Raw genomic sequence first — 83,329 nt, 5'->3', positions numbered from 1 at the left:
ACTAATCGTTTGTAGTGCTTGATAATCCGCTCAGCGTCGGTTGAGCGGATCCTGAAATGTCCCGGGGAGCGAACACATGAAAGCGGAAATCACCGGCCGACGCCGTCGGCCCAACGGGACATCAGCCGTATCCCGCCGTCGGTTACACCGAGCGGCACGAAGCGGTCTCCTCAGGTGGCGGCGTGCGCTGACCGCACTGCCGGCCAAGGTCCACACCGTGCACCGCGACGGCTGCGTCTCGCACCGACGCACACCGTTCGCCGACCTGCGACACGATGCGGGCTGGACCGATCGGCCTCGGGCTCGTCGAACGGCTGATCCGGGCGCGCCTGATCGTGACGCGCGCCTACCGCGCTGACCTGGTTCACGACATCCTGCTGCGGCGGAAGGTATCCAGCCCAAGTATCCGACATATTGGACATCGCATCGGCGAGAGCCGCCTGGTTCTTGGTCACGGTGTCCGAACCGGACAGCAAATTCACGCCGATGCCCGCCGAAACACCTTATTGACATAGATCTTAACGTTTGCGGGTTTGTGGGTGTGCCGGTGTTCGAGTAAATCCGTTGTGTGGGTGATGATCTCAGGATGGGCATGCGCAGACTCTCTCCTGGTCAGCAGGAGGCGTTGCGGATGCGGGTGGTCGGGGCGTTGCGGGATGGGAAGGGATGGGATGGGATGACCGCCGCGGAGGCGGTGCGGGCGTTCGGGGTGTCGGAGAACTCGATCCGGAATTGGAAGGCCCGCTACGCCTTTGGTGGTGTGGAGGGTTTGGAGTCGCGGCGACCGGGACGCAAGGTCGGTGAGCAGCGCAAACTTTCGCCGGATGAGGAGCAGGCGTTGATCGAGGCGATCATCGCCCACGAGCCTGATCAGCTGGATCTGGATGGGAAGTTGTGGACCTGCCGCAAGGTCGCCGAACTCACGCGGCGGCATTTCGGGGTGTCGTTCACCGAGCGGGGGATGGCAAAACTGTTGCGGCGCAGGGGATTGTCGTTCCAGCGTCCCGATCGAAGGGCGATCGAGGCGAACCCTGAGGCGATGGCCGAATGGGTGCAGACCACATATCCGGCGCTGGCGAAACGGGCGAAGAACGAGGGTGCGGTGATCCTGTTCGCCGATCAGGTCGGGGTGCGACCCGATCATCTCTCAGGTGCGACCTGGGGTCGTGTAGGCCAGACACCAACGGTGGCGCGGACGGGAAAACGGTTCTCACTCAACGCGATGTCGGCGATCTCCCCGCGTGGGGAGATGCGGTTCACGGTGTTCGCCGGCGGGTTCGACACCACCGAGTTCCTCACCTTCTGCAAGCGCCTCATCACCGGGTACGACACCAAAATCCATCTGGTCGTCGACGGGCATCCTGCCCACCGCTCGAAGGCGACCAAGAAATGGATGACCGACCACGCCGACGAGATCGAGTTGCACTACCTACCCGCTTACGCTCCGCATCTGAACCCGGACGAACTGGTCAACGCCGACCTCAAACGCACCCTCGCCGACAAGACCCTCGTCAACCGCGACCAGATGGACCTGGCGGTGCGGTCGTTCTTCCGGCGCGTCCAGAAGCTGCCCCAGCGCATCCGCGCGTACTTTCAAGCCCCGCATACAATTTACGCTTCAACCGTTTAGTTCGAGGTCAATAATTCTCGACTTCACTGCTGAAGAAAGCGATGCGCGACGCTGGAGCGAAATCCGCATTGCCCTCGATAGTAGACCCCACCCAGGCTATCTCTTGACCGTCGCCGATAGAAAACCTCAACAACCTGCCGCGGTCAAGCTCGATGAACCCGCTCGGCACATTCTGGTATCGCCTGCGACGGGGTCAGCAGAGCCGAGAATTTCGTGGGTACTGTTTCCGGGCTCGGTAGTCGAAACTCGAACCGAGTGTGCAGTTGGTGCGTGGCGGCCAGTATTGCGCTGGTTCCCAGATTGGACCCGGGGCAGACACGGGTACCGGATCCGAACGGCAGGTAGGCGTGACGACTGTGCGGTACCGCACCGGACAACCACCGATCCGGCGCGAAGATCTCGGGATCGTCCCACAACCGAGGATCGCGATGGAGCAGGTAGGGGCAGAGGATGACCTCGCATCCGCGTGGGAGCCGATGGCCACCGAGTTCGATGCTGTGCGTCGTTGTCCGGGACAGAATCCACTGCGGCGGATGCAGTCGCAGCGTTTCACGCACCACGGCCATCGTGTAGGTGAGTCGGTTGGAATCGACCGTGCCGAACAGCGATTCACTCAGCTCGTCGACTACCCGTTCCCGCATTTCGGTGCAGTCGGCCATGCGGAGCAGTAGCCAGGACAGCGCCACTCCTGGAACACCCGGTGAGGCGAACAGTGCCATGCGGAGGGCGGGGACTATCCGGTCCTGCGGTGGGGCGCCGAGTTCGGCCGAGGTCAGTAGTGCGTCGAGCAGGTCGCGCGGAGCCGGAGGGCGTGGTTGGTCCAGGCGCCGCGCGACACACTCGGTAAGCAGTTGCACCAACCGCTGGTTGGCCGAACTCGCAGCGCCCGCAAAGGGTCTGGGCCACCAGCGAACCCGGGACTCGGAGAGATCGACAGCACGCAATGAGTTACTGAACAGGCCCTCCGCCGCATCCCGGATCGCCTCGACGATCTCTTGCGAACTGTCGTCGCCGCCCAGGCAGAGATCGGCGATACAGCGTCCGGTGATCGTCCGGCAGATATCCACGAGTTCGGTTCGCGTAGGTCCGAGTTCGACCGGCATCCATCGTGAACTCCGCTGCACGTGGGCGGCAACGAGGTCCTGACTGAACGCGCGCTGCAAATCGCGCCGGGTCCGCATCAAGAACGGTAGAGCGGCCATCTGCCGACGCCGAGTCCGGAGCCCGGCCAGACTTGCCGAATCGATGGAGTAATGCTCGTTGGTCTCGACCATTACGCGGTGCACCAGATCCGGTTCGAACACTGCGACGACACCGCGGGCGAGCCAGGCCATATCGGCGTGCTCGTTTCGCGCCGACCGAGCCAGGCGATCGGATTACGTCGATAGGCGACCAGATCGCCGACGATACCGTGCACAGTGATCCCTCGAACGGGTGACGTGTATGCCTATTTCACGATCGGCGGATACTGCACACAGTCGTTGTACAGGTAGGCCCGGCCGACTCGCGCGCGGCGTACACGAGACATGAGAACGGATATGTAGTCGATCATTGTTGAAACCTCCGTTATGAATTCCAGTGGACACCGGGATTCTTCTGAAGAAACGGATTCGCAGCAAGGAGAAACAGCTTTTCGCAGACTGCCGGGCAGGTTGTCGCGCATAAAAGTCCGTCCGATCCGGACAGCGGCCGGACCTACGTGTAAGCGTGCGCTGACAAAGATTACGCGCGTCTATGCAACCACGCTTTCGAGCCGCAAATTAGGTCTCGCGGTTCTGGCCGTGAGCGACACCGCAGACAGCGGCTGGTGGCCGCGCAACGGATCTTCGCGATTGCTGCGCCTGCGTGGGAATTTCACTGGTGGCGGTGTCGGGCGGAATTCACGTGGTCGACGGCGGGCGTTCTTCGCACGGCAGGGCGAGGCTGTCACCGGTGAGCAGCGTGCATCATCACGGCCTCGTCGGCCACCGACACGACCGAAGCACCGGGTCGAGGACGATCAGCTGGGCGGCAATCCTTCCGCGAACAGTAGCCGCCGGTCGAGAGCTTGTTCCCGAATTTGCAGGGCCACAGCGTATTCGGGTGAGGTATACCACTCACGCAGCTGTTCGGAGGTGGGGAACTCGACGATGACGAGGCGTCGCTGATCGTCCCAGGCGCCCTCGGGAACTCCCGGTATGGTTCCGCGAACCAGATAGCGGCCGCCGTATCGGGCGATCGATGTGGCTGCCAGGTCTCGATAGCGTTGTGCGAGTGTCTCGTCGGGGACTCGAACCTCGGAGATCACGTAGGCCGTCATGGCTTCATTATGCAAACGATCCGACGTGCTGCGATCTGCACGGCCAGCGGGGCTCAGCGCCATTTACCCGATTCGCCCACTGTTGTCCGGCGGCGCGCTTATTCTCGAACTATCTCGGCCGAACGCTCGAAAACCATCCGATTTCGAACGAGGAGGCACATGTGATTCCCCTCGTACCGTGGAGGCCTGATCATTGAGGAAAGGCCTGATGGCGGAGAAGAGACGTAAGTTCGATCGGGACTTCCGTGAGGGAGCGGTCCGGATCGTGCATGAGACCGGGCGTCCGATCGCGCAGGTGGCCCGGGAGTTGGGCATTCACGAGGGCACTCTTGCCAACTGGGTGGCCCGCGACTGGCAGCGCCACGCGGGCGCGGATGGTGGCCGGCTGAACGAGTCCGAACGTGAGGAGCTGCTGCGGTTGCGGCGCGAGAACGCCGAGATCGCGATGGAGCGCGACGTGCTCAAGCGATCAGTGGTCCTGTGGGTGAAGGAGGCGGAGCGCCGTGATGCGCTGTTCTACCGAGTGGAGGTGAAAGACCTGCACCGCCTGGTCGTCGCAGCGGCTGGGTGAAGCTGGGGGCAGCCGGATCCGGGAGACGCCGGGGAAGGCGGCAAGCAGCCCCGACAACGACGGGACGGTCCGGCACTGCCAGACGGATCGGGCCCGGCAAGCAAGACGGGAAGGTGTACGCGAGGAACCAGCGGCTGGACGCCCCTCAAGTCAACCCACCAGCTCCAATCTGGCGGATATGGGCTGGGCAGCGACGCGCACCCGCCGATTTCGGCGGGGAACTCCTGGGCCGGATCGCTTCTCCGGTCGGGAGGCCGTGGTGAAGGCCTGCGGCGTAACCATCGGCGATGTCGCAGGGGCATAGCTGGACACCTCACCTGTCGATCGGTGAACAGTGAACACGGGAACCACCCCGTTGATCCCTCCTCGACCCGGAATCCGTTCGGGCGGAAGGGAAAGCGCGTCGTCGGCTGATGTCGGCGGGGTGGGGCGGAGGAGTCGTAGTAGTCCGAGGCCGGGAGAGCCGGTCACATGGCGAAGGACTCCAGCGGGTTCGCGGCAAGTAGAGCAGACTGTGGAGGTCACTTGTGAATTCGAGTGCGCTGTGGCCCGATCCGGAAACGGCGGAGCTGCGGGTACGCAGGATGCAGCGCAAGCTGCACCATTGGGCGGTCGATGATTCCGGCCGTCGGTTCGATGATGTGTTCAACCTCGTCTACGATCCCGCGTTTCTCACTGTGGCGTGGGAGCGGGTCCGGACGAACAAGGGTGCCCGCTCGGCCGGTGCGGATGGGATCGCCCCGCGATCCCTCGACCCGGAGGATGCGGCCGGTATGCTTCGAGAACTCCGCACGGCGATCAAGGAGCGCCGGTTCCGGCCGGATCCGGTGCGGGAGGTGATGATCCCGAAGGCCAATGGCAAGCTGCGCCGGCTGGGTATCGCCACCGTAGCCGATCGGGTGGTGCAGGCGTCGCTGAAGTTGGTGCTGGAACCGATTTTCGAGGCGGACTTCCGTCCGTGCAGTTACGGTTTCCGGCCACGCAGGCGCGCTCAGGACGCGATCGCCGAGATCCACTACCTCGCCAGCGGCTCACGGGCCTATCACTGGGTGTTCGAGGCAGATATCACGGCATGCTTCGACGAAATTTCGCATCCGGCACTCGTGGATCGGATGCGCGGCAGAGTCGGAGACAAAGGCGTACTATCCCTGGTGAGATCGTTCCTGAAAGCGGGAATCCTTTCCAAGGATCTCACTTTCCGGAGCAATTTCACCGGTGCCCCGCAGGGCGGAATCCTATCGCCGCTGCTCAGCAATATCGCCTTGGCCGTTCTCGATGAGCATTTCGCTGCGAAATGGGAAGCGCTCGGTTCGAGACATATGCGCACACGGTATCGCTCGGCCGGTGGTCCCACAATGAAAATTATCCGTTACGCGGATGATTTCGTCGTGATGGTCCATGGCAGCCGGGCCGATGCCGAGGCGCTGTGGGACGAGGTCGCAGCGGTCCTCGCGCCGATGGGCCTGCGCCTGTCGGTCGAGAAGAGCAGGGTCTGCCATATCGATGACGGGCTGAATTTCCTGGGCTTCCGGATCCAGCGGAAGGTCAAACCGGGAACGTCGAAGAAATATGTCTACACCTGGCCGTCGAAGAAGGCGCTCGCGTCGATCGTCGGCAAGGTCAGAATGTTGACGCGTCGTCGCAGACATCGAACACTCGCCGATTTGTTGCACCATCTCAACCCTGTACTTCGGGGATGGTGTGACTATTTCCGGCACGGGGTGTCCAAACGCACCTTCAGCTACCTCGGCTACTACACGTGGTGGAAAGTGGTGACATGGATGCGTAAACGGCACCACGGGCTGGGCTGGGGTGTATTCCGCCGCCGATTCCTGCCTGACTGGCAGATCAACGACGGCACAGCGACGCTGTTCCGGCCGGACACGGTGGAAGTCACGCGTTACCGCTACCGGGGCGCGAAGATCGATACCCCTTGGGCGTGGCGGAAACCGGAATCAGTAACTGCGGCAATGGCATAACCCGTGGAGAGCCCGTTGCGTCGTAAGGCGCACGGCGGGTTCGGAAGGCGGATCGGGGAGACGGGCCAGCGGAAATGCTGGCACCGCGCCCCGGTCCGACCCCTACACCAAGTGAGCGTGGCCCGGTTCATCGCCTCCCAGAGGAGCGAACACGGTGTCCCGCATGCCGTTTGCTGCCGCGCCCTGAGTGTGAGCGAGTCGTGGTTCTACAAGTGGCACGACCGGGCGCCCACGCCCCGGCGCCAGCGCCGTGAGGAGCTGACCGAGGCGATCCGGGTGGTGTTCGAAGCCTCCGGTGCCACCTATGGCAGTCCCCGTATCGGTGATGAGCTGCGCGAGCAGGGCTGGCAGGTGTCCGACAACACCATCGCCGCGATCATGGCCGAAAACGGCTGGGCCGCACGGAAAGTCAAACACAGACGCGGCTGCACCAAGCCCGGGAAACGCCCCGTGGCCCCGGATCTGGTGCGCCGCCAGTTCACCGCGGTGGCCCCGGACGTGTTGTGGTGCGGAGATGTGACCGAAATACCGGCGGAGGAGGGAAAACTGTATCTGGCGACCGTGGAGGAACGGTTCTCCGGCCGACTGCTCGGCTACGCCACCAGCGCCCATCACGACGCCGAATTGACCTGTGCCACCCTGAGAATGGCAGTCGCCACTCGTGGTGGCGACGTCGACGGGGTGATCTTCCATTCCGACAGGGGTAGCGAATACACCGCCGCGGCGTTCAACCAGCTCTGCAGGGCTGCGGGCGTGATGCAGTCCATGGGCCGGGTCGGATCGGCCCTGGATAACAGCCCCGCCGAGGCATTCAACTCCACCCTGAAAGTCGAGTTCGTGCACCGGCAACGGTTCCGCACCCGCGCTGAGGCCCGGTTGAAGATCGTCACCTGGATCACCGGGTTCTACAACCCGGCCCGGCGGCACTCGCTCTGCGGCGGGATGTCACCGGTCGACTACGAAACCCACATGGCCGCCGTCCGCGCGGAGGCCGCCGCGACCTGGTCACGAGACAAGGCCGCATAAACGAACCCTCCACACTTCGAGGGGATTGACAGGGACCGAACCATCCCGATCCGAACACACCGCACGCGACCGGAGACAGCAAAGCCAACCATGCGGCTACGTCTGATGGACACCTGCCCTCGGCGCATACCCGCGACATGCTGCACCCTTCATAGCTGGTAATCGGCTTCAATCACCAACTGCCCCACCGAAAATCGCAGGTCAGACCCGTTCCCATGTTCACAGTGCCCCGCCGGGGGCACCAACCTGCGACACCGATTTCGCAGGTCAGGGCGATTTGCCACGAAACCGGGATGACCTGGACCTAGAAAATCCCAGGTCAGCTGCGGTCCCCCAAGTGCGTCATGGGGCACACTGAACATGGGAACGGGAACGAACTGCGGTTCGTAACTCTCCGGGGAGTTCGTACCGGTATGCGAGTCAGCCTCGGAAGGTGCAGACGTCGACAGCATGCCGTCGCGGTGTAGATAGAACTCCGTCGGCACTGCCCGGCTCAGCGGCCACTCCCCTTCGTGACGCCACTGGTTGATACCCATGACGAAGATGTCCACGCCCGACGTCGGCTGCGTCGCAGTCGCCGATTGGCCGAGAACCTCATCGAACCAGTCGAGTTGCACGCCGACCATGGTTCCGTCAGAACCCGGGGCCAGCCAACCGAGGCCGTAGTTGACGTCTCCGACATGACCTGGTGTCGTGGTGTTGGCGCTCTGGTGTTCCCAGGGGCCGACGATCAGCCGGCTCGGTAGGCCCTCGTTCCTGACGCCGACGTAGTTGTCGAGCGATCCCTGCAAGAACACGTCGAACCAGCCTGCGACGTTGAGCGACGGAACCGTCACCTCGCCGTACCGGCCGGCCACCCGCGCCGCATCCACGCTTTCTGGGGTCGCGAAGACCACGTTCGGTGCCGATGTCCGGCTGTCCGGTGCGCGCAATGGCCGGCGCAGCGCCCGAGGGCAGCTCCCAGTACGTCCGCTCTACAGCGTGGTCGAGGTCGTCGACTGTCGCCGCGAGCTTTGCATAGAGTTCGTCTGGCTAGGGCGGTGAATGTCGACGTCGTTTGTCGGTGAATTCTGATGTCGGTGGGCGGCTTCGGGTTCGTGGTCTATCGGTGGAAAGTGACGTCGTGTGTCCGGGGTGTCGTGGCGTGTCGTCGGCGCGCGGCATTCTGACGACCGCGAGCTTGTTCGACCCTATGGAAAGTTCGCTTGACACCCAACTGGATTGTAAAGCACGCTTTCCATGTGAGGAACAGGGTCAGGGAACTGCGGTCGGCTGGGGGACTCTCCCAGGAGCGGCTCGGTGCGGCGGTCGGCGTCTCGCGGCAGACGATCAATGCTATTGAGGCCGAACGGTATACGCCGTCCCTGCCGCTGGCCTTGGCCCTGGCCAGATTCTTCGAGACCAGCGTGGAGGAGATGTTCGATGTCGATGAGAGCTCAGCACACGAATAGAAGACCGGTCAGGTGGTCCATACCAGCGCTCTTCCTTGGCGTTGGTGGCATCTGCCTTGCTGCCGCAGCTGCCGGCGGCCGGGTCGGGGTCGGGCTCGTGGTGTTCGGCGTGCTGGCGGTATGCAGTCTCGCGCTGCTGGTGCTCGCATACCGCAGCACGACCTACCGCGACCTCACCGAGGAACCCGACGAGCGCTCTGCCTCGATCAGCATGCGCGCCTGGGCCGTGGTCGGCGTGATGCTGACCCTGGGCAATGTGGGTGCGTTCATCGGTGACCTCGCCTCCGGACGCAGCGGTGATCCCTACTGCTGGTTGGTGATAACCGCCGGAATCCTCTATGTCGCCTTCGTCGCTGTCGGGCACCGACACAGCTGACGGCCGAATCACCGTCGAGCGCTCGGTGCAAGGCTGGTCAGGGCGGGCATATCGGTGAATCGTGACGTCGCTGGGTGCCCGATGATCACGGTTTTATCGGTGAATTCCGGTGTCGTTCAAGGTTGCAGGTGGTGTTCGCCGTCGTCTCCGCCGAGCAGGAAGATGAACCGGCCGAAGTCGGCGCAGAGGTCGTCGGCGCTGGAGCCGGGTTCGGTGAATCCGTCAGTTGCAGCGATCGGGTCGTGGCCGGGCCAGTCACGCGGGGTATTCCGGGAGCTCGGAGAGTTCGACCGCGTCATCGACGCTGATCCTTGTGTAGGGCAATGGTGTTCAGCTCTTGTTGCCTCTGGCGCGGGCGAGCCGGTAGGAGTCGGAGCCGGTTTCGATGATGTGCCCGCCAAAGGTCAGTCGATCGACTATCGCCGCGCAGAGCCGCGGGTCGGTGAAGGTTTTCGTCCAGCCGGAGAAAGACTCGTTGGACGCGATCGCCACACTGTTCTTCTCCTCGCGCTCGGTCAATACCTGGAACAACAGCTCCGCGCCGCGGCGGTCGAGTTCCATATATCCGAGTTCATCGATGCAGAGCAGGTCGACGCGACCGTAGCGGGCGATGGTCTTGGTGAGGACCTTGTCGTCGGCGGCCTCGACCAGCTCGTTGACCAGTTTCGCGGCGAGGGTGTATTTCACCCGGAACCCGGCCATCGCGGCCTCGGTGCCCAGGGCGATCAGCAGATGGGACTTGCCGGTGCCGGAGTCACCGATCAGACACAGCGGCAGGCCGGTGCGGATCCGGCGCTCGCTGCGTCTGCGGGCGCGGTCGTCACACTCGGCCAGCAGCAGCTCGGCCAGAAACGCCCGGTAGGTCATCTGCTCTTTGGTCGCGGCGTCGGCGATGTCGCCGAACTGGGCGCGGATGGTGGGCAGTCGCAGCATGCGGCAGGCTTGGTCGACCGAGGCGTCGGCGGCCTGCTCGGTCATGCCGTGCCGGCGCGGTGTGCTGGTCGTGGTGGTCATGGGCTGGTGGTTCCTTCCGTGGCGGACGTGCGGCGAAGAAGCTGGTCGTAGACGGCCACCGACGGTGGCGGGCGGCGGTCCGGCGGCAACTGGGCCAGGCGACGTTGTGTCAGCGACGGCACCGGGTCCGGGATGTCCAGCTCCACCACCGGTGTCGTCGGGGTGAGGTCGGCGATCTTGCGGGCCTCCAACGCGACCGCGTCCGCGGTAAGTGCGCCGGCTCGCAGGGCAGCGGCCAGCCCTGCGACAACGTGGTCGTGTGTCAGATGCCGGTGCAGCAGAAGCACTTCGATCAACGCGCCCGGGTGCCGTCGCGGTCGCCGTGGGTGGCGCGGGCCGCGGCCCACCACGCGTCGTGGACGGGGGTGAACTTGCCCGCCGCACGGGCTTGCTCGAGCGCGGTAGCACCCGGTAGTGCGCCGGGTTTGCGCAGCAGCCCTTCCAGGTAGTGATCCAGTTCCAGGCGGGACTGGCCGCGGCCCAGCAGCCGTTCGTGGCGGGCGATCTCGGTGCGGCCGTCGTAAACGCCAACTCGTTGGCGTGCAACAGCACTCGCACTTGACGGCCGATGAGCCGGCTCGGGACCGAGTAGCGATTGGTGCGCACGGTGATCTGGGCGTAACGGTCGACCCGCGGGGTGAACCAGCGGCCGGTCTCGAGCTCCTCGAACGGCAGCGGTTTGAGCAACGGCTTCTCCACCGCGAAGTGCTCACCGATCGACCGCGGGCGAGCGCCGATGCGGCGGGCATCATCGCCGCTGTCCCAGGCATCGATCAGAGCATTGAGTTCCTGGATCGAAGCGATCTCCGGCACGGGGACAAGATGATTACGCCGGAACCACCCGATCTGCCCCTCGACGCCGCCCTTCTCGTGCGCGCCGTCGATGCCGGGCTGGCAGTAGAACGGTTCGAGGTTGTAGTGCGACCGGAACGCCGTCCAACGGTCGGTCTCCTCGCGCAGCCGGGCGAAACCGATCACCCGTGCCACGGCCGCACGCAGGTTGTCGTAGCGGACCTTGCCGAACGGCACCCCACCCAGCACCGCGAACGCGTGGGCGTGGCCCTCGAAGAACGCTTCCTGCCCGCCGGACAGGAGGCAGCGGTGAACAGCCTTGCCCGAGAACGACATCCGGAATGCGAACAGATACACCTGCACCAACTCGCCGCGCAGCCGCACCGTCACGTCACCGAAATCGACCTCGGCTTCCTCACCCGGGCGATGCGACTGCGTGATGAACACCTGCGCCGGGCCGCGACCGGCCTCGATCCGGATCTGCGGTTTGCGAACCGCGACACAGTCCCGCAGCGTCTGATACCCCACATCGGTCAGGCCGCACTCGTCGATCAACCGCTCATAGATCCGCTTGATCGTGTGCCGCTGCTTGCGCGGAGCATCCAGATCCGCCCGCAGGACCTCATCAACGAACGGTTTGAACGGATCCAGCTTCGAGGCCCGCCGCGGATACGGCTTACGTTCGGCCGGCCACACCCCATCGACCGCTGCCCGCACCGTCCGCCATCCCACCCCGTACTTGGTTTCGAGCTGACGACCCGACATCCCCGCGCGGGAGTCCCGCCGGATAGCGGCATACAACTCGACCTTCGACATCCGAGACAACGACGACTCTCCTGGCGCGGACCTGCGAAACACGAGAAGCCTTCCACCGCAAGCAAGATCACGCCGTCAGAATTCACCGATACGAACATCCGCCCAGCACAGGCGACGTCAAGAACCACCGACAAACGACGTCACAGAACACCGATCTAGCCAGTTCGTCCATGCTCGCGGCTGTCTTGGGGAACTGGCCCAGCGCTTGGGCCAAAGCCCACCAGACACTCAGCCCGAACTCGAGCGCGCCGCCCCGGTAGAAGATCCCGTCAGCGGGCTCGCTCCAGGTCGTCTGAGGGGCGATGGCGACGAGCTGCCGCGGGCGCGTAGCCGCCGCGGCCCACTGGGTGTTGCCCAGATAGCTTCCGCCGAAAATCCCGACGCGACCGTTGCTGCCGGGGATCGACGCCGCCCACTCGACGGTGTCGTATCCATCCGTTGGCTCATGAGCCCATGGCAGCCATTCGCCGTCGGACTCGAACCTGCCCCGGACGTCCTGGAGAACGACGATGTACCCACGTTGAACTGCCCTCATCACGTCGATGAGGGCACCGGCGATGGCGGGCGTCCGCTTGTTGTAGGGGCTGCGAGTGAGCACCACGGGCCACGGCCCCTCCCACGCCGGCCGGAACACATCTGCGCGCAGGATCACTCCATCTCGCATTGTCACCGGTACATCGAATTCCATTGTTCCGCTGCTCATGTCAACCTCGTATGGAGAGTGAAGGGACGAGGTGAGGACGCACATTCGCGTGGCTCACGATGCAGACGGCACCAGTTCGGGTACTAACGATAGTAAAAACGTACCCAGTTGTGCTTGCCCCCGTCAGAGGTTGATGGCGCGTGAGGCGGTCAGACCCCCGGTAGCGGGCCTGGCGGCGGTTGGCGCAACAGCCCGTTGAGTAGAAGCTGCGCCAGCTCGGCGAAGGCGTCAGCAGCCGACAAACCGGTTTTATCGAGGAGGGCACCCGACTGGACGGCGTCGATAGCCAAAGCGACCAGCTGCGCGGCGAAGGCGCCGTCACGCGCTCCGAAGACCCCGGATTCGATGCCGTCGTCGATCAACTCGCGTACCCGCCGCGCTGCGCGATCGGTGTTGCGGCGATAGATCTCAGCAGTGGGCTCAAACGCCATCATGTCGGCGTAGAAGGCGCGTGAATTGCGCCGCATCGCCTTCGCGACACCGCCGAGGTAGGTGGTGATCCTGTCGCGCGGGTCATCGACCGCCGAAACGTCCTGCTCGATCGAGGCAGCCGACGAGCCAAAAAAGTTCTTGGTCGCCAGAACCACGATCTGCTCTTTTGTCGAAGCGACGCTGTAGAGCGTGGCCTTGGAACAATGCAGGCGTTCGGTGAGCTCCGCCATCGTCACCGACATGAACCCCTCGACGAGGAAAATGTCCTCGATTCGGGCGAGGAGGTTATCGCGACGTGCACTATCGACTTTGCGTCGGCGTGGCGTGGCGACCGATGCGGCACGGCGTGGTGTCGGCGTGGCAGGCATGTCCTGCAGTTTCCCACACATCGTTTCCCCCGACCGGTCAGTGACCGGCTTCGCAAGTGCACCTCCATAGGGTACCTTTATGGGTACTATTGTAGTGCATGACGTACCCGAGGAGGGTCCAATGACACCCGATGTCAACTCGCGTGCTCTCGCTATCCTGGAGACGTTCGCGGCCAGCGACGCCGATATCGCCTCGTTGCTGTGCGACCAGCACCCCGCCGAACGTCTCGCATTGACTGTGGTGGCTCCCGACCGTTCGCGGCGCACCTACACATATGCAGACCTTGCCAGGTCGTCAGCACAGCTCGCTGGATACCTACGCGAGCGCGGGGTTAAACGCGGTGATCGGGTAGCCACAGTCATGGGTAAGAGCGCTGACCTCGTCAGCGTCATACTCGGAATCTGGCGGGTCGGCGCCGTCTATGTGCCCCTGTTCACCGCGACGTCGTGGTGGCCACCGACACCGCACTGATCGGCGACGGACACATCCGCAACAACCTGATGCCGGCCGGCGGCGCCAGTGTTCGCCTCACACGCAAGGTAGGTGAGTCCATGGCGCGGTGGCTCGCACTCTCCGGCTCTTTGCTCACCCCGCGGGAACTCGCCGCTACAGGCTGGATCCACGCCGTGGTGCCCGACGAGCACCTGGCCGACACCGCGATGCAGGTCGCTACCACGCTCGCGGCCCACCACGGGCCGGCGCAATCGCGGTACAAGAAGCTACTCAACGACACATCGTCGATGACCATCCCCGATGGTCTGCAGGCCGAACTCGACGAGTTCGAGAACCACTGGCAAACAAGCGATGTCCCCTCCGCGCTCAAACTTTTCCTCGAACGCAGCACCTCCACCCACCAATCTTCATCGTCGAACTGAGGATCACATGAACCGCGCTGCACGCGGTAGGCAACGGTGTTGCGGGCGACATGCAGCAACGCCGCCGCCTCGACCAGGCTGCGTCCCACATCGAGATAACATTTGAGCGTGGCCCGCACCGCCGCGACCTGCTCCCCGGGATCGGCGAGACCACCGAGTTCGCGGCGCACGAACTCACGCGCCCGCTCCATGTCACTGCTCAGCATCGCCACCACGTCGAGGTCCTGATAATCGAACACCCCCCGCGCGACCACTGAGATCGTGGCCACGCGCTCGGCCTGGAGAGCCTGCCGGTGACTGGAGACGAACCCGGCCACCCCGAACCGGGCAGCCCCATCGCGACGCGGACCCCGGCCGGTGGGCGCGGCCACGACGCCTCCGGCCGCGGCGGCACTGCGCTGACCTGCGCCCCGTGCCCACACCCGGCGGCCACCGACCGGCACGATCAACGTCCTCGTGCACGCGCACGCCGCCAGCACCGCCGCCGCGACCTCTTCCAGCCGGTGCGCCCCGATCCTCGTGTAGTCATCGGTCCACACCACCAGCGCCAGATGACGCCGTACCAGGTCATAGCCCAGGCTGCGCGCGGCCCGATCCAGCGGAACGTGCCCACCGCGCAAGATCTCTCGCAACACCTCCCGGCGCAGCGCCGCCGAACTGGCCAGCCACGCATCATGGGCGCGCCCGTACTCGCGGGCCATCGCCTCGCTGAGCCGTTCGGTGATATCGAACAACACCGCGTTGACCCGCCGCATCTGCGCGAACCGCTCACTCGCCGGAACCAGCTGTTCAGCCGCGTCGAGAACCCGCTGCACCGCCAGCGCGTGAGCCACCCGGATGCTGCGCAGCATATGCTCCACCCCCACACCGCAGCTGACCACCTCCGCGGGCCCCAGCAGCACCTCCGGTACGGCAGCCACACGGAAATCCTTCTCATCCGCCAATGCCGCAGTAGCGTGCAACGCCACAGCTTCCCCACCCACCCGCACCATATCCACGATGCCGTGCACACCCAGCTCAGGCACCTCGGCCACGATCCGGTCGGCGATCGCGCCCCCAGCTCCACCGCCCACCCCGCCGGACCCGCGCCGAGCCGCACCGTCAACTCCTCTACCGTCGCCGCGGGCAGCACCGAATCCGCCAGCCCACCCTCCTCATGCGGTCGGAGCAGCCGGATCCAACCACCCACCCCAGCAGAACTCATCGCCACCACACCCCGGACACCAGGCCAGGACAGCGCCGGCCTGCCCGACGTCGGACACCGACGATCGACGTGACGCCGCGAGGCCGCATCAGCCAGCCGGTGTGCTCCCAGCGACCGGATCCCCGGCGTGAGAGAGAGCGCCGGTGTCTTCCTTGTCCCACCGCCCCGGTTTGGACTCGGGTCCAAGCAATGGGTACGGGTTTGTATCGGAGGCCAAGCCCGTGGGCGGGGTCCGGCGCTTCGATAGAGGTGTTCGTTATCCGTGTCACCGGTGCTGTTGTGGCGACGTCGCCGGGCGTTGATATTTCGGGGGTTCCCGTTGACTGCGCTGGTGTCCGCTGCGCCCGTCGAGGTGCTCGAGCGCATCGAGCGGCGTGTGTTGTGGCTCTCGGTAGCGATGATCAACCACGCCAACCGGTACGAGAGAACCCGTCGGGGCTCAAGGTCGGCGGGCATCAGGCGTCGATGGTGTCGATCATGACCGCGTTCTGGTTCGAGCTGCTCACTGCCGCGGATCAGGTGTCGGTGAAGCCGCACGCCTCGCCGGTGCTTCATGCGATCAACTATCTGCTCGGCCAGCTCGACGAGTCGACACTGACGACGTTGCGGGCTTTCGGCGGATTGCAGAGCTATCCAAGCCGCAGCAAGGATCATGATCCGTTGGATTATTCGACCGGTTCGGTCGGGCTGGGGGCGACGGCGCCGGTGTGGGGTGCGCTGGCACGCCGCTACGTCGAGCATCATTTCGGTGCGGGCGGGACCGGCCGCCAGTATGCGCTGATCGGCGACGCCGAACTCGACGCGGCTGGACGCGATGAGCAATCCGGAGTATCAGCGGCTGCTGCGGTTGCCCGCAGCCGGGCTGCGCAAGCGGCTGCCCGGCTCCGGTGCGGGTGCCGACGCGATCGGCGCACTGCTCGACGGAGTCCGCACAGGCTCGCGTTCCTGGCCCCCGTGCACGGGGTGCCGGCGTCACCGAGTTCGGCCAATCCGGTGATCTGGCCGCGGTGTATCGCCACCACGGCATCGACACCGACGCGATCGTGCGCGCCGCCCTCGATCTGGTGCCCGCGCCGTGAACACTCTCTTGTCCCCCAACGCCTGTGAGGAGTCCATCATGATCACGCATCTGATCCGCTATCGCGTCGGCGACGCCGTGGAGTGGGGAGTGATCACCGACGCGAAGATCACCCCGCTGCAGGGCAGCTATCCCAGCACCGCCGCACTCGTCACGACCGGCGAGCAGGATTGGCGCGCGGCTCGGGACCGGGCACCGGTCCACCGGCTCGACGCGGTCACGGTGCTCTCGCCGATCACGACACCGTGCCGGGTGATCTGCCAGGGCGCCAACTACCGTCAGCACGCGATCGAGTCGGGCATGGATCCCGACGCCCGCGCGTTCAACCTGTTCTTCGACAAGACCGACGCCGCGGTCACCGGCGCGCACGACCCGGTCACCCGGCCGGCGCATGTGCGGCTGCTGGATTTCGAGATCGAACTCGCCCTGGTCATCGGACGCCGGATCGATGCACCGGTCACGATCACCGACGCGGACCTGCCCGACTACGTGTTCGCGGTCACCATCGCCAATGATCTGTCGGCCCGCGATGTCCAGTTGCCGCAGGGACAGTTCCTCAAAGGCAAAAGCTACCGCGGGTTCTGTCCGCTGGGCCCGTACCTGGCCGTCCTGGAGCCAGTGGATGTCCTGCTGCTGGACAACCTGGAGCTGCGGCTCGAGGTCAACGGCGGGCTCCGTCAGCACGACACCACCGCCCACATGCTCTACCGGCCCGCGGAAACCCTGACCGAGTTGAGCCAGTTCTGCAATCTGAGCCCCGGCGACGTCGTGCTCACCGGCACACCGCATGGTTGCACCGCCACCACACCGCCCGCGCTGATCCGACGCCTGGCGACCGCGCTGCTGCCCGAGGACCGGCTGTGGTCGCTGTTCATCCGCCAGAACCTCCGCAAACCCTATCTCGCGCCCGGCGACCTGATCACCGCGTCGATCCGCCACGAAGGCGGATTGCTGGATCTGGGCACCCAGCGCACCCCGATCACCGCCCCGTGACCCGCTGGAAGGCTTCCCATGACACCTGTTTCCGACCCCGCCGCCCGCGGCAGCGATCCCGTCGCGGTCCCCGACCTGCTGGCGCATTGGGTGGTGAAAACCGCGCGCGCACCGCAGATGATTGCCTGGTACCGCACCGTGTTCGGTGCCCGGGTGGTGCACGAGGACCACCGGATCGCGTTTTTGACCTGGGATGACGAGAGTCACCGGCTGGCGCTTGTCAAAGTACCGACGCTACTGCGGTATCTGCTGCCGCTGGCCAGGTTCCGCCGCAAATTCTACGGCGTGGACCACCTCGCGTTCACCTTCTCGTCGGTGGACCGGCTGCTGAGCACCTACGAGCGGCTCGCCCTCCACGGCATCACCCCCGTGTGGTCGATCAATCACGGCCCGACGACCTCGCTGTATTACGAGGACCCCGACGGGATCCGCCTCGAATTCCAGGTCGAGAACTTCGAGACCGCGACCGCGACCGCCGACTACTTCGCCAGTTCCGCGTTCGCCGCCAACCCGATCGGTGTCGAGGTCGACCCGGACTACCTGCTGCAGCGGCTGCGCCGCGGCGAGCCGGAGGCGTCACTGCTGGCACCGGGGGCGGGAACCCGCCCGGGAACGACACCGCGCGCGAACACCCGCGCCATCACCTGGAGGACGCTGTAGCCGATGATCACCCGCCCTGTCGTCATCATCGGAGCCGGCGCCACCGGATCGACACTGGCGTTGCTGCTGGCCCGCTACGGGGTGCCCAGCACCGTGCTCGAACGCCGCAGCGACCCGCTGCTGCATCCGGCCGCGCACGTGATCAACGCCCGCTCGCTCGAGATCTGGCAGCATACCGACCCGCGCCTGGCCGCCCGCATCGCCGCCCTGGCACCCCCCATCGAACAGGTCAACATCATCCGCTGGTGCGGCGACCCGGCCGGGCCCCCACTCGGGCAGATCGACCTGCTGTCGCGACCGGACTGGACCGCGCAGGTGCGCAGCCACAGCCCGTTCCTGCTGTCCCACATCGGCCAGCACCAGCTGATGCCCGTGCTGTGGGACGCCCTGGACCGCGAACCACTCGTCGACTTCCGCCGCGCCACCGTCGCCGAGCAGGTCGACCCGACCCAGAGCCGCGCCGTGGTCACAGCCCGCCCGGCCGGACCGGCGAATTCGACCGAGACGATGTATGCCCGCTTCGCCGTCGCCGCCGACGGCGCCAACAGCAGCGTGCGCGAGCAGGCGGGCATCGGCATGGACGGCCCGGTGCTGGCCAACATGGGCAGCGTGTTCTTCCACGCCCCCGGCCTGTTTCCGACAGGAACCGAGCGGCCACTGCTGAGCTGGATCTACCGGCCCGGATTCTGCGGGGTGATGATCGCCCACGCCGACGACGACTACATCCTGATGACCGTCTACCTGCACCCCGCCCAGCAGGTCGCGCGCGAGCCCCGCGCCTACTGGGAGCGCATGCTGCCCGCTGTACTCGGAACCGGCGTACCGGTCCGAATCCGCTCCACCGGCACCTGGACGATGACCTCGCAGATGGCGTCGCGGTTCCGCGGCGGCGCGCTGCTGTTGGCCGGCGACGCCGCGCACCGGTTCCCCCACACCGGCGGCTTCGGGCTCAACAGCGGCGTCCAGGACGCCCACAACCTGGCCTGGAAACTCGCCGCGATCTTCCACGACGGCGCCCACGAGGACCTGCTGGACACCTACGACACCGAACGGCGGCCCGTGGTCGCCCGCTTCGCCGAGCAGAGCGTGAGCAATCACTTTCTGCTCGACAAGGTCACCCGCCCCCTCGGCGTCACCAACCGGGCTGTGCAGCAGGCCACCGCCGCTCTGGCCCGCCCGCCGCTGGCATGGCTGCCGGACCGGCTGCTGGCACCGCTCTGCGACCGGCTCACCGACATACAGACCGCCCGCACCGCCGTCGCGGCACCCGGTCATCGCCGCGCCGGGCGCGTCCGGGCCCAGATCGCAGCCCAGATCCCCGGCCAGCTCGAGCATTTCATCGCCACCGGCCTGGAATTCGGCTACCTCTACTGCAGCCCGCTGATCTGCTCCGAACCCGGCACCGTACCCGTCGACGGGGACGGTGTGCTCACCTACCGGCCCACCACCTGGCCCGGCGCCCGCCTGCCCCACGCGATGATCGAAATCGAGAACGAGCCGGTGCCGATCCACGACCTGCTCGGTCCCGGCCGCCTCACCGTGTTCACCGCCGACCCCCACGCGTGGATCACCGCGCTCACCACAGACCCGCAGCCACCGCTACCGATACAGGTGATCGCCCTGCGCGCACCCGCCCCGCACGACCGCGACGCCCTGATCGCACTATACGAAATCGGCGAACACGGCGTGGTGGCAGTGCGGCCCGACGGACACGTCCTGTGGCGCAGCCGCGACCAGGCCACGATCGCGGCCCCGCAGCTGCTCGACTGGCTGCGCACCCAGTGGGGCCCGTACTGGCCCGCCAGGCACAACCACCCGCACGGCCGCGACCATCACCACCCCATGCAGACAGGCGACCAGCACGCCGCCCGCACCGTGGCGATCACCGCCGATCCCGCCCACCCGGCCACCGACACCGCACCATGACCCGCACCGCGCCAGCGATTTCCGCCACTGGCGTTTGTGACCAGCGCCCGCCACTGATCGCGGGCCGGGCCCGTCATGACGTCTGGCCGCGAGTGCGGATTCCGCAAGCAACTCGACGCGTCCCTCGCCAAGCTCGCAGTGCTGGTCAGCTGACCCGCACAGACCACAGCATGTCGACGACGCAGCGAATCCGGAGGAAATGCGGGCCTCGGCCGAAGAACGGCGGCCGTACACAAGACGCGGGAAATCGTTCCGCCCCATCGTCCATGCAGCCTCGATCGACCAAGGACAGATATGCCCACCACACGCATCGCCGTCGTCACCGGCGCCTCATCGGGGATAGGCCGGGCCACTGCCGCGGCCCTGGCCGACCACGGCTTCCGGGTGATCGGGACCAGCCGCTCCCCGGACACGATCCCAGCCACCGATCAACTGCCGGGCATCGACTACCGCCCCCTGGACCTGACCGACGACGACTCCGTCCAGCGATTCGTCTCGACGCTGGACACCGTCGATGTTCTGATCAACAACGCCGGCGAGAGCCAAGCCGGACCGCTGGCCGAACTGCCCGGTAACGCCGTGACCCGGCTGTTCCAGCTCAACGTGCTGGGCCCGATCGCACTCACTCGAGCGGTGCTGCCCGGCATGCGTGAACGCGGCACCGGGCGGGTGGTGATGGTCGGCTCTATGCTGGCCAGCTTCCCACTGCCCTACCGCTCCTCCTACGTCGCCACCAAAGCCGCACTACGCGGATTTGCCACCGCGGCACGGTTCGAGGAATCGCCCTACGGCGTCTGGCTCACCACAGTCGAACCAGGACAGGTCGATTCCGGGCTCCGCGAACGACGCACGAAATACCTCACCGACGGCTCGCCACACACCGCGGAATTCGAACGCTTCATGACAGCACTCGACCGCAAACAAGCCGCGGGCGTCGCACCGGACCGGGTCGCACGCACGATCCTCACCGCAGTCTCGGCGCCACGCCCCCGCCCGCTGTATGCCGTCGGCAGCAACGCCCCCGCCGCCTTCGCACTCCATCGCATACTCCCCCGCTACCTAATGGAACGCGTCACCGCCCGCTCCTACGGACTACACCGCTGACACACCCGGCCACCACTCACCGCACATGAGAATTCGAGACGTGCGCCCGTCGCGGCCTACGCCGTGAGGAAGGCGACCCACAGCGATGCGGTGATCATCAGCGGGGCTGTCGCCATCACTCGCAAGACCTGCGACCGATGACGTGCGGGACACATGAAGGAAACGGTCACCAGCGCGGCGGGCACCGACAGTACGGCCCCCTCTGCAGATCGTGGAGGCACCCGAGAAAATGCCAGGCCCCGGTCAGTTGTCGATCACGGTGTCGCACTGCGCAGTCGGCTTGGTCGACGTCTACCTGCGACGGGGACAGTTAAAGGAGCAACGGGCCTCCCCCAGCCGCCGTTCGTACCGGGCCTGGAGGTCGCGGGCACGGGGCGGGCTCTCGGGGAGGGCGTAGAGGGCCTCCGCATCGGTGAACCGGTGGTGACGTCGACCGCCAGCGTGACGGGGGCAACGCCGAGGTCGTGGTGGCCGACGCCGAACTGACTGCGTCTCTGGACGGTTCGCCGATCGACCTCGCGCTGGCCATGTCCGCGCTGCCCAACGCCGTCACCACGCATCTGGCGCCGACCCGTGTGGCCGCACCTCGCCAAGGGCGAATCGGTGCTGTCCACAGCGCACTGGGCAGGCTGGCGTCGGTCTTCCCGGGCATCGCCCGCGAGCTGGGTGCCTCGCACATCGTCGTACCGCCCGGACCGCCGCGTTGCCGGCGGCCGCAGCCAGTGCGCTGCCCTACGACGAGGTGGTGTCCTCCGATGACTTCCCCGACTCGTTACGTGGTGAACGTTTCGACGTCGTCATCTATGCCGTCGCGACGTCGCCGCTCACCGCGACCCCAGCGCGGCGTCGCCGAGCGCGTCGAGGCGGGCTCGGTGACGCCGGCAGCCGCGCGCCGGTGTCAGCCGATGGAGTAGCTGACTCCGGTCAGCTCCTCTGAGACCTGCCACAGGCGGCGCGCGAGTTCGGGGTCGCGGGACTGTTTGCTGGACGAGGCCAGCTTGGGGTATCCGCGTACTTCCCCGATGCCGTCCGGGCCGTAGTACTGTCCTCCCTCGACGCCCGGGTCGGTGGCAGCGCGCAGGGTCGGCAGGGCTCCCATTTCCGGGGGTTGGGTGGCGAGTCGCATCACCGCGAACTCGAGCACTTTGGGAAGGTGCCTGCCGAGCTCGGTGCTCGAGCCGCCCGGGTGGGCAGCGACGGAGATCGTCGCGGCCTGCGCGGCGGTGAGACGGCGTTGCAGTTCGTATGTGAACAGCAGGTTGGCGAGCTTCGACTGGCCATACGCCTTGACCCGGCCGTACCCCTGGTCGAGGTTGAGGTCGTCGAAGTGGATGGCGGCGCGGTTGCGGTGTCCCAGGCTACTGACCGTCACGACGCGCGATCCGGGCACGGGTAGCAACGTGTCGAGAAGCAATCCGGTCAGTGCGAAGTGGCCCAAGTGATTGGTGCCGAAGTGCAGCTCGAAGCCGTCGGAGGTGCTGCCTTTCGGCGTGTACATCACTCCTGCGTTGTTGATGAGCAGGTCGATCTGCGGGTGCGCGGCCTTGATGTCGCTGGCCGCGGTGCGCACAGACTGTAGTGATCCGAGGTCGAGTGGCTGCACTTCCACGCTGGCGCCGGGCGCTGCAGCCAGGATTCGTTCGGCTGCCTCGTTGCCCTTGACGGCGTTGCGCACCGCCATCACGACATGTGCGCCCGCGGCGGCCACTGCGGACGCGGTTTCGAAGCCCAGGCCGGCATTCGCGCCGGTGACAACGGCTGTCCTGCCGGACTGGTCGGGGATGTTCTGGGCGGTCCATTTCGGCATGGAGTTCTCCTGGATGTGGTGCGTGAACGGGCCTGGTTTCTGGCGCCGTGATCTGAGGCGGTGCGGCCGCTCGAGTACTTGCGATCTGGCCGAAGTTTCATTGCCGTGTCAGATGAGGAAGCCTCCGTCGACGGCGAGGTGGGCGCCAGTGATGTAGGCCGCGTCGTCGGAGAGCAGGAACGCGATTGCTCCCGCGATCTCCTCACCGGTGCCCATGCGGCCCATGGGGATTCCGCGGTCGACGACCTCCTGGGTTGCCTCCAGGTTGGCCTCGGTGAGTTCGGTGAGTATCACGCCGGGCTGCAGTTCGTTGATCCGGATGCCCTGCCTGCCGTATTCCGCGGCAGCCGAGCGGGTGATGCCGCGAACACCGTGCTTGGAGCCGACGTAGTCCCGCGAGAGGCCGCCGCGGTCGGCGAACACGCTGGAGACGTTGACGATCGCGCCTCCGCCGGCGGCCAGTATCGCGGGGATCTCGAACTACAGGCTGTAGAAGATGCTGGAGAAGTTGACCTCGGTGACCCGCCGCCAGTCGTCGATGGTCTGCTCGTGCAGGCTCGTCGGCATCTCACGTGAGCCTCCGGCGTTGTTGACTGCGAGGTGCAGGCCGCCGAATTCGTCGACGGTGCGTGACACCGCCTGCTCAAGGTCTTCTGGTTTCGTGACGTCTCCGGCGACGGCCAATGCGCGACCGCCCTTGGCGGAGATCTCGGCCACCACCTCGTCGAGCTTCTTTACCCTACGTCCGATCACAGTGACCGCTGCGCCCTCGCTGGCCAGGCGCAGGGCGGTGGCACGGCCTATTCCTGACCCTGCACCGGTGACCAAGGCGGTCTTTCCGTCGAATCTGTTCATGCTCATGGTTGCTCTCTTTGTCGTTCGAATCGTTGTGTGTGGTGGCGGTTGTCAGGCGTTCTCTCCGGGGAGTCGCACCGGATAGGGCTGACCGAAGTCCAGAGAGGCGCTGGCCACCTTCCAGCGGGATGCCTCGGCGATCTGGCTCAGCGAATAGTCGATCGCGTACTGAGCGGCATCGGCACCGAGCACGAAGTGCGACGGGATCTCCGCCAACTTCGCGACCCGCACGAGAGTTTCGCCGGCGCGCTGCGGGTCTCCGGCCTGGGTGATCGGGCTGCCCATGATCCCCGCGACCGCGCCGACGGTGGCCTGGTACTCCTCTGGGATCGCCTGGATGTCCATCGAGGACCCGGCCCAGTCGGTGGCGAACCCGCCGGGCTCGACGACCAGGTACTTCAGCCCCAATGGTGCTGTTTCTGCGGCCAGTACCCGCGTGAGACCGTCGACCGCGAACTTGGCTGCCTGGTACGCGCCGAGGCCCGGCGTGCTGCCCACTCGACCGCCGAGGGAAGAGAACTGGATGATCAGCCCCGCACCTTGTTTCTTCAGCACCGGCAGCGCCGCCTTCGAGACGTGGTAGACGCCCCAGAAGTTTGTGTCGAACTGCTGACGGAAGTCGTCCTCCGGCGCGGTCTCGACCGGGGCGATGTTTGCGTATCCGGCGTTGTTGACGACCACGTCAACGCGTCCGAACTTCTCGACCGCCGCATCGATCGCGGCGACGGCCTGCGCACTGTCGGTCACATCGAGCGCCACCGGGAGCACGTTGTCGCCGAACTGTTCCACGAGGTCGGACAACTGCTCGGGCCTGCGCGCCGTGGCGACGACCCGATCTCCGGCCTCGAGCGCGGCGAGGGTGAGGGCGCGACCGAAGCCGCGTGAGGAACCTGTGATGAACCATGTCTGCTGTGTCATGGCAATAGCAAAACACAGTTGCGGTAGTTACGCAACCATGTTGCGTTAAATTGAAGGCTCGACCGCTTTCGCGTTTGTGTCAGCACGCTGCATATCAAGCGCATGGAAGGATGCTCGGCGCCATGCCTTGTCGCGACAGGCGGCCACTCGGCCGAGTAGATCGCGGCAGTCACCGCCGCTTATACAACATCGTTGTGTCATACTGAGCCGATGAGCACCACGCAATTTCACCGCGCGCGCAGTCCTGAGGCGAAGAGGGAACGAGAGATCGCGATCATCGACGCTGCGCGCCGGCTGGCCACAGAACGCGGTGTCCGGGCTGTCACGTTGACCGACATCGCGGGCGAGGTGGGCATGCACAAGTCGGCGATGCTGCGCTATTTCGAGACGCGGGAGCAGATCTTCCTGCAGCTCAACGTGGAGGCTCTGCGTGAGTGGTCGGCGGCGATGCGCTCCCAGCTCGAGGTTCTGCCGGCGTGGCGGGAGTCCGATCCGGATGTGAACGGCCGGTGTGAAGCCATTGCCGCAATCATCGCGGCGAGTCTGGTCAGTCGGCCTCTGTTGTGCGATCTGACGGCCCACACACCGCTCAATCTGGAGCGGAACGTCTCACTCGAATCGGTGAGATCGTTCAAACTGGTTGCGTTGGAGGAGCTGTCGTCCATCTCGGATGCCGTGCGCGAGCTGTTGCCGTTGGATCCGACCCAGGTGGCGAACGTTCTCACCACGGCGACCAGCATGGCCGGCGCCTTGTGGCAGATGGCCGCTCTCGGCACGGAGCTGCGCAGACTCTACGAGTCCGACCCGGCGTTGAGTCACGCCGTCGTCGACGCGGGACCGCAACTGAGTCACATCCTCGCCGGCCTACTGAGGGGGTATGCCCTCGCTCGCTGAGCCGAGCGAGGGCCCCGCTACCGACCACATCAGCCGCCAAGGGCGGCCTAATTCTGCTCAGCCGGGGATGACGGGCAGGGTGATGCGGGATGGATGGTCGGCGTCGTGGACGATTCGCTGGCGGGCGACGCGCAGTGTCGTTGCCACGGTGGGGTCTTCGCCGGTGTTGAGGTTGCGGTCCCACCGCGGGAAGTTGCTCGAGGTGATCTGCACTCGCAGGCGGTGGCCGGTGCGGATGACGATACTCGTCGACCACAGATCGATCTCGTACTCGTCGACCTGGCCGGGTGTGGTCGCGACCCGGGTGATCCCGTCGACGACGTTGACCGAGCGGCCGTTCGCATCGACCTCACACAGCCGCGCCACCCAGTCGGTCGAGGGCCCGTCGGTCGCGGCGAAGATCGTCGCAGTGACCCGACCGGTGATCTCGAGATCCGCGGTGAGCGGCTCGGAAGTGAACACGAGCACGTCGTCGCGGCTCTCGACGTCACGTTGATCGAGTTGTCCCGGGGGGAACGAGGCCGACATGATCAGCGAGCCTCCGGTGGTGAGGACCGGGTCGGCGGGGTCGTAGGTGTACTCGCTGGCGGCGTCGGTTGCCTCGGGCGCGGTGGTCGACAGGCCACCACCGTCATGGAGGTAGAACTCGGTGGGCACCGCGCGGCTCAACGGCCATTCGTCCTCATGGCGCCACTGGTTGATGCCCATGACGAACAGGTCCACACCCGAGGTCGGTGGCAGGTCTGTCGATCGACCGAGAACCTCGTCGTACCAGTCGAGTTGAACTCCGACCATGGTGCCGTCGGATCCCGGTGCCAGCGAGGCGAGGCCGTAGTTCACGGTGCCGACGTGACCGGGGGTGGTGGTGTTGGCGCTCTGGTGTTCCCACGGGCCGATGATGAGTCGGCTCGGCAGACCCTCTCGGACGGCGCCGACATAATTGTCCAGCGAGCCCTGCAGGAACACGTCGAACCAGCCTGCGACGTTGAGCGAGGGAACCCCCACCTCGCCGTACCGCCCAGCCACCCGCGCCTCGTCGATGCTGTCCGGGTCGCGCAGCCCCCGTTCGGTCCCGATGTCGGGTTGGCCGGTACGCGCGATCGCCGGCATGGCACCCGAAGGCAGCTCCCACAGGGTGCGCTCGACAGCATGATCGAGATCGTCGATGGTCGCCGTCAGTTTCGCGTAGAGCTCCTCCATGCTGGTAGCCGACTTCGGGAACTGGCCCAGGGCCTGAGCCAGCGCCCACCACACACTGAGCCCGAACTCCAGCGCTCCGCCACGGTAGAAGATGCCGTCGGTGGGTTCGCTCCACGTGGTCTGCGGGACAATGGCTGCCAGGTGAGGTGGTCGCGTCACCGCAGCCGCCCACTGGGTGTGTCCCAGGTAGCTCCCCCCGAACATCACGACCTGCCCGTTGCTGCCGGGGATCGATGCCGCCCATTCGACGGTGTCGTAGCCGTCTGTTCGCTCATGCGCCCACGGCAACCACTCACCGTCGGATTCGAACCTGCCGCGCACGTCCTGCAGGACGACGATGTATCCGCGCTGAACAGCCCGCATCACATCGATCAGCGCTCCCGCGATCGACGGGGTCCGCTTGTTGTACGGACTGCGCGTAAGAGCCACCGGCCACGGCCCCTCCCCCGCCGGCCGGAACACGTCTGCGCGCAGGACCACCCCGTCGCGCATAGTCACCGGTACATCGAATTCCATTGTGCCGCTGCTCATGTCAACCTCATTAAAAGAGTGTGGATTGCGTGCGAGGGCTCGTTCTCCACTCGCAAACGCGAAGGTACCAGTGCGGGTACTGTCGCGCTGCAAAACGTACCCAATTGACCGCAAGCCACCCGCGACGACCACCCGCACGGGGTCAGCTCACGGCCGAGGCCGCCGCGTTGCCGGTGCGCCGAGCAGCCCGTTGAGCATCAGCTGACCCAGCTCAGCAAAGGCGTCACCCGCCGACAGCCCGGTCCTGTCCAGCAACACCCCAGACTGGACGGCCTCGATGGCCAGTGCGACCACCTGCGCGGCAAACGCGCCGTCCCGGGCTCCGAAAACCCCGGACTCGATGCCCTCTTCAATCAATTCGTGAACCCGACGCGCGGCTCGGTCGGTGTTACGGCGATAGATCTCCGCTGTCGGCTCGAACGCCATCATGTCCGCGTAAAAAGCACGAGAGTTCCGGCGCATCGCCTTGGCGACGCCACCGAGGTAGGTCGTGATGCGATCTCGCGGATCCTCCACCGTTGCGACGTCGTGTTCGATCGTTGCCGCCGACGACCCGAAGAAGTTCTTGGTCGCCAGAACCACGATCTGCTCTTTGGTCGAGGCAACGCTGTAGAGCGTGGCCTTCGAGCAGTGCAACCGCTCGGTGAGTTCGTCCATCGTCACCGACATGAATCCCTCGGCGAGAAAGATGTCCTCGATTCGAGCCAGGAGGACTTCACGACGCGCGGTGTCGACCTTGCGCCGGCGCGGTGTACGGACCGGCACATCACGGCGAGAACTCGGCGCAGCAGGCATGTCCGGAATTTTCCTACAGCTGCGGCTGCACCGATCGCGGGTGATCGGGCTTCACAGGGCCCAACTCGTAGGGTACGTTCATGGGTACCAACGTAGCGTTTTCGGTACCCAGGAGGTTTGATGTCCCTCGATGTCAGTGCTCGCGTTCAGGCGATTCTGAACCCGTTCGCACCCGACGACGCCGACGTCACATGGTTGCTATGTGACCGTCACCCCGCCGAGCGCACGGCGTTGACCATCGTGTCCGCCGACCTGTCCAGGCGCAGCTACAGCTATGCTGAACTGTCCTCCTCATCGGCGCAGGTGGCGGGGTACCTGCGCGATCGTGGGGTCACCCGAGGAGATCGGGTGGCCACGGTGATGGGAAAGAGCAGCGACCTCGTCAGCGTCATCCTCGGTATCTGGCGGGTCGGCGCGGTGTATGTCCCGCTGTTCACCGCATTCGCCGAGAAGGCCATCGAGGCGCGACTCACCGAGTCGCGCACTGTGCTCGTCCTCGTCGATCGCGATCAACGCCACAAGGTTCCCAACGGCTGGGAGGTGGGCGTTCTCGACGACCAACCAGACGGGATCACCCGAGCGATCACCGCGGCGGAAGCATTCGAGGGTTCGACCCCGGTCGGCGCCAACGCGCCGCTGGTCCACATGTTCACCTCGGGAACAACCGGCACGCCCAAAGGCGTGGTTCACCCGGTTCGATACCTCGCCGGATGGATCGGGTACCTGGAGTTCGGCCTCGGGGTCAATCCCGCCGCAACCTTCTGGTGCGGTGCCGATCCCGGCTGGGCGTATGGCCTGTACACAGCGATCGCTGCTCCGCTCGCCGCCGGGATCCCCACCGTGTTGCTCGAGGGCGGATTCACCCCCGCAACGACCTGGGCGGTCCTCGACCAATTGCGGGTCACCGACTTCACCGCAGCTCCCACCGTCTACCGCGGACTGCTCGCGGCCGCGGAGACACCGCCGACAGGACTGGCGCTGCAACGGTTGTCCAGCGCAGGTGAGCCCCTCACACCAGAGGTCAACGACTGGGCCGACACAACTCTGGGGCTGCGCGTCCATGACCATTTCGGGCAGACCGAGCTAGGCATGCCGATCGGCTTCGCCCACCACCCGGCCTTGGCCCGCGACGTCGTCGCCGGGGCAATGGGGTCTGCGCTGCCAGGCTGGGAGGTCACCATCCTGCACCTCGACTCCGAGGACATCGCCGAACCCGGAACCACAGGAAGGCTCGCCGTCGTCGTCCCCGACAGTCCGTTCATGACCTTCACCGGATACGCCGAATCCGCTGACGCGCAATCACGCTTCTGCGGAGATGGGCGGTTCTTCACCACCGGAGACTCCGCCTCCATCGATGCCGAGGGCCTCATCCGGTTCTCCGCACGCGACGACGACGTCATCATCATGGCCGGGTACCGCATCGGTCCCTTCGACGTCGAATCGGCGTTGCTGCGCCACCCGGAGGTGGTCGAGTGCGCGGTCGTCGCCGAACCCGACACCGTTCGCGGAGAGGTCGTCGTGGCCCACGTAGTGCTCTCCGCCGACACGACCGCCACCGATGCACTCGCCACCGAGCTGCAGAACTGGGTCAAGACGAACTACGCCGCGCACGCCTACCCCCGGCGCATCCACTTTGTGGAATCCCTACCCAAGACACCCAGCGGGAAGGTCCAGCGCGCGGAACTGCGCCGCCGCGCGGCCGAGGCACGCGCGTGAGCGCCCACCCGCTCGAGGTCGAACAGCGCGGACCAGTCCGAATCCTCACTCTCAACCGCCCCGAACGACGAAACGCCCTCGACGACAATCTTGTCGCCGCCATCGACACCGCGCTGACACACGCAGAGGAAGACCCCGACACCCGCAGCCTGCTCATCACCGGCAACGGTCCGAGCTTCTGCGCCGGAGCCGACCTGAGCCATCTGCTGGCACTACACGAGCGGACAGGCAGCCCGACCGACTTCCTTCGCACCGTCTCCGACCTCGTCGCGCGTCTGGAGACAAGCTCCCTGCCTGTCGTGGCCGCAGTACACGGGCACGCTGTCGCCGGCGGCCTGGAAATCCTCCTGGGGTGCGACGTCGTGGTTGCCGCAGACACCGCACTCATCGGCGACGGCCACATAGTGAACAACTTGATGCCCGCCGGCGGCGCCGGTGTCCGGCTCACCCGCCGGCTCGGCGAATCGACAGCACGATGGCTCGCTCTCACCGGCGATCTGCTCAGCGCTCGCGAACTCGAGTCAATCGGTTGGATTCATCGGATCGTATGCGAACACGAGCTTTTCGACGCTGCGATGCGCGCCGCGACAACCCTCGCCGACCGTCACGGCCCCGCCCAGGCGAGATACAAGCAGCTGCTGCATGACACGGCGTCGATGCCCATTCAGCACGGTCTGAGGCGCGAACTGGACATGTTCGAACGGCACTGGCAATCCAGCGACGTCGCCGCAGCGCTTCGAGCGTTCACCGATCGACGAAGCGCGCGGCGAACCACCGACAACGACGAATGAGGAACTCATGAACCGATTCACCGACCAGGTCGTCCTCGTCACCGGAGGCGCCCAAGGCCTCGGCACCGCGATGGCCACCCGCTTCGCATCCGAAGGCGCCAAGGTCGCCATCGCCGATGTGAACGTCGTCGCCGCCGAGGAGGTCGCCGATCGGCTACGTCGCGATTTCGACCGCGTGTGCAGCGCCCACCACGTCGACGTCACGGACTCGGCCAGCGTGACCGCGTGGATCGATCGCGTAGGAGACGAGCACGGCCGCATCGACGTGCTGGTCAACAACGCCGGGATCATCCGCGACAACAAGATCGAGAACATCGACGACAACGACTGGCGATCGGTCGTCGACACATCGCTCACCGGCGCCTTCTACTGCACACGCGCAGCACTTCCCCACATGCGCTCCCGGCGCTACGGCCGCATCGTGTCCTTCTCGTCCATGAGTTGGCGCGGCAACTACGGCCAAGCGAACTACGTCGCCGCCAAAGCCGGCATCGTCGGCCTCACCCGCACCATCGCGCTCGAGACCGCCCGCGACGGAATCACCGCCAACGCCATCGCACCCGGCCTCATCGAAACCCCCATGCTCGCATCGATGAACGACGCCGCCCGCGACAAGCTCATCTCGAAAGTCCCCCAACGCGCCACCGGATCCCCCGACGACATCGCCGAAGCCGCCGCCTACCTCGCCTCACCCGGCGCTCGGTACGTCAGCGGCATCGTCCTCGACGTCGACGGCGGCCTCGGCATCGGATCGTCCATCCGCTGAGTGCGCGAGCCCGCACACGACACCACCTGCCGTACACCCCACACGAGAGGCACCCGTGAGCAGCGCAGTACCCGAAGCACCCATCCCCAGCGCACCGAACAGTCGCCGATACGAAGGACAAGTCGTCGCGATCACCGGCGCCGCACGCGGACAAGGACGTTCCGAGGCGATCCGCTTCGCCGCAGAGGGCGCCGACATCATCGCGATGGACATCTGCGCAGACCTGCCCACGACGCGCTACCCCGGCGCGTCCGTTCGCGACCTCGAAGCCACCGCCCATGCCGTCGAAGAACTGGGGCGGCGGATCATCACCAGCGTCACCGACGTGAAGGACTTCGAGGCCCTCAACGCGGACCTGATTGCCGGCGTCATGGAACTGGGTCGACTCGACGTGGTGGTTGCCAACGCCGGGATGACAACCGCCGCCCGAGCCTGGGAGATCAGCTCCGAACAGTGGCGAGAAACCATCTCCAACAACCTCGACGGGGCGTTCCACACCGCCAAAGCGGCGGTGCCGATCATGATCCAACAGGGCACCGGCGGAGCCATCGTCTTCACCAGCTCCGTTGCCGGCCTGACCGGCCTCCCCCTCCTGGCCGACTACGTGGCCGCAAAACACGGGGTGACCGGTCTCGCGAAAACACTGGCCAACGAACTCGCCCCGCACCGCATCCGGGTCAACTCAGTGCACCCGTTCGGCGTGAAGACAGACCTCATCGTTCATGAGCTCTTCGAGCTACTCGATGAGCAACCAGAGCTGGGCGCTCTCTACGTCGGAGCACTCCCCGACGAAGCCAGCCACGCCGACGACATCGCAGCGGCCGTGGCATGGATTGCCTCGAACGAAGCGCGCCACGTCACCGGAGTACAACTCCCCATCGACCTCGGTCGCACAAACCGCTGATCGGCCCCGTCGAACTGCCATGCGCCCTGAGGGAGGCGGTAGCCCGACTCGCCCCTCTGCTCGGCGTGTGCCAGAGCCACCCAGAAGGATCCGATCAGCTCTAGACCGAACCCGCCGCACCGGGAGCGGCCGCGATCGGCGACGTGGTGACCAGTACCCAGCTCGAGTACTCCTGCACCTCCGCAGGCTCGCCCTCGACTAACGCCGCCACAATCGTCTGACCTGCACAAATCTACTCATCTCAACATGACGCGTCTCAGTACTAGTATTACAAGGCCGCGCAAATGCTGTTCTTTTGATCCACACTCGTCGGCGTATTAGCTCGGAGCCAGGGACTGTACAAACAACGGTGTAACTCCGAATCAAGGAGTGGCACTTGATATCTGATACGACAATGGTCGATGTGGCCGATACTGCTGCGGTGGGCAAGCGCAAGCAGGCGAAGACGGACTTGAACACCGAATTGGTGGGCGAGCTGGTCGCCCAGGCCCGCGCCAGCGGGCTGCAGCTGACCGGCGAAGATGGGCTGCTGGCGCAGCTGACGAAGCTGGTGGTCGAATCCGCCCTCGACGGCGAGATCACCGACCACCTCGGTTACGAGCACGGCGACCCGGCTGGGCGTGGAACACCCGACTCCCGCAACGGTACCCGAGCCAAGACGGTAGTGACCGATGTCGGTCCGGTCGAGATCGACGTCCCGCGTGACCGGGAGGGGAGTTTCGAGCCGCAGATCGTTCGCAAGCGCCAGCGCCGGTTGAACGGGGTACCAGCGGGCTCCGGATCATCAGCAAGGCCCCCGGCGCAGTGGGCGCAGGCGAACCTCGTCCGCCGAGCCGAATACCCGCTCACCCAGTCTCTTTGAGCGCTCAAGCCGACTGGTCTCGCGCGCCTCGAAACTGGGAACTGTTCCTCCTGCATTGCGCGAAGCGCGCATTCGGCACCGCCAAATGGTGCGAAGCAGATACCGGGTGCTGGTCAGGCGCGTGCCGTGAGTGACGTGCCCCGACAGATCGGTCACCACCCGGGCAGTGTGTGTGACACGCCAGTCATAGTGGAATGAAGTAACAACTGCAGAGCCGACTAGCAGCAGCGCATCCATGAAGGCGCTCCTGCCACTGCCCACAGCCGACCACATATGGCCGTCGGCGCTCCGACAAAGAGCAAGCTCATCGCGCTGGCGAGGTAGGCTACTCCCGGCGTCATGCCAGAACGTCGCGACGGCGTCACCCACACGTACGAACGCCGATGGGTGGTCGCCGTTTACCTGCCAGACTTCGGTTCCGACCGATCCATCGCAAGCAGAGAAGACCTTCTGCTCGATATCGACCATTCCCAGCTTGAGCTCACCAGCAGGGAACGAACCGGGCCCGGCCCATTGACGGGGAGCTGAGCATCCGACCTGCTGCTGATACCGCTTCTCCTCAAGCAGGTGCACGATCGCGTGGGAGATGCTGGCCATGCGCCGGCGTATCTCGACGTCACCCTGCAGAACGTTTGCGATATACGAAGCCGCACCAGAGAGGGATGCGCCGGTATCGATCGAGTTCAGGGTCCCGACCGCGCGATCGGACACTCCCTCTCGGAGCCCGTGCACACACACGATATCCAGATGACCTGTTGTCGGCGCGGACGCTGTCGGACTCACACGAGCAGCGTAACCAGGAGCGCGAAGTGTTCCGGAAATTCGCGAAGCACGAACAGACGATTCGCCCTATTCTCCGAACCCGACGTCTCCTCGGCGGAGAGCTTCAGCCGCGTGGGCGGCCCGTAACCGTTCCATGACTACACTTTCGACAGCGAAGACGGCGCCGCTCAGGCCTTGTCGCAGTCGACAGCACCACAACACTGCTGTCTCCGGGCTTGATGGCCCACCGTCATAGCTGCGAACGAACACCACGGGGGCACAATGGGCCGCCGAGCATTCGAAACGGCCCGGCACGCAGGCGCTCAACTAGATCTCGACGCCACGATCGACTACGTCTTGGAAAGCCAACCCCGGCCCGCGCCGCGCGGGGCCCGGGCGCTTCGGCACGCTCACCGCCCGGGAGCGGGAGAGTCGACCTCGTCGCCCAAGGGCTGACCAACCACAAGGTCGATTGGGGCGCAGAGCATTCCGCGTTGCAGGTTGCTTTCGCGCCTAGTGCGCCGGTCGGGTGAGTCCGAGCGAGTGTTGCGAGACCCATTTATCGAGCGGGCCGTCCGTGGTGTCCAATGAGAGTGAGCCCGAAGGCAAGCTCGCACCAGCTACCGGGTTCGCCCGGGAGCGCCCCGCCGATCGCTCAGCTCGATCCAATGACGGTACCCAATTCCACAAGCAGCAGCATCCAGGGCGCCGCATGGCCCGATCACGTAGTCGGGCTGGAGTACTAGGTAGCCCGCGAGGTCCGGGATGTAACACGACACCGCTCGGGGCGATTGTGCCTGGTAGTCCCCGGGCCGCTCGGCCGCAGCGGGGCACACAGCGGCGGGAGGACGACGTGAGAAAAAGTAAGTTTGCCGGTCGACTGCTGTCGAAATCTACAGATGGCGTCGTCGACAGCGCACCCAGGGCAGATGACTTCTGTGCGATTGCTCATCGCACCAGCGAATTAGGGTGCGCTGACGACCTGCGGTCAAACTCGCCTCTCGAGATATGGCGATCCGAGATGGGCGCGCCGGATTTGCCGCTTTTAGAATCCGTCATCTTATCAACCAGTTCCTACGTTCACGGGTTGCAGCATCGCCTGACAGTACCGGCAGAAGCCCGAAATGTCTTTATGAGTCCGCAACACGCGCCGCGAATTTCGACCATCAAATAAATAGATATTTTTCCGCTTAGCTCGGGATACTATTGGTAACGCCCATCGGAGAGTGATGAATAGTCGAAACAGTCGAACTGGACGCAATGCGGTTGAAAGTCGAAAGCCAGCGAAGTCGGCGAAACCTACAAGGCGAGAAGCAGCATCTCCTGCAAAAACCACGGAGTCTACGCCTCGGCAGACTCGAATGCTGGACAGAGCGCTACTCACGGCACTGATTCTCCTGGTCCCCGCAGTCGGGGCGCTATGGGTAATGATCTTGGGTCACGGTCAAGTCGCGCTATACATCGCAGCGGTGGGCCTGATCCTATCCGCGATAAATATATGCCTCGGCCTGCCATTCATGAAGGATCATGTCGCAGCCATTTCACTGAATCGAAGCACGCGAATACTTGTGGTTTTGGCTATGATCATCGCGATTGGCGTAGGAATTCTGGGCGGCTACCGAGCGCTCACAAGGAAGGTGGGGGCCGCTCCGACCCCACACCTGTACGTGGACGGACTGCCTTTCTATGGGAAATCTCTCCAAATACACGCGCCGAACTCGTCGTCGACCAATTATACAAACGAAGTATTCAGCGGAGTAATTCACAACGAGACAGGCGCGCGCATTGACCTCGTCGAATTCAAGATGCAAGCTGGTAGTCTGTCTTACAAACTGGAGCATTACCAGAGTGCGGTATGTGCAGGCCGTCCTGTTGACATAGAAAATGCAGGAAATCAAAACGTAGTCTTTGTACTGAGTGTGTCGAACGAAACAGCAACGCAGCTCGATAATACTCACGCGCTGACAACGATTATAGCGGTCGACTCAACAGGTCACGAGTGGCCTCTCGTGTCACGTCTAGTTACATGGCCGGAATTCAATAGTCTTCACGGATACGTAGATCGGGTGACGGTAGAATGCCTTCTACTCAGACACGAAAACTGATTCTGATTGTCGTTGTCCTGCTGGTATCGAGTTTCTCCGCCGCGTGCGGCGGAGAAACTCGGCAGGCCGGATCATACGGTACGACGACGTGCGTAAATTCAACAGGGGTCAACTCTGAGCCGAACCAGATATATGTCGCCCACACACAAACTTACCTCCACGACTCCTTCACTGGTGAGTATATCAAGGGAAGCGCTATAGCCCGAGGCTGGTGGAAGCAATTCATCGAGGCTCTCTCCACACCCGAGGAGACGCGACCTGAGCTGATCGAAGCATTTGTCGGGTCTGATCTCCCAGAAGGTGGGGACGCGCGATTTACTGCAACCGTGTGCCCGTTGCTGGCAAGAACGTGGTTCGATCTCGCGATAGCCCCGGAGGACATACCCACATACCGAAACACACCCGGTCTGATTCGCGGTATCGGCAGAAGGATATGCAATCAGGCCGCTCTAGATCAAACGGGCGGCGCGGACCGCGTACTTGCCAACGCCGAGACGTGGCTGCACACGACAATTCAAAATCCAGCAGCAGGTCGAAACGAACGTTCGGAAAGTATTGGTCGGCGAATAGACTCTCTCGAAAAAGAATCCAAATCAGCCAATGCCGCAAAGATACAATATGCTCTACACCAAGCCAGCTTGGTGGACCACCTAAGCGACCAGGACATCGTTGCAATGACCACGGCGATGGTCGATATCACTAGCTCGGCGCTACATAATCAGTGCCCCAACCTAAGTATCGTCGGATTCGGACCTGACTGCGGCAATGTTACGTACCCGAACAGCGGAATCATCGGGATCATTAAGGTCAATGGATTGAACCTCAGCTGCGAAGACGCGCAGGAGCTGATCGAGGCTCATATATCCGAAGGGCTTCAAGCGTCTATGGCTGCAGTCCCAATAAGCTCGCCGACATCGGGATTCTACTGCCGTACCGAAAACCTGACATTCGCGGGATACGTACCTTACTACACCTCTTGCTTTCCCCTTCACCAGGATGGGCATGTTTACGTTATACCGACAGATCACCCGTAGCTCCTTGCTTGCGCACAAGCCTGGCGGAAACAGCGTCGAATAGGCGCAGCCTTGATGATGGGGCGATCTGACACAGTCGTCAGGTCGAGCCGCCGCCCGATCAACAGGGCAATGCCCGAGGAAAACCGGCGGCCAGCGCACACTTACGGGCGGGTTCATGGACTGCCTCACGGCCAGGAAGGACAGGTCAAGTTGCCACCTCACCATCTAGCAGCCCGCCTTTCGAAGATAACGTTTACTGGAATCTCGTGAGTCTTGTCCACCGTGGAGCGAGGAGCGCGGCGCGGCGAAATCCGGGATACGGTGACGAATCCCACTGGAACAGATCCGCCAACTTACGCGTTTCGAGGGTCGAAAACCGGTGCCAGTGATGTCCTGATGCCCGCACGGAGGTATGCGATGAGAGCGTCGGCCAGGGCCACGGCGGCGTCGTGGTGTTGGTAACGAGGGTCCAAGAGATATTCCACGGTGCCGTCAACACGGAGCCTGACGAGAGCTGAGAACCAGGCAACATCGTCGAGGCGCGCATCATCGCTCGGATGTGCGAGAGGATTTCGGATATGACGTATGTTGGGCAGCACTGCGTCGAAAGAGGCCAACGCATCTTTGACCTGCTGGGGATTGCCGAAGGCTTTGAGCATCTCACGGGCCGCATCTTGAAGACGGACGAGTTCGAACGCGTAGTAGTCGAGGTCGTTATCCAGCGTTCCAGTCAGGTCGACGACCTCGGAGGGCGTGCCCTCTAGAAGGCGGGTGCGGTCGCAGCCCGGTCTAATATGCGTGACCGCTGGACTTCGAGCCCTTGTCTAATTCGCGTGATTGCAGTCAGGAAGCGAGATCGTGCGCGATCAACGTCCTGGGTCAGCATGCGCTTGCCTCCAACTGTCGTTTGTGACTGATCGAGTTCCGGGCCAGAGGATATTACGGTGCGGAGGAAGCTACCGCATCTGATTTCCACACGGATGGAATGCCGAAGCTGCGGGACGCCGCTACGGTGTCGGGGTGAGTGAGGTTGCGGCAGTGGCACATTGACAGGGCGGTAGCGCGGGTTCGATTGAGCAACTGGTGTGCCACCCGGCTAACGCTGGTCGCCGGAATCGACTCCCGGCAGCGGGCGGTTCATGTCTGGGTTTTTCGGGCCAGTGGCATGGGCAACCCACCGCTCCTGCTCCTCGGTCGCGATTCGGTGCACGCCCCGGTCCGCTGCCCAACGATCAGGCGCGCACCCTTGCCCCGAACCCGCGCAGACGGACGGATTGCAAAGGGCCCTGCCCCGCTCTGCGATCAGCCACGACAGCAGATAGGCCCTCAGGCCCACCTCGCTTGGACCGATCGCCTCGGAAATACATTCCGCGCAGTATCTATCCCGACTATGTGGCTCATCAGCGGCAGTGGACAGCACGACGGGCACTACCCGGCGGCATTCCGCAATCGGGAACCAACGCCCCGACAACTACGAGCGCGTCACGGGCATTCTCCACGTTGTAGAAGTTAATCCACTTGTCGACCGAGACAACGAGTTCGGTCTTGGGGGCGTCGGGTATGCCGGTAGGTCCTGCCGAACCCGCGCATCATCAAACGCCAGAGATCATCGGTCAGCGTGGTAGACATGAAAGACGCTCGGCTACAACCTATTACGGCAGAAACACGCCGCCGACAGCGTTGAACGACCACGGCAATTATCTATATTAGATGTCGTCGAACACATGGTTCAGGCAAATCTGCCGCACTGAGGGATTCGAGTCCCCTCTCGCGCACAGATTCCCGGCAGATCTGCCGGGTTTGCGGGCCGTGTGTTCCAACTCACCCAGATCTGCCATATCGCCGCACGACCTCGACACCAACCCAATGCCTGACCAACGGCAAACCCATCACCAGACGGCGTTACGACCGCCGCCGGCACCGCATCGGCCAGGAGCTCGTCCGGCGAAGGCATCTCCACCGTTATCCGGTACCGGCACGCCGCCGGTGAGCGATCCTGATCCTGGCTGTCACGTCCGCTGTTCACCGCTCCGGTATCGGCGTGCAGTGCTGCGGGTGCACCGCGTTGAGAGGAGGTTCGGCCGGAATACGGCAGATCTCTCTAGGCTCCTGGCATGAGCACGGCCCAAACGGAGAAAAGCCGACCGGGGAACCGACGATACCGATCACTGCTTCGCAGGCATCTTCTGCTCGTCTGCACCGTCGTGGCCTGCCTTGGGATACTCGTCTCGGCGAGCGAGCCGGCCAGCGTCGAGCTGATGTCGTTGTCGCCGTTGTTGATCCTCGGCGGGACATTCGTGGTGGTTGTGGTGTGGTGCGTGGTCATCGTCTACCCGATCCTGGCAGTTCGATCCCGGCGGCTCCGGGTAGATCTCGGACCCTTGGCTGGTCCCGCACTGATAATCGCGCTCACGGCCATTTCATGGAGCGCAGACCTGCCGATGGCTGTGCGCTGGCATCTCTCGGCGCACGCCTTCGACGATGCGGCACAGCAGGTGAGTGCCGGGGTCGACCCACGGACGTTCGAAGGTGACCGCCTCGGCCTTTATCGCATTCGCGGTGTGCAACGCCTCGACGACGGCATCTACTTCAGGACTGGCCCTATGGCGGCCCATTGCTCGATGGGAAGTGGCTTTGCCGATCGTTCCGGCCAGCGGCCCGCGACAGGCGCATCCCATCACCTCAGCGGCGACTGGTTTTGGTTCTGTTTCAACAGTTCGGGGTTACAGTGCCCGATTACCCCATCGGAGAACTGCACTAGCCGGTGACGAAACCGCTGGCCGGAAGTGACGAAGGCCAACGGGCCTGAGAGGGTCGGCAGTTGCGCACGAAGGTGATTCGATGCGCTACCATCCCATCCGGCTTCTTCCAGCGATACGTTGAGCTGCGGCGCGAAGGGAATCGAGTAGGACATCTGCGAGGTCGAGCGCGGCTGCCCATACGTCAATTGTCAGGTTCCCCCTTGACGCGAATCCAGATAAACAGGGGGCGCATCAGACGTAGATGGCCTCGCGCTACTGCGAGACATCCCGCGCAGCAACGAGTTTCCGAGCCCGTGCAGCTATCTGAGGATGATCGTGAGTCCGATGGCGGCGGCGGCAACGGCGGCGAGGATGAGGATTGCCGCGACGACCCGCGATGTCATGGGCAGTGCTGCCTGCAGGTGGGCGAGCATGCGGTGTCCGGCCGTGGTGGGGCAGAGCAAGAGCGCGATCGTGAGCGCGGTGACGGGCGCAACCGCGATCACGACGAAGACCGTGGACAGTCCCAGGCGCGAGGTGATGGTCTCGTTGGCCATGACGGCGATGGCCCCGTAGAACGGTGCCGAGGTCAGCGACTGGGCCGTCCAGGTGATCAGACCGAGCGCGCCGGCCGCGACCGGGTGCAGATCGTGATGCACCGGCAGCGACATCGGTGGGCGGAGGAATCCGTGCACCGCCATACCGATGACCAGTAGCGCGATTACCACCACGATCACGGCAACAGCCGTCGGAGACAGAGAGTGGAGGGCCCGGTGCACAAGCTGCAGGATCACGGTGAACGAGAACACCAGGGTCAGCACCAGCCCGCCGATCCCACCAACCATGAACGACACGGCTGTCCTCGCATACGCCCACCGCGATGCGCTCGATATCCACACAAAGGAGACCGCAAGCAACGCCAGGACATTCGCGGAGTCCACCACCGCCAGCGGAACGATCGAGAACAACGAATTCATAGCCCCGTGATTGTGCAGCAGCACGCTCACAACCGGCTGGACGACCCTGGTGCAATGTTCGGGCCCGGCCCGCGACCCGCCGCCGCCCCGCGTGCGGTCTTCCCCCGTTGTCATCCCGAACCCACCCTTCCCGCGGTCGTGCTGCTGTCGATGTCGATGATGCGCCATGGTCGCACCGATGAAGAACGGGCCGAACCCGCTGTACCCCAAGACATCCCGCAACTGTGCCGCAGCCCAGGCGGCACAAGGAACCCGGGTTTATCCGGTGGCCTCGTTGTCGATCAGCCAGTGGACCACGTCGCGGATGGCGTGTTGGGCCCGGTCGCCGCCGCGGTTCGTGACCACGGCGAGGATGAGGTTCTCGGCCGGTGCCAGCCAGGTTTCGGCAGTCCAGAGGGTGTTGCTGCCAGTGTGGGTCAGCACCGGTCCGTTCGCCCATGCCTGCGTGGTGACGATCCACCCAGCCGCGTAGTCGCCGCCGGGTGGCGGCCGGTGCAGCCGGGCCATGGTGGCCGCGGTCAGTAGCGAGGGTTCGCCGCGGGCGCCCGCGAGGTGCTGCTCGAGGAACCGGCCCCAGTCACCGAGGGTGCAGTGCACCGTTCCCGCGGGTCCGAGTGCGGGTGGGTTGTCCGCGCGGGGGTCGCCCGGCGACAGGGGTTGCAGCGTGCTGGTATGTCCCCATGGCTGGTCGACCCGCGCAGGGGTGCCGGGCGGGCCGAAGGCGGCCGAATCCATCCGCAGCGGCGCGAACAGTTCTGCGCGCATGAGGTTTTCCCACGAGGTCATCGCGCGTTGCTCGAGGATCGCGCCGACGATCAAGTACCCGATATTGGAGTAGGCGAATTGTCCCGGCGGCTGCGCGGGCGGCTGCGACAGCACACCACGTGCCACGGCCGCACGGATCACGGCGGGATCGCCACCGAAGTGCATCAACTTTTGCAGCGCGCCGGGCGGGTTCGCGGGCGCGCCGCCGCGATGCCACAGCAGTTGCTCGATCGTCACCCCCGCGTAAGCGGGGTGCAGCGGTCCACCCAGCACATCGGCGAGGCGGTCCTCGAAACACAGACGGCCACGATCGACGGAAATCCCGACCAGGGTGGCGGTCATCGCCTTGGTGTCCGACCCCAGATGCCAGCAATCTCCGACCGTCACCGGGGCAGGGTCACCGGACTTGCGCACCCCGGCCGCCGCGGACACGACCGTGTTCGACCCCCGCCACATCTGCGCAGCCAGCCCGGGTAACTGCTGCTGCTCGACGAAACGCCGCAGGACCCTGGCCAGATTCGCATCCGGGCCTGCGCCGACCGAGGCCGGGACGGCTCCCGCACGCACCACAGGCAACAGGGCCAACGCCAGGCCGGACCCGATCACCGCGCGCCGCCCGAACCGCATACCCCCGCCTCGCTTCCGATGACCGACTTCCACACCAGCATCCGCACGATAGCGAGAAATTGCAAGGGGCAGAATACCTTTCACAATTTCACCGGAACGGATCGCGGGCCGTCACGGGGACACGAAAGCGGCGCCGACTCCGCATGGTGAAGCGGATAACCGCTCTCGGAATCGCAACGAGCCAAAGCGATTTCCGCCGCGAGCGGCCCGAACAGATTCCGTGGCCGCGGCAACGGACTGGGTCTCGATGGCTGCGTTGATGGAGAAAATCCACGTCCACATTCCCGATGGCGACACGGACAAATTCGGTGCCGCATCCAAAGCATGGAGTGACTTCATCGGCACCGAGGCGGTCGTACACACCGCCTATTGAGATCAGCGGGGTCAACAACACCCTCGGCCAAATCGAGTCCCCGGAAATCGGGGACCTACGCCTGGGTTACCGACGACCGACCAGACGAGCTGCCGCCACTCTCCCAACTCAACCTGGTCGTGTCGAGACTGTCACGACAGTCCCGCCCGATGACCGACGGTCGGTGGACTTCTCCGATCGACCTCGCGCACAACCTTTTCGGGATTCACATCAATGATCGGTACCGCCACCCTACCGGTCAGGGTCGCGCACGCGGGTACGCGCGAGGTGCGCGATCGGTGGCCGCGTTTCCGTTCGCGCAGGTTCGTCAAGAGCTGGGCGCTCTTGCCGATCCACACCTGCACCGTGATCGTCGCGTCGCGCATGTCGGTGACCGCGTGCTGGTCGAGGTGCACGGGCTCCCTGCCCTCCACCAACGGCCCTTGCGAAGGCATCAACACGAAAACGAAATTCCTGAAACGGCAAATGTACGACCGAGCCGGGTTCCAGCTTCTTCGACACCGAATTCTGCTGGGATAGAACAGAATCCATCACCACCGAAAGTGCACCAGAGCCGCTACCCCGACACTCCAGACGCCGCGCAGAGGCGAAAGTTGCCGGGCTCTGCCGAACCGGCAGGCGATTCGATGTTGTCCTGCGGCACAACGTCATCGAATACCTGGATGACCATCGGACGGTCCCTCGGGACAGTCCTGTGCGACACTGACGCTGTGCAGCCCAAGCGTAGGATTCACTTTGTGGGCAGCTTGCCCGCACAGTTGGACAGTCCAGAGAAGGCAATGGCGTTCGCCGTCGACACAGCCGGTGAATTCCTGGATGGCGTGGTTCCGGGCGGTGAAGCGGATCCATATCGCGCCCAGTGGTACATCAGACACATCATCGACCGGCTCGACAGCATCCCGGCGCTGGAGCCCGTGCGCCGCGGTGATTGGTCGACGCTACGTTCCCGCAACACCTTTCGGCTTCAGGCAGGCCGATCGCTGGCCGAAGCCGATATCGACGCCGCGCTCGGCTACGCGGCGGAGACCGAGCGTGCCATCGAGGCGTTGGTCGGCATGCGCCGAACCGATCCCGGACTTCGCTTGCAGGTAGGCATACCGACGCCATTTGTCATCGGTTTCATCGCTTTCGAGGCACGGATGCTCAGGTGGCGCCGAGGTTCGGCCCGCCGTGGTGACCGAGGCTTCCCCTATTACCGCCCGATTCTCGACGCCACTGTCAGGGAGATCGTCCGAATCCATGAGACGTTGAGGGACAACGTCGTATTCCAGCTCGAACTGGCCGCGGAGACGCTCCTCTGCGCGCGGACACCCGCGGCCCTGCGGCAGGGTCCGGCCACGGCGGCAGGCCGAGCGATCGCACGCCTCGTCGCACGGGCGCCCCATGATTCCCGTTTCGGAGTGCACCTGTGCTTCGGAAGCCTCGACGACAAGCCGGCCGTGGTGCCGGGTTCGACGGCTCCGGTCGTCGCGCTGGCCAACGCGATAGCGCGATACTGGCCCGCGGGAAGACATCTCGATTTCGTCCACCTGCCCATCGGCGACGGCAGACAGGCGCCGGTTCAACCGCGGTACTACGCGCCCCTGGCACGCCTCGAATTGCCTGCCACTACGCGTGTTATCGCCGGGCTTGCGCATCCAGAGCAGCCGCTCGCGCAAGCACGACAGGGGCTCGCGGCGGCGGAGTCGGCCTACGGCGGCCTGTTGGACGTCGCGGCCCCATGTGGTCTGGGCCGCTATACCACCGTCGACCGGGCGCGGTCCGCGGTAGCACACGCAGTCGCCTTGGCCGAAACCGACGGCAGTCGGGAGTAGGTGCTCGCAGACCTGTCGTCGAGTGCTGGATCGTGTTGCGTCGGAGCATGGTTCGTCGATGGCTCGGATCAACAGATCTCTGCAGGGGTACACCCTCGAGGTGACGATCGGTTACGGTTACACCCGTGGTCGAAAGAATCGAGGGGCCTACGCTGGAGAACGACCGAACACCGGACCCGTTCGACGGTCAGCTCAGCTCCGCCCGGGTGTACGACTACCTGCTGGGCGGAAAGGACAATCTCGAGATCGACCGGGGCATAGCCCATCAAATGCTTTCTCGCACACCCGACCTCAAGACCTTGGTCTGGTTCACCCGGGGTTTCATGCGCAAGGCGGTCGAGATGGCCGCCGATGCCGGTATCCGTCAGTTCATCGATCTCGGCTCGGGTATCCCGAACTCGCCCAACGTGCATGAGGTGGCTCGGGAGATCGAGCCGGCGGCGCGGGTGGTGTATGTCGACTACAACCCTGTCGTAGTCGCGCATTGCGACGCGCTGCTGGCCAAATCACCCGGTATCGCGGCATTGCTGGGAGACATTCGTCGTCCCCACGACATCCTCGATGAGCTGACCGACCGTGCCCTGATCGACCTCGACGAGCCGGTAGCTATCACGCTCGTCGGCGTGCTGCATTACGTGATGGACGACGAACACCCCGCCGAGATCATCGCCGCGTTCCGCGATCGGCTGGCACCGGGCAGTTACGTCGCGATCGCTCATGGCTCCAGTGATACCGCCCCAGAGGTACTCCAGACGCTCACCGGCACCAACGGTACTTCAGCCCAAGTCGCCTTTCGGTCCACAGCGCAGACGGAGGCATTCCTCGCCGGCCTCGAATTGCTCGAACCCGGTGTGGTGCCGGTACAGAAGTGGTTGCGCCCCGGCTTGCCGGACACCCGAATGGTCATGCTCGGTGCCATCGGCCGCAAACCTGAGTATCCGACATGAACAGGAGTAGTCTCGAACCCGCCAATCTGTCGGTCGCCTGCACATTCGAGCGTGAATCAGGTGCTGTCCCAGTCGATCAGAGAATGAAGAAATGAAGACCCTCAAAATTATCGCTGGTGTCATGTCGACCATCGCAACCGTCGCCATGGTCACGACCGGCGCCTCGGTTGTCGATGCCCCTGTCGCCTCCGCCGCTCCCGGCAACTTCCTCATCACCCGAGAAGTCCCCACCCTGGACGATCTCAACGCCCAGGTCGTGTTCCTGATCGAAACACCCGCCTCCGACGAAGCCAAGGCCGCCAACATGGAAGGCGGCATGAGGGCGGTCGTGGTCGCGCGCACCCTCTACAACCTCGGCCTGTTCCGACCTCCGCTCGGGTCGAACGAGGTCACCGGTCCCGAAACCCAGAACGGCAACGTGCACACCGCTATGCTGCGCAGCAAGACAGCGGGACGACCGGATCTGGTTGCGCGGGTGGTGTGGAAGCGTATCGATGGTGTCTGGAAGCTGTCCAACAGCTCCGTGTGCGAGGGCGTCAAAGCCGTGGGGCTGGCGATGGCCTGCGACTTCTGAACGGCTCCGAGCGTCGTGATCGACATCCGTGACCTCATCCTGAGCTACTCGGGCATGACCGTCCTCGAAGTCCCCGAACTGACCGTGGCCGACGGTGCGCTCACCTACCTGATCGGCCTGAACGGCACCGGCAAAACCACTCTGCTGCGGTGTATCTGCGGCGTCATCGCGCCTGCCACCGGCACCGTCCGGGTCGACGACACCCTCATCCGGGCCCAGCACACCACACCGGCAACTCTCGGAATGCACCTCAACTACCGAGCTTTCGACCCACGCCATACCGCACATCGGCACCTACGCTGGATCGCGCGCGCTCGTGGACTACCCACCGGCCGGGTCGGCGACGTCCTCGAGATGGTCGACCTCGTCCGGGTCGCCGATCGCCGGCTGGCGCACTATTCGCTCGGGATGCTCCAACGTGTCGGCATCGCCGCCGCATTGCTCTCCGAGCCTCGAACCCTGCTGCTCGACGAACCTCTCAACGGCCTCGACATCGCGGGCATCCGCTGGATACGCGAACTGCTGCGCCGCCTCGCCGATGCGGGGACCTGTGTTCTGGTGTCCACGCACCTGCTCGACGAGGTCGAACGCAACGCCGACCACATCGTCATCCTCGGAAACCGGCGCATTCTGACCGACCAGCCGTTCGCCGACCTCATGAACACCCTGGGGCCCGGCGAGACCAGCCTCGAAGACGCCTACTTGCGAATCGCCGGCCCACCAACCCATCTCACGTCCGGCGTGGCCTCATGAACAGCCCCGGCCCTGCCACCCTCATCCGCCGCGGCGTCGCCGCCGAATGGACCCGCACCACCGGGCGCAGCTTCCTGTGGACCGTCGCGGTCCCCCTCACCTTCGTGCTGCCGCTGGTCATCACGTTCGGAATCGCCGCCGTCGCAGAACGACTCGCCACCCTCCCCGGACAGAGTTACGTATCCACGGTCTCCACCACCAACTCCGTGTACTGGGTTATCACCTTCTCCGTGTCGATCATGATGGTCACCGCCGCCTATGCCCACGCCACCCAATGGCACGGTCAGACAAGTGATCTCAATGCCTTCCTGTTTCCCCGGTCATGGACGGTCGCGTTGGCCCGGTGGGTCTACTACGGCGCCATCACAGCGATATCGACAACTGTTCTACTCGTCGTCGTCATGGTCACGCTGCCACACCAGTTCCCCCACATCTATGGAGCTGTGAACATCACCGACTCCGCCGGTATCCGGTTCCTCTGGACCGTCCCGACCTACGCGTTCGCCGCATGCGGAGTGGGTGTCGCGGTCGGGTCACTGATTCGCACTCCGTCCGCCGCCGTCGCCGTCCTCCTGTTCTGGGTCTATGTCGCCGAGAACGCGATCAATCTGCTACCCCATGGGTACACCCTGCAGGCCTACGCCCCGTTCCTCAACGCCGTCGCCGCAACCGGCCAGGAAGTCGCCTTCGTGCCTCGATTCGGCCGCACCGGATCTCTGCTCTACTTCATCCTCGTCGCCGCCACCCTCTTCATCATCACAGCCGTCCTACCGATCCCCGTTCGCCGGATGTCCAGGCATCGCAGAACGACGCTCGCCAAATCAGGCACAACCTGAGTCGAGCACCACGAGCCCGATGGCTACGGCGCCGATTGTCCGACCGCTGCCGGTCGAACAATCGGCCTCGGCCGCACGATTACTCGGAGACTGGGAGAACCTCGAGCGGAAGTCTTCCCATCACAGGGATCGGCCCGAGGGCTCGCGGCAACTTCTTGGTTGTGACCGGCCGGAACTCCCACTTCGACAGCAGACCGTAGAGAGTCGTTTGCAGTTCTACCCAGGCGAAATTGTTACCGATACACATCTGATTGCCCATGCTGAACGGAACGAAGCTCTTGCATTTCGACCCAGGGCTCGAGGTCGACCACCGATCAGGGTCGAAAACGTTCGGCTCGGCGAAAATGTGCGGATTGCGGTGGATGGCTGCGATACTGTAGCCGATATTGGTCCCAGCCGGAAATGTGAAACCGTCGAGTTCGACCGTGGTGACGCTACGTCTCGTCTGCAGCAGTGCCGAATGGGTTCGCATGACCTCATTCAGGAACCGGTTCAGATAGTCGAGTTGGTCGAGGCTTCGGGGGCTGAGATCTCCCGCGGCGGAGATCTCTTTCTGCAGTTTCGAAGCCACCTCCGGATGCTGTGACAACTCGTACAGAGCCCAGGTCAGTGTGGCGGTCGAGGCGTCGATCCCGCCGAAGAGAACGGTCATGGCCTGCTCTACCAGGAACTCGTCACCACGGTGTTCATCTTCTGACGAATCCAGCAGGAGGTCGATCAGGTCGTTCCGGCGGTCACCGCTGGCCCGGCGCGCGACGAGCAGCTCCCGGCAGTAGTCCCGCAGTTGCTTTCCAGCCGACAGGAATTTTCGGTTCACCGGCAATGGCAGGCTCGCCAGCTTCTTCGGCAGCACACTGCCCACTACGGCGCCCCCGCCTATGTCCGTGATCAGACCCGAGATGAGTCGTATCTCCTCGGTATCGGGTTCGTGCGAGAACATGGTCCCCAGCAGGTTGGCGATCACCACTTCCAACATTGCGGACCGGACCTCGACGGTCTGGCCTGGCCGCCACGAACTCGCCAACACATCCGCGTTACGTTTCATGATGTGCGCGTAGCTTTCCAACTGCGTTCGATGGAACGCTGGTTGAAGCAGACGACGAATATCGTTGTGTTGCCGACCATCCGCGACGATCAGCGATTCCCCGAATACGAGACGGATGCGTTCGAAGAGGAGCCCTCGCTCGTAGGCGTCGGAGTTCTCCACCAACACCCTGTGGAGTAGTTCGAAATCGGTAATGACATAGACAACGAGGTTTCCGATGTCGACACGCGCTATTTTCCCGGCGCTGGCCAGATCCACCATGAACTGGACTGGGTCACGCCACATTCTCCAACCGTGCCCGACAACAGGCAAACGTCCGGGCCCGCACGGGACGTCACGGAGGTCCACTGTATCTTGCCCCTCTTTCGGCAGGTCCAAGGCCAACGACTTCGGAGGATCCGATCAGGATCGCTGAGCCCCCTTGTAGATCCACACCTTACCTTAGCCCGGCTTTTGCGCGACGGTGGGATGACAAGCGAAAATGCCTGTCCCGCACGGCATCATGACGCTTGCTGACGATTCTTCGTGGTCCCGAAACCGGCCTCGTCCAGCCGGAAGGCGCCCGCAGCCGGGAGCGCGACCGAAGTTTGTCGACAGGCCAGGGCGGTGTTGCCGCTGCGCGCTGCCGAGGCGGTCGGGTGTGACCGGGAGGTCGTCGGAGGCCATGGCGCCGTGGCGAATTCGCCGCTCGAGCAGTAGAACTGGGTGTGGCGGGAGTATCAGCGCTGGATTCGGTTGTGTCCGTTGGTTACCCAACGACAGGCGTTCGTCGAGCGGGAGGTTCGATCGGATGGATCCAGTCACAGCAGCCGTTGTTGCGGCGATCTCCACTGGTGCGTTGGCAGGAGCGAAAGACTCGGCGTCTCAGCCGATGAAGGACGCGTACGGCGGGCTGAAGAGCCTGATCTCTCGCAAGTACCGCGGCGTGGATGTATCCGGTGTGGAGCGGCGGCCGAATTCCAAGGCCAAGCAGGAGTCGCTGGCCGAGGATCTCGAAGACGCTGGGGCGTGCGGTGATTCGGAATTGGCAGAGGCTGCGAAGGCTGTGTTGGCCGGCCACCGAGTTCTCGACCGCCAATCGGCTCGATGAGCTTCATGCTGGTGACCGCGCTGTGCGTGCGGCGTTCACGCTGTCCTATCAGGATTCGAGTCCTGGCCACCGGCAGTTGTTCCATCGACTCGGGTTGCATCCCGGAACAGAGATCGACGCCGACTCGTGTCTGGGCCGGACGTCGACTTTGTGCCGGCGAGCTGGGGCATTGCAGAGACCGGTGACAACTGCATCGCTACGGACATTGCCCTGACATAGCCTGGGAAAGGCCTGAAGCGGCGCGGATTGTGAAGAAAGAGGGGGATGATGCTGGACGACTCGCAGGTGGGTCCGGACGATTGCGGAATACGTTATGCGGCCGGAGTCCTCAGCAATTCGGTCGACAGGCTGATTTCCCATGCGAATGACGACAGGTGCGTATCTCTCGGTCGGGCCAGGTCGGCCGTTCGGCTGCTCGGTCATATGGTGGGACGATCGGTGGACAACGGCGACGTGAATCGGTCGGACTTCGCGCCGACCGACGAGCTTGTTCGATATGTCGGTCGTGTCACGTCTCTGGCGGACATTTACGGTAGTTGCCAGCCTTTTCGGCTGTTCGACCGGCTGAGATATCGCAACGATTCGATCGGCTCTCCTGCCGAAAATAATGCAGGGACTAGTCCGGTACGAGACCGCCGATGGCCCGGTTGCGGCGCCGGCATCTCTGGGCGGGGTTTCGAAAGGATTGGACTGGGCGCCCAAGTCAGGTGCCGGCAAGGCAGCATTCGACCGTGTGCTCGAGCAGTCTTCCTGCGTCTTCGCAGTTCGTTCGAATATTTGGGTTGCGCCGTCGCCGACCACCGAAATGCTGCGGAGTTCCTTCGACGAGTGGTGGATTCCGAATTTTCGGGGATTCATCGCCGCGAGTAAGCGGGAAAGAATCGACGGATTTCTCCTCTGCCTGCCGGCGCGGTATGGGTCCACCTTGCCGAATCTGGCCGCGACCACCCGCGATCTGGTCGCAGCGATCGGTCGTCACGACTCGCGGGGAAGTCGCCGAAACAGACCGGAGACGCCGGGATGGAAGTTGACTTTCGAAGGCCGGCGGCTGTTCGTCATCACTTTTGCCCCATGCTATCCGGAGAGCAATTCGCGCAGCTGTTTCGGCGAGAACCACACGTTCATCTTGATCCAGCCCGATGAGGCGTTCGAACGTGCCGTCACACCCGGCGACGGCGGTCTGATCTCGATGAGGGTCAGGCACAGAATACGAGACCGATATGCATCACGAGGCCAAGGGTACGATCACAGTATTTCCGAATCGCCGGTGGAAGCATTCAAATTCGTGAAGCCTATCGCCGCCGGGGATCCACTGGTCCGCTGGTGGGACCCGGAGCTGTATTCAGGAACGGGTCGCGTGTAGTGATTTCGTTACCGGAGAAGTACAAACTGCTGCGTAATGCAGGCTACTCGCGATTCCTTGCAGCTCGCGGACTTTCGCAATTCGGAACGGAACTGTCGCTCGTTTCCGTGGCATTTGCCGTGCTCGATGTCGCGCATACGCCCGGAGCGCTCGGTTCCGTACTTGCGGCGCGGACGATCCCTAATATCGTATTCCTGATCGTCGGCGGTGTAGTCGCCGATCGCTACCCCCGGGGCCGGATACTCGTAGGCAGTGATATCGCCGCTTTCCTGGTCCAGTCGACGCTGGCATGGTGGATTCTGTGTCACGGTGGGCATCTTCTCGTGACCGGCGCCCTGCAGTTGCTACTCGGAACCACGACTGCCGCGTTCCGGCCCGCCGCCGCTGGATTCACCAAATCCGTTGTACCCGAACAAGATTTGCAGAGAGCGAATGCCCTGATCGGATCGGTCGAGAATTTCTCGTGTCTGGCCGGGCCGGCCATCGCGGGCGGCATCGTGCTCGCGCTCGGCCCCGGATGGGCGGTGGCGATGGACGCGGCGACCTATCTCGCATCGGCGCTCCTTCTGATGCCGCTGTGGCGCAACGTCGAGCGGCCACAGCCGACGGCAGCCGGCGATCGGCCCGGGCTGCGCACCGAACTGATGCAAGGCTGGCACGCCCTACGAAGCCGGCGGTGGATCGGAGCCTATGTGCTGGAGGGCCTCTGCTTTCAGGCGGGTTTCGCCGTGTTCTTCACCTTGGGACCGCTGTTGCTCGCTCACTCCGGGACCGGAGCCGGCGGATGGGGGGTGCTGGTCACCGCATTCGGTGCGGGCTCGCTTGCCGGAAGCATCTTCTCGCTGCATGTTCAGCCGGCCCGGCCGCTGTCGACGGGGCAGTTCGGGTTCGCCGTCACTATTCCGGCGATGGTGCTGCTGGGGATCACCGACTCGCTTTTCGTGCTGGTGCCGCTGACATTCTTGGCGGCGGCGGGTTTTGCCACGACCGATACCTTCTTCGGAACCACGTTGCAGCGAAAGGTGCCCGACAGTGAACTCGGTCGGGTCTCGGCTTTCGCCATGATCGGTTCCTCCGCATTGCGTCCTTTCGGATATCTGATTGCGGGTGGTGCGGCAGCCGCTTTGGGCACCTCCGTGACCTTGTTCTCCGTGGCGGCGGTCTTGTTTTTCGCCATACTGTCGGCAACTCTCGCGGTACCCGAGTTGGGTGCTGTTGAACAGTTCGAGCCAGGGCAGGATAATGACTCGTCCGCAGAAATGGCGAAGGGAGCCGAGGGTGCGTCGTGACGAGTCGGCCGGAATCGATCCGGTGCGCAGAATTATCCTGTTGGGCGGCGGCTTCTCCACCGATCCCGATTCACTGCTCGACGAGTACGTTTTGTCGGCGAGTGCCGTGGACAAGCCGCGGGTATGTTTCATTCCGACCGCCAGCGGAGATTCCAGAGGTTATACGGATAGATTCTATTCGGCGTTCACACGGATGAACTGCACGCCCAGTCACCTGTGGCTCTTTCATGACCGGTCGGCGGATATGGCTTCGCTGGTCGCGAACCAGGATATCCTTTACGTGGGCGGCGGCAGCACTGCAAATCTATTGGCCCTGTGGCGTCTGCACGGACTGGACAGGCTTATTCGTGACGCTTATCGGCGGGGCGTGCTGCTGTGCGGCATCAGCGCCGGTGCCGCCTGCTGGTTCGACGCGTGCCTGACCGACTCATTCGGCGATCTGCGGCCTTTGAAGGACGGACTTGGCCTGCTCGAGGGCAGTTTCTGCCCGCATTTCGACGCCGAGCCCGAACGTGATCAGCTGTACGGCCAGGCCGTCAGTGACGGTTCATTGCCCGGAGGATGGGCCCTCCAGGACGGCGCGGCCGCATTGTTTCGTAACGAAGAATTGCGTGACATCGTCACCCGGAATGGAACGTCCACCATTATTGGAATGCGGCGTGAAAACGGGTACACTCAAATATCGAGGAAGTTTTCGAAGGCTCAGATTCTGACCGAGCCGGGCGGGGAGTCATGAACGAATACTTGCAACTGAAGCCGTATCTGGACGTGCGAAATCACGGCAGCATTCTCCGGGTCGGCAACACGCCTTCGATCGGTGTCGAAATCGAAGACGCTCCAGATCTCGTGATCGAGTTGCTGGATAAACTGTCCGATCCGACCTCGGTGGCCCAGGCGGTTGATTTCATCAAGAGCCGCGGCGCATTGTCCGACGGCGGCGCAGAGGATCTTCTGGGGCAACTGGAAGGGTCCGGCGTAATCGGTGAGCCTATTCCGTCGGACGGCCGCTACGCGCGGCATCTGCTCTATTTCGACATGATCGGTGTCGATTGCGTGTCGGCGCAGGAGCGACTGCGCAACGCGACCATCGGCGTAGTCGGTACCGGTGGAATCGGTACGAACGTCGCGATGGTGCTGGCGGCCGCCGGTGTCGGCCGGCTGGTCATCACCGACGGCGATACCATCGAGCTGAGCAACCTGACCCGCCAGTTCCTGTACACCGAGTCGGATATCGGTATTCGTAAAGTCGAAGTTGCGGAGCGGCGCCTGCGGGCGCTGAATTCGGAGGTCTCGATCACGGCGATACCGGCTGCGGCGAGTCCCGAGCTGTTGAAGGAGGGGCTGACCGAATGCGATTTCGTGGTCCTTTCCGCGGACAGCCCGGATGAATTGCGAGAATGGATCGACGACGCGGCGCGGGAGTCCGGTTTCGGATACCTGGTGGCCGGCTACGTCGAGACGGTCGGGTCGGTGGGGCCGATGGTGCTGCCCGGCCTCACTGGATGTTACGGCTGCATGCTTCGCTCGATGGCCGACGATATCGGGGTTCGGCCGGACGAAATGGTGCCGCCCAACCTCAATCGTTCGAAGCAGGCGGGCAGCTTCGGCCCACTCAATTCGATCGTCGCCGCGATGGCCGCGAACGAGGTCGTTCGGTTCCTCGTCGGGGCGCCGTGCTCGACGGCGGGCGTACGCCTGCAGCTCGACTCACAGAACTATCGTTTGTACCGCAACGTGTTCGGGCGCCGGGATGACTGCGCGGCATGCGGCGGGGTACGGCCGAAGGCCGGGTGGGAGAGCGCCGTCGAACAGCCGGCGCTGGAGGACGTCTACGAAGAGAGCCGCACATCCGAGTCGATCAATTCCGTTGTGCTCGACGAGTTTCTCGCAGGTCTGACCGCGCAGCTCATCTCCGATCGGAAGAAGTCCGCATCCTCGATGCGCGCGCTCGACTTCGGCTGCGGAAGCGGTGAGAACCTGGCGATGCTGGCGGCAAGCTTCGGTGAAGTCGTCGGAGTCGACAAATCGACCCGCATGCTCGAGCTGTGCCGGCGCAGAGTTCCGTTGGACGGAGGAGCTACCGTCACGCTGGCGCATGTCGACGACGAGTCCGAATGGAAATCACGGTTCGACCTGATTCTGTGCACCAATGTGCTCGATCACATCCGTGATCTGGACGCTGTCCTGCATTTGCTGAGCAGCTCGCTGACCGAGGAAGGCACCTTGGTGGCGACGATCCCCCATCCCATCAAGGATGGTGGCGTCTGGCATCGCGGACAACGCGGAGGGCTGCCGGACTACACCGATTTCCGGATCGAGGATTATTTCACCGAGGGGACCGTCACCAAATCGCGGGAAAGTTCGAGCGGCGATATCGTCATCGACGCCATCGCGACATATCATCGGACCATCGAGTCCTATGTCCAGAGCTTCCTGAGGGCTGGGTTTTCCATCCAGAACGTATTTGAGCCTCGTCCGGACACGTCGGCCGCGGCGGAACATCCCGTCATCTGGTCCAAGACGTCGAGAGTTCCGTACTTCCTTACGTTCGTGCTCGGCCGCTGAGTTGTCGATCGCGGCTGGAACGCTGTTTCAGCCGTAATCGTCTGTTCTGATTTCAGAGAAATGGAAAGGGGGTGATTACTGTGAAGATCGTTCTGAAGCTGAAGCGCATCGTTCGGGGCGCTGGTCCGATTATCGTCTCCAACTGATGAATAAACGGGGTGCCGGGGCCCTTGGCCCCGGCACCCCATTCGAGAAACTTGGGATTGCACGTGTTGCTACCTGCACGGTCCGCGCAGCGAACCGACGAGCTGAATGAGATAAAAAGCCAGAATTACCCGGACTTCGTTGCGTTCATAGGTCAGGAAAACATGCCACCGGGTGGTCGGAGGACAGTCGATGAGTGGGTTTCCGCCACTAACCCCGACCGGGCGTCCAGTGTGCTGGACCTGGCCTGTACGACCGGCTACTCGGGGCGCGTCGTACATTCCCGCGTCGGCGCTCGAATTGCCGGGATCGATATTTCCGATTCCGCGATCGCGCGCGCACGTGAACTGGCGCCGGACGCGGATAATTTCGACTACCGAGTGGCCGACGCCGCAGCGCTTCCTTTTGCCGCAGACTCGTTCTCGCATGTACTCGGAGGGTCGAATTTCGGCTTCATCGATCGCCGGGATGTCGCCCTCGACGAGGTGCACCGGGTTCTCGTTCCCGGTGGCGCATTGTGCATCTCGGCTTACTACTACCGCGAACGACCACCGGAAGAGCTGCTGGATCGCGTAGCGGACGCCATCGGCTATCGCCCCGACCCCGACAGAACCCACGAATACTGGAAGGAGTTCTTCGGCCGGCGTTTCGATTTGTCCGATGAAACATTGTATGACCTGCCGGTTGATTCGCCACGAATGGTGCGGCAATCGGTCCGTCACTTCATCTATCTGGACAGCGAACCGCTCGCCCGGGCGTCCTGGCGTGTCCGCAATGCCTGCTACCGCCGGTTGCGCAATACACGGCTGGTGCTCAATCAACACCGGCGCTATCAACGCCTTGCGGTGAGTTGCTGGCTGGCACGAAAATGATCACCGATCGCCACCGGGAACTGTATGAACTCACCGCGGAGTTCCGTACCCCCTTCTACGTCTTCGATCTCGATGGGATTCGTTCGGCCACTCTCGGCATGATGTCGGCGTGGCGACGCAATTTTCCCCATTTCACTTTGGCCTACTCGTTCAAGACGAACTGCCTTCCCGCGATCACGACCCTGATGCGGACGATCGGTGCCGCTGCGGAGGTCGTTTCGGGCCCAGAATTGGAGATCGCCCTCGAAGAGGGTTTCGAGCCTGATCGAATCTATTTCGACGGTCCGGTCAAGAGCCGTGCCGAGCTGGAACTGGCGCTCCGGCACCGCGTGCGTATCCAGATCGACAGCCTCGATGAAGTCGCCACACTCACGGACCTGGCCCCGCGGTGCGGCGTCGGGCCGGTGAGCGTGCGGTTGGCGGTCCCGCGTGGGCGGCGACGCCGATCCCGCTTCGGACTGCTGCCGGAGGAGTTTCCGGTTGCCCGAAAGCTGCTGACGGAATCCGGTTTCCAGGTTTCCGGCGTGCATTTCAACACAGGAGTGCATCCGATGGACGCCAAACCGTATCGATCGGTTCTGCGTGCTTGGCGAAGTGAGATCGAGAGCCTGTTCGCCACCGGATCGCCGGTCCCTGTCGTCATCGATATAGGCGGTGGATTCCCAGCGCAGAGCTGTACCGCCGGCGAGCCGGTGCCGGCCTGGAATGTCTTCGCCGACGGAGTACTGGACGAATGCCGTGCTCTGGGTTGGCCGGTGGATGGTCTGCACCTCGTGATCGAGCCCGGCCGGAGTCTCGTGGAGGACCATGCCCTGCTGGTGTCGTCGGTGGTCGTGCGCAAAAGTCGAAACCGTCGCGAACTGCTTGTGCTCGACTGCGGAACCAACGCGGTGCGGTCCATTTCTTCGTGGTTTCACCCGGTGGAGATCATGCGCCCGGGTAGTGCGACGTACGACATCTACGGATCCATGTGTTACGAGTCCGATCTCTTTGCCCGCGGGGTACGCGGGCCGAGCGACATTCTCATCGGCGACCGCGTCGTCGTGGGAGCCGCGGGTGGGTATGACATTCCCAGTGCGAATGTGTGGCTGCGACCGAGCCCGCCTGTATACGGAATCTCGGAAGGCGAACCGGTATACCTGCGAGACGAAGGCGTCGCAATCAGATAATTTTCGGATTTTGAATACAACTGACAAAGGGGAACGGTGATGAGTGGATCACCAGAGCTTGTGGATCGCGTCGTTCCGGGTGAGCGGTGGGTTTTCGACGATCAGGTGACCAAGGTTTTCGGCAATATGCTCAGCCGCAGCATCCCGGAGTACGACGTCATGCGCCAGACCGTCCTGTCCTGCGGGCTCGAGTTCGTTGCGCCGAACTCGGCTATCGTGGACTGCGGAGCCTCCGACGGCGGTGCTATCGCTCCGTTCGTCGACAGATTTGCGGACGAATGCCGTTATCTGTGCATCGAGTCGTCCGAACCGATGGCGAATGCGCTACGTCATCGCTTTTCGAAACATTCCAGTGTCGAGATCTACCGCAAGGATCTGCGTTGTTTCTATCCAGAAGTCGCGGCTGATCTGACACTTTCCGTGCTGACGCTTCAGTTCATTCCCATCGAGCATCGGCAGCGTGTTGTACGAAATATATTCGAACACACTCGGCCGGGTGGCGCACTGGTGCTGGTCGAAAAGGTGCTCGGCGCCGATGCGGAGATCGATGAAATGATGGTGCGGCTGTATCATCGACACAAGTACGAGAACGGCTACAGTCGCGAGCAGATCGACCGGAAGGCGCTCTCCCTGGAAGGTGTACTGGTTCCGGTGACGGCGGATTGGAATATCGAACTGCTTCGTCAGGCGGGTTTCGATCGCATCGACTGCTTCTGGCGGTGGATGAATTTCGCCGGTTGGATTGCCATTCGCTCCCGGTAGCCGAACGGTCGGTCCCGGGAGTTCGACCTGGTGCGGTCCTGGTCGCCGTGGAGTCCGGCCCAGCTGGGTTGGCGCAGTGTGGTGGTGAATACTGGAGGAGGGTGATATTCAGAACGTGCGCTATTCCTTCACGCCGGAAAGGAACGACGTCACAATGGCCGATACCGACAAGATCAAGCTCACAATTCTGCCCACCGGGACCATGCACGGCGACCTCAGCTGGCTGTTGATCGACCCCGGGCGCATGGCCAGCAGTGCCGACAAGCACAAGGCCCGCGACTGGGTCGAAGTTCCCACGCACGTGGTGTACATCGAACATCCCGGTGGTAAGAAGTTGCTCTGGGACACCGGAGTGCCCCGCGACTGGGAAAAGCGCTGGGGCCCAACCGGCCTGGAGAAGTTCTTCCCGGTGGACTCCGTCACCGAGGACATGTGGCTGGACTCACGCCTGAGGCAACTCGGTCTCGAGCCCGGCGATATCGACTATCTGGTGCTGTCTCACCTGCACGCCGACCACGCCGCCAACGCACAGCTGTGGGCCGGCACCGCCACCACCATCGTCGTCGACGAGGAAGAGAAGAAGGGCGCGTTCAGCTTCGAGGGTTACAGCAAAGGCCCCTATATTCGGTCCGATTACGACGGATTGGAGCTGACCACCATCAACGAGGACACCGAGCTGCTGCCCGGCATCACACTGCTGCGCACTCCGGGCCACACCCGGGGAACCCTGTCGATGCAGGTCGACCTCGCCGACACCGGCACCATGCTGTTCGCCTCGGACTCGCTCTACCGCAGCGAAAGCTACGGGCCGCCCGCCGTGGCCGCGGGAATCGTGTACGACACTGTCGCCTGGTTCAATTCCGTCGAGAAGATCCGCTCCATCGCCGACCGGACCGGCGCCACCGTCGTATTCGGCCACGATCCCGGTCAGCTGTCCGGTCTGAAGACCGGCGTCGGCAACTACTACTCCTAGACTTCAGTCGGACTTCATGGCCGTGATCGTGCCGGCCGATGGGCTGAACGTTGAGCTGATCCGCACGATCATTTCGTGTTTGCCTGGGACGCAACTGGATTGGCGGTGGGCGCGCCCGACGGCGGGTGGAGCCGATCTCATCGCTTGAAAAGCGGAACGTCGTTCCGTACCGTTGAGAACGGAACGTTGTTCCGCTTTGTGGAGCGGAGACCACCCTCGGATCGGATTCCCGGCGGTGACATCGACGACGCGATCGCCCGCAGCGCATTGCTGGACCGCTACTGCACCGAAATCGGCCGCGCCCCGGCCTCCCTCACCCGATCGATGCACCTGCCGGTCTCCGTCGACCACCCTGAGCTCACCCGCGACGCGATCGCCCGCGCCACCGATGCCGGCTTCGGCCACCTCGTCCCCGGACTACCCAAACCCTTCCCGGCCGGCATCGCCCAGTGGGTCGTCGAGGAACTCATCACCACAGCACGATCATGACCTTCCGTGAACGAGCACCAACCTCTGGTTGTCCGGTCTCCGCAGAGCGGGGTTCAGCGGTATCGACCAGCAACGCCGGTCGAGTGATCAGATAGGCAGGATGCACCGGAAGCCGAGGTGGCATGTGGCGGTGTCCTCGGTCTGCCCCTGGCGTGCGGCGGGCCGGTAGCGCAGACAGTAGTTCGGCGCACACAGGTACGAGCCGCCTTTGATCACCCGGCGCGCATATCGCTCACCGGTTGCCGCCGGAGGCGGTGCCGCGGTGTACACGGCGGGACAACACGAGCCCGCAGTGCCTGTCCGGTGTTCGGAATGGAAATAGTCGGTGGTCCATTCCCACACGTTGCCTGCCACGTCGAACAGCCCGTACCCGTTCGGCGGATAGGTGCCGACCTTGGTCGTGCCCGGCCGGGTGGCCTGGCCCTTACCGGGGAGGAACTCCCATGGGAACCGGCCCATCCACGTATTGGCCCGTCGTCGTCCCCGCGGAGCGAACTCGTCCCCCCAGGGGAACCGCGCTCCGGCCAGGCCACCGCGGGCGGCGAACTCCCACTGCGCCTCGCTCGGCAATTCCTTACCGGCCCATGCGGCGTACGCCTCGGCGTCGGCGTAGGCGATGTGGGTGACCGGATGCCGATCGCGCCCAACCAGATTCGTCCCCGGCCCGCCCGGATGACGCCAGCACGCTCCCGGAACGTACGACCACCACTGCCGCCAGTCATCCAGCCGGACCGGCCCGGCCGTCATCTCGAACACGAGCGCACCGGGAACCAGATCGGCCGGGTCGGCGCCGGGAAACTCCGCCGGGTCCAATTCCCGTTCGGCCACGGTCACATATCCGGTGTCCCGCACGAATCGACCGAATGCCGCGGTGGTCACCGGATGAACATCCATCCAGAACGAGTCGACCGCGACCTCACGCACCGGCCGCTCCTCGGGAAAGAATTCCAGCGACCCCATCGCGAACGAGCCCGCCGGAATCCGCGCCATACCTTTACGCACAGTCACTGCCGAGCCGCCGACTTCACCCGAGCCTCCTGGCCGATAGATCAGAAACCCTGCTCATCTCCATTCCGGTGCCGAGCAACCTACCCCATCGCCCGCGATCAGCGGCCATGAAACATCAGCGATGGCCTCGCGCCGACTCCTTCCCCGCATGGCCCGCAACAGCGGGATGACGAAAGGAGCGACAATGGCGGGTAGCTGTCATTATTTCGTCATCCGCCCTGGCAGGACAACCTGATGCGCTACCGAATCGGGACTCGGGCGCTGGTGTCGACCGCGAGAACCGCAGGCTGCGGCATATCTTCGAAGCGTGGTTGTCCAGAAGCACATTCGGTCGTTGCCGCGGCCGCGCTGGCGTAGCCCGCTGCGTGGCCCATGGCTGACCTCGGTGTTCGGTTCTGTTCTGCTGGTCTGTCTGCCGCTCGTGATAGTCACCGGCTTGTTGTCCTACATCGCCTACGGGCCGCGTTTCGGACAGGCGATCCCGGCGCACGTCGGGGGCCTTGCGCTGCCCACCTTCGATTGGCCCACCCGTCCATCGTGGCTGTACCGGCTCACACAGGGCCTGCATGTCGGGTTGGGGCTCGCGCTCGTGCCGGTAGTGGCGGCAAAGCTCTGGTCGGTGATCCCGCGACTGTTCGCCTGGCCTCCGGTGCGGTCGGTCTCGGCGGCGATCGAGCGGGTGTCGTTGGTGATGCTGGTGGGCGGCGTGCTGTTCGAAATGGCCACGGGGATACTCAATATCCAGTACGACTACATCTTCGGATTCTCCTTCTACACCGCGCACTACTTCGGGGCGTGGGTGTTCATCGCCGGATTCGTCGCACACGTAGCCGTCAAACTGCCGCGCATGATCGCCGCACTGCGTTCACGATCACTGCGGGAGGTGTTGCGCACCTCCCGCGCCGATACCGAGCCCGAACCGCCCGATGCCGACGGTTTGGTTGCCACCGACCCAGACGAGCCGACCGTCAGCCGCCGCGGAGCCCTGGCACTGGTGGGCGGCGGCGTGGCGTTCGTCGTCGTCCTCACCGCGGGCCAGACCGTCGGCGGATTCACCCGCCGGGCCGCGCTGCTACTACCCCGCGGACGCGGCGAAGGCCGCAGCGCCAACGACTTTCAGATCAACCGCACAGCCACCGCAGCCGGAATCACCACCGCCGATGTCGGCGATTCCTGGACACTGAGCTTGATCGGCGGGCCCGTTCCGGTACGCCTGGACCGGGCGACATTGCTGGCCATGCCCCAACATGCCGCCCGACTGCCCATCGCCTGTGTCGAAGGATGGTCCACCACACAAACCTGGACCGGGGTGCGACTGTGCGATCTGGCCCGCCATGCCGGTGTCGAGCGGCCCACTTCCGCGGCAGTGACCTCGCTCGAACGGGCCGGGGCGTTCAATCTTGCACTGCTGCAAGCGAATCAGGTACTCGATCCCGACGCATTGCTGGCATTGCGCGTGAACGGCGCGGACCTCTCGCTCGACCACGGCTACCCGGCACGCATAATCGTGCCCGCCATGCCAGGCGTTCACAACACGAAATGGGTCTCCACAATCGAATTCCGGAGGGCATGAAATGGCCGCGGGCAGGCTGATCCACCGATGGAAACGCGCGTACGGAGCACACCCGCTGCACTTACCCCTGCTGCTGGCGGCATTCGCACTCGCCGGCTACAGCCTGTGGGTGCTCGGGTTCGACGCGCTCTGGAACCACCGGGTGTGGTGGCAAGCGATCGCGGTGTGGTTCGCGGCGGCCATCGTCGCCCACGACCTGCTGCTCTTCCCCGCGTACGCCCTCGTCGACCGTGTACTGGGCGCACTGTCCGCCCGGACCCGGCTCCGACTCTCACCGTTGAACTACATCCGAGTACCCCTGCTCGGCATCGGGCTGTCGTTTCTGCTGTTCTTCCCCGGAATCATCCAGCAGGGTGCGGCCACTTACCGCGCTGCCACCGGAGGTACCCAGCAACCATTCCTCCTGCGCTGGCTACTGCTGTCCGCGATCATGCTCGCGGTCAGCGCACTCGCCTATGTGGTCCGGAGCATCAGGTGCTGGTGGTCGATCTCTCGCCGAGAATAGAGCCGTGCCGGGGCGACCGACCATCGCCCGACATTCTCCAAGACCGAGTCCGCTGCCCGCCGCCGGAAACGGATCCAGATGCATATGCACTATAAATACTTGGCAAATGGCGCTGCATCACCGTCGAGACCGACTTGCGCGGGGTCGGTTCCTGCCCAATGCGTGCATCCCGCCGATGCCGCGAACTCGGTGAAAGGTTCTCGGGATGACCATGATCGGGTGGATGCTGCGGGGTCTCGGGGTGGCGGCGGTGCTGCTGGTAACGGTGCTGCTGGTAACAATGACCTCCCTGCCGTCGGCCACGGCGGCGCCGGCGAATCCGGAATTGGGGCACGTGGGGCGCTGGATCACCGACGGCCAGGGCAGGGTGATCACCTTGCACGGTGTGAATCTCGTGTACAAATACCCGCCTTTCTATCCGGCGGCCGGGGGATTCGGTGATCGCGACGCCGCCTTTCTCGCAGCGCGCGGGATCAATGCGGTGCGGCTGGGGTTCGCGTGGAGCGCGGCGGAGCCGCGGCCAGGGGTTTACGACGACCGGTACATCGCGCAGATCGAACAGACCCAGCGGGTATTGGCCCGGCACAACATCTACTCCCTGGTGGATTCGCATCAGGACGCGTTCAACAAGTCGGTCGGCGCGAGCTGGGACGGGTTTCCCGGTTGGGCGACGTTCCCCGACGGACTGCCGCCGGGCCCGGTCCCGGGCCTGTTCGGGGCCTACACGCTGAGCCCGGCCCAGAATCGGGCGTGGGCCAATTTCTGGCGTGATCATCCGGCGCCGGACGGCATCGGGGTGCAGGAACACTATGCGGCCATGTGGTCGCATATCGCGCGACGATTCGCGGGCGAACGCTACGTATTGGGCTACGACCTGATCAACGAGCCGTGGCCCGGCATGACGCACCCGACGTGCCTGCTGGACGGTTGCCCCGAATTCGCGCGAGACGCGCTCGCCGCCCTCCAGGCCAAGGCGATGACGGCCATCCGGCGAGTGGACCCCCGGCATCTGCTGTTCTACGAACCTTTCGTCACCACCGATTTCGGTTCGCCGGTGCGCATGCCGAACCCGACCGGCGATCCCCGCGCCGGAATGAGCTTTCACGATTACTGCCTCGGACCGATCCGGACCTGCCCGCAGAACGGTTTCGACAGCACCCGCGCGGCCGGCACGGCGGGACTGGTGACCGAATTCGGCGCGACGCGGGATGCGGCGATGTTGGCGCGGGTGACCGGCAGCCTGGACGACAACATGGCTTCCTGGATGCTGTGGTCCATCACGCAGAACCAACTGCCGGGCCACAGTCAGCAACCGCCGACCGGCCCGAATCTGATCGCCCCCGCGGAGTCGGTCGTGCGCCCGTATCCCCAGGCGGTCGCGGGCACTCCGCAGGAGTGGCACTACGACCCGGGCACAGGAACATTCGGCTTTCGATATACCACCGCCCGCCCGGATTCGGGCCGTCCGTTCGCCGGAGACCTCCGCACCGAGGTGGTCCTGCCCCGATCGGACTACCCCAACGGCTATCACGTCGACGTGCACGGCGCCGATGTCGTGTCCGCCCCGGGCGCCGAACTGCTGCAATTGCGAGCCATTCCCGGACAGTCCGTCGTCCAGCTGACGGTGACCCGCCGCTGAATTTCCCGGGGCCGCAATTCGTCTCGCGGCCCCGAGCGCGTTCGCATACCGCCGCGGGGCGGCTGAGGCAGCGGTCTATATCGGCAGCAGAGTTCAGGCTTCGATGAAGGCGGCCGGCTCGGCGTGCCCGATCAGTTGCGCGTGGGGTCCTGCGCTGTGTCCGCGAGCGCGCTGGGCAGATCGTCGTAGAGGCCGAACATGCGGTCCAGGCCCGTCACCTCGATCACTCGGCGCGCGGCGGGTGAGACTGTCACGCGAAGCGGGCGCGGCGCGGCCACCTGCGCCGCGAATTGCAGCACACTCAAGCCCGCGGAGCCGAGAAATCCGACTCGCGACAGGTCGATCACCACGGTCATGTCCTGCTCGGCGCGCTCGATGACGGTCCGGAGTTTTTCGACCTGGGTCTGCAACTGCGGTGCGGTCAACGCGTCCACCTCACCCCGTACGGACAGCACCACCGCACCGCCGTGGGTGCCGATTTCGATATGCAGAACATCACGGTCACCGGAATTCGATCGGTCCACAGACATCACGCCCTCACTCTCCATGGCAAATAGACGACACAGCCCCGCCCCGGCGGGCAACACTATCCGAGACATCGAAAGAGCTCATGCAGTCGGCAAGGCATACCGGGCATATCGGGCGCACCCGGCTCACCACCTTCGATAGCCGCTCATCCGGCGTCGGAACGACAGCGACGCTGATCACGTTCGGCCCGGCCGGCACGTCGTGGCTGCTGCGCGGATGCTGCGCCTCCGGCCGGTGAAGCAGGGCTCAGCCGTCGGGATGGGCAGTTTCGCGACGGAATCGGATACGATCGTCGCTGCCTCACGGTCCAGCAACCGGCCGACGGGTATTCGGCGTGCGCATAACGCGCAGGATCCATGAGATCGGAGGCCGTGGTGGCGGTATTCACCGACCACTCGGCGGGAATAGTCGCACGGCTGCAGGACATGGCGATCCTGCTGGTCGAGGACGACCCCGGCGATGCACTGCTGGTGGAGGAACTGGTCGGTGCGGAAGCCAGGCCGCGGATGCACTGGGTGCGGACGCTGACCGAGGCCGACGCCTACCTGACGACACAGACACCCGACTGCGTCCTGCTCGACCTGCATCTCCCCGATGCCCAGGGACTCCAGGCGCTGGCCCGCATCCACCGGCACACCGACGCCGCGGTCGTGGTTATGACCGGACTGGACGAGGAACGCACCGGACTGGCCGCGGTCGCCGCGGGCGCCCAGGATTACCTGGTCAAAGGCCGGGTCGACCAGGAGCTGTTCGACCGCTCGATGCGGTACGCCGTACAGCGCAAGCAGGCCGAGCGCGCGACCGTGGCGCTGCAGGCCAGTCAGATGCGCGCCCGGGAGAACGCCCGCCTGGAACGCGGCCTGCTGCCCACCCCGCTGCTGTCACACGACAGTGCGGTGCAGGTGATCGCGCGCTACCGTCCCGGCCGCGACCATGCCCTGCTGGGCGGGGACTTCTACGACGTCGTCCAGGACTCCGCGGGACTCGTGCACGCGGTCATCGGCGACGTGTCGGGTCACGACCCCGACGCCGCGGCCACCGGTGTGGCGCTGCGATTGGCTTGGCGCACACTGGTTCTCAGCGGCATCGTCGGCGCGCGGCAGTTGCAGCTGCTGGAGGAGGTGCTGCTGGCCGAACGCGTCCAACGGCAGACCTTCGCCACCGCCACGTCGCTGGTCCTCGATCCCGCTTCCCGGACGGTGCGGATCCAGCGCGCCGGACATCCCGGCCTGCTGGTGCATTCGAACGGCGAACTGCGCTGGCTCGAGGTGCCGGGCGGCCCCGCCCTGGGCTTCTTCCCCGAGTGCGCGAAGTGGCCGGTGCACGAGGTGACGATGTCACCGGACACCAGCCTGATGTTGCTGACCGACGGGCTCTTCGAGGGCTGTGTCGACGCGGCCAAGGGCCGGCTGGGCGAGGATGGTCTGCTCGATCTGGCCCGGCAGGTGATCGGCCCGGTGCCCGAGCGTTTCGTCGACGATCTGATCGCGCGGGTCGAGGGCCTGGCCGAACCGGCCGGCGGCTTGGACGACGATCTGGCGATCCTGCATCTGCGATGGCGGAAGGAGGACGCGGACCGATGAGTACCTCACCCGCGCGGCGCGGTTCCACGCTGTTGCGCCGCCTGACCGTGATGAACTGGTTCCAGCTCGTCCTGGCCTGCATGATTCTTCTGGTCATCGCCGGGACACTGGTCGGCGTCCAGGTCATCACCCAGACCAATCAGATCAGCGACCGGCTCCTGGACCGCACCACCCCCGCCATCACCGAGGCGTATCGGCTACAGAACGCGCTGATCAGTCAGGAAACCGGCTTGCGCGGCTACGCGCTCACCGCCGATCCGCAGTTCCTGCAGCCGTACGACACCGGCCGCCGGCAGCAGAACGACTCGGCTGACCGGCTGCGAGAGCTGATCTCCGGGGAGCCGAAATTGTCCGGCGATCTCGAGACCATCGAGCGGATGGCCGATCAGTGGCACAGCGTCTACGCCGAGCCACTGGCCACCGCGAGCACTCCCGACGCCGTGCGCGCCCTGGGCCAGACGAGTGCCGATCATGGCAAGAGCGTGTTCGACCGGCTGCGCACCGCGTTCGGCGCACAGAATCGGTCGCTCGCCGACACCCGGGCGCACGATATCGCCGCGTTGAAGCATGCGCAGACGCTGCGCGACAGCGTGCTGATCGGCATGATCATCGCGTTCATGCTGACCGCGTTCGTGGTGCGGGAGCTGATGCGACGGGGAGTGGCCCGGCCGCTGCAGAATCTGACCAGCGCGTCCAGCCGGGTCGCCGACGGCGATTTCGGTCACGTCATCGATACACACGGACCCGCCGATTTGGCGGCTGTCGCCACAGCGGTGGAGCAGATGCGCCGGCGCATCATCGAGGAACTGAGCGCCTCACGAGAGGCCGGCGTGGTGCTGACGGAGCAGACGGCCTCCCTCGACGCGCAGACCGTGGAGCTGCGGCGATCGAATGCCGAACTCGAGCAGTTCGCCTATGTCGCCTCGCACGACCTGCAGGAGCCGCTGCGCAAGGTCGCCTCGTTCTGTCAGCTGCTGGAAAAGCGCTACGGCGATCAGCTCGACGAGCGCGGCCTGCAATATCTGTATTACGCCGTGGACGGCGCCAAACGGATGCAGTCCCTGATCAACGATCTGCTCACCTTCTCCCGGGTCGGCCGCGTCGGCGGCGACAGCACCCCGGTCGCGCTCGAGCAGCCGCTGGACAAGGCGATCGGGAATCTCTCGGCGCTGATCGAGGAGACCGGCGCCCGCATCGAGCGCCCCGACACCCTCGCCGAAATCACCGGCGAGCCGATTCTGCTCACCATGCTGTGGCAGAACCTGATCGGCAACGCGATCAAGTTCCGCCGACCGGACACCGCGCCGGTGGTCCGGGTGACCTGCGAAGCCGACGAGGATGCCGGCGGCTGGCGCCTGACGGTGTCGGACAACGGAATCGGCATCGCACCGGAATTCTCCGAGAAGGTCTTCGTCATCTTCCAGCGACTGCACGGCCGCGACGAATACAGCGGCACGGGTATCGGCCTGGCCATCTGCAAGAAGATCGTCGAGTATCACGGCGGCCGGATCCGGATCGACAACGACTACACCGACGGCACCCGGTTCGTCTTCACCCTGCGCGGCACCGGCACCGCGCCCATCGACATTCCCGAATCCGAAGGAGCCCCCGCATGAACCGAGCCGGCCAACCGATCGACATCCTGCTTGTGGAGGACGACCCCGCAGACGAGCTGATGACCCGAGAAGCGTTCGAGGACAACAAGATCGGCAACACCCTGCACGTCGCCCACGACGGGCAGGAGGCGCTGGACTTCCTCTACCGCCAGGGTGAACATGCCGGGGCCCCACGCCCGGATCTGATCCTGCTGGATCTGAACCTGCCCAAATACGACGGCCGCGAGGTGCTGGGCAAGATCAAGTCCGACCCGGACCTGTCGCATATCCCGGTGGTCGTGCTCACCACCTCCGCGGCGGAGGAGGACATCCTGCGCAGCTACCGGCTGCACGCGAACGCGTACGTCACCAAGCCGGTCGACATCGATCAGTTCATCGCGGCCATCAAGCAGATCGACGAATTCTTCGTTCAGGTCGTGCGCTTGCCGAACCTGTGAGCGCGACAGCTCAGGACGCGCTCTGCCGCCCGGCGGCCAGGGCGGCATCGAGCGTGTCGAATACCGCCAGCACCTGGTCCAGTCCGGTCACCTCGATGGGGCGGCGCACCGCGGTGGAGGCCACCACCCGCAACCGCTCCGGTTTGGCCGCCTCGGCGACGACCAGCAGGGCGCTGAGTCCGGCCGACCCCATGAAACCGACCCCGGACAGGTCCGCGACCGCCGCGGCGCCGTCCTGGCCGGCCTGTTCGAGGGCGGTCTGCAACTCCGGCACCGAGACGATGTCGATCTCCCCGCGCACCGCGACCACCTTGGTGTTCTCCCGGGTGTGCACCTCGATATCGAGCGTGTGCGTCTCGTCCCCGCTCATCGCCACCGTTCACCTCCGTTGCACGGGTTCGGCGCGAAGGGTCCGTCCGCCGGCGCCGAACCATGTTCTCCGTGGTAGAACCTACCGCACCGGACCGGGGCAGGGCGTACCGCGAAGACGGAGCGGTTCGGCGATCAGTACGCTCGCAGAGAATAACGAGAGGTTCGGCCGCGATACGGAATTCGGGAGTAGTGAAGTGAGTCTGGACGAGACGACATCCGCGTCGGCGGCGCGCACCCGCACGATCGGTATCCGGGTGAGTGCGGATTTCGAAGAACTGGCGATGCTGCGAGCCGTCGCCGAGACCATCGCGCTGCTGGCGGACTTCGGCATCGACGAGGTGACCGATATCCGGCTCGCGCTGGAAGAGGTCGCCACCACGCTGATTCGGGATGCCGTCCCCGGATCGGAGCTCGACTGTGAGATCGGCTACGACAACGCATCGATGACCATCCGGGTCTCCTCGATCGCCGCATCGGACCACGGGCCCGATCAGAATGGTATGAGCTGGCATATCGTGTCCACGCTGACCGATTCGGTGAGCACCACGGTCGATCCGCTCGACGCGGCGACGAACGGGTACCGCACGACCATCGAATTCCGTTGGACGAGCGGGGTGCGATGACCAACTCCTCCGGTCCCGCGAAGGACACCGGTGAGGGTTACGAGAATCTCGAGCCGCTGTTCGCCGAGATGGCCGGACTCGCCGAGGACGACCCACGGCGACGGCAGCTGCGCGAGCAGATCATCTCCCGCTGCCTGCCCATGGCCGAGCACGTCGCCCGCAGGTTCTCCGGACGCGGGGAGAACTTCGAGGACCTCCTGCAGATCGCCCGCGTCGGACTGGTCGCCGCGGTGGACCGCTTCGACCCGGATTTCGGCGCGACGTTCCTGGGTTTCGCGGTGCCGACGGTCATGGGCGAGGTGCGTCGGCACTTCCGCGACCATGCCTGGACGATCCGAGTCCCGCGGCGGCTGAAGGAGATTCAGCTGAGGCTGGGCCCGGCGATCGAGAAGCTGAGCCATGAGCTGGGCCGGGTGCCCCGCGCGCGGGAGATCGCCGACGAACTCGAGGTCGATCTCTCGGAGGTGACCCAGGCGCTGATCGCCCGCAACGCCTACCAGACCGCCTCGCTGGACGGCGCCGACCACGACGACAGCGACTCCACGCCCCCGCTGCGCGACACCCTGGGCGCGGAGGAACCCCGTTACGAATTCGTCGAGGACTACCTGGCCGTCAAACCGCTGCTCGCGGCGCTCCCCGATCGGGAACGCGAGGTGCTGATCATGCGTTTCTACGGTTCGATGTCGCAGAAGCAGATCGCCGACCGACTCGGATGTTCGCAGATGCAGGTGTCCCGATTGCTCGCGAAGACACTGAAGACGCTGCGACAGCAGGCACTGCCGGACTGAACGGCACGGGGCCGGTGCGGCGGATTCGGACCGTGCCGCCACCGGCACGACGACCTGGGCGGATAATATTGCGGTGATCGATAGTGAACAGTTCGAGCCACACCTCGTGACAGCGCTCGGCAGTGTGATGAGCAACGAGGCGTGTTCCGAAGCGGGCGAGTTCCGATTCTCGCTCGCACAGCATCGGTGGGAATGGTCCGACGAGTTGGCGCGGATGTTCGGCTACGAGCCCGGCGCCGTCGAGCCGACCACCGAACTGCTTGTCTCACACCAGCATCCGGACGATCGGGCCGATCTCGAGGCGGTGTTGGAGAAGGTCGTGACCTGTGGCGACCCGTTCTCCAGCCGACACCGCATCATCGATACCGGCGGGGCGGTGCACGAGGTCGTCGTCATCGGCGAATACGAGACCGATGACGAGGGCACGGTGATCGGCACGACGGGGTACTTCGTCGATCTCACTGATGCCATCGAGCAGGAGCGCAACGAGGCCCTCAGCGAGGCTCTGCCCGAGGTGATCGCCGCGCGCGCGCCGATCGAGCAGGCCAAGGGCGTGCTCGTCCTGGTCTACGACCTCAGTCCGGAACAGGCCTTCGCGGTGCTGAAATGGCGCTCACAGCAGACCAACACCAAACTGCGCGATCTGGCCGTCCGGTTGGTCGAGGAGGCCCGGAGCCTGAACCCGAACACCCCTGGTCTGCGTACGAGGTTCGACCACGTGCTGCTCACGGTGCACGAGCGCATCGATCGGATGCAGGCTGCCGCCGAGTAAACCGGTCAGGCGCCGAAACGGGCGGAGCCCTCGCGGCCGCCCCGTTCCGGGATGCGCACTCGCATCTCCACGACCGTGCCGGTGTCCCCGGTGCGTATCTCGACGTCCGGGACGACCGCGCGGATGATCGCCATCCCCCGTCCGCGCATCTGGTCCGGCTCCGGGTCCTGCGGCTTCCACCGCCCGTGATCGGCGACGACGATGTGCAGCCGGTCCCCCTCGACACGGCCGGTCAGCGAGACGGGACCGCCGTCGCCGCGGTGGCCGTGTTCGACGGCGTTGGTACACGCCTCGTCCACGGCCAGCAGCAGATCGGCGATCCGGCTCTCGTCCATCGAGATCCGGACGAGCCACGAACGCACCGCGCCGCGGACCTGGCCGAGCCGGTCCGGCACGGCCGCGAAGTTCAGTTCCAGTGACGGCGTTCGGCGCAGGTTGGTTACTGTCATACGGCCAGGTCGGCCTTCGGCAACGGGGTTATGCGGACGGGCTTGTCCACCGGCTTCTCGCCCCGGAACACAGTCATGATCCTGCGTCGGTAACTCCACGCCACCGCACCGTAGGCAAGGATGACCGTCGCCGCCAGGCTTCCCAACACGACAACGATCAGCGAAACCAACGACGCCACGACATTTCCTCCTGTTGCGGCTGCGACCTGCTTTCGCGCCGCGTCTTCGAACGGACCTCACGGCAATATCCCGTCCGGTAGGGGTCAAACGGCCGTTTGCGACGGGAGTTGCGGGGTATCTGCTTTCCTGCCGCCGAGCGGTGACAAAGACCGCGCGGCACGAATGAGAGGAACGGCGATGACAACGCTACTGTCGGCTGTGCAAACCCACCCCGAAGCCGCCGGTTTCATTCTGCGCGGAATCAAGGGCGTCTTCGTGGCCATCGGCAGCATCCTGGCCGCGATCATCTGCGGCGCGATCGCCGGATTCAAGGGACGCAACCCGCTCGGCTGGGGAATTCTCGGCCTGTTCTTCAGCATCCTGACCCTGATCGTGGTCATCGTCATCCCCAGCAAGAAATCCTGACCGCACGCCGGACCGGCGGAAATACCGAGAGCACTCCCGCGGCCGCTGGGCCGGCACATCCGGGCACCGGGCGATCTCGTACGGCGGTAGCGAGAAGCCTTGCCGGGCAATCGCTGCCGCGCCCAGCCGGATCGCCTTCGGCGAATCGAGCCGAAGCATCCCGGGATACGCGCGAGAATACTATTCTCAGCTATCGGGAATGATACTGCCGCGAACGGAGTGGGTTGAAGTGACCAGCGACGCCGATCCGACCTTTCGAGATCATGCTCGCATTCCGCGAAGCGCAGACATGACCCAGCGCCCAGCGAAGGAGACATGGTGACGGAAAGCCCTGCCGCACAACAGGACCCGCGACCACCGCAGGGCGATTGGCTGGGCACGCCGTATCTGCGGTTCACGCGAGAGGGGCCGTTCGGGGTCTGCACGCTGGATCGTCCCGAGGCGCGCAACGCGATGACCCCGGCGATGTACTTCGGCATCAAGTACGCGGTGAATCACGTCGGTTCCGATCCGGATCTGGCCGGGCTGCTGATCACCGGCACGGGCGACGTCTTCGCACCCGGCGGCGATATGGGTGGCGGCGGCAGCGACAACTGGATGAGTTTCGGTTCGGCGCTGGGCATGGACGCACTACCCTTCGAAACCTTGCGCCAATCCACGAAACCGGTGGTGGCGGCAGTGAACGGACTGTGCCAGGGCGGCGGACTGCAAATCGCGCTGTGTGCCGATATGACCGTGGTCAGCGACCGCGCGACCTTCCGGGTACCCGAGCTCTACCGCGGGATAGCCGATACGTACTACAGCCAGATGCTGGCCAGGCTGATCGGACCGGTGCGCACCCGCGACCTGATGTTCACCGGCCGCACTCTGACCGCGCACGAGGCGCTGGACTGGGGCATGGTCGCCCGCGTCGTCCCGCACGAGGACCTTCCCGAGGCCGCCCGCGAGGTCCTCGCGCAGTGTTGTCGCACCGCGCCGGACGCGCGGGCGGCGATCAAGTCCAGTCTGGACAACTATCTGGGCCTCTACGACCGGATCGGCATGCAGGCGAGTCTTCGCAAACCCGAAGCGGCCGAAGGGTTCCGAGCCTTCAAGGAACGCCGCTCACCGGAGTGGGTGCACCCCGCGCTGCGACTCGACGGGCGGCTGTGACCGCCCGGCGCCCGATTCGCGGCGCCGCTCAGCGCGGGTCCGCAGGGGCGAGCTCGCGCGCGAGCGCCCGGGCGTAGTCCCGGAATACCCGATCCAGCGAGATCGAGGGATCCAGCAACCAGGTGGTTTCCATTCCGCTGAGAAATGCGACCACCTCGACGGCCTTCACCGCCGGATCCACATCCGCGCGGAACCGGCCGCTGCGCTGGCCGCGCCGAATACCCTCGGCGATGACCTCGACACCCGCACGATGCCGCTCGAGCAACCGGCCGCGCAACGGCGCGTCCGGGTCGAGGTTCTCCGCCAGCAGCACGGTGTACATGCCGATCAGCTGGGGCGCGCGGCGAAACCGCTCGACCACGTTCTCGATCTCCGCGATCACGTCACCGCCCAGATCCGCATGCCGCTCGTCGTCCACGTCGCGCGCGTCGAGCACCGCCTGCAGCAGTTGATCCTTGGACTCGAAGTGGTGCAACAGTCCCGCACGGGTGACCCCCGCCTTCTCGGCGATCTGCGCGAGCGTGGTGTTTCGCCAGCCGTAGCGGGTAAGCAGGCGCTGTGCGACCACCAGAATTCGCGAACGCCGCTGTTCCCCCTTGGCCAGCAACGTCTGATAAGGCCGGGAAGGCGCGTGACCGGGCACGGGACTCCTTAGCTCGGCGAACTTACCGACTCAACAGTAGGTCTACCGCGCGAGCGCCACAAGGTGCACGCACTATCGCTCACGAGAATGCGGACACAGAGCAGCGAGAACGCTATTCTCAATAATATAGAGTGCAATATCACCGCTGATACGGACAAACTTCACCCCAGCACCCGCCCGGGAGTTCCCATGACCACCGTCGAAATCCCTTCGTCGCCACAACACGGCGGCGACCGCCCGCACCCGCCCGGCGCACCGATCCACTCCACGGTCACCGAGATCCTCGACTACTTCGGCAAATGCCCGCGCTGCGGATATCCCGCCGGCGCGGCGCATCTCGCGCACACCTACGCGGACGGCAGCACCGATTCGGAAACCATCGCCACCTGCGCCCAACCGTGCGGCTGGCAGGGCCCGGCGATCGGCACCCGAATGACCCCCGCGCACAGACGCCGATAGCCCGAGCGAGGCCGAAAGCTCCTCTCGGCCAGGACAATCCGCACACGCGGCAGCAGCATTGCACGGACCGCATCCGGCGGCACCCCGGCCCACGGGACGCATCGAACCCGTGGGCTTTCCGCTACCTGCATCTTTAGAGTTTCGCTTCCATCAAACGAGAGTCATGTTCTACTCTCGATGAGAACATGGTTCTATCGTCACTCGGTGGAGGTGGTTCGTGGACTCCGATGCGTTCACGGGGATCAGGGTCGTCGAACTCGCGCAGTGGGTGTTCGTTCCGGTGGCCGGGGCGCTGCTCGCGGATTGGGGCGCGGACGTCATCCGCATCGAGCGGCCCACCGGAGATCCGTATCGCCGACTCGCCACCCAGCGCATCGGATCGGACAGCGATGGCGTGAATCTGTCCGTGGCACTGGCGAATCGGGGTAAGCGATCGATGTCGATCGATCTGGGCACCGAGCGCGGACGCGAACTGCTGCACGAGTTGCTGGCCACCGCCGACGTATTCCTCACCAACTTCCGGCCGGGCGCGCTGGAGCGACTCGGACTCGACGCCGAACGGCTCACCGCCGGGTATCCCCGGTTGGTGTACGCCCGCGGTCACGGGTTCGGGGTGCGCGGTCCCGGGGCGGACAAACCGGGTTACGACTCCTCGGCGTTCTGGGCGCAGGGCGGTGTGGCACATGTGCTCACCCCGCCCGAGCGCGATCACCCGATCAGTCAGCGCGGTGCGATGGGCGACCGAAACGGCGCTGTGGCACTGGGATTCGGCATCTCCGCGGCACTGCTGCGCCGCGAACGCACCGGCCGCGGCGGCATCGTGGACGTCTCGCTGCTGGCCGGCGCGATGTGGATGCTGTCCTCCGATGTCCTCGCCGCGCTGTCGGGCAATCGGCCGCGGGCGGTCTCCGGCCGGGGCGGCTCGGTGAACCCGCTGGTCGGCAGCTATCGCACCAAGGATGGGCGGCATATCCAGCTTGTCTTCCTCGAATCCGATCGCTACTGGGCCGATTTCTGCCGGTTGATCGGCCGCGAGGAACTCATCGACGATCCGCGCTTCGTCGATTTGGCCGCTCGCGGCGCCAATCTCGCGGACTGCGTGGCCGAGCTGGAGGCCGAATTCGCCGGGCGGACCTTCCAGGAGTGGAAGGATCTGCTCGCGGGCCTGGACGCGCCCTGGGCGCCGGTGCAGGCCGTGGAGGAGTTGCTCGACGACCCGCAGGTGCAGGCCAATCAGTACCTGGGCCGGGTGGAACTCGAGGACGGGCGGTCCTATTCCCTGCCCACCGGACCGGTGCAATTCGACGAACAGCCCCCGCGGCTGCGCCGCGCACCGGAACACGGCGAGCACACCGAACAGTGCCTGCTCGACCTCGGCTATTCCTGGGACCAGATCACCGAACTCAAGAACGCCGGGGTGATCCCGTGACGCGCCCGGCGCCGGTCCCGGACGAGTCCTCCGCCGAATACTGGGCCGCGGCCGCCCGGCACGAACTGGTCATCCCCCGCTGTGCACGTTGCGATGCGTATTCCCTTCCGCCCGAGGCGATCTGCCACCACTGCGGGTCGACCACGCCGGACTTCCGCTTCGAGCGGGTCAGCGGAGACGGCACGATCCGGTCCTGGACGACGGTGCATCGAGCGACGCTGACGGGATTCGCCGCTGAGGTGCCGTACCTGCTCGTCGACGTCGAACTCGCCGAACAACGCAATCTGCGAATGCTCGGCCGCCTGCTGGATGGACCGAACAGCGTTGTACACCAGGGTGATTCGGTGCACGTCGCCTTCGAGGACATCGCCGCGGACGTCGCGGTACCCGCATTCGTCCTGGCCGCCGGACCGGAACTCCGATGACCGGCCGATTCCGTGCGGGCGGCGCGGTGGCCGTCGCCGGGTTCGCGCACAGCGCGGTGCGGCGGCATTTCGACCGGACGCTGGGCGCGGTCGCCATCGATACCGCACGGGCGGCGATCGCCGATGCCGGTCTGCGAGTGGCGGACATCGACGGATTCGTCGCTGCCGCATTGTTTCCCACCGCCGGAGCGCACGCGGTCCAGGATGGGCGCAGCACCGTGACCGCCGGATGGCTGGCCCAGCACATCGGCTCGGATCCACGTTATGTCGCGGGATTCCAGGGCATCGGCCAGATGTCCGGCTCGGTTGCCACGGCGGTCAACGCGATCGCCGCCGGCGCCGCGGATTACGTTGTGCTGCACCGCGCCCTGCACAATCCGGCCGGCGGCTACCACGACAACCCGGTGACCGCGATCGCCGGTGCGCAGCAGTGGACCGCACCGCAGGGGTACAGCGGCCCGCTGTCGATGATCGGGTTGCCCTACACCGAATATCTGCAGCGCTACCAGGCCGATCCGGCGGCCATGGCGAACGTCGTCGTGGAGGCTCACCGGAACGGGGCCGAGCTGCCCTGGTCGTACTGGTACCAGCGACCGATCACCGTCGACGACTATCTCGCCGCGCCGATGATCAGCGATCCGGTACGCCGCCTGGATTGCGATATTCCGGTCGACGGCGTGGCCGCGTTCGTGCTGACCTCGGCCGAACGCGCCCGCGATCTGCCGCATCCCCCGGTATACATCGCGGGATATGCCGGAAGCGGGCCGACCCCGCCTCGCCTGCCGGCGCATTGGCCGTTGGACGACATCATGGCCGGGGGCGCTGCCACCGCGCGACGGCTCTGGGAGGCAACCGGACTCGGCCCCGGCGACGTGGATCTGCCGCAGCTGTACGACGGCTTCTCACCTCTCGTCTACTTCTGGCTGGAGTCGCTCGGTCTGTGCCCGGTCGGCGAGGCGCACCGGTTCGTCCAGGACGGCGGCATCGACTCCGCCACGGGCCTGCCGGTGCTGTCCGGCGGCGGCGCCCTCGGCACGGGACGAATGCACGGTATCCCGCAGATGCTCGAGTGCTATCTGCAACTGTCCGGACGCGCGGGTGCCCGGCAGCGCGCCGCCGCGAGGGTCGGCCTGGCCTGTCAGTCCTCCCCGCACTACGGCGGCGCGGTGCTCTACACCAGCGAGCCGCTATGACCCTGCGCGGCAACGACGAAGGAGATCCGAAATGGCCATGATCCTCGCCGAGCGGCGATCGTATGTGGCCGGTCGATGGGTGACGGGGGAGACTCCCTTCGCCGTCGAGAATCCGGCCGATGAATCCGTGGTCATCGAATTGCCGACCACACCGGTCGCCGAGATCGAACGCGCCGTCACCGAGGCCAGGCGATCATTCGACGGCGGCGTGTGGGCCCAGGCCACAGCGGCCGAGCGCGCACGTGTCCTGCGCACTTTCCTGGACCGGCTCGAACAGGACCGCGACGCACTGGTCGCGACCATGGTCGCCGAGGCCGGGCAGCCGCTCGCATTCGCCGAACGATCCCAGTTTCTCGCCGGAATCACGTTGGCGCGCAACACCATCGAGTTGTACCTGGCGATGCCCGAGGAGCGGGCCAACCCGGTTCCGGTGGACGAGCTGACCCGCGGCCGGGTCGCACTGAGCATCCGCCGGTACGAACCCGTGGGCGTGGTCACCGCGATCACGCCCTACAACGCGGCGTTCATCATGGCATTGCAGAAGATCGTCCCCGCGTTGCTCACCGGCAATTCGGTGATCCTGCGGCCGAGTCCGCTCACCCCGATCTCCTCGTTGATCTTCGGCGCCGCAGCCGAGGCGGCCGGACTGCCGCCGGGAGTTTTCAGCGTCGTCGTCGAGTCCGGCTCCACGGGTGCGGAATTGCTCACGAGTCATCCTGCGGTGGACATGGTCTCGTTCACCGGCTCGACCACCGTCGGAGCCGTGATCGCCAGGCAGGCCGCACCGACGATCAAGCGGGTGGCGTTGGAACTCGGCGGTAAATCCGCCCAGATATACCTGCCCGACGCGGTGGCGCGAGCCGGTGCCGGAGCGGCCGCGGTGGTGGGCGGGACGGCGGGCCAAGCGTGCGTGGCGGCCACCCGGATGCTGGTACCGCGCGAGGTCAAAGATGAAGTGGTCGAGACTGTTTCGAAGGTATATGCCGGGCTGCGGGTCGGCCCGCCGACCGATCCGGCGACCGCGCTCGGCCCGGTGATCAGCGCGGCCCAGCGAGAACGCTGCGAGCGCGTGATCGCCCGGGCGATCACGGCGGGCGCGACGCTCGCCCAGGGCGGCGGCCGCCCCGCCGAATTCGACCGCGGCTATTACCTGCAACCGACCGTGCTGGATGTGCCCGACAATGCCAATCCCGCTGCGCAGGAGGAGATCTTCGGCCCGGTGCTGTCGGTGATCGGCTACCGCGACATCGATGACGCGGTAGCGATCGCCAACGACAGTCGCTACGGATTGTCCGGCCAGGTGTACGGGGCCGACCCCGCCGCCGCGACGGCCGTAGCTCGGCGGCTGCGCACCGGCGCGGTCAACGTCAACACCGCCGTGTTCAGCGCGTACGCGCCGAGCGGCGGTTACAAGCACAGCGGCCTGGGCCGCGAGCGGGGCCCGGACGGTATCCGGGCCTTCCAGGAAGTCAAACATCTGGCCATCGGCGAATTCCGGTGACCGCCACCGCATCCGAAGGAGGAACCATGTCCGATCTGTCCCTCGACTGGTTGATCTCGGTCGACGACCACATTCTCGAGCCCGGCAACCTGTGGGTGGATCGGGTTCCACACGCGGACCGCGAGCGCGCGCCACATCTGGAGGTCGGCGACGACGGCATCGACTTCTGGACCTACGACGGCAAGCGCTTCCCCAGCTCGGGCCTGAGCGCGGTGGCCGGGAAGTCGAAGGAGGAGTTCAGCCCGAAACCGTTGTCCTACAGCGAGATGCGCGCGGGGTGCTATGACGCGAAGGCTCGCGTCGAAGATATGAATCGCGCGGGAATCCTCGCCTCCCTGTGCTTCCCGACGGTCACCCGGTTCTGCGGCCAGCTCTTCTCCGAGGGCAGTGATCGCGAGTTCGGCCTGGTCTGCCTGAAGGCGTACAACGACTGGATGATCGAGGAGTGGTGCGGCGCGGCGCCCGGCCGCTACATTCCGCTGGTGTTGATCCCGCTGTGGGATCCGAAACTCGCCGCCGCCGAACTCGAACGCTGCGCCGGCAAGGGCGCGACCACGTTCGCGTTCTCGGAAAACCCCGCGCCCCTGGGACTTCCGACGATCCACGACCCCAACGGCTACTGGGATCCGGTGATGGCCGCCGCCAACGATCTGCAGATGGTCGTCTCGATGCATGTCGGGTCGTCGTCGACCGTGCCGCAGATCTCCCCCGACGCGCCGTTCCTGGCCAATCTCGCCTGGGGTGCCACCCGCACCTCGGGGGCCATGTTGTCCTGGCTGTTCAGCGGCATGTTCCAGCGTTACCCGCAACTCGAGATCGCCCTGTCCGAGGGTGAGATCGGCTGGATGCCGTACTTCCTCGAACGCGCCGAGCAGGTGCTGGACAAGCAGCGGCACTGGGTGAAGAAGGGCGTCCGGTTCGGTGAGCACGCCGCCAGCCACCACGTCGACCTGGACACCCTCGACATTCGAAGCACGTTCCGGGAGCACGTCTTCGGCTGTTTCATCGAGGACGTCCACGGCATCGCCAGTATCGATGTGATCGGCGAGGACAACATCATGTGCGAGACCGACTATCCGCATTCGGATTCCACCTGGCCGGACTGCATCCAGAGCGTGCGACGCGTCATCGCGCACCTGCCCGAGCAGACGCAGTACAAGATCCTGCGCGGCAATGCCGAACGGCTGTACCGCTTCACCCCGGCCGAACCTCCGGTTCTCGCCGGAGTCTGAGGTGAGGGACTGGACGGTCCGGGTCGACCGGACCGCCTGCATCGGGTGCGGGGTCTGCCTGGACTACGCACCGAGCAGCTTCACCCATGACGACGACGGCCAGGCCGTGCTGCGCGAACCGCCGGGCGATGAGCTCGACCGGGTCCGGCAGGCGGTGGGCGCATGCCCCACCGGCGCTTTGCAATTGATAACCGGCGGCACGCCGAATGACGAGAGTGAATTCGAATGACGTTCGAAGGTAAGGGTGTGGTCGTCACCGGCGCCGGGTCCGGTGTGGGGGCGGCCTCGGCGTTACGGTTCGCCGCCGAGGGCGCCCGCGTGCTGTGCGCGGACATCCGGCGCGAATCGGCCGAGGAGACCGCGCAGAAGATCCGGAAGTCCGGTGGCACAGCCGTTCCCATCGCCTGCGATGTCGCCCACGAGGACGAGGTCGAGGCGTTGATCACCGCGGCGGTCGAGCACTTCGGCCACTTGGACGTGGTGTACAACAACGTCGGCGTGCCGACGCCGCGGCTGGGCTCGAAGCTCGAGGACCACTCGGCACAGGATTTCCAGCGGCTGTTCGCGATCAATGTCGGCGGGGTGTTCTTCGGCTCCAAACACGCTGTGGCACAGTTCAAGCGGCAGGGCGACGGCGGCGTTGTGCTCAATACCGGTTCGGTCGCGGGAATGGTGGCCTGGGGCGGTGCGGTGTACGCCGCGACCAAGGGCGCGGTCCATCAGCTGACCAAGGCCGTGGCGATCGAAGGCGCGCCGTTCGGCATCCGCGCCAATGCGATCTGTCCGGCCGGTATGCCGTTCACGAGGTTCATGGCGGCCGGGGGCCTGGGCGAGGATCCCGAGACGGTCGCCCGCGCGGCCGAGAGCACCGCGGCCAATCATCCGCTGGGCCGCCCGATCACCGCGGAGGACTGTGCCGAGGCCGCGGTATTCCTGGCATCCGAACGCGCCGCGAACATCACCGGCATCCTCCTGCCGGTCGACGGCGGATATGTGGCGAGGTGAGAGCATGTCTGCCACAACACGATTGGACCGAGACCGAGTCCGCGAGCTGTTCGATCTGCGCGGTTCCTACCTCGTACAGACCGGCGGCGACTACGAGGACGACCCCTATCCGGTCTGGCATCGGCTCCGAACGCGGGCCCCGGTCCAACCGGGCACGGTGCACGAGCTGACCGGCTACCCCCGCCAGGCGTATTTCCACGGGCTACCGGAACCGGATCGGGAGCACTTCTCCGCGTTCGGTTTCGCGGCCTGCGATTCGGCCTATCGCAATCCGGAGGTGTTCGTCTCCTCCCCGCATCCGGTGGACCCCAACCAGGGGCCGGTGAGCGCGACGAACAGTTTGCTCGCCATGAGCGGCGCACAGCACCGGAGATATCGGGCGCTGGTGCAGCCGTCCTTCATGCCCTCGAAGGCGGGCTGGTGGACCAGCCACTGGATCGAGCAGACCGTCCACGATCTCATCGACGGCATCATCGATGCGGGCCGCGCGGAACTCAACGTGGATTTCTGCGCCGCCATCCCGGTTCTCACCATCACCGGCAGCTTCGGCGTTCCGGTCGAACAGGCACTGGAGATCCGGGCCGCGACGCGGCAACCGGAGCAGGTCGTCGAGCTGATCCGGCCGCTCATCGCGGCACGAAGGGAATCCCCGGGTGACGATCTGCTCAGCGTCCTGGTCCGAGCCGAACTCCCGGATGAGGACGGTGCGGCCAAGCGGCTCACCGATGCCGAAATCCATTCGTTCGCAGTGCTGTTGCTGACCGCGGGGTCGGGCACCACCTGGAAACAGATGGGCATAGTGCTGACCGCACTGCTGCAACGGCCGGAGATCCTGGCAGCGGTCAGAGCCGATCGCACACTACTGCGCCCGGCGATCGACGAGGCGTTGCGCTGGCAGCCGACCGATCCGATGTTCTCTCGGTATGTCATGCGCGACACCAACTTCCACGGCGTTCATCTGCCCGAGGGCGCGGTGCTGCATCTGGCCATCGGCGCGGCCAATCGCGATCCGGCGCGCTGGCCGGATCCGGACGTCTACGACATCACCCGAAAACCGCGGCCCTCCTTCGCATTCGGCAGTGGTGCGCACGCCTGTCTGGGTATGCACGTGGCCAAGGCGGAGATGGCGACCGGGATCGGCGCACTGTTGGACCGGCTGCCGAATCTGCGTCCGGACCCCGACGCCCCGCCGCCCCGCGTCATCGGCCTGTACGAGCGGGGCGCGACCGAAATTCCCGTGCTGTTCGGCTGACCACACGACCCTGCTGACCACACGATCCGGAGGCACAATGCCCGAATCCGCTTACCGACCGCCCGACATCACCTTGCGTGGGGACGAACATGTGGCCCGGTACCAGGAGACCGACGGCGAGGTCGGCTACACCTGGAACGGTGTTCCGATCCTGCTGCTGACCACGACCGGACGCAAGAGCGGCGCCCGCCGCACCTCGGCGCTCATCTACGGCCGGGACGGCGAGGACTACCTCGTGGTCGCCTCGATGGGTGGCGCACCGCGTCATCCGTCCTGGTACCTCAACCTGCGGGCGCACCCCGATGCCGAGATCCAGGTCAAGGCCGAGCACCTGTCCGTCCGCGCGCGGACCGCCACCGGCGAACAACACCGTCGGCTGTGGGGCCTCGTCACGGCATACTGGCCGAACTACGACGTTTACCAGGAACGCACCCAGCGGGTGATACCGGTCGTCACGCTCAGCCCCGTCTGAAAGGCAGGTCCGCAGTGGTCACATCGGATTCTCCGGTCACGCACGAAACCCCGGCATGGGCCGATCGCGCCGCGGCGCGATCACGGTCGGTACAACGTTCGCGCATCCGCAGTATCGAGCAGGCGCAGACGATCGTCGCCGCGGCCCGCCGCCTGCTCGAGACCGAAGGATCCGGTTTCACCACCCAGCAGTTGTCCAAGGAGGCGGGCATCGCCCTGCAAACCTTCTACCGGCATTTCGCGAGCAAGGATCAACTGCTGCTGGCCGTCTTCGAGGACTTCCTGATCGAGGCATCGACCAGGCTCGCCGAGGCGGCTCGGGAATTGCCGGATCCGTTGTCCCGCTTGCGGTTCTACATCTCCTCCGCACTGCATTCGCTGGACGGCACCCAGGGCGCCGCGCCGCGTTTCATCACCGCCGAACACTGGCGGCTGTACCAGCTCTTCCCCACCGAGATGGCCGGGGCCAACCAGTCTTTCGCGGATCTCATCGAGCAGGAACTGCGCAACGCCACGCGGGAGAATCTGTTGCACAGCGCCGACCCCGCCGCCGACGCGTGGCTTGCCACCAAACTCGTCATGTCGGTGTACCACCACTACGCGTTCGCGCCCTCGGCCGTGGACACCGGCGAAATCGGCGAACGCCTGTGGTCCTTCTGTCTGGCCGCCTTCGGCGGTCAGCGCCCCGACAGGTGACTATC

The 83,329-nt window shown here is 65.0% G+C and carries 79 protein-coding genes and 5 pseudogenes; 60 read left to right on the top strand and 24 right to left on the bottom strand.

Annotated elements, in window-relative coordinates:
- The first annotated feature begins 586 nt into the window (after window positions 1–586).
- Complete coding sequence (locus tag NV1_RS35775) at window positions 587–1,630, top strand: IS630 family transposase (protein ID WP_084526310.1); 1,044 nt, start codon at window positions 587–589, stop codon at window positions 1,628–1,630.
- 143 nt (window positions 1,631–1,773) lie between these two features.
- On the opposite strand, the gene NV1_RS35770 is transcribed toward NV1_RS35775, so the two are convergent.
- Together NV1_RS35770 and NV1_RS35765 are read right to left on the bottom strand one after the other, a co-directional pair.
- Window positions 1,774–2,964, bottom strand: coding sequence for a cytochrome P450 (locus NV1_RS35770; protein WP_067901986.1), 1,191 nt, complete (start codon window positions 2,962–2,964; stop codon window positions 1,774–1,776).
- A 665-nt stretch (window positions 2,965–3,629) separates the two neighbouring features.
- Window positions 3,630–3,929 (bottom strand): DUF1330 domain-containing protein, encoded by a 300-nt coding sequence (locus NV1_RS35765; protein ID WP_067901985.1) that lies wholly within the window; start codon window positions 3,927–3,929, stop codon window positions 3,630–3,632.
- A 208-nt stretch (window positions 3,930–4,137) separates the two neighbouring features.
- Here NV1_RS35765 and NV1_RS35760 point away from each other — a divergent pair, with 208 nt between their 5' ends.
- From NV1_RS35760 to NV1_RS35750, 3 genes are all read left to right on the top strand, one after another.
- Entirely contained in the window at window positions 4,138–4,500 is a 363-nt protein-coding gene (locus NV1_RS35760) for a transposase (protein ID WP_218027313.1), read from the top strand.
- Between the two features lie 527 nt (window positions 4,501–5,027).
- A complete protein-coding gene (gene ltrA, locus NV1_RS35755) occupies window positions 5,028–6,479 on the top strand; it encodes a group II intron reverse transcriptase/maturase (protein ID WP_067901984.1) in 1,452 nt (483 codons plus the stop codon).
- 3 nt (window positions 6,480–6,482) lie between these two features.
- Entirely contained in the window at window positions 6,483–7,505 is a 1,023-nt protein-coding gene (locus NV1_RS35750) for an IS3 family transposase (RefSeq protein ID WP_373864693.1), read from the top strand.
- 149 nt (window positions 7,506–7,654) lie between these two features.
- Here the strand turns inward: NV1_RS35750 and NV1_RS35745 are convergent, their stop codons facing one another.
- Window positions 7,655–8,401, bottom strand: coding sequence for a CocE/NonD family hydrolase (locus NV1_RS35745; RefSeq protein WP_169813490.1), 747 nt, complete (start codon window positions 8,399–8,401; stop codon window positions 7,655–7,657).
- Window positions 8,402–8,746: 345 nt separating this feature from the next.
- On the opposite strand from NV1_RS35745, the gene NV1_RS35740 reads away from it, so the two are divergent.
- Together NV1_RS35740 and NV1_RS35735 are read left to right on the top strand one after the other, a co-directional pair.
- Window positions 8,747–8,956, top strand: a complete 210-nt coding sequence (locus NV1_RS35740; protein WP_067902031.1) for a helix-turn-helix transcriptional regulator — start codon at window positions 8,747–8,749, stop codon at window positions 8,954–8,956.
- A gap of 97 nt (window positions 8,957–9,053) precedes the next feature.
- Window positions 9,054–9,332, top strand: a complete 279-nt coding sequence (locus NV1_RS35735; RefSeq protein ID WP_218027312.1) for a hypothetical protein — start codon at window positions 9,054–9,056, stop codon at window positions 9,330–9,332.
- Window positions 9,333–9,448: 116 nt separating this feature from the next.
- On the opposite strand, the gene NV1_RS35730 is transcribed toward NV1_RS35735, so the two are convergent.
- From NV1_RS35730 to NV1_RS35710, 5 genes and pseudogenes are all read right to left on the bottom strand, one after another.
- Window positions 9,449–9,631, bottom strand: a complete 183-nt coding sequence (locus tag NV1_RS35730) for a hypothetical protein (protein ID WP_067901979.1) — start codon at window positions 9,629–9,631, stop codon at window positions 9,449–9,451.
- A gap of 31 nt (window positions 9,632–9,662) precedes the next feature.
- Entirely contained in the window at window positions 9,663–10,346 is a 684-nt protein-coding gene (locus NV1_RS35725) for an ATP-binding protein (RefSeq protein ID WP_067901978.1), read from the bottom strand.
- A pseudogene (gene istA, locus NV1_RS35720) lies at window positions 10,343–11,954 on the bottom strand (IS21 family transposase). The gene NV1_RS35725 and the pseudogene istA overlap by 4 nt, the downstream one beginning before the upstream one ends.
- Before the next feature lie 82 nt (window positions 11,955–12,036).
- The gene (locus NV1_RS35715) at window positions 12,037–12,657 is read right to left on the bottom strand and encodes a CocE/NonD family hydrolase (protein WP_157117593.1); all 621 of its coding nucleotides are present in this window, start codon (window positions 12,655–12,657) and stop codon (window positions 12,037–12,039) included.
- A 149-nt stretch (window positions 12,658–12,806) separates the two neighbouring features.
- Complete coding sequence (locus tag NV1_RS35710; RefSeq protein ID WP_067901973.1) at window positions 12,807–13,457, bottom strand: TetR/AcrR family transcriptional regulator; 651 nt, start codon at window positions 13,455–13,457, stop codon at window positions 12,807–12,809.
- 121 nt (window positions 13,458–13,578) lie between these two features.
- On the opposite strand from NV1_RS35710, the gene NV1_RS42795 reads away from it, so the two are divergent.
- On the top strand, window positions 13,579–13,929 hold the full coding sequence (locus NV1_RS42795; RefSeq protein ID WP_169813489.1) for an AMP-binding protein: 351 nt from the start codon (window positions 13,579–13,581) through the stop codon (window positions 13,927–13,929).
- Window positions 13,905–14,333 carry an enoyl-CoA hydratase/isomerase family protein gene (locus NV1_RS47070; protein ID WP_373864694.1) on the top strand — a complete coding sequence of 143 codons (429 nt, stop codon included), beginning with the start codon at window positions 13,905–13,907 and terminating at the stop codon, window positions 14,331–14,333. The genes NV1_RS42795 and NV1_RS47070 overlap by 25 nt, the downstream gene beginning before the upstream one ends.
- A gap of 26 nt (window positions 14,334–14,359) precedes the next feature.
- On the opposite strand, the pseudogene NV1_RS47065 reads toward NV1_RS47070, so the two are convergent.
- Window positions 14,360–14,524 (bottom strand): annotated as a pseudogene (locus NV1_RS47065) (helix-turn-helix domain-containing protein); the annotation flags it as partial.
- A gap of 1,410 nt (window positions 14,525–15,934) precedes the next feature.
- On the opposite strand from NV1_RS47065, the pseudogene NV1_RS35700 reads away from it, so the two are divergent.
- The 6 genes and pseudogenes from NV1_RS35700 to NV1_RS47060 all read left to right on the top strand — a co-directional run.
- Window positions 15,935–16,338: pseudogene (locus NV1_RS35700) on the top strand (pyruvate dehydrogenase); the annotation flags it as partial.
- Window positions 16,339–16,654: 316 nt separating this feature from the next.
- The gene (locus NV1_RS35695; RefSeq protein WP_067902029.1) at window positions 16,655–17,608 is read left to right on the top strand and encodes a fumarylacetoacetate hydrolase family protein; all 954 of its coding nucleotides are present in this window, start codon (window positions 16,655–16,657) and stop codon (window positions 17,606–17,608) included.
- An 18-nt stretch (window positions 17,609–17,626) separates the two neighbouring features.
- Window positions 17,627–18,268, top strand: coding sequence for a VOC family protein (locus tag NV1_RS35690; protein WP_067901967.1), 642 nt, complete (start codon window positions 17,627–17,629; stop codon window positions 18,266–18,268).
- Between the two features lie 3 nt (window positions 18,269–18,271).
- Window positions 18,272–20,194, top strand: coding sequence for an FAD-dependent monooxygenase (locus NV1_RS35685; RefSeq protein ID WP_067901966.1), 1,923 nt, complete (start codon window positions 18,272–18,274; stop codon window positions 20,192–20,194).
- 294 nt (window positions 20,195–20,488) lie between these two features.
- A complete protein-coding gene (locus NV1_RS35680; protein ID WP_067901964.1) occupies window positions 20,489–21,298 on the top strand; it encodes an SDR family oxidoreductase in 810 nt (269 codons plus the stop codon).
- A gap of 153 nt (window positions 21,299–21,451) precedes the next feature.
- Window positions 21,452–21,784, top strand: a complete 333-nt coding sequence (locus tag NV1_RS47060) for an alcohol dehydrogenase catalytic domain-containing protein (RefSeq protein ID WP_373864692.1) — start codon at window positions 21,452–21,454, stop codon at window positions 21,782–21,784.
- A 412-nt stretch (window positions 21,785–22,196) separates the two neighbouring features.
- On the opposite strand, the gene NV1_RS35675 is transcribed toward NV1_RS47060, so the two are convergent.
- From NV1_RS35675 to NV1_RS35665, 3 genes and pseudogenes are all read right to left on the bottom strand, one after another.
- Window positions 22,197–23,105 carry an SDR family NAD(P)-dependent oxidoreductase gene (locus NV1_RS35675; protein ID WP_067901962.1) on the bottom strand — a complete coding sequence of 303 codons (909 nt, stop codon included), beginning with the start codon at window positions 23,103–23,105 and terminating at the stop codon, window positions 22,197–22,199.
- Between the two features lie 108 nt (window positions 23,106–23,213).
- Window positions 23,214–23,960 (bottom strand): annotated as a pseudogene (locus tag NV1_RS46100) (SDR family NAD(P)-dependent oxidoreductase).
- Window positions 23,961–24,011: 51 nt separating this feature from the next.
- Window positions 24,012–24,878 carry an SDR family NAD(P)-dependent oxidoreductase gene (locus tag NV1_RS35665; RefSeq protein WP_067901959.1) on the bottom strand — a complete coding sequence of 289 codons (867 nt, stop codon included), beginning with the start codon at window positions 24,876–24,878 and terminating at the stop codon, window positions 24,012–24,014.
- Between the two features lie 210 nt (window positions 24,879–25,088).
- Here NV1_RS35665 and NV1_RS35660 point away from each other — a divergent pair, with 210 nt between their 5' ends.
- Window positions 25,089–25,772, top strand: a complete 684-nt coding sequence (locus NV1_RS35660; protein ID WP_067901957.1) for a TetR/AcrR family transcriptional regulator — start codon at window positions 25,089–25,091, stop codon at window positions 25,770–25,772.
- 57 nt (window positions 25,773–25,829) lie between these two features.
- Here NV1_RS35660 and NV1_RS35655 read toward each other — a convergent pair whose 3' ends face one another.
- Complete coding sequence (locus tag NV1_RS35655; RefSeq protein ID WP_067901955.1) at window positions 25,830–27,503, bottom strand: CocE/NonD family hydrolase; 1,674 nt, start codon at window positions 27,501–27,503, stop codon at window positions 25,830–25,832.
- A 147-nt stretch (window positions 27,504–27,650) separates the two neighbouring features.
- On the bottom strand, window positions 27,651–28,298 hold the full coding sequence (locus NV1_RS35650; protein WP_067901953.1) for a TetR/AcrR family transcriptional regulator: 648 nt from the start codon (window positions 28,296–28,298) through the stop codon (window positions 27,651–27,653).
- 120 nt (window positions 28,299–28,418) lie between these two features.
- Between NV1_RS35650 and NV1_RS35645 the strand changes: the two genes are divergently transcribed.
- The 7 genes and pseudogenes from NV1_RS35645 (at window position 28,419) to NV1_RS35615 (ending at window position 39,988) form a co-directional block, all read left to right on the top strand.
- Window positions 28,419–30,014, top strand: a complete 1,596-nt coding sequence (locus NV1_RS35645) for an AMP-binding protein (protein WP_084526302.1) — start codon at window positions 28,419–28,421, stop codon at window positions 30,012–30,014.
- Window positions 30,011–30,805 (top strand): enoyl-CoA hydratase/isomerase family protein, encoded by a 795-nt coding sequence (locus NV1_RS35640; protein WP_067901951.1) that lies wholly within the window; start codon window positions 30,011–30,013, stop codon window positions 30,803–30,805. Before NV1_RS35645 ends, NV1_RS35640 begins: the two co-directional genes overlap by 4 nt.
- 7 nt (window positions 30,806–30,812) lie before the next feature.
- Window positions 30,813–31,571: an SDR family oxidoreductase gene (locus NV1_RS35635; protein WP_067901949.1), complete on the top strand. Its 759-nt coding sequence runs from the start codon at window positions 30,813–30,815 to the stop codon at window positions 31,569–31,571.
- 82 nt (window positions 31,572–31,653) lie between these two features.
- A complete protein-coding gene (locus NV1_RS35630) occupies window positions 31,654–32,475 on the top strand; it encodes a mycofactocin-coupled SDR family oxidoreductase (RefSeq protein WP_067902025.1) in 822 nt (273 codons plus the stop codon).
- Window positions 32,476–32,869: 394 nt separating this feature from the next.
- Window positions 32,870–33,241, top strand: a pseudogene (locus NV1_RS35625) (transposase); the annotation flags it as partial.
- Window positions 33,242–37,798: 4,557 nt separating this feature from the next.
- Window positions 37,799–37,984, top strand: coding sequence for a hypothetical protein (locus NV1_RS35620; protein ID WP_157117591.1), 186 nt, complete (start codon window positions 37,799–37,801; stop codon window positions 37,982–37,984).
- Window positions 37,985–39,334: 1,350 nt separating this feature from the next.
- Complete coding sequence (locus NV1_RS35615) at window positions 39,335–39,988, top strand: hypothetical protein (RefSeq protein ID WP_157117590.1); 654 nt, start codon at window positions 39,335–39,337, stop codon at window positions 39,986–39,988.
- Window positions 39,989–40,281: 293 nt separating this feature from the next.
- Here NV1_RS35615 and NV1_RS35610 read toward each other — a convergent pair whose 3' ends face one another.
- Window positions 40,282–41,052 carry a hypothetical protein gene (locus tag NV1_RS35610; protein ID WP_157117589.1) on the bottom strand — a complete coding sequence of 257 codons (771 nt, stop codon included), beginning with the start codon at window positions 41,050–41,052 and terminating at the stop codon, window positions 40,282–40,284.
- A 144-nt stretch (window positions 41,053–41,196) separates the two neighbouring features.
- Window positions 41,197–42,330: a serine hydrolase domain-containing protein gene (locus tag NV1_RS35605; RefSeq protein WP_067901940.1), complete on the bottom strand. Its 1,134-nt coding sequence runs from the start codon at window positions 42,328–42,330 to the stop codon at window positions 41,197–41,199.
- 220 nt (window positions 42,331–42,550) lie between these two features.
- On the opposite strand from NV1_RS35605, the gene NV1_RS44785 reads away from it, so the two are divergent.
- The gene (locus tag NV1_RS44785; RefSeq protein ID WP_169813488.1) at window positions 42,551–42,703 is read left to right on the top strand and encodes a hypothetical protein; all 153 of its coding nucleotides are present in this window, start codon (window positions 42,551–42,553) and stop codon (window positions 42,701–42,703) included.
- 131 nt (window positions 42,704–42,834) lie between these two features.
- Here NV1_RS44785 and NV1_RS44115 read toward each other — a convergent pair whose 3' ends face one another.
- Complete coding sequence (locus NV1_RS44115; RefSeq protein WP_157117588.1) at window positions 42,835–43,143, bottom strand: hypothetical protein; 309 nt, start codon at window positions 43,141–43,143, stop codon at window positions 42,835–42,837.
- Window positions 43,144–43,440: 297 nt separating this feature from the next.
- Between NV1_RS44115 and NV1_RS35595 the strand changes: the two genes are divergently transcribed.
- The 5 genes from NV1_RS35595 to NV1_RS35575 all read left to right on the top strand — a co-directional run bounded on the left by NV1_RS35595 (window position 43,441) and on the right by NV1_RS35575 (window position 47,627).
- A complete protein-coding gene (locus NV1_RS35595; protein WP_157117587.1) occupies window positions 43,441–44,517 on the top strand; it encodes a hypothetical protein in 1,077 nt (358 codons plus the stop codon).
- Window positions 44,518–44,642: 125 nt separating this feature from the next.
- Window positions 44,643–45,464 (top strand): SAM-dependent methyltransferase, encoded by an 822-nt coding sequence (locus NV1_RS35590; RefSeq protein ID WP_084526294.1) that lies wholly within the window; start codon window positions 44,643–44,645, stop codon window positions 45,462–45,464.
- 121 nt (window positions 45,465–45,585) lie between these two features.
- Complete coding sequence (locus tag NV1_RS35585) at window positions 45,586–46,038, top strand: MTB12 C-terminal domain-containing protein (protein WP_245714092.1); 453 nt, start codon at window positions 45,586–45,588, stop codon at window positions 46,036–46,038.
- 15 nt (window positions 46,039–46,053) lie between these two features.
- Window positions 46,054–46,791, top strand: coding sequence for an ABC transporter ATP-binding protein (locus NV1_RS35580; protein WP_067901931.1), 738 nt, complete (start codon window positions 46,054–46,056; stop codon window positions 46,789–46,791).
- On the top strand, window positions 46,788–47,627 hold the full coding sequence (locus NV1_RS35575) for a hypothetical protein (protein ID WP_067901929.1): 840 nt from the start codon (window positions 46,788–46,790) through the stop codon (window positions 47,625–47,627). Before NV1_RS35580 ends, NV1_RS35575 begins: the two co-directional genes overlap by 4 nt.
- 79 nt (window positions 47,628–47,706) lie before the next feature.
- Here NV1_RS35575 and NV1_RS35570 read toward each other — a convergent pair whose 3' ends face one another.
- On the bottom strand, window positions 47,707–49,020 hold the full coding sequence (locus tag NV1_RS35570) for a cytochrome P450 (protein ID WP_169813487.1): 1,314 nt from the start codon (window positions 49,018–49,020) through the stop codon (window positions 47,707–47,709).
- A 442-nt stretch (window positions 49,021–49,462) separates the two neighbouring features.
- Here NV1_RS35570 and NV1_RS35565 point away from each other — a divergent pair, with 442 nt between their 5' ends.
- From NV1_RS35565 to NV1_RS35520, 10 genes are all read left to right on the top strand, one after another.
- Complete coding sequence (locus NV1_RS35565) at window positions 49,463–49,762, top strand: Het-E N-terminal domain-containing protein (RefSeq protein ID WP_157117586.1); 300 nt, start codon at window positions 49,463–49,465, stop codon at window positions 49,760–49,762.
- 733 nt (window positions 49,763–50,495) lie between these two features.
- Complete coding sequence (locus NV1_RS35560; RefSeq protein ID WP_169813486.1) at window positions 50,496–51,125, top strand: YqcI/YcgG family protein; 630 nt, start codon at window positions 50,496–50,498, stop codon at window positions 51,123–51,125.
- The gene (locus NV1_RS35555; protein ID WP_067901917.1) at window positions 51,125–52,414 is read left to right on the top strand and encodes an MFS transporter; all 1,290 of its coding nucleotides are present in this window, start codon (window positions 51,125–51,127) and stop codon (window positions 52,412–52,414) included. Before NV1_RS35560 ends, NV1_RS35555 begins: the two co-directional genes overlap by 1 nt.
- Window positions 52,404–53,150, top strand: coding sequence for a Type 1 glutamine amidotransferase-like domain-containing protein (locus NV1_RS35550; protein WP_218027309.1), 747 nt, complete (start codon window positions 52,404–52,406; stop codon window positions 53,148–53,150). The genes NV1_RS35555 and NV1_RS35550 overlap by 11 nt, the downstream gene beginning before the upstream one ends.
- Window positions 53,147–54,979 (top strand): ThiF family adenylyltransferase, encoded by a 1,833-nt coding sequence (locus NV1_RS35545; RefSeq protein WP_067901914.1) that lies wholly within the window; start codon window positions 53,147–53,149, stop codon window positions 54,977–54,979. Before NV1_RS35550 ends, NV1_RS35545 begins: the two co-directional genes overlap by 4 nt.
- Before the next feature lie 209 nt (window positions 54,980–55,188).
- A complete protein-coding gene (locus NV1_RS35540) occupies window positions 55,189–55,995 on the top strand; it encodes a class I SAM-dependent methyltransferase (protein ID WP_157117585.1) in 807 nt (268 codons plus the stop codon).
- Window positions 55,992–57,164 (top strand): type III PLP-dependent enzyme domain-containing protein, encoded by a 1,173-nt coding sequence (locus NV1_RS35535; protein ID WP_067901911.1) that lies wholly within the window; start codon window positions 55,992–55,994, stop codon window positions 57,162–57,164. Before NV1_RS35540 ends, NV1_RS35535 begins: the two co-directional genes overlap by 4 nt.
- Before the next feature lie 105 nt (window positions 57,165–57,269).
- Window positions 57,270–57,926 (top strand): methyltransferase domain-containing protein, encoded by a 657-nt coding sequence (locus NV1_RS35530; protein ID WP_169813485.1) that lies wholly within the window; start codon window positions 57,270–57,272, stop codon window positions 57,924–57,926.
- A 154-nt stretch (window positions 57,927–58,080) separates the two neighbouring features.
- A complete protein-coding gene (locus tag NV1_RS35525; protein ID WP_067901905.1) occupies window positions 58,081–58,899 on the top strand; it encodes an N-acyl homoserine lactonase family protein in 819 nt (272 codons plus the stop codon).
- 198 nt (window positions 58,900–59,097) lie between these two features.
- Window positions 59,098–59,388 carry a hypothetical protein gene (locus NV1_RS35520; protein WP_067901902.1) on the top strand — a complete coding sequence of 97 codons (291 nt, stop codon included), beginning with the start codon at window positions 59,098–59,100 and terminating at the stop codon, window positions 59,386–59,388.
- Between the two features lie 87 nt (window positions 59,389–59,475).
- Here the strand turns inward: NV1_RS35520 and NV1_RS35515 are convergent, their stop codons facing one another.
- Entirely contained in the window at window positions 59,476–60,378 is a 903-nt protein-coding gene (locus tag NV1_RS35515; protein WP_067901899.1) for a formylglycine-generating enzyme family protein, read from the bottom strand.
- Between the two features lie 325 nt (window positions 60,379–60,703).
- On the opposite strand from NV1_RS35515, the gene NV1_RS35510 reads away from it, so the two are divergent.
- The 3 genes from NV1_RS35510 (at window position 60,704) to NV1_RS35500 (ending at window position 64,113) form a co-directional block, all read left to right on the top strand.
- Window positions 60,704–61,969, top strand: a complete 1,266-nt coding sequence (locus NV1_RS35510; protein WP_174557522.1) for a molybdopterin-dependent oxidoreductase — start codon at window positions 60,704–60,706, stop codon at window positions 61,967–61,969.
- 1 nt (window position 61,970) lies between these two features.
- Entirely contained in the window at window positions 61,971–62,474 is a 504-nt protein-coding gene (locus tag NV1_RS35505) for a hypothetical protein (protein ID WP_067901896.1), read from the top strand.
- Window positions 62,475–62,679: 205 nt separating this feature from the next.
- Entirely contained in the window at window positions 62,680–64,113 is a 1,434-nt protein-coding gene (locus NV1_RS35500) for a cellulase family glycosylhydrolase (RefSeq protein WP_067901893.1), read from the top strand.
- Window positions 64,114–64,244: 131 nt separating this feature from the next.
- On the opposite strand, the gene NV1_RS35495 is transcribed toward NV1_RS35500, so the two are convergent.
- A complete protein-coding gene (locus tag NV1_RS35495; RefSeq protein ID WP_067902001.1) occupies window positions 64,245–64,643 on the bottom strand; it encodes an STAS domain-containing protein in 399 nt (132 codons plus the stop codon).
- A gap of 354 nt (window positions 64,644–64,997) precedes the next feature.
- On the opposite strand from NV1_RS35495, the gene NV1_RS35490 reads away from it, so the two are divergent.
- From NV1_RS35490 to NV1_RS35480, 3 genes are read left to right on the top strand one after another with little or no spacing between them, the layout of a single operon-like run.
- Window positions 64,998–66,224 carry a PP2C family protein-serine/threonine phosphatase gene (locus NV1_RS35490; protein WP_067901890.1) on the top strand — a complete coding sequence of 409 codons (1,227 nt, stop codon included), beginning with the start codon at window positions 64,998–65,000 and terminating at the stop codon, window positions 66,222–66,224.
- A complete protein-coding gene (locus NV1_RS35485; protein ID WP_157117583.1) occupies window positions 66,221–67,840 on the top strand; it encodes a sensor histidine kinase in 1,620 nt (539 codons plus the stop codon). Before NV1_RS35490 ends, NV1_RS35485 begins: the two co-directional genes overlap by 4 nt.
- Window positions 67,837–68,277, top strand: coding sequence for a response regulator (locus NV1_RS35480; protein ID WP_067901887.1), 441 nt, complete (start codon window positions 67,837–67,839; stop codon window positions 68,275–68,277). Before NV1_RS35485 ends, NV1_RS35480 begins: the two co-directional genes overlap by 4 nt.
- Before the next feature lie 10 nt (window positions 68,278–68,287).
- On the opposite strand, the gene NV1_RS35475 is transcribed toward NV1_RS35480, so the two are convergent.
- Entirely contained in the window at window positions 68,288–68,647 is a 360-nt protein-coding gene (locus tag NV1_RS35475) for an STAS domain-containing protein (RefSeq protein ID WP_067901884.1), read from the bottom strand.
- A gap of 196 nt (window positions 68,648–68,843) precedes the next feature.
- On the opposite strand from NV1_RS35475, the gene NV1_RS35470 reads away from it, so the two are divergent.
- The 3 genes from NV1_RS35470 to NV1_RS35460 all read left to right on the top strand — a co-directional run bounded on the left by NV1_RS35470 (window position 68,844) and on the right by NV1_RS35460 (window position 70,832).
- Window positions 68,844–69,272 (top strand): ATP-binding protein, encoded by a 429-nt coding sequence (locus NV1_RS35470; RefSeq protein WP_084526281.1) that lies wholly within the window; start codon window positions 68,844–68,846, stop codon window positions 69,270–69,272.
- Window positions 69,269–70,060, top strand: coding sequence for an RNA polymerase sigma factor SigF (locus NV1_RS35465; protein ID WP_067901881.1), 792 nt, complete (start codon window positions 69,269–69,271; stop codon window positions 70,058–70,060). The genes NV1_RS35470 and NV1_RS35465 overlap by 4 nt, the downstream gene beginning before the upstream one ends.
- A 73-nt stretch (window positions 70,061–70,133) precedes the next feature.
- The gene (locus tag NV1_RS35460) at window positions 70,134–70,832 is read left to right on the top strand and encodes a PAS and ANTAR domain-containing protein (protein ID WP_245714091.1); all 699 of its coding nucleotides are present in this window, start codon (window positions 70,134–70,136) and stop codon (window positions 70,830–70,832) included.
- A 5-nt stretch (window positions 70,833–70,837) separates the two neighbouring features.
- On the opposite strand, the gene NV1_RS35455 is transcribed toward NV1_RS35460, so the two are convergent.
- Complete coding sequence (locus tag NV1_RS35455; protein WP_067901878.1) at window positions 70,838–71,281, bottom strand: ATP-binding protein; 444 nt, start codon at window positions 71,279–71,281, stop codon at window positions 70,838–70,840.
- Entirely contained in the window at window positions 71,278–71,460 is a 183-nt protein-coding gene (locus NV1_RS35450) for a hypothetical protein (RefSeq protein WP_067901875.1), read from the bottom strand. The genes NV1_RS35455 and NV1_RS35450 overlap by 4 nt, the downstream gene beginning before the upstream one ends.
- A 178-nt stretch (window positions 71,461–71,638) precedes the next feature.
- Between NV1_RS35450 and NV1_RS35445 the strand changes: the two genes are divergently transcribed.
- Window positions 71,639–71,866 (top strand): deoxyribodipyrimidine photolyase, encoded by a 228-nt coding sequence (locus tag NV1_RS35445; RefSeq protein ID WP_067901872.1) that lies wholly within the window; start codon window positions 71,639–71,641, stop codon window positions 71,864–71,866.
- A gap of 318 nt (window positions 71,867–72,184) precedes the next feature.
- The gene (locus NV1_RS35440; protein WP_373864691.1) at window positions 72,185–73,018 is read left to right on the top strand and encodes an enoyl-CoA hydratase/isomerase family protein; all 834 of its coding nucleotides are present in this window, start codon (window positions 72,185–72,187) and stop codon (window positions 73,016–73,018) included.
- A gap of 28 nt (window positions 73,019–73,046) precedes the next feature.
- On the opposite strand, the gene NV1_RS35435 is transcribed toward NV1_RS35440, so the two are convergent.
- Window positions 73,047–73,661 (bottom strand): TetR/AcrR family transcriptional regulator, encoded by a 615-nt coding sequence (locus NV1_RS35435; RefSeq protein WP_067901868.1) that lies wholly within the window; start codon window positions 73,659–73,661, stop codon window positions 73,047–73,049.
- 189 nt (window positions 73,662–73,850) lie between these two features.
- Here NV1_RS35435 and NV1_RS35430 point away from each other — a divergent pair, with 189 nt between their 5' ends.
- From NV1_RS35430 to NV1_RS35380, 11 genes are all read left to right on the top strand, one after another.
- Window positions 73,851–74,120, top strand: a complete 270-nt coding sequence (locus NV1_RS35430) for a hypothetical protein (protein WP_067901865.1) — start codon at window positions 73,851–73,853, stop codon at window positions 74,118–74,120.
- 217 nt (window positions 74,121–74,337) lie between these two features.
- Entirely contained in the window at window positions 74,338–75,549 is a 1,212-nt protein-coding gene (locus NV1_RS35425; protein WP_067901863.1) for a CaiB/BaiF CoA transferase family protein, read from the top strand.
- On the top strand, window positions 75,546–75,974 hold the full coding sequence (locus NV1_RS35420) for a Zn-ribbon domain-containing OB-fold protein (RefSeq protein WP_067901861.1): 429 nt from the start codon (window positions 75,546–75,548) through the stop codon (window positions 75,972–75,974). The genes NV1_RS35425 and NV1_RS35420 overlap by 4 nt, the downstream gene beginning before the upstream one ends.
- A complete protein-coding gene (locus NV1_RS35415) occupies window positions 75,971–77,167 on the top strand; it encodes a thiolase family protein (protein ID WP_067901859.1) in 1,197 nt (398 codons plus the stop codon). Before NV1_RS35420 ends, NV1_RS35415 begins: the two co-directional genes overlap by 4 nt.
- A 31-nt stretch (window positions 77,168–77,198) precedes the next feature.
- Window positions 77,199–78,668 carry an aldehyde dehydrogenase family protein gene (locus NV1_RS35410; protein WP_067901858.1) on the top strand — a complete coding sequence of 490 codons (1,470 nt, stop codon included), beginning with the start codon at window positions 77,199–77,201 and terminating at the stop codon, window positions 78,666–78,668.
- Between the two features lie 26 nt (window positions 78,669–78,694).
- Window positions 78,695–79,900 (top strand): amidohydrolase family protein, encoded by a 1,206-nt coding sequence (locus NV1_RS35405; RefSeq protein ID WP_067901994.1) that lies wholly within the window; start codon window positions 78,695–78,697, stop codon window positions 79,898–79,900.
- A gap of 1 nt (window position 79,901) precedes the next feature.
- Window positions 79,902–80,129, top strand: a complete 228-nt coding sequence (locus NV1_RS35400) for a ferredoxin (RefSeq protein WP_067901856.1) — start codon at window positions 79,902–79,904, stop codon at window positions 80,127–80,129.
- A complete protein-coding gene (locus tag NV1_RS35395) occupies window positions 80,126–80,905 on the top strand; it encodes an SDR family NAD(P)-dependent oxidoreductase (RefSeq protein WP_067901854.1) in 780 nt (259 codons plus the stop codon). Before NV1_RS35400 ends, NV1_RS35395 begins: the two co-directional genes overlap by 4 nt.
- Window positions 80,906–80,909: 4 nt before the next feature.
- Window positions 80,910–82,157 carry a cytochrome P450 gene (locus NV1_RS35390; RefSeq protein ID WP_067901851.1) on the top strand — a complete coding sequence of 416 codons (1,248 nt, stop codon included), beginning with the start codon at window positions 80,910–80,912 and terminating at the stop codon, window positions 82,155–82,157.
- Between the two features lie 37 nt (window positions 82,158–82,194).
- Window positions 82,195–82,629, top strand: coding sequence for a nitroreductase family deazaflavin-dependent oxidoreductase (locus tag NV1_RS35385; RefSeq protein ID WP_067901849.1), 435 nt, complete (start codon window positions 82,195–82,197; stop codon window positions 82,627–82,629).
- 14 nt (window positions 82,630–82,643) lie between these two features.
- Window positions 82,644–83,324: a TetR/AcrR family transcriptional regulator gene (locus NV1_RS35380; RefSeq protein ID WP_067901846.1), complete on the top strand. Its 681-nt coding sequence runs from the start codon at window positions 82,644–82,646 to the stop codon at window positions 83,322–83,324.
- Window positions 83,325–83,329 lie beyond the last annotated feature (5 nt).

The sequence above is a fragment of the Nocardia vaccinii NBRC 15922 genome (genome assembly GCF_001613305.1).
Lineage (GTDB): Bacteria > Actinomycetota > Actinomycetes > Mycobacteriales > Mycobacteriaceae > Nocardia > Nocardia vaccinii.
This window is presented reverse-complemented; position numbering and strand designations above follow the sequence as displayed.

Coding starts and splice junctions, on each gene's coding strand:
- NV1_RS35695 (WP_067902029.1), top strand. CDS start 16,655: ATGATCACGCATCTGATCCGCTATCGCGTCGGCGACGCCGTGGAGTGG.
- NV1_RS35645 (WP_084526302.1), top strand. CDS start 28,419: ATGTCCCTCGATGTCAGTGCTCGCGTTCAGGCGATTCTGAACCCGTTC.
- NV1_RS35775 (WP_084526310.1), top strand. CDS start 587: ATGGGCATGCGCAGACTCTCTCCTGGTCAGCAGGAGGCGTTGCGGATG.
- NV1_RS35675 (WP_067901962.1), bottom strand. CDS start 23,105: ATGCCGAAATGGACCGCCCAGAACATCCCCGACCAGTCCGGCAGGACA.
- NV1_RS35480 (WP_067901887.1), top strand. CDS start 67,837: ATGAACCGAGCCGGCCAACCGATCGACATCCTGCTTGTGGAGGACGAC.
- NV1_RS35515 (WP_067901899.1), bottom strand. CDS start 60,378: ATGGCGCGGATTCCGGCGGGCTCGTTCGCGATGGGGTCGCTGGAATTC.
- NV1_RS35715 (WP_157117593.1), bottom strand. CDS start 12,657: ATGAGCAGCGGAACAATGGAATTCGATGTACCGGTGACAATGCGAGAT.
- NV1_RS35725 (WP_067901978.1), bottom strand. CDS start 10,346: ATGACCACCACGACCAGCACACCGCGCCGGCACGGCATGACCGAGCAG.
- NV1_RS42795 (WP_169813489.1), top strand. CDS start 13,579: ATGACACCCGATGTCAACTCGCGTGCTCTCGCTATCCTGGAGACGTTC.
- NV1_RS35410 (WP_067901858.1), top strand. CDS start 77,199: ATGGCCATGATCCTCGCCGAGCGGCGATCGTATGTGGCCGGTCGATGG.
- NV1_RS35730 (WP_067901979.1), bottom strand. CDS start 9,631: ATGACGCGGTCGAACTCTCCGAGCTCCCGGAATACCCCGCGTGACTGG.
- NV1_RS35495 (WP_067902001.1), bottom strand. CDS start 64,643: ATGTCTGTGGACCGATCGAATTCCGGTGACCGTGATGTTCTGCATATC.
- NV1_RS35500 (WP_067901893.1), top strand. CDS start 62,680: ATGACCATGATCGGGTGGATGCTGCGGGGTCTCGGGGTGGCGGCGGTG.
- NV1_RS35485 (WP_157117583.1), top strand. CDS start 66,221: ATGAGTACCTCACCCGCGCGGCGCGGTTCCACGCTGTTGCGCCGCCTG.
- NV1_RS35390 (WP_067901851.1), top strand. CDS start 80,910: ATGTCTGCCACAACACGATTGGACCGAGACCGAGTCCGCGAGCTGTTC.
- NV1_RS35635 (WP_067901949.1), top strand. CDS start 30,813: ATGAACCGATTCACCGACCAGGTCGTCCTCGTCACCGGAGGCGCCCAA.
- NV1_RS35465 (WP_067901881.1), top strand. CDS start 69,269: ATGACCAACTCCTCCGGTCCCGCGAAGGACACCGGTGAGGGTTACGAG.
- NV1_RS35535 (WP_067901911.1), top strand. CDS start 55,992: ATGATCACCGATCGCCACCGGGAACTGTATGAACTCACCGCGGAGTTC.
- NV1_RS35650 (WP_067901953.1), bottom strand. CDS start 28,298: ATGCCTGCTGCGCCGAGTTCTCGCCGTGATGTGCCGGTCCGTACACCG.
- NV1_RS35765 (WP_067901985.1), bottom strand. CDS start 3,929: ATGACGGCCTACGTGATCTCCGAGGTTCGAGTCCCCGACGAGACACTC.
- NV1_RS35395 (WP_067901854.1), top strand. CDS start 80,126: ATGACGTTCGAAGGTAAGGGTGTGGTCGTCACCGGCGCCGGGTCCGGT.
- NV1_RS35545 (WP_067901914.1), top strand. CDS start 53,147: ATGAACGAATACTTGCAACTGAAGCCGTATCTGGACGTGCGAAATCAC.
- NV1_RS35455 (WP_067901878.1), bottom strand. CDS start 71,281: ATGACAGTAACCAACCTGCGCCGAACGCCGTCACTGGAACTGAACTTC.
- NV1_RS35415 (WP_067901859.1), top strand. CDS start 75,971: ATGACCGGCCGATTCCGTGCGGGCGGCGCGGTGGCCGTCGCCGGGTTC.
- NV1_RS35525 (WP_067901905.1), top strand. CDS start 58,081: ATGGCCGATACCGACAAGATCAAGCTCACAATTCTGCCCACCGGGACC.
- NV1_RS35665 (WP_067901959.1), bottom strand. CDS start 24,878: ATGACACAGCAGACATGGTTCATCACAGGTTCCTCACGCGGCTTCGGT.
- NV1_RS35680 (WP_067901964.1), top strand. CDS start 20,489: ATGCCCACCACACGCATCGCCGTCGTCACCGGCGCCTCATCGGGGATA.
- NV1_RS35605 (WP_067901940.1), bottom strand. CDS start 42,330: ATGCGGTTCGGGCGGCGCGCGGTGATCGGGTCCGGCCTGGCGTTGGCC.
- NV1_RS35405 (WP_067901994.1), top strand. CDS start 78,695: ATGTCCGATCTGTCCCTCGACTGGTTGATCTCGGTCGACGACCACATT.
- NV1_RS35690 (WP_067901967.1), top strand. CDS start 17,627: ATGACACCTGTTTCCGACCCCGCCGCCCGCGGCAGCGATCCCGTCGCG.
- NV1_RS35615 (WP_157117590.1), top strand. CDS start 39,335: ATGAGCACGGCCCAAACGGAGAAAAGCCGACCGGGGAACCGACGATAC.
- NV1_RS35490 (WP_067901890.1), top strand. CDS start 64,998: ATGAGATCGGAGGCCGTGGTGGCGGTATTCACCGACCACTCGGCGGGA.
- NV1_RS35655 (WP_067901955.1), bottom strand. CDS start 27,503: ATGAGCAGCGGCACAATGGAATTCGATGTACCGGTGACTATGCGCGAC.
- NV1_RS35710 (WP_067901973.1), bottom strand. CDS start 13,457: ATGCCTGCCACGCCGACACCACGCCGTGCCGCATCGGTCGCCACGCCA.
- NV1_RS35685 (WP_067901966.1), top strand. CDS start 18,272: ATGATCACCCGCCCTGTCGTCATCATCGGAGCCGGCGCCACCGGATCG.
- NV1_RS35575 (WP_067901929.1), top strand. CDS start 46,788: ATGAACAGCCCCGGCCCTGCCACCCTCATCCGCCGCGGCGTCGCCGCC.
- NV1_RS35660 (WP_067901957.1), top strand. CDS start 25,089: ATGAGCACCACGCAATTTCACCGCGCGCGCAGTCCTGAGGCGAAGAGG.
- NV1_RS35565 (WP_157117586.1), top strand. CDS start 49,463: ATGGATCCAGTCACAGCAGCCGTTGTTGCGGCGATCTCCACTGGTGCG.
- NV1_RS35585 (WP_245714092.1), top strand. CDS start 45,586: ATGTCGACCATCGCAACCGTCGCCATGGTCACGACCGGCGCCTCGGTT.
- NV1_RS35505 (WP_067901896.1), top strand. CDS start 61,971: ATGGCCGCGGGCAGGCTGATCCACCGATGGAAACGCGCGTACGGAGCA.
- NV1_RS35475 (WP_067901884.1), bottom strand. CDS start 68,647: ATGAGCGGGGACGAGACGCACACGCTCGATATCGAGGTGCACACCCGG.
- NV1_RS35760 (WP_218027313.1), top strand. CDS start 4,138: ATGGCGGAGAAGAGACGTAAGTTCGATCGGGACTTCCGTGAGGGAGCG.
- NV1_RS35385 (WP_067901849.1), top strand. CDS start 82,195: ATGCCCGAATCCGCTTACCGACCGCCCGACATCACCTTGCGTGGGGAC.
- NV1_RS35620 (WP_157117591.1), top strand. CDS start 37,799: ATGACGTATGTTGGGCAGCACTGCGTCGAAAGAGGCCAACGCATCTTT.
- NV1_RS35610 (WP_157117589.1), bottom strand. CDS start 41,052: ATGACAACGGGGGAAGACCGCACGCGGGGCGGCGGCGGGTCGCGGGCC.
- NV1_RS35445 (WP_067901872.1), top strand. CDS start 71,639: ATGACAACGCTACTGTCGGCTGTGCAAACCCACCCCGAAGCCGCCGGT.
- NV1_RS35770 (WP_067901986.1), bottom strand. CDS start 2,964: ATGGCCTGGCTCGCCCGCGGTGTCGTCGCAGTGTTCGAACCGGATCTG.
- NV1_RS35430 (WP_067901865.1), top strand. CDS start 73,851: ATGACCACCGTCGAAATCCCTTCGTCGCCACAACACGGCGGCGACCGC.
- NV1_RS47060 (WP_373864692.1), top strand. CDS start 21,452: ATGAAGGAAACGGTCACCAGCGCGGCGGGCACCGACAGTACGGCCCCC.